110 protein-coding genes, 5 tRNA genes and 3 pseudogenes (1 of these 118 only partly in view) are annotated in these 113,178 nt (G+C 58.6%); 54 read left to right on the top strand and 64 right to left on the bottom strand.

The genetic code is table 11. The features are described 5' to 3' along the window. The 13 genes from cysG to rpoS form a co-directional block, all read left to right on the top strand. On the top strand, positions 1-686 hold the end of the coding sequence (gene cysG, locus EDF73_RS18135; RefSeq protein WP_165905744.1) for a siroheme synthase CysG. It extends 721 nt beyond the left edge of the window; the window shows 686 of its 1,407 coding nt (coding positions 722-1,407); its start codon lies beyond the left edge, outside the window; it ends in the stop codon at positions 684-686. 9 nt (positions 687-695) lie between these two features. Beyond that, entirely contained in the window at positions 696-1,604 is a 909-nt protein-coding gene (cysD, locus tag EDF73_RS18130) for a sulfate adenylyltransferase subunit CysD (RefSeq protein WP_004866959.1), read from the top strand. A 9-nt stretch (positions 1,605-1,613) separates the two neighbouring features. Continuing rightward, a complete protein-coding gene (gene cysN, locus EDF73_RS18125) occupies positions 1,614-3,041 on the top strand; it encodes a sulfate adenylyltransferase subunit CysN (protein WP_132730451.1) in 1,428 nt (475 codons plus the stop codon). Next, positions 3,041-3,646, top strand: a complete 606-nt coding sequence (gene cysC / locus EDF73_RS18120) for an adenylyl-sulfate kinase (protein ID WP_132730450.1) — start codon at positions 3,041-3,043, stop codon at positions 3,644-3,646. The genes cysN and cysC overlap by 1 nt, the downstream gene beginning before the upstream one ends. Positions 3,647-3,694: 48 nt before the next feature. Beyond that, entirely contained in the window at positions 3,695-4,021 is a 327-nt protein-coding gene (locus tag EDF73_RS18115; protein ID WP_132730449.1) for a DUF3561 family protein, read from the top strand. A 140-nt stretch (positions 4,022-4,161) separates the two neighbouring features. After that, positions 4,162-4,473 carry a cell division protein FtsB gene (gene ftsB, locus EDF73_RS18110; protein WP_132730448.1) on the top strand — a complete coding sequence of 104 codons (312 nt, stop codon included), beginning with the start codon at positions 4,162-4,164 and terminating at the stop codon, positions 4,471-4,473. A 19-nt stretch (positions 4,474-4,492) separates the two neighbouring features. Next, positions 4,493-5,203 (top strand): 2-C-methyl-D-erythritol 4-phosphate cytidylyltransferase, encoded by a 711-nt coding sequence (gene ispD / locus EDF73_RS18105; RefSeq protein ID WP_132730447.1) that lies wholly within the window; start codon positions 4,493-4,495, stop codon positions 5,201-5,203. Beyond that, the gene (gene ispF, locus EDF73_RS18100) at positions 5,203-5,682 is read left to right on the top strand and encodes a 2-C-methyl-D-erythritol 2,4-cyclodiphosphate synthase (RefSeq protein ID WP_032690965.1); all 480 of its coding nucleotides are present in this window, start codon (positions 5,203-5,205) and stop codon (positions 5,680-5,682) included. The genes ispD and ispF overlap by 1 nt, the downstream gene beginning before the upstream one ends. Then, a complete protein-coding gene (truD, locus tag EDF73_RS18095; RefSeq protein ID WP_132730446.1) occupies positions 5,679-6,728 on the top strand; it encodes a tRNA pseudouridine(13) synthase TruD in 1,050 nt (349 codons plus the stop codon). The genes ispF and truD overlap by 4 nt, the downstream gene beginning before the upstream one ends. Then, positions 6,709-7,470, top strand: coding sequence for a 5'/3'-nucleotidase SurE (surE, locus tag EDF73_RS18090; protein WP_132730445.1), 762 nt, complete (start codon positions 6,709-6,711; stop codon positions 7,468-7,470). The genes truD and surE overlap by 20 nt, the downstream gene beginning before the upstream one ends. Continuing rightward, positions 7,464-8,090: a protein-L-isoaspartate(D-aspartate) O-methyltransferase gene (locus EDF73_RS18085; RefSeq protein ID WP_132730444.1), complete on the top strand. Its 627-nt coding sequence runs from the start codon at positions 7,464-7,466 to the stop codon at positions 8,088-8,090. The genes surE and EDF73_RS18085 overlap by 7 nt, the downstream gene beginning before the upstream one ends. A 123-nt stretch (positions 8,091-8,213) precedes the next feature. Next, positions 8,214-9,341, top strand: a complete 1,128-nt coding sequence (gene nlpD, locus EDF73_RS18080) for a murein hydrolase activator NlpD (protein WP_132730443.1) — start codon at positions 8,214-8,216, stop codon at positions 9,339-9,341. Positions 9,342-9,498: 157 nt separating this feature from the next. Then, the gene (rpoS, locus tag EDF73_RS18075; protein ID WP_004866938.1) at positions 9,499-10,491 is read left to right on the top strand and encodes an RNA polymerase sigma factor RpoS; all 993 of its coding nucleotides are present in this window, start codon (positions 9,499-9,501) and stop codon (positions 10,489-10,491) included. Positions 10,492-10,544: 53 nt separating this feature from the next. Here rpoS and EDF73_RS18070 read toward each other — a convergent pair whose 3' ends face one another. From EDF73_RS18070 to EDF73_RS18040, 7 genes are all read right to left on the bottom strand, one after another. Further along, the gene (locus tag EDF73_RS18070) at positions 10,545-10,922 is read right to left on the bottom strand and encodes a DUF4440 domain-containing protein (RefSeq protein WP_132730442.1); all 378 of its coding nucleotides are present in this window, start codon (positions 10,920-10,922) and stop codon (positions 10,545-10,547) included. Positions 10,923-11,289: 367 nt separating this feature from the next. Then, positions 11,290-13,851, bottom strand: coding sequence for a DNA mismatch repair protein MutS (gene mutS / locus EDF73_RS18065; RefSeq protein ID WP_132730441.1), 2,562 nt, complete (start codon positions 13,849-13,851; stop codon positions 11,290-11,292). Positions 13,852-14,033: 182 nt separating this feature from the next. Continuing rightward, positions 14,034-14,822 carry a heme ABC transporter ATP-binding protein gene (locus tag EDF73_RS18060; RefSeq protein ID WP_132730440.1) on the bottom strand — a complete coding sequence of 263 codons (789 nt, stop codon included), beginning with the start codon at positions 14,820-14,822 and terminating at the stop codon, positions 14,034-14,036. After that, the gene (locus tag EDF73_RS18055) at positions 14,815-15,810 is read right to left on the bottom strand and encodes an iron ABC transporter permease (protein ID WP_132730439.1); all 996 of its coding nucleotides are present in this window, start codon (positions 15,808-15,810) and stop codon (positions 14,815-14,817) included. Before EDF73_RS18055 ends, EDF73_RS18060 begins: the two co-directional genes overlap by 8 nt. After that, positions 15,810-16,628 (bottom strand): hemin ABC transporter substrate-binding protein, encoded by an 819-nt coding sequence (locus EDF73_RS18050; RefSeq protein ID WP_132730438.1) that lies wholly within the window; start codon positions 16,626-16,628, stop codon positions 15,810-15,812. The genes EDF73_RS18055 and EDF73_RS18050 overlap by 1 nt, the downstream gene beginning before the upstream one ends. Then, positions 16,625-17,665 (bottom strand): ChuX/HutX family heme-like substrate-binding protein, encoded by a 1,041-nt coding sequence (locus EDF73_RS18045; RefSeq protein WP_132730437.1) that lies wholly within the window; start codon positions 17,663-17,665, stop codon positions 16,625-16,627. Before EDF73_RS18045 ends, EDF73_RS18050 begins: the two co-directional genes overlap by 4 nt. A 124-nt stretch (positions 17,666-17,789) precedes the next feature. Further along, positions 17,790-20,162: a TonB-dependent receptor gene (locus EDF73_RS18040; protein WP_132730436.1), complete on the bottom strand. Its 2,373-nt coding sequence runs from the start codon at positions 20,160-20,162 to the stop codon at positions 17,790-17,792. Positions 20,163-20,401: 239 nt separating this feature from the next. Here EDF73_RS18040 and EDF73_RS18035 point away from each other — a divergent pair, with 239 nt between their 5' ends. Continuing rightward, complete coding sequence (locus EDF73_RS18035; RefSeq protein WP_132730435.1) at positions 20,402-20,692, top strand: SelT/SelW/SelH family protein; 291 nt, start codon at positions 20,402-20,404, stop codon at positions 20,690-20,692. A 75-nt stretch (positions 20,693-20,767) separates the two neighbouring features. Beyond that, positions 20,768-21,112 (top strand): nitrous oxide-stimulated promoter family protein, encoded by a 345-nt coding sequence (locus EDF73_RS18030; protein ID WP_132730434.1) that lies wholly within the window; start codon positions 20,768-20,770, stop codon positions 21,110-21,112. A gap of 74 nt (positions 21,113-21,186) precedes the next feature. Here the strand turns inward: EDF73_RS18030 and sitD are convergent, their stop codons facing one another. The 5 genes from sitD to EDF73_RS18005 form a co-directional block, all read right to left on the bottom strand. Further along, the gene (gene sitD, locus EDF73_RS18025) at positions 21,187-22,029 is read right to left on the bottom strand and encodes an iron/manganese ABC transporter permease subunit SitD (protein WP_132730605.1); all 843 of its coding nucleotides are present in this window, start codon (positions 22,027-22,029) and stop codon (positions 21,187-21,189) included. Then, entirely contained in the window at positions 22,023-22,874 is an 852-nt protein-coding gene (gene sitC / locus EDF73_RS18020; RefSeq protein ID WP_132730433.1) for an iron/manganese ABC transporter permease subunit SitC, read from the bottom strand. Before sitC ends, sitD begins: the two co-directional genes overlap by 7 nt. Then, positions 22,871-23,692, bottom strand: a complete 822-nt coding sequence (locus tag EDF73_RS18015) for a manganese/iron ABC transporter ATP-binding protein (protein ID WP_132730432.1) — start codon at positions 23,690-23,692, stop codon at positions 22,871-22,873. The genes sitC and EDF73_RS18015 overlap by 4 nt, the downstream gene beginning before the upstream one ends. After that, positions 23,689-24,606 (bottom strand): metal ABC transporter substrate-binding protein, encoded by a 918-nt coding sequence (locus tag EDF73_RS18010; protein ID WP_132730431.1) that lies wholly within the window; start codon positions 24,604-24,606, stop codon positions 23,689-23,691. Before EDF73_RS18010 ends, EDF73_RS18015 begins: the two co-directional genes overlap by 4 nt. 239 nt (positions 24,607-24,845) lie before the next feature. Then, a complete protein-coding gene (locus EDF73_RS18005) occupies positions 24,846-25,274 on the bottom strand; it encodes a TOBE domain-containing protein (RefSeq protein ID WP_132730430.1) in 429 nt (142 codons plus the stop codon). Between the two features lie 95 nt (positions 25,275-25,369). Here EDF73_RS18005 and hycI point away from each other — a divergent pair. Further along, positions 25,370-25,752, top strand: a pseudogene (gene hycI, locus EDF73_RS18000) (hydrogenase maturation peptidase HycI); the annotation flags it as partial. A 29-nt stretch (positions 25,753-25,781) separates the two neighbouring features. Here the strand turns inward: hycI and EDF73_RS17995 are convergent. After that, complete coding sequence (locus EDF73_RS17995; RefSeq protein WP_132730429.1) at positions 25,782-27,206, bottom strand: 6-phospho-beta-glucosidase; 1,425 nt, start codon at positions 27,204-27,206, stop codon at positions 25,782-25,784. Between the two features lie 29 nt (positions 27,207-27,235). Then, positions 27,236-28,678, bottom strand: coding sequence for a PTS cellobiose/arbutin/salicin transporter subunit IIBC (ascF, locus tag EDF73_RS17990; protein WP_132730428.1), 1,443 nt, complete (start codon positions 28,676-28,678; stop codon positions 27,236-27,238). A gap of 265 nt (positions 28,679-28,943) precedes the next feature. Between ascF and EDF73_RS17985 the strand changes: the two genes are divergently transcribed. The 3 genes and pseudogenes from EDF73_RS17985 to EDF73_RS17970 all read left to right on the top strand — a co-directional run bounded on the left by EDF73_RS17985 (position 28,944) and on the right by EDF73_RS17970 (position 31,430). After that, a complete protein-coding gene (locus EDF73_RS17985; RefSeq protein ID WP_132730427.1) occupies positions 28,944-29,957 on the top strand; it encodes a LacI family DNA-binding transcriptional regulator in 1,014 nt (337 codons plus the stop codon). A 223-nt stretch (positions 29,958-30,180) separates the two neighbouring features. Continuing rightward, positions 30,181-30,414, top strand: a pseudogene (locus EDF73_RS17975) (carbamoyltransferase HypF); the annotation flags it as partial. Positions 30,415-30,416: 2 nt separating this feature from the next. Continuing rightward, positions 30,417-31,430: a HoxN/HupN/NixA family nickel/cobalt transporter gene (locus tag EDF73_RS17970; RefSeq protein ID WP_132730426.1), complete on the top strand. Its 1,014-nt coding sequence runs from the start codon at positions 30,417-30,419 to the stop codon at positions 31,428-31,430. 107 nt (positions 31,431-31,537) lie between these two features. On the opposite strand, the gene norW is transcribed toward EDF73_RS17970, so the two are convergent. Both norW and norV read right to left on the bottom strand, forming a co-directional pair. Further along, complete coding sequence (gene norW, locus EDF73_RS17965) at positions 31,538-32,671, bottom strand: NADH:flavorubredoxin reductase NorW (RefSeq protein WP_132730425.1); 1,134 nt, start codon at positions 32,669-32,671, stop codon at positions 31,538-31,540. Next, on the bottom strand, positions 32,668-34,116 hold the full coding sequence (gene norV / locus EDF73_RS17960; protein ID WP_132730424.1) for an anaerobic nitric oxide reductase flavorubredoxin: 1,449 nt from the start codon (positions 34,114-34,116) through the stop codon (positions 32,668-32,670). Before norV ends, norW begins: the two co-directional genes overlap by 4 nt. A gap of 187 nt (positions 34,117-34,303) precedes the next feature. On the opposite strand from norV, the gene norR reads away from it, so the two are divergent. Next, on the top strand, positions 34,304-35,848 hold the full coding sequence (norR, locus tag EDF73_RS17950; protein ID WP_132730423.1) for a nitric oxide reductase transcriptional regulator NorR: 1,545 nt from the start codon (positions 34,304-34,306) through the stop codon (positions 35,846-35,848). Here norR and gutQ read toward each other — a convergent pair. From gutQ to srlA, 7 genes are all read right to left on the bottom strand, one after another. Further along, entirely contained in the window at positions 35,811-36,776 is a 966-nt protein-coding gene (gutQ, locus tag EDF73_RS17945; protein WP_132730422.1) for an arabinose-5-phosphate isomerase GutQ, read from the bottom strand. The genes norR and gutQ overlap by 38 nt on opposite strands. Further along, complete coding sequence (locus EDF73_RS17940) at positions 36,769-37,542, bottom strand: DNA-binding transcriptional repressor (protein ID WP_132730421.1); 774 nt, start codon at positions 37,540-37,542, stop codon at positions 36,769-36,771. Before EDF73_RS17940 ends, gutQ begins: the two co-directional genes overlap by 8 nt. A gap of 71 nt (positions 37,543-37,613) precedes the next feature. Continuing rightward, positions 37,614-37,973, bottom strand: coding sequence for a transcriptional regulator GutM (gutM, locus tag EDF73_RS17935; RefSeq protein WP_132730420.1), 360 nt, complete (start codon positions 37,971-37,973; stop codon positions 37,614-37,616). Between the two features lie 95 nt (positions 37,974-38,068). Further along, positions 38,069-38,848 (bottom strand): sorbitol-6-phosphate dehydrogenase, encoded by a 780-nt coding sequence (srlD, locus tag EDF73_RS17930; protein ID WP_132730419.1) that lies wholly within the window; start codon positions 38,846-38,848, stop codon positions 38,069-38,071. A 17-nt stretch (positions 38,849-38,865) separates the two neighbouring features. Beyond that, a complete protein-coding gene (gene srlB, locus EDF73_RS17925; protein WP_132730418.1) occupies positions 38,866-39,228 on the bottom strand; it encodes a PTS glucitol/sorbitol transporter subunit IIA in 363 nt (120 codons plus the stop codon). A 13-nt stretch (positions 39,229-39,241) separates the two neighbouring features. Beyond that, on the bottom strand, positions 39,242-40,219 hold the full coding sequence (locus EDF73_RS17920) for a PTS glucitol/sorbitol transporter subunit IIB (RefSeq protein ID WP_132730417.1): 978 nt from the start codon (positions 40,217-40,219) through the stop codon (positions 39,242-39,244). Further along, the gene (srlA, locus tag EDF73_RS17915) at positions 40,216-40,779 is read right to left on the bottom strand and encodes a PTS glucitol/sorbitol transporter subunit IIC (RefSeq protein ID WP_132730416.1); all 564 of its coding nucleotides are present in this window, start codon (positions 40,777-40,779) and stop codon (positions 40,216-40,218) included. The genes EDF73_RS17920 and srlA overlap by 4 nt, the downstream gene beginning before the upstream one ends. A 298-nt stretch (positions 40,780-41,077) precedes the next feature. Here srlA and mltB point away from each other — a divergent pair, with 298 nt between their 5' ends. The 20 genes from mltB to EDF73_RS17810 all read left to right on the top strand — a co-directional run bounded on the left by mltB (position 41,078) and on the right by EDF73_RS17810 (position 56,608). After that, positions 41,078-42,148 carry a lytic murein transglycosylase B gene (gene mltB, locus EDF73_RS17910; protein ID WP_165905741.1) on the top strand — a complete coding sequence of 357 codons (1,071 nt, stop codon included), beginning with the start codon at positions 41,078-41,080 and terminating at the stop codon, positions 42,146-42,148. 206 nt (positions 42,149-42,354) lie between these two features. Then, positions 42,355-43,065 (top strand): ATP-binding cassette domain-containing protein, encoded by a 711-nt coding sequence (locus EDF73_RS17900; RefSeq protein ID WP_165905740.1) that lies wholly within the window; start codon positions 42,355-42,357, stop codon positions 43,063-43,065. Further along, positions 43,062-43,925 (top strand): metal ABC transporter permease, encoded by an 864-nt coding sequence (locus EDF73_RS17895; protein WP_132730412.1) that lies wholly within the window; start codon positions 43,062-43,064, stop codon positions 43,923-43,925. The genes EDF73_RS17900 and EDF73_RS17895 overlap by 4 nt, the downstream gene beginning before the upstream one ends. A gap of 9 nt (positions 43,926-43,934) precedes the next feature. Further along, on the top strand, positions 43,935-44,813 hold the full coding sequence (locus EDF73_RS17890) for a metal ABC transporter substrate-binding protein (RefSeq protein ID WP_132730604.1): 879 nt from the start codon (positions 43,935-43,937) through the stop codon (positions 44,811-44,813). Between the two features lie 139 nt (positions 44,814-44,952). Next, positions 44,953-45,450: a nicotinamide-nucleotide amidase gene (gene pncC, locus EDF73_RS17885; RefSeq protein WP_132730411.1), complete on the top strand. Its 498-nt coding sequence runs from the start codon at positions 44,953-44,955 to the stop codon at positions 45,448-45,450. Between the two features lie 80 nt (positions 45,451-45,530). Further along, the gene (gene recA / locus EDF73_RS17880; RefSeq protein ID WP_132730410.1) at positions 45,531-46,595 is read left to right on the top strand and encodes a recombinase RecA; all 1,065 of its coding nucleotides are present in this window, start codon (positions 45,531-45,533) and stop codon (positions 46,593-46,595) included. Between the two features lie 68 nt (positions 46,596-46,663). Beyond that, positions 46,664-47,164: a recombination regulator RecX gene (gene recX, locus EDF73_RS17875; protein WP_132730409.1), complete on the top strand. Its 501-nt coding sequence runs from the start codon at positions 46,664-46,666 to the stop codon at positions 47,162-47,164. Between the two features lie 132 nt (positions 47,165-47,296). Continuing rightward, positions 47,297-49,924 (top strand): alanine--tRNA ligase, encoded by a 2,628-nt coding sequence (alaS, locus tag EDF73_RS17870; protein WP_132730408.1) that lies wholly within the window; start codon positions 47,297-47,299, stop codon positions 49,922-49,924. Positions 49,925-50,162: 238 nt separating this feature from the next. After that, the gene (csrA, locus tag EDF73_RS17865) at positions 50,163-50,348 is read left to right on the top strand and encodes a carbon storage regulator CsrA (protein ID WP_000906486.1); all 186 of its coding nucleotides are present in this window, start codon (positions 50,163-50,165) and stop codon (positions 50,346-50,348) included. 324 nt (positions 50,349-50,672) lie between these two features. Next, positions 50,673-50,765, top strand: a tRNA-Ser gene (locus EDF73_RS17860). A 4-nt stretch (positions 50,766-50,769) separates the two neighbouring features. Further along, positions 50,770-50,846, top strand: a tRNA-Arg gene (locus EDF73_RS17855). Between the two features lie 197 nt (positions 50,847-51,043). Continuing rightward, a tRNA-Arg gene (locus EDF73_RS17850) sits at positions 51,044-51,120 on the top strand. A gap of 187 nt (positions 51,121-51,307) precedes the next feature. Next, a tRNA-Arg gene (locus EDF73_RS17845) sits at positions 51,308-51,384 on the top strand. Positions 51,385-51,569: 185 nt separating this feature from the next. Further along, a tRNA-Arg gene (locus tag EDF73_RS17840) sits at positions 51,570-51,646 on the top strand. Positions 51,647-51,973: 327 nt separating this feature from the next. Beyond that, on the top strand, positions 51,974-52,288 hold the full coding sequence (locus tag EDF73_RS17835) for a BON domain-containing protein (RefSeq protein WP_132730407.1): 315 nt from the start codon (positions 51,974-51,976) through the stop codon (positions 52,286-52,288). A 119-nt stretch (positions 52,289-52,407) separates the two neighbouring features. Beyond that, positions 52,408-52,974 carry a fructose-1-phosphate/6-phosphogluconate phosphatase gene (gene yqaB / locus EDF73_RS17830; protein ID WP_132730406.1) on the top strand — a complete coding sequence of 189 codons (567 nt, stop codon included), beginning with the start codon at positions 52,408-52,410 and terminating at the stop codon, positions 52,972-52,974. Further along, positions 52,971-53,399 (top strand): YqaA family protein, encoded by a 429-nt coding sequence (locus EDF73_RS17825; RefSeq protein WP_132730405.1) that lies wholly within the window; start codon positions 52,971-52,973, stop codon positions 53,397-53,399. The genes yqaB and EDF73_RS17825 overlap by 4 nt, the downstream gene beginning before the upstream one ends. Positions 53,400-53,556: 157 nt before the next feature. Continuing rightward, positions 53,557-55,113, top strand: a complete 1,557-nt coding sequence (gene gshA, locus EDF73_RS17820) for a glutamate--cysteine ligase (RefSeq protein WP_132730404.1) — start codon at positions 53,557-53,559, stop codon at positions 55,111-55,113. A 163-nt stretch (positions 55,114-55,276) separates the two neighbouring features. Beyond that, entirely contained in the window at positions 55,277-55,792 is a 516-nt protein-coding gene (gene luxS, locus EDF73_RS17815) for an S-ribosylhomocysteine lyase (RefSeq protein WP_132730403.1), read from the top strand. A gap of 51 nt (positions 55,793-55,843) precedes the next feature. Further along, positions 55,844-56,608: a helix-turn-helix transcriptional regulator gene (locus tag EDF73_RS17810; RefSeq protein WP_132730402.1), complete on the top strand. Its 765-nt coding sequence runs from the start codon at positions 55,844-55,846 to the stop codon at positions 56,606-56,608. On the opposite strand, the gene leuA is transcribed toward EDF73_RS17810, so the two are convergent. From leuA to EDF73_RS17740, 14 genes are all read right to left on the bottom strand, one after another. Further along, positions 56,590-58,266, bottom strand: coding sequence for a 2-isopropylmalate synthase (gene leuA / locus EDF73_RS17805; RefSeq protein ID WP_132730401.1), 1,677 nt, complete (start codon positions 58,264-58,266; stop codon positions 56,590-56,592). The two genes, EDF73_RS17810 and leuA, sit on opposite strands and share 19 nt — an antisense overlap. 146 nt (positions 58,267-58,412) lie before the next feature. Beyond that, positions 58,413-59,951 carry a multidrug efflux MFS transporter permease subunit EmrB gene (gene emrB / locus EDF73_RS17800; RefSeq protein WP_132730603.1) on the bottom strand — a complete coding sequence of 513 codons (1,539 nt, stop codon included), beginning with the start codon at positions 59,949-59,951 and terminating at the stop codon, positions 58,413-58,415. A gap of 15 nt (positions 59,952-59,966) precedes the next feature. Then, complete coding sequence (gene emrA / locus EDF73_RS17795) at positions 59,967-61,139, bottom strand: multidrug efflux MFS transporter periplasmic adaptor subunit EmrA (RefSeq protein WP_132730400.1); 1,173 nt, start codon at positions 61,137-61,139, stop codon at positions 59,967-59,969. A gap of 129 nt (positions 61,140-61,268) precedes the next feature. Beyond that, positions 61,269-61,799 (bottom strand): transcriptional repressor MprA, encoded by a 531-nt coding sequence (mprA, locus tag EDF73_RS17790; RefSeq protein ID WP_041146855.1) that lies wholly within the window; start codon positions 61,797-61,799, stop codon positions 61,269-61,271. A gap of 90 nt (positions 61,800-61,889) precedes the next feature. Next, positions 61,890-62,225 (bottom strand): L-valine transporter subunit YgaH, encoded by a 336-nt coding sequence (gene ygaH, locus EDF73_RS17785; protein ID WP_132730399.1) that lies wholly within the window; start codon positions 62,223-62,225, stop codon positions 61,890-61,892. Then, positions 62,215-62,961, bottom strand: coding sequence for an AzlC family ABC transporter permease (locus tag EDF73_RS17780; protein WP_132730398.1), 747 nt, complete (start codon positions 62,959-62,961; stop codon positions 62,215-62,217). Before EDF73_RS17780 ends, ygaH begins: the two co-directional genes overlap by 11 nt. 227 nt (positions 62,962-63,188) lie before the next feature. Continuing rightward, positions 63,189-64,187 carry a glycine betaine/L-proline ABC transporter substrate-binding protein ProX gene (gene proX / locus EDF73_RS17775; protein WP_132730397.1) on the bottom strand — a complete coding sequence of 333 codons (999 nt, stop codon included), beginning with the start codon at positions 64,185-64,187 and terminating at the stop codon, positions 63,189-63,191. A 71-nt stretch (positions 64,188-64,258) separates the two neighbouring features. Beyond that, the gene (proW, locus tag EDF73_RS17770) at positions 64,259-65,323 is read right to left on the bottom strand and encodes a glycine betaine/L-proline ABC transporter permease ProW (RefSeq protein ID WP_132730396.1); all 1,065 of its coding nucleotides are present in this window, start codon (positions 65,321-65,323) and stop codon (positions 64,259-64,261) included. Continuing rightward, on the bottom strand, positions 65,316-66,518 hold the full coding sequence (gene proV, locus EDF73_RS17765) for a glycine betaine/L-proline ABC transporter ATP-binding protein ProV (RefSeq protein ID WP_132730395.1): 1,203 nt from the start codon (positions 66,516-66,518) through the stop codon (positions 65,316-65,318). Before proV ends, proW begins: the two co-directional genes overlap by 8 nt. A gap of 355 nt (positions 66,519-66,873) precedes the next feature. Continuing rightward, entirely contained in the window at positions 66,874-67,836 is a 963-nt protein-coding gene (gene nrdF, locus EDF73_RS17760) for a class 1b ribonucleoside-diphosphate reductase subunit beta (protein ID WP_132730394.1), read from the bottom strand. A gap of 10 nt (positions 67,837-67,846) precedes the next feature. After that, entirely contained in the window at positions 67,847-69,991 is a 2,145-nt protein-coding gene (gene nrdE, locus EDF73_RS17755; RefSeq protein WP_132730393.1) for a class 1b ribonucleoside-diphosphate reductase subunit alpha, read from the bottom strand. Continuing rightward, positions 69,964-70,374, bottom strand: coding sequence for a class Ib ribonucleoside-diphosphate reductase assembly flavoprotein NrdI (gene nrdI / locus EDF73_RS17750; RefSeq protein ID WP_132730392.1), 411 nt, complete (start codon positions 70,372-70,374; stop codon positions 69,964-69,966). The genes nrdE and nrdI overlap by 28 nt, the downstream gene beginning before the upstream one ends. Continuing rightward, entirely contained in the window at positions 70,371-70,613 is a 243-nt protein-coding gene (gene nrdH, locus EDF73_RS17745) for a glutaredoxin-like protein NrdH (RefSeq protein WP_132730391.1), read from the bottom strand. The genes nrdI and nrdH overlap by 4 nt, the downstream gene beginning before the upstream one ends. Before the next feature lie 183 nt (positions 70,614-70,796). Continuing rightward, positions 70,797-71,228 carry a carboxymuconolactone decarboxylase family protein gene (locus EDF73_RS17740; protein ID WP_132730390.1) on the bottom strand — a complete coding sequence of 144 codons (432 nt, stop codon included), beginning with the start codon at positions 71,226-71,228 and terminating at the stop codon, positions 70,797-70,799. 110 nt (positions 71,229-71,338) lie between these two features. Between EDF73_RS17740 and EDF73_RS17735 the strand changes: the two genes are divergently transcribed. Beyond that, complete coding sequence (locus EDF73_RS17735; RefSeq protein WP_132730389.1) at positions 71,339-72,700, top strand: PLP-dependent aminotransferase family protein; 1,362 nt, start codon at positions 71,339-71,341, stop codon at positions 72,698-72,700. Between the two features lie 152 nt (positions 72,701-72,852). Here the strand turns inward: EDF73_RS17735 and EDF73_RS17730 are convergent, their stop codons facing one another. After that, on the bottom strand, positions 72,853-73,179 hold the full coding sequence (locus EDF73_RS17730; protein WP_132730602.1) for a DUF883 family protein: 327 nt from the start codon (positions 73,177-73,179) through the stop codon (positions 72,853-72,855). A gap of 150 nt (positions 73,180-73,329) precedes the next feature. Here EDF73_RS17730 and EDF73_RS17725 point away from each other — a divergent pair, with 150 nt between their 5' ends. After that, positions 73,330-73,692, top strand: coding sequence for a DUF2002 family protein (locus tag EDF73_RS17725; RefSeq protein ID WP_132730601.1), 363 nt, complete (start codon positions 73,330-73,332; stop codon positions 73,690-73,692). Between the two features lie 76 nt (positions 73,693-73,768). On the opposite strand, the gene alaE is transcribed toward EDF73_RS17725, so the two are convergent. Then, positions 73,769-74,218, bottom strand: a complete 450-nt coding sequence (gene alaE, locus EDF73_RS17720) for an L-alanine exporter AlaE (RefSeq protein WP_132730388.1) — start codon at positions 74,216-74,218, stop codon at positions 73,769-73,771. A gap of 731 nt (positions 74,219-74,949) precedes the next feature. Between alaE and stpA the strand changes: the two genes are divergently transcribed. Continuing rightward, positions 74,950-75,351: a DNA-binding protein StpA gene (stpA, locus tag EDF73_RS17710; RefSeq protein ID WP_132730386.1), complete on the top strand. Its 402-nt coding sequence runs from the start codon at positions 74,950-74,952 to the stop codon at positions 75,349-75,351. Between the two features lie 63 nt (positions 75,352-75,414). On the opposite strand, the gene EDF73_RS17705 is transcribed toward stpA, so the two are convergent. Together EDF73_RS17705 and EDF73_RS17700 are read right to left on the bottom strand one after the other, a co-directional pair. Further along, on the bottom strand, positions 75,415-75,594 hold the full coding sequence (locus tag EDF73_RS17705; protein ID WP_132730385.1) for a hypothetical protein: 180 nt from the start codon (positions 75,592-75,594) through the stop codon (positions 75,415-75,417). A gap of 179 nt (positions 75,595-75,773) precedes the next feature. Continuing rightward, a complete protein-coding gene (locus EDF73_RS17700) occupies positions 75,774-77,576 on the bottom strand; it encodes a sigma-54-dependent Fis family transcriptional regulator (protein ID WP_132730384.1) in 1,803 nt (600 codons plus the stop codon). Positions 77,577-77,826: 250 nt separating this feature from the next. Between EDF73_RS17700 and EDF73_RS17695 the strand changes: the two genes are divergently transcribed. Continuing rightward, a complete protein-coding gene (locus tag EDF73_RS17695; RefSeq protein WP_132730383.1) occupies positions 77,827-79,347 on the top strand; it encodes an aldehyde dehydrogenase family protein in 1,521 nt (506 codons plus the stop codon). A 71-nt stretch (positions 79,348-79,418) separates the two neighbouring features. Here the strand turns inward: EDF73_RS17695 and EDF73_RS17690 are convergent, their stop codons facing one another. From EDF73_RS17690 to EDF73_RS17660, 7 genes are read right to left on the bottom strand one after another with little or no spacing between them, the layout of a single operon-like run. Beyond that, positions 79,419-80,381 (bottom strand): ABC transporter ATP-binding protein, encoded by a 963-nt coding sequence (locus EDF73_RS17690; RefSeq protein ID WP_132730382.1) that lies wholly within the window; start codon positions 80,379-80,381, stop codon positions 79,419-79,421. Further along, complete coding sequence (locus EDF73_RS17685; protein WP_132730381.1) at positions 80,374-81,360, bottom strand: ABC transporter ATP-binding protein; 987 nt, start codon at positions 81,358-81,360, stop codon at positions 80,374-80,376. Before EDF73_RS17685 ends, EDF73_RS17690 begins: the two co-directional genes overlap by 8 nt. Next, the gene (gene ddpC / locus EDF73_RS17680) at positions 81,360-82,250 is read right to left on the bottom strand and encodes a D,D-dipeptide ABC transporter permease (protein WP_165905743.1); all 891 of its coding nucleotides are present in this window, start codon (positions 82,248-82,250) and stop codon (positions 81,360-81,362) included. The genes EDF73_RS17685 and ddpC overlap by 1 nt, the downstream gene beginning before the upstream one ends. 3 nt (positions 82,251-82,253) lie before the next feature. Then, on the bottom strand, positions 82,254-83,273 hold the full coding sequence (locus EDF73_RS17675; protein WP_132730379.1) for an ABC transporter permease: 1,020 nt from the start codon (positions 83,271-83,273) through the stop codon (positions 82,254-82,256). 59 nt (positions 83,274-83,332) lie between these two features. Next, entirely contained in the window at positions 83,333-84,889 is a 1,557-nt protein-coding gene (locus EDF73_RS17670; protein WP_165905742.1) for an ABC transporter substrate-binding protein, read from the bottom strand. Positions 84,890-84,891: 2 nt separating this feature from the next. After that, positions 84,892-85,476, bottom strand: coding sequence for a D-alanyl-D-alanine dipeptidase (ddpX, locus tag EDF73_RS17665; RefSeq protein WP_132730377.1), 585 nt, complete (start codon positions 85,474-85,476; stop codon positions 84,892-84,894). Between the two features lie 36 nt (positions 85,477-85,512). Further along, positions 85,513-86,382, bottom strand: coding sequence for a MurR/RpiR family transcriptional regulator (locus EDF73_RS17660; protein ID WP_132730376.1), 870 nt, complete (start codon positions 86,380-86,382; stop codon positions 85,513-85,515). Between the two features lie 315 nt (positions 86,383-86,697). Between EDF73_RS17660 and EDF73_RS17655 the strand changes: the two genes are divergently transcribed. Beyond that, on the top strand, positions 86,698-87,459 hold the full coding sequence (locus EDF73_RS17655; protein ID WP_132730375.1) for a transporter substrate-binding domain-containing protein: 762 nt from the start codon (positions 86,698-86,700) through the stop codon (positions 87,457-87,459). A gap of 78 nt (positions 87,460-87,537) precedes the next feature. On the opposite strand, the gene EDF73_RS17650 is transcribed toward EDF73_RS17655, so the two are convergent. From EDF73_RS17650 to EDF73_RS17635, 4 genes are read right to left on the bottom strand one after another with little or no spacing between them, the layout of a single operon-like run. Then, positions 87,538-89,130, bottom strand: a complete 1,593-nt coding sequence (locus EDF73_RS17650) for a cyclic peptide export ABC transporter (protein WP_132730374.1) — start codon at positions 89,128-89,130, stop codon at positions 87,538-87,540. A gap of 31 nt (positions 89,131-89,161) precedes the next feature. Further along, positions 89,162-91,147: a Fe(3+)-hydroxamate ABC transporter permease FhuB gene (gene fhuB, locus EDF73_RS17645; protein WP_132730373.1), complete on the bottom strand. Its 1,986-nt coding sequence runs from the start codon at positions 91,145-91,147 to the stop codon at positions 89,162-89,164. Then, positions 91,140-91,997: an iron-siderophore ABC transporter substrate-binding protein gene (locus tag EDF73_RS17640; protein ID WP_132730372.1), complete on the bottom strand. Its 858-nt coding sequence runs from the start codon at positions 91,995-91,997 to the stop codon at positions 91,140-91,142. The genes fhuB and EDF73_RS17640 overlap by 8 nt, the downstream gene beginning before the upstream one ends. Positions 91,998-91,999: 2 nt before the next feature. Then, the gene (locus EDF73_RS17635; protein WP_243655234.1) at positions 92,000-94,099 is read right to left on the bottom strand and encodes a TonB-dependent siderophore receptor; all 2,100 of its coding nucleotides are present in this window, start codon (positions 94,097-94,099) and stop codon (positions 92,000-92,002) included. 213 nt (positions 94,100-94,312) lie between these two features. Here EDF73_RS17635 and EDF73_RS17630 point away from each other — a divergent pair, with 213 nt between their 5' ends. The 5 genes from EDF73_RS17630 (at position 94,313) to EDF73_RS17610 (ending at position 97,698) form a co-directional block, all read left to right on the top strand. Next, on the top strand, positions 94,313-95,065 hold the full coding sequence (locus EDF73_RS17630) for a helix-turn-helix transcriptional regulator (RefSeq protein WP_132730370.1): 753 nt from the start codon (positions 94,313-94,315) through the stop codon (positions 95,063-95,065). Positions 95,066-95,219: 154 nt separating this feature from the next. After that, positions 95,220-95,501, top strand: a complete 282-nt coding sequence (locus tag EDF73_RS17625; protein WP_132730369.1) for a PTS sugar transporter subunit IIB — start codon at positions 95,220-95,222, stop codon at positions 95,499-95,501. Between the two features lie 3 nt (positions 95,502-95,504). After that, complete coding sequence (locus EDF73_RS17620) at positions 95,505-96,869, top strand: PTS transporter subunit IIC (protein ID WP_132730368.1); 1,365 nt, start codon at positions 95,505-95,507, stop codon at positions 96,867-96,869. Next, the gene (locus EDF73_RS17615; protein WP_132730367.1) at positions 96,866-97,321 is read left to right on the top strand and encodes a PTS sugar transporter subunit IIA; all 456 of its coding nucleotides are present in this window, start codon (positions 96,866-96,868) and stop codon (positions 97,319-97,321) included. The genes EDF73_RS17620 and EDF73_RS17615 overlap by 4 nt, the downstream gene beginning before the upstream one ends. 50 nt (positions 97,322-97,371) lie before the next feature. Then, the gene (locus EDF73_RS17610) at positions 97,372-97,698 is read left to right on the top strand and encodes a helix-turn-helix domain-containing protein (protein WP_132730366.1); all 327 of its coding nucleotides are present in this window, start codon (positions 97,372-97,374) and stop codon (positions 97,696-97,698) included. A 26-nt stretch (positions 97,699-97,724) separates the two neighbouring features. Here EDF73_RS17610 and EDF73_RS17605 read toward each other — a convergent pair whose 3' ends face one another. From EDF73_RS17605 to speB, 8 genes are all read right to left on the bottom strand, one after another. Then, a complete protein-coding gene (locus EDF73_RS17605) occupies positions 97,725-98,519 on the bottom strand; it encodes an SDR family NAD(P)-dependent oxidoreductase (RefSeq protein ID WP_132730365.1) in 795 nt (264 codons plus the stop codon). 84 nt (positions 98,520-98,603) lie between these two features. Then, entirely contained in the window at positions 98,604-99,536 is a 933-nt protein-coding gene (locus EDF73_RS17600; protein WP_132730364.1) for a glyoxylate/hydroxypyruvate reductase A, read from the bottom strand. A 5-nt stretch (positions 99,537-99,541) separates the two neighbouring features. Further along, a complete protein-coding gene (locus tag EDF73_RS17595) occupies positions 99,542-100,270 on the bottom strand; it encodes a class II aldolase/adducin family protein (protein WP_132730363.1) in 729 nt (242 codons plus the stop codon). After that, the gene (locus EDF73_RS17590; protein WP_132730362.1) at positions 100,271-101,791 is read right to left on the bottom strand and encodes an amino acid ABC transporter permease/ATP-binding protein; all 1,521 of its coding nucleotides are present in this window, start codon (positions 101,789-101,791) and stop codon (positions 100,271-100,273) included. Between the two features lie 33 nt (positions 101,792-101,824). Next, complete coding sequence (locus tag EDF73_RS17585) at positions 101,825-102,628, bottom strand: ABC transporter substrate-binding protein (RefSeq protein ID WP_132730600.1); 804 nt, start codon at positions 102,626-102,628, stop codon at positions 101,825-101,827. Positions 102,629-102,637: 9 nt separating this feature from the next. Then, positions 102,638-103,714, bottom strand: a complete 1,077-nt coding sequence (locus EDF73_RS17580) for a 2-oxoglutarate and iron-dependent oxygenase domain-containing protein (protein WP_132730361.1) — start codon at positions 103,712-103,714, stop codon at positions 102,638-102,640. Then, positions 103,714-104,574 (bottom strand): TIM barrel protein, encoded by an 861-nt coding sequence (locus tag EDF73_RS17575; RefSeq protein ID WP_132730599.1) that lies wholly within the window; start codon positions 104,572-104,574, stop codon positions 103,714-103,716. The genes EDF73_RS17580 and EDF73_RS17575 overlap by 1 nt, the downstream gene beginning before the upstream one ends. 22 nt (positions 104,575-104,596) lie before the next feature. Further along, positions 104,597-105,547, bottom strand: coding sequence for an agmatinase (gene speB / locus EDF73_RS17570; protein ID WP_132730360.1), 951 nt, complete (start codon positions 105,545-105,547; stop codon positions 104,597-104,599). Positions 105,548-105,659: 112 nt separating this feature from the next. Between speB and EDF73_RS17565 the strand changes: the two genes are divergently transcribed. Beyond that, a complete protein-coding gene (locus EDF73_RS17565) occupies positions 105,660-106,571 on the top strand; it encodes a LysR family transcriptional regulator (RefSeq protein WP_132730359.1) in 912 nt (303 codons plus the stop codon). Between the two features lie 47 nt (positions 106,572-106,618). Here the strand turns inward: EDF73_RS17565 and EDF73_RS17560 are convergent, their stop codons facing one another. The 4 genes from EDF73_RS17560 to EDF73_RS17545 all read right to left on the bottom strand — a co-directional run bounded on the left by EDF73_RS17560 (position 106,619) and on the right by EDF73_RS17545 (position 111,133). Continuing rightward, a complete protein-coding gene (locus tag EDF73_RS17560) occupies positions 106,619-107,239 on the bottom strand; it encodes a transporter (RefSeq protein WP_132730358.1) in 621 nt (206 codons plus the stop codon). 261 nt (positions 107,240-107,500) lie between these two features. After that, the gene (locus EDF73_RS17555; RefSeq protein WP_032691070.1) at positions 107,501-108,463 is read right to left on the bottom strand and encodes a sugar-binding transcriptional regulator; all 963 of its coding nucleotides are present in this window, start codon (positions 108,461-108,463) and stop codon (positions 107,501-107,503) included. A 139-nt stretch (positions 108,464-108,602) separates the two neighbouring features. Beyond that, positions 108,603-109,382 carry a triose-phosphate isomerase family protein gene (locus tag EDF73_RS17550; RefSeq protein WP_132730357.1) on the bottom strand — a complete coding sequence of 260 codons (780 nt, stop codon included), beginning with the start codon at positions 109,380-109,382 and terminating at the stop codon, positions 108,603-108,605. After that, entirely contained in the window at positions 109,373-111,133 is a 1,761-nt protein-coding gene (locus tag EDF73_RS17545; RefSeq protein ID WP_132730356.1) for a dihydroxyacetone kinase family protein, read from the bottom strand. Before EDF73_RS17545 ends, EDF73_RS17550 begins: the two co-directional genes overlap by 10 nt. Before the next feature lie 333 nt (positions 111,134-111,466). Between EDF73_RS17545 and EDF73_RS17540 the strand changes: the two genes are divergently transcribed. From EDF73_RS17540 to EDF73_RS17530, 3 genes and pseudogenes are all read left to right on the top strand, one after another. Continuing rightward, entirely contained in the window at positions 111,467-111,946 is a 480-nt protein-coding gene (locus EDF73_RS17540; RefSeq protein ID WP_132730355.1) for an RpiB/LacA/LacB family sugar-phosphate isomerase, read from the top strand. 20 nt (positions 111,947-111,966) lie between these two features. Continuing rightward, entirely contained in the window at positions 111,967-112,947 is a 981-nt protein-coding gene (gene tal, locus EDF73_RS17535; protein WP_132730354.1) for a transaldolase, read from the top strand. Beyond that, positions 112,934-113,178, top strand: a pseudogene (locus EDF73_RS17530) (transketolase); the annotation flags it as partial. The gene tal and the pseudogene EDF73_RS17530, both read left to right, overlap by 14 nt.

Below are 113,178 nucleotides of genomic sequence, written 5' to 3'. Positions count from 1 at the left end.
TGTTTTACGACTATCTGGTGACGCCGGAAGTCCGTGAGCTGGTGCGCCGCGATGCTGAGATGATCTGCGTCGGTAAACGGGCGGGCGAACATTCGGTGCCCCAGCACCAGACCAACCAGATGCTGGTCGATGCGGCGCGGCAGGGGAAAACGGTGGTGCGTCTGAAAGGCGGCGATCCCTTTATTTTTGGTCGCGGCGGCGAGGAGCTACAGGCGGCAGCGGCGGCGGGGATCCCGTTTCAGGTGGTCCCTGGGGTGACGGCAGCCGCCGGCGCAACGGCCTATGCCGGCATTCCGCTGACCCATCGCGATTATGCCCAAAGCGTGACCTTTGTTACCGGTCATTACAAGGCCGACAGCGACTCGCTCGACTGGTCGCTGTTGGCGCAAAGTCGTCAGACGCTGGCTATCTATATGGGCACCATGAAAGCGGCGGAAATCAGCGCGCAGCTCATCGCTCATGGCCGGGATCGCGATACCCCGGTGGCGGTGATCTCGCGCGGTACCCGTGCCGATCAGCAGACGACGACTGGCACATTACAACAACTCGAACGCCTGGCGAAAGATGCCCCGATGCCCGCTCTGCTGGTGGTGGGCGAAGTGGTGCAATTACATCAACAGCTCGCCTGGTTTCAACACACAACCCGAGCAGACGCGTTTAACGCCTCTGTGGTGAATCTGGCTTAAGGAACGGTTATGGACCAAAAACGACTCACTCACCTGCGGCAACTGGAGGCGGAAAGCATCCATATAATCCGCGAGGTGGCCGCCGAATTCTCGAACCCGGTGATGATGTACTCCATCGGTAAAGATTCCAGCGTGATGCTGCATCTGGCGCGTAAAGCGTTTTATCCGGGTACCCTGCCTTTTCCGCTGCTGCATGTTGATACCGGCTGGAAATTCCGCGAGATGTATGAATTCCGCGACCGGACGGCGAAAGCCTATGGCTGCGAACTGCTGGTGCATAAAAACCCGGAAGGGGTGGCGATGGGGATTAACCCGTTTGTTCACGGCAGCGCCAAGCATACCGACATCATGAAAACCGAAGGTCTGAAGCAAGCGCTGGACAAATACGGCTTTGACGCCGCGTTCGGCGGCGCCCGTCGCGACGAAGAAAAATCCCGCGCTAAAGAGCGGATTTACTCGTTCCGCGACCGCTTTCACCGCTGGGATCCGAAAAACCAGCGTCCGGAGCTGTGGCATAACTATAACGGCCAGATTAACAAAGGCGAAAGCATCCGCGTGTTCCCGCTCTCCAACTGGACCGAGCTGGATATCTGGCAGTACATCTATCTGGAAAATATTGAAATCGTGCCGCTGTATCTGGCGGCAGAGCGCCCGGTGCTTGAGCGTGACGGGATGCTGATGATGATCGATGACGATCGTATCGATTTACAGCCCGGCGAGATGATCAAAAAGCAGATGGTGCGTTTCCGTACTCTGGGCTGCTGGCCGCTGACCGGCGCCGTGGAGTCCAACGCGCAAACGCTGCCGGAGATTATTGAAGAGATGCTGGTCTCCACAACCAGTGAACGTCAGGGTCGAATGATTGACCGCGACCAGGCCGGCTCCATGGAGCTGAAGAAACGTCAGGGGTATTTCTAAGGAGCCGCCATGAACACGACAATTGCCCAACAAATTGCTAATGAAGGCGGCGTAGAAGCTTATCTGCACGCGCAACAGCACAAAAGCCTGCTGCGCTTCCTGACCTGCGGCAGCGTCGATGACGGGAAAAGCACCCTGATTGGCCGCCTGCTGCACGATACCCGGCAGATTTACGAAGATCAGCTCTCATCGCTGCACAATGACAGCAAGCGTCACGGTACGCAGGGTGAAAAACTGGATCTGGCGCTGCTGGTGGATGGCCTGCAGGCTGAGCGCGAGCAGGGCATTACCATCGATGTCGCCTATCGCTATTTCTCTACCGAGAAACGCAAATTTATTATCGCCGACACCCCGGGGCACGAGCAGTACACCCGCAATATGGCGACCGGCGCTTCCACCTGCGATCTGGCGATTCTGCTGATGGATGCGCGTAAAGGCGTGCTCGATCAGACCCGCCGTCACAGCTTTATTTCGACGCTTCTGGGGATTAAAAACCTGGTGGTGGCGGTGAACAAAATGGACCTGGTGGGCTTTAGCGAAGAGACGTTCAACCGCATTCGCGAAGAGTATCTGTCCTTTGCAGAGCAACTGCCGGGCGACGTCGATATTCGCTTTGTTCCGCTTTCTGCCCTCGAGGGGGACAACGTCGCGACCCAGAGCGCCAGCATGCCGTGGTACAGCGGCCCGACGCTGCTGGAAGTGCTGGAAACCGTTGAAATTCATCGGGTGGTGGAAAACCAGCCGCTGCGCTTCCCGGTCCAGTTCGTTAATCGTCCCAACCTCGACTTCCGCGGTTTCTCCGGGACCGTGGCCTCCGGCAGCGTCAAGGTCGGACAGCGTCTGAAGGTGCTGCCGTCGGGCGTTGAATCCAGCGTGGCGCGGATCGTGACCTTTGACGGCGACCTGCAGGAAGCCGGCGCCGGTGAAGCGATTACCATCGTACTGAAAGACGAGATTGATATCAGCCGCGGCGATCTGCTGGTGGATGCTCAGGTCACGCTGCCTGCGGTACAGAGCGCCAGCGTGGACGTGGTCTGGATGGCGGAGCAGCCGTTGGCCCCGGGCCAGAGCTACGATATTAAAATCGCCGGCAAGAAAACCCGCGCCCGGGTGGACGGCATTCGCTATCAGGTTGATATCAACAAGTTGACCCAGCGTGACGTCGAGTCTCTGCCGCTGAACGGGATTGGCCTTGTCGATTTAACCTTCGACGAACCGCTGGTGCTGGACAAATATCAGCACAACCCGGTAACCGGCGGGCTGATCTTTATCGATCGCCTGACGAACGTCACCGTCGGCGCCGGGATGGTACGCGAGCCGCAGGAGCGCGCTCAGACGTCAGCATCGCCGTTCAGCGCGTTTGAGCTGGAGCTGAATCAGCTGATCCGTAAACACTTCCCACACTGGGAAGCGCGTGACCTGCTGGGAGGCAAGTAATGGCCCTGCATGACGAAAACGTCGTCTGGCATGCCCATCCGGTTACGCAGCAGCAGCGCGAACAGCACCACGGCCATCGCGGCGTGGTGCTGTGGTTTACCGGGCTCTCCGGCTCCGGTAAATCCACCGTTGCCGGCGCGCTGGAAGAGGCGCTGCATCAGATAGGGGTCAGCACCTACCTGCTGGATGGCGATAACGTGCGTCACGGGCTGTGCAGCGATCTCGGCTTCAGCGATGAGGACCGCAAAGAAAATATTCGCCGCGTCGGAGAGGTCGCGAAACTGATGGTGGATGCCGGGCTGGTGGTATTGACGGCGTTTATCTCTCCGCACCGTGCCGAACGGCAGATGGTGCGCGAACGGCTGGGTGAAGGGCGCTTTATCGAAGTGTTCGTCGATACCCCGCTGGCCATTTGCGAGGCGCGAGACCCAAAGGGGCTATACAAGAAGGCGCGTGCGGGTGAATTGCGTAATTTTACCGGGATTGATTCGGTGTATGAATCGCCGGAAAAGGCGGAAATTCATCTGGATGGTGAACAATTGGTAACAAATTTGGTGCACCAACTATTAGACCTCCTCAGACAGAGCGATATTATCAGATCCTGAAACGGCGGCGGCATTGAGATGCCGGTCGCCCGGTCAACAGGATTCGATATGCGCAATACCCAGAACATCAGTATTATTCGCTCAGAACCACCGCCGGTGGCCAATGACGAGACCACCTGGTCTTTGTCAGGCGCCGCCGTGGGGTTTATTTCATGGCTACTGGCGCTGGGTATTCCCTTCCTGATCTATGGCAGTAATACGCTGTTTTTCCTCCTCTATACCTGGCCGTTCTTCCTTGCTTTGATGCCGGTGGCCGTGGTGGTCGGTATTGCGCTGCATTCGTTGTTGAACGGTAAACTCCTCTATAGCGCCTGCGCGACGATTTTGACGGTCGGACTGATGTTTGGTCTGCTGTTCCTCTGGCTGCTGGGTTAGTCCTTTTGCTGTGTAAATCAAGCCTGGGTATCGGCGACAGAAATGTGTTACAGTCCCCGCGTTACGCGGCGTCGTCCGCGCGTCGGAGTAAAATACTCGGGCGAGTTATGGGATGATGATGCCGTTTTTCAGGGGGCAGAATGGGTAAATTAACGCTGCTACTATTGGCTTTGCTGGTCTGGCTGCAGTACTCGCTGTGGTTCGGTAAAAATGGTCTGCACGACTATAGCCGGGTGAATGACGACGTTACCGCGCAGCAAGCCACTAACAGCAAATTAAAGGCGCGCAACGATCAGCTGTTCGCGGAAATCGATGACCTCAACGGCGGTCAGGAAGCGATCGAAGAGCGCGCGCGCAATGAACTAAGCATGACCCGCCCGGGCGAAACATTTTATCGTCTGGTCCCGGATGCGTCTAAACGCAACCAGGGGGCGGCGCAGAACAATCGATAGACAAGCCCAGGATTACGACATGGCAGCCACTTTTCCGGGTGTTTGCGCCGTGGTACCGGCAGCCGGTTTTGGCCGCCGCATGCAAACGGAATGCCCGAAACAATATCTCTCAATCGGTAACAAAACGATTCTCGAACACGCGGTTGCCGCGCTGTTGGCGAACGCGTGCGTGCAGCGCGTGGTGATAGCCGTCAGTCCAGGCGATATCCGCTTCAGCCAGCTGCCGCTGGCAAATCATCCGCAAATCACCGTCGTTGACGGCGGCGCTGAACGCGCCGACTCCGTGCTGGCCGGACTGCAGGCGTTACCTGACGCGGAATGGGTGCTGGTGCACGATGCCGCCCGCCCGTGTCTGCATCAGGACGATCTCTGCCGTCTGCTGGCCTTGCGGGATACCAGCCGGGTCGGCGGTATCCTCGCCGCGCCGGTACGCGACACCATGAAACGCGCGGAACCCGGCAAGGTAGCCATTGCGCACACGGTCGACCGTAACGATCTGTGGCATGCGCTGACGCCGCAATTTTTCCCTCGTGAGCTCCTCCTCGACTGCCTGACGCGCGCGCTGAATGACAGCGCGACCATCACCGATGAAGCCTCGGCGCTGGAGTACTGTGGCTTCCATCCCGAACTGGTCGCCGGACGAGCTGATAATATTAAAGTCACCCGCCCGGAAGACCTGGCGCTGGCAGAATTTTACCTTACCCGTTCCCGACACCAGGAGAAGGCTTAATGCGAATTGGACACGGTTTTGACGTACACGCTTTTGGCGGTGAAGGCCCAATCATCATTGGCGGGGTACGCGTTCCCTATGAAAAAGGGCTGCTGGCCCACTCCGACGGCGACGTGGCGCTGCATGCGCTGACCGATGCCCTGCTGGGCGCCGCGGCGCTGGGGGATATCGGCAAGCTGTTCCCGGATACCGACCCGGCCTTCAAGGGCGCCGACAGCCGTGAGCTGCTGCGTGAAGCCTGGCGGCGGATCCAGGCCAAAGGCTATACCCTCGGTAACGTTGATGTCACCATCATCGCTCAGGCGCCAAAAATGCTGCCGCATATTCCGCAAATGCGCGTCTTTATCGCCGAAGATTTGGGCTGCCATATGGACGACGTTAACGTGAAAGCGACGACCACCGAAAAGCTGGGCTTCACCGGCCGCGGCGAAGGTATCGCCTGCGAAGCGGTGGCGCTGCTGCATAAGGTTCAGCCATGATCGCTTTCAATGACCTCACCTGGCTGCACGGTAAACCGCAGGGGCAGGGGATACTGAAAGCCAATCCGGAAGACTTTGTGGTCGTTGAGGATCTCGGTTTTGCACCTGACGGTGAAGGCGAACACCTGCTGGTACGGGTGCTGAAAAAGGACTGCAATACCCGCTTTGTTGCTGACGCCCTGGCGAAATTTCTTAAAATCCACGCGCGCGAAGTCAGCTTTGCCGGGCAGAAAGACAAACATGCGGTGACCGAACAGTGGCTGTGCGCGCGGGTTCCGGGCAAAGAGATGCCCGATCTGAGCCAGTTTCAGCTGGAAGGCTGCCAGGTACTGGAGTACGCGCGGCATAAACGCAAGCTGCGCCCTGGCGCGCTGAAGGGCAACCAGTTTACCCTGATCCTGCGGGAAATCAGCGATCGCGACGATGTCGAGCGGCGTCTGCAGGCTATTGCCGCGCAGGGTGTGCCGAACTATTTCGGCGCCCAGCGGTTTGGTATCGGCGGCAACAATCTGCTCGGCGCGTTGCGCTGGGCCGAGAGCGGCGCGCCGGTTCGCGATCGCAATAAACGCAGTTTTTGGCTGTCGGCGGCCCGCAGCGGCTTGTTTAATCAACAGGTCAGTATTAGATTAAAAAAACCGGAATTTAATCAGGTTGTTGATGGCGATGCGCTACAATTAGCGGGGCGCGGGAGCTGGTTTGTCGCCACGCTGGAGGAGCGCGCGCAGCTGCAGGCACGGGTTGATAACCGTGAACTGATGATTACTGCGGCGTTACCGGGAAGCGGCGAGTGGGGCAGCCAACGCGATGCGCTGGCCGCAGAGCAGGCGGCAGTGGCAGAAGAGACGCAGCTCCAGGCTTTGCTGGTGCGTGAAAAAGTAGAGGCGGCGCGCCGGGCGATGCTGCTCTATCCGCAGCAGATGAGCTGGAACTGGTGGGATGACGTAACCGTTGAACTGCGTTTCTGGCTGCCGGCGGGCAGCTTCGCCACCAGCGTGGTAAGGGAACTTATCAATACAACGGGTGACTATGCGAATATTGCTGAGTAACGATGACGGGATTCATGCGCCGGGCATTCAGACCCTGGCGAAGGCCTTACGGGAGTTTGCTGAGGTCCAGGTAGTTGCACCCGATCGTAACCGCAGTGGCGCATCGAATTCCCTGACCCTGGAGTCTTCGCTTCGTACCTTTACCTTCGACAATGGCGATATCGCCGTCCAGATGGGCACGCCCACGGACTGTGTCTACCTCGGCGTTAACGCCCTGATGCGTCCCCGCCCGGATATCGTGGTTTCCGGTATTAACGCCGGCCCGAATCTTGGCGATGACGTTATCTATTCCGGCACCGTCGCGGCGGCGATGGAAGGCCGTCACCTTGGCTTCCCGGCGCTGGCCGTTTCGCTGAACGGCCACCAGCACTACGACACCGCGGCGGCCATTACCTGTTCTGTTCTTCGCGCGCTAAGCCGCGAACCGCTGCGTACCGGGCGTATCCTCAATATCAATGTGCCGGATCTGCCGCTTGCGCAGATTAAAGGTATCCGCGTCACCCGCTGCGGCAGCCGCCATCCCGCCGACCAGGTCATTCCGCAAAAAGATCCGCGCGGCAATACGCTGTACTGGATTGGTCCGCCGGGAGAAAAACACGATGCCGGGCCGGATACCGACTTTGCGGCAGTGGATGAAGGCTACGTTTCGATCACCCCGCTGCACGTTGATTTAACCGCCCACCAGGCCCATGAAGTGGTGACCGACTGGCTGGATCGCGTCGGAGTGGATACCCAATGGTAAGCAAACGTGTTGAAAGTCTGCTGAATCAACTGCGCACTCAGGGCATCGTCGACGAACGCGTGCTGGAGGCGATTTCTCTGGTGCCGCGGGAAAAATTCGTTGATGAGGCCTTCGAACATAAGGCGTGGGAAAACACGGCATTGCCGATTGGCCAGGGGCAAACCATCTCGCAACCCTACATGGTGGCGCGGATGACGGAGCTTCTGACGCTGACGCCGGAGTCGCGGGTGCTGGAAATCGGCACCGGCTCGGGCTACCAGACGGCGATCCTGGCACACCTGGTGCATCACGTCTGTTCGGTCGAGCGCATCAAGAGTTTACAGTGGCATGCGCGTCGTCGCCTCAAACAACTTGATTTACATAATGTTTCAACCCGTCATGGCGATGGATGGCAGGGTTGGCAGGCACGCGCTCCTTTTGATGCGATTATCGTGACCGCCGCGCCGCCGGAAATACCGCCCGCGCTGCTGGCGCAGCTGGATGAGGGGGGCGTGCTGGTTTTACCGGTCGGTGAGGAGCATCAGTTCCTGAAACGGATCCGTCGTCGCGGAAATGAGTTTGTGATTGATACCGTTGAAGCCGTGCGCTTCGTTCCGCTGGTTCAGGGGGAGCTGGCGTGAGACCCGGATTAATCCGGGTTTTTTTGCCTGACTTTAGGCGTAGGGTGGACACATTTTCAGTGTCCTGGCCGGGTGTGACCCGGTAAGCAAGATATTGGCAGTTAACATATTCCTGGGGGATAAATGAGCGCGGGAAGCCCAAAATTTACCTTAAGCCGTATTACGGCGTTATCACTGGTCTCACTCTGGCTGGCGGGTTGCTCCAGTAGCAATAATCCGCCCGCGCCGGTTAGCTCGGCGGGTGGCGCCCAGTCTTCGGGGACCAATTCCGGGATGCTGATTACCCCGCCGTCGACCACTGGTTCCGCCATTGTTCCCCGGACGCCCCAGGTACAGCCGGTGCAGACGCCGGCGACTCAGGTTCAGCCGATGGCCCAGCAGCCGGTGCAAACCGTCAACGGTAAGATCGTCTATAACCGCAAATACGGCGATATTCCGAAAGGCAGCTATACCGGTGGCAGCACCTATACCGTGAAACGCGGCGATACGCTGTTCTATATTGCCTGGGTCACCGGTAACGATTTCCGCGACCTCGCGCAGCGCAATAATATCCCGGCGCCGTACGGCCTGAACGTCGGTCAGACGCTGCAGGTCGGCAACGCTGCCGGCCAGCCGATTACCGGCGATAATGCCGTAGCTCAGGCCAGCGCGCAGGCCAGCGGCGGTGCGCCGGCGGCCTCACATTCTGCACAAAAATCAACCGCAGTGGTTGCGTCCCAACCAACTATTACGTATTCTGAATCCTCAGGTGAACAGAGTGCTAATAAGATGTTGCCGAATAATAAACCCGCGACGACGGCCACTACCGTCGCGCCAGTTACGGCTCCAGCTGTCAGTACGAACCAACCGACTGCAAGCAGTACGTCAACCAGTTCGCCGATCTCCACATGGCGCTGGCCGACTGATGGCAAGATTATCGAGAACTTTAGCGGCGCGGAAGGCGGCAATAAAGGTATCGATATTGCAGGCAGTAAGGGACAGGCTATTGTCGCGACCGCAGACGGGCGCGTCGTCTATGCCGGTAACGCACTGCGCGGTTACGGTAATCTTATTATCATCAAACACAACGATGATTACCTGAGTGCCTACGCTCATAACGATACCATGCTGGTCCGGGAGCAACAGGAAGTCAAAGCGGGGCAGAAAATCGCTACCATGGGTAGCACCGGTACCAGCTCAACAAGATTACATTTTGAAATTCGTTACAAGGGGAAATCCGTCAACCCGCTGCAGTACTTACCGCAGCGATAATTTGGCGAAGTACGGATAAGCGGCATATCCGTTAACCGGCGCCAGGATGGTCACACCGCAGCTGCTTAGCAGAGGCAAAGCGTTTCCGTCCGGGCGTCGTTTGAAGGATGTACAGCGAAGGTGCTTTGCTCAGGGATCACGGGTAGGAGCCATCTTTATGAGTCAGAATACGCTGAAAGTTCATGATTTAAATGAAGACGCGGAATTTGATGAGAACGGAGTCGAGGTTTTCGATGAGAAAGCCTTAGTAGAAGAGGAACCCAGTGATAGCGATCTGGCTGAGGAAGACCTTCTGTCGCAAGGCGCTACGCAGCGCGTGCTTGATGCGACGCAGCTCTATCTTGGTGAGATTGGTTATTCCCCACTGCTGACGGCCGAAGAAGAAGTCTATTTCGCCCGTCGCGCGTTGCGTGGTGATGTGGCTTCACGCCGCCGGATGATAGAAAGTAACCTGCGTCTGGTCGTGAAGATTGCTCGTCGTTATAGCAATCGTGGTCTGGCTCTGCTGGATCTGATTGAAGAGGGCAATCTGGGGCTGATCCGCGCGGTTGAGAAGTTTGACCCGGAACGTGGGTTCCGTTTTTCAACTTACGCGACCTGGTGGATTCGTCAGACGATTGAACGGGCGATCATGAACCAAACCCGTACCATCCGTTTGCCTATCCATATTGTTAAAGAGCTGAACGTCTATCTGCGTACCGCACGTGAGTTGTCCCATAAGCTGGACCACGAACCGAGTGCGGAAGAGATTGCCGAACAGCTGGATAAGCCGGTAGATGACGTTAGCCGTATGCTACGTCTCAACGAGCGCATTACCTCAGTGGATACACCGCTGGGCGGTGACTCGGAAAAAGCGCTGCTGGATATTCTGGCCGATGAGAAAGACAACGGTCCGGAAGACACCACGCAGGACGATGATATGAAACAAAGCATCGTTAAATGGCTGTTCGAGCTGAACGCCAAGCAGCGTGAAGTCCTGGCCCGTCGTTTTGGTCTGCTGGGTTACGAAGCCGCGACGCTTGAAGATGTTGGCCGTGAAATTGGCCTGACCCGCGAACGCGTCCGTCAGATCCAGGTTGAAGGCCTGCGCCGTCTGCGGGAGATCCTGCAAGGCCAGGGGCTGAACATCGAAGCGCTATTCCGCGAATAAGATATTTTCTCTCAAAAAGGCCCGGTCGTGCGATCGGGCCTTTTTCTTTGCCGCTACGCCTGTCTGGTCTCCTGCAGATGACGCCACAAAATAGCCCCCGCTTCTTGCCTGAATAAGACCGTCGACCAGCGCACCGTTTCATCCTGTCCGGGCAAACGCTGCGTTTCCCGATAGCTGATTACCGCGCCATCGTGCCATTCGCTAAGCGTTGTCAGGCTATCGAGGGTGATGTTTAACCCTGGGCGACTGCCGCCCGCGGAGGCAAAAAAGGCGCAGACCGCCTGATGGTCCATGTAGTTTCCGCCGATGCCGATCATGGTAAAATCAGAGCTAAAGCGCGTCATCAGGGCGCTTACGCTCCCCGTCCCAAGGTTTAACCAGTTTTCAATAACCACATGGGCGTCGATTGCTTCTTGTAGATATGGGTTCATCGGTTCTTCCTTTTTCGCTGCAGGCGCATCGCGATGGCCTGATTGTTAAGCGGTAAGCAATCCAGCAGGGGCACGAGAGTGACACCGGCGGCGCAGAAAAGCACCCCGTGCGATTTCCACAGCACGCTGCGCTGCTGCACAAGCTGCCGCCAGCCCCCATATCAGGGAAAAGGCGATGACCAACGTGCCGGCTGCGCTCTGCGGCGTGACGCCGATCAGCAGTATATGCCCGCCCGGATGCGGACATTTATCGATTTTTTACGCGAGAGAGTGGGTTAAAGCGTCGGGGCTGTCCGCCGCGCTTGCCGTTCGGTTCCCGGGCGCAGCGCAGCGGCGGCGCCCGGGGATGAAGGGCAGAGGAGGGGCGTTACACCAGGCTTTTCAGCCGGTAAATCCACTCCAGCGCCTGGCGCGGCGTCAGCGAATCCGGGTCGAGATGCTCCAGCGCTTCCACGGCCGGGGAGGTCTCCTCCGGTGCCGACAGCAGCGACATCTGGGTGCCGTCCACCTGGGTGGCCGCCGCGTTGGGGGAAATACTCTCCAGCTCGCGCAGCTTCTGCCGCGCGCGCTTAATCACCTCTTTGGGCACGCCGGCCAGCGCGGCAACCGCCAGACCGTAGCTCTTGCTGGCGGCGCCATCCTGAACGCTGTGCATAAAGGCGATGGTGTCGCCATGCTCCAGCGCATCCAGATGGACGTTGGCGACCCCTTCCATTTTCTCCGGCAGCTGAGTCAGCTCGAAGTAGTGGGTGGCGAACAGGGTCAGGGCCTTGATCTTATTCGCCAGGCTTTCCGCGCAGGCCCACGCCAGCGACAGACCGTCGTAGGTAGAGGTGCCGCGGCCGATTTCGTCCATCAGCACCAGGCTGTGTTCGGTGGCGTTATGCAGGATATTGGCGGTTTCGGTCATCTCCACCATAAAGGTTGAACGACCGCTGGCCAGGTCATCCGCCGCCCCGACGCGGGTAAAGATGCGATCGATCGGGCCAATCTCCACTTTTTCCGCCGGCACGTAGCTGCCGATATAGGCCAGCAGCGCGATCAGCGCGGTCTGACGCATATAGGTACTTTTACCGCCCATATTCGGGCCGGTAATGATCAACATTCGGCGCTGCGGGGCCAGGTTGAGCGGGTTGGCGATAAACGGCTCTTTCAGCACCTGCTCAACCACCGGGTGGCGGCCTTCGCTGATACGGATGCCCGGTTTATCGCTAAAGGTCGGGCAGCAGTAGTTCAGGGTCTCCGCCCGTTCGGCGAGGTTGACCAGCACGTCCAGCTCCGCCAGCGCGCTGGCGCTTTGCTGCAGGTCGGCAAGGTGCGGCAGCAGCATATCGAACAGCTGGTCGTAGAGCTGTTTCTCCAGCGCCAGCGCTTTCCCTTTCGAGGTCAGGACCTTGTCTTCATACTCCTTCAGTTCCGGAATAATATAGCGCTCGGCGTTTTTCAGCGTCTGGCGACGGACGTAGTGAATCGGCGCGTGCTGGCTTTGCCCGCGGCTGATCTGAATGTAGTAACCGTGGACGGCGTTGTAGCCGACCTTCAGGGTATCCAGCCCCAGACGTTCGCGTTCGCGAATTTCCAGCTTATCGAGATAGTCCGTGGCGCCATCCGCCAGCGCCCGCCATTCGTCGAGCTCTGCATGGTAACCGGGGGCGATCACCCCGCCGTCGCGCACCAGCACCGGCGGCGCTTCGATAATCGCGCGTTCCAGCAGGTCACGCAGTTCGCTGAACTCGCCCATTTTTTCGCGCAGCTGCTGCACCGGCGCGCAGCTGATGTCGGCCAGCATTCCGCGCAGCTCCGGCAGCTGCTGGAAGGCATGACGCATGCGGGCGAGGTCGCGCGGGCGGGCGGTACGCAGCGCCAGCCGCGCCAGAATGCGTTCCAGATCGCCCACCTGGCGCAGTACCGGTTGCAGCTCGGTATAGCGCTCCTGCAGCGCGCCGATCGTTTGCTGACGCTCGACGAGGATGGCGGTGTCGCGCACCGGCATATGCAGCCAGCGCTTGAGCATGCGGCTGCCCATCGGGGTTACGGTGCAGTCGAGCACCGAAGCCAGCGTATTATCGAAGCCGCCGGCCAGATTTTGGCTAATCTCCAGGTTACGCCGGGTGGCGGCATCCATGATGATGCTGTCCTGCTGGCGCTCCATGGTGATGGAACGAATATGCGGCAGCGAGGTGCGCTGGGTATCTTTGACATACTGCAGCAGGCAGCCCGCGGCGCACAGGCCGCGCGGCGCGTTTTCGACGCCGAAACCGACCAGGTCGCGGGTACCAAATTGTAAATTCAGCTGCTGACGCGCGGTGTCGATTTCAAACTCCCACAGCGGGCGACGGCGCAGGCCGCGGCGGCCTTCGATCAGCGCGGACTCGGCAAAATCTTCGGCGTACAGCAGCTCAGCCGGGTTGGTGCGCTGCAGCTCCGCCGCCATGGTTTCGCGGTCGGCCGGCTCGCTCAGGCGAAAACGCCCGGAGCTGATATCGAGGGTCGCATAGCCAAAGCCTTTGCTATCCTGCCAGATGGCGGCCAGCAGGTTATCCTGGCGTTCCTGCAACAGCGCTTCGTCGCTGATGGTGCCGGGAGTCACGATGCGCACCACTTTACGTTCGACCGGCCCCTTGGTGGTGGCCGGGTCGCCAATTTGTTCGCAAATGGCCACCGACTCGCCCTGGTTTACCAGACGGGCGAGGTAGTTTTCCACCGCATGATGGGGGATCCCGGCCATCGGGATCGGCTCGCCCGCCGAGGCGCCGCGTTTGGTCAGCGAGATATCGAGCAGCTGCGAGGCTCGTTTGGCATCGTCATAAAACAGCTCGTAAAAGTCCCCCATGCGATAGAACAGCAGGATCTCCGGGTGCTGAGCTTTCAGCTTGAGGTACTGCTGCATCATCGGGGTATGGGCGTCGAGATTATCGATTGTACTCATAGGGTATTATCCAGGTCCCTGATTCTTAATGAATTGCGATCTTTTTGTTTTCGTTGTTATCACATTGAGGGGACATCATAACGGAGATAGGTATTTCAGGGAAAGTGACGATATGCGCGGCTGCGATCCTCATTCCGTCTCTACAGGGGACGAGCACCGCATGGATACTCGTCCCGCCGGGATTATGGCGCGAGGTAGACCTGGGGGATGGCGAGATCCGGATGTTGGCCCATCCGCACCTCGGCACCGTACCAGCGGGCGATCACCGGCTGCCGGATAACCTCCTGCGGCGTGCCCTGCGCCACCAGTTTCCCCTGATGCAGTAGCAGAATACGGTCAGCCCACAGCGCGGCGAGGTTCAGATCGTGCAGCACCACGCAGACGTGTAGCTGCCCGCCGCGGGTCAGCCGTTTTAGCAGACGCAGCAGGTGCTGTTGATAATACAGGTCCAGCGCTGACGTCGGCTCGTCGAGAAAGAGCCATCCCTGGGGCGTCTCTTCCCGCCACAGCTGGGCGAGGCTACGGGCCAGCTGCACCCGCTGCTGCTCGCCGCCGGAGAGCGAAGGGTAGCGTCTGCCCGCCAGATGGTCGCAGCCGGTTTCGACCATCACCTGTTGGATCATCTGCGGGTCCGGGGTTTTGCCCCACGGCGAGCGCCCCATGGCGACGACCGTCTCGACGGGCCAGTCGGCGTGGAGCTGCGTACTTTGCAGCATCACCGCCCGGCGACGGGAGAGCGCCTCCGAAGACCAGCTTTCCAGCGGGCGGCCTTCGATGTGGCGCTCGCCGTGGTCGGGGGTTAAAAAGCCGGTCAGCAGCCGCAGCAGCGTCGATTTTCCCGCCCCGTTGGGGCCAATCAGCGCCACCATCTCCCCGGCGTGCAGCTCGACGGAGACATCATCGATCGCCAGACGTTTGCCGAGCCGCAGCGAGAGCGAACGGGCGATACAGGCGGTATCACGGTTATCCATAGGTCGCCCTCTGCTGGCGGAAAATAAGCCACAAAAACCACGGTGCGCCGAGCAGGCTGGTCAAAAGACCGACCGGCATTTCGGCAGGCGCGGCGACGGTGCGGGCGAGGGTATCGGCCAGCAGTAATAATATCGCTCCGGCCAGCAGCGAACCGGGCACGAGGCCGCGGTGGTCCGGCCCCAGCCACATCCGCATCAGGTGCGGAACCACCAGGCCAATGAAGCCAATCACTCCGCTAATCGCCACCGAGGACGCCACCAGCAGCGCGCTGCACAGCAGAAGCAGCCGCTGCAATGCCCGGACGTTAATGCCAAGATAGTGCGCTTCCTCATCGCCAAGCTGCAGCAGATTGAGACGCGAGGCCATCAGCCACACCACTGCCGAGGCCGGGATCATTAAGGTTGCCGCCACCAGCAGCGTGGACCACTCCGCCTGGCCGAGGCTGCCCATGCCCCACAGTGACATCTGACGCAGCTGGGTGTCGTTGCTGATCCAGGCCAGCACCCCGACCAGGGCGGCGCACAGCGCGTTAATGGCGATACCGACCAGCAGCAGGCGCGATAACGAGCCATCGCGGGCTCTGCTCAGGATAAAAATCACCACCATCACCGCCATGCTGCCGATAAACGCGGCCAGCATCGGCGCATACAGCGCCACCAGCACCGGTACCGACAGCGGGAGCACCAGCCAGCAGGCGACCGCCAGCGCCGCGCCGCTGCTGATGCCTAGCAGCCCCGGGTCGGCGAGCGGGTTGCGAAATAGCCCCTGCATCACGCAGCCCGAGAGCGCCAGCGCCGCCCCGACCAGCAGGGCCAGCAGCACGCGCGGCAGACGGATGGTCAGCCAGATATGGCGCAGAACCTCATCCCCGGAGGGCCACAGGCTGGCGAGCGGTAGACGCATCGCGCCGAGGGTTGTGGCGAACAGCGTCAGCGCCAGCAGCAACAGCGCCATCAGCCACAGAGAGCGAGAGGGGGCGGAGCGCATCAGGGGAGCTGCTCCGCTTTTTGCCTCAGCTGGCTCACCGCCTGCGGGGTCCGCGGCCCGAAGCCGAGCAGGGCCATATCGTCAATGACCAGCACCTGCTTATGGCGACCGGCAGGCGTTTGCGCCAGCCCGGGCAGTTTCCACAGTCCGGCTTCACCACCCATCCCTTTCAGGCCATCGGCGGAGATCACCACCAGGTCCGGCAGACTGGCAATGACCCCTTCCTGAGACATGCTGCGGTAGTGGTCAAAGTCCTGCATCGCATTTTGCAAACCGGCAGCCTCAATGGCCCCGTCCGCCGCGGTCTGTTTCCCGGCGACCAGGGTGTTCATGCCACCGTGGCTGAGAATAAACAGCACTCGTTTGTTAAGCGGCTGCGACGGCAGCCTGGCGATCTGTTCATCTACGGCGTGGCGTAACGCGTCGCCTTGCGCCTGTTTCCCCAGGGCATCGGCGACCACGGCGATTTTTTTATCAATTGCCGCCATGTCGTAACCACCCGGGATATTGACCACTTTCACCCGACTCTCCTGCACCTTTTGCAGCACCAGAGAGGGCTGGGCCTGAGCGCTTGCCAGCACCAGCGTCGGGCGCAAAGAGAGGATCCCTTCGGCATTCAGCTGGCGTAGATAGCCGACGTCCGGCAGCGATTGCGCGGCGGCCGGCCAGGTGCTGGTGCTGTCTTTGGCGACCAGCTGCCGCTGGGCATCGAGGGCGTAAACAATTTCCGTGACGTCGCCGCCGAGAGAGATGATGCGTTCTGCGGCGGCGTGAACGAACAGCGGAAAGGCGGCGATCAGCATCAACCAGCGTTTCATGCGATCTGTCCTTCCGTGGTCAGGCGGTCAACCTGGCTGCGCCACAGATCCTGCTCCGGATGACCTTCGCTTCGCTGGCCGTACAGTTGGGCGATTTGCGTCCCGTCCTGGGCAAACAGCTCAACGCTGGTCACGTGGCCATCCGCGGTCGGTTTCCGCGTCACCCAGATTTCGTCAATGCTGTCTTCGCGCAGATGCAGGGTAAAGGTGGGGTTGAAAATATTGAGCCAGCCGCGCATTGGCACCAGTTTTTCGAGGGCGCCGGTGAAAATTTGCACGCAGCCGCGGTTACCGACGAAGATCATGATTTCATTCCCCGCTTCGCGGATGGTTTCCAGCAGGCGGGGCAGGGCCTCATTGTCAACCCGGCAGGCAAGGTCGTCGCCGACCAGGCGGAAAGCCTGCTGACGAGAGAGGTTATATTTTCTCAACAGGCCGAAGAACTGATGGACGTCGGTCATCGCGCGCCATTCGCTTTCCAGCGCCGCGCCATCGGCGGTATCGGCATAGCGGGCGGCATCGGCCGGTCGGATGGTCAGCGCTGCCGGCTCGGTTTGGCTATGTTCGGCAAGCAGCGTATCCCACGCCGCCATATCGGTTTGGCTGGTGGCATAGACTTTCAGCAGCGCGTCGCCGTGCGGGTCAAAGAACTGGATGCTCTGGCGGCCGTTATCGCTCAGGTGGAAGGCGCTGGCCCACTGGCTGAGGAACAGGCGCAGATCGAGCGCGCGCGGGTTCAGTACCAGCCCGGCGTGGCCGCTGAGGTGCTGGTGGGTAAACTGGCCCACCTGCTCATGTACCGCATATTCATTCCGGCAGATGCATTTGGTTTCGCCAACCTTCTCCAGCGCGGCGATGATGGCCCGCACGTCGTCCTGCAGGCGTATGGCGTCGTGGCCCACGCGGGCGGCGGTTAATTCCGCTTCGCTAATCCCCATTGCGGCGGCGATATCGCGGGCGTATTTCGCGGAAGACTGCGCTTTAGTCGTCAGATAGCGCTGCCATAGCGGGTTGTGTGGCTGTTGAACGTCTTGCATGATTCACATCCTTCTCTACGATGAGTTTCCCCGGCCGGGGGCCGGGGTGCAGGTTTATGCCCATCTCTTGCAAAATGCAGGGGGGGCTGCATCCTGAAAGCTACTGGCTCTCTTATTAGCGCGATCAGAAATCGACGTTGACCCCCAGCTGCCAGGTCCGGCCAGGCATCACCGCCAGCGCTTTGTCGTTAGCGTCCTGATTGGTGGCGGTCTCGATGTTGCGGCTGCTCAGATAATCCCAGTATTTACGATCGGTGATGTTGTAAACGCCGCCGTTCAGCCGCACGTTTTTCGCCACCTGCCACCAGGCTGTCCAGTCCAGCATGCCGTAGCCAGGTACACGCATATATTCGCTGGTGGAGTCGGTAATGGCGGAACCGGTATTGTTATAGCTCTCCCGGTTGGTCGCGGTCGCCCGCTTGCCTTTAACAAAGGTCGCGGTCAGGGCGGTACCGTAGCGTTTCGCCGGGTCATCCCATGCCACGCCGACGATCGCTTTCATCGGGGCGACGCTATCGAGGTCGACATATTTGTCGCCGCTGTAGCTGGATTTCGATTTCCCTTCGCTATAGCCATAGGCCAGCGTCGCGCTCAAACCGTTAACCTCTTCAAACCAGGTGCCAAAGTTGAATTTAGCGCTGATTTCGCCGCCGTAGATATAGGCTTTGTCGCGGTTTTCCGCCTGATAGATGGTGTAGATGTTCGATGGAACGTTGGCGAACTCCGCCGGGTTGTTGGCGCGGGTATAGCGGGTATAGGCGATAAAGTTCTTGTAGCTGTTGTAGAACAGCGCGGTACGCATAGTAATGCCTTCCGTGACTTCGCCCTTCATGCCCCATTCGAAGTTATCGCTGGTTTCTGTTTTCAGGTCGGTATTACCGATCAGCGCGTACTGCTGACTTCCGGCATAGCTGGAGCCAAGGTTCCAGGAACCGTACAGCTGGCTGGCGTTCGGGAACTGCGCGCCACGCTGGTACTGCAGGTAGGTCATCAGGCGCGGGGCGATGTCGTACTGGAAGGTCAACGAGGGCAGAACCTGGGTGTCGGAATTCTTGCCGTACAGAGTAGCCACCGAAGATTCGCTCAAGACGCTGCTGTTGGCGGTCAGGTCGGAGAGGTTCTCCGGTTTGGTGGACTGATGCACCACGCGCACGCCGGGAATGACGGCGAAGTTGTGGCTATCGAGATCGAAGTTGATCTTATCCTGTACGAAGCCGGCGACGGTGTAGCCGCGGCTGTCCGCTTCCGGCTGCATGATTTCGCTGTAGATGCTCGGGATCGGCGACTGGCTGAACGGGCGCTGGGTTTTCGTGGTGCTGGCGTTAAAACCGGCGCTCAGGTCGTGGCGGCCCACGGATTTCGCCAGCGCGGTCTGGAAGCCCCAGGTGTCGGTATCATAGTTGGAATTGACCGTCTCCATCGAACCGGTGGTGCTGTCCGGCATCCAGGTCCAGTCGTGGGCTTCGGTATGCTGGTAGTAGACTTTGGTTGAGACGCTGTCGATATAGTCATTCAGCGGCGTCCAGTCGTCTTTCAGGCTCAGCCCCCAGCGGCGGGTCTGGCTGGTCTGGGTGGCATCGCCAATCGTGCTGTTACCGCTGTTATCCCAGGTGTCGTAATGAGTATGGTTAGTTTTATGGTAGTAATCGAAGGTGCTGGTGAACTTATGTTCGTCGTTCGGTTGCCAGATCCCGGAGGCCATAAACGCATCGGAGTGCCAGTTGGCCGGGTAAGCATCTACCGTGCCGCTGTTATTTTCCGTTTCCTGACCGTCGCGGCGGCTGTAGACGAAGATCCCGCGCAGGGTCTCATCGCCGCCGGCCACCGTGACGCCGTTGTGCCAGCTGCGGTCCGCGGAATCGTAGCCGCTCTGGTAACCAAAGGCGCTGGTTTTGCCAGGAAGCAGATAATCATCCGCCGATTTGGGGCGGAAGGAGACGTTACCGCCAATTGAACTGTTGGCGGTTTCGGTGGAGGTGGCGCCGGACTGAATATCGACGCTGCCGTACATATATGGGTCGATGTAATCACGGCCGATGCCGAAGGTGTTGAGGCCGGCGCGACTCACATAGCTACGGCCGGTAGCGTCCGGCTGGGCGATGCCGTCGACGTCGATGCCGACGCGGTTGCTTTCCATACCGCGAATGTTGTACCCGGTATAGCCGCCGCGGTCGAAGCCGCTTTTGCCATTACCCGAGCCGCCGCTGGCGCCGGTGGCGCTGATAAGGGGTTCATACCGCATGATGGAACCAAAATCTTTGGCGCCTTTATCCTGTAGCTCCTGAGCGCTTACCGAATGCTCGCTGCCTGCTTTGAGCGCAGGCGCGGGCGCCGTCACCGTCATCTGTTCGCTGGTATCGGCTAAAGTCTCGTTGGTAGGAGCTGTGGTGCTGGTGGTATCAGCCGCCCCGGCGGTGGTCTGATACATTGCTGCGAGCAACGAAGTCACCAGCAGGCTTTTCTTAAACCAGGCCGGTGATTGAGTGGATTTATACATAGTAGCCACGCCTTGATCATTATTAGTATCGGCTCACGCGTTACTTCCAGAGTTGTCGATTCACCCCGTTATTTCCCTTCGTGGATGGACTCATTCCTTTTTTTTGCGAATACTAATGATAACCATTTCTATTTGCAACAAAATCATCAAATCTCCATTTTTTATTCATAAATTTGATTACAATTCGGCTTAAAAATTAACGATCCTGATAATCGGGGTAAGAACCATGGGGAAGCACTATGAGTAAGCAAGCCATTACCATCACCTACTGCTCACAATGTAACTGGATGCTGCGCGCCAGCTGGATGGCTCAGGAGCTGCTGCACACCTTCAGTACCGATATTGGCTCGGTGACGCTGGTCCCCGGCACCGGGGGGATCTTCACCATTACCGTAGGGGAGGTGACCGTCTGGGAGCGCAAACAGGATAACGGTTTCCCGGATGCCGCCGAGCTGAAGCGCCGGGTGCGCGATGTCTGCTTCCCGGAAAAATCGCTGGGCCACGTGGATAAGCCGGCTGACCCGATATAAGCCGCCGGGAAAAACGGCTGCGTCACGCCCTTTAAAGGTGTATTATTTCTGCATCTTTAATGGTGGGGAAGGGCCATGGCGGGGAAACGTATCGATCGTGAAAAAAAGACTATTCGCCGCATGATCGCGCTCTATCAGCGGCGCTGCCCGCAGGCGCAGGCCGATGTGGAGCACTATCTGGCACTCAACGCCTACGCTGATAAGCGACTGGATAAATGTATTTTTGGCGAAGAGAAACCGGCCTGTAAGCAGTGCCCGGTGCACTGCTACCAGCCGGCGAAACGCGAAGAGATGAAGCAGATCATGCGCTGGGCGGGGCCGCGGATGCTCTGGCGTCACCCGATACTCACCTTGCGCCATCTGCTGGATGATAAACGCCCGGTTCCCGAACTCCCGGAGAAATACCGGCCGAAAAAGTAGCCGCTGCGGGAGCGAACTCTGCGCTTCGTCACCCGACGCTGCGCTTGGCCGGGCTACCATCGCGTTTACCCGGCCTACAGGCCGCCCGAATACGCCTCCGTCTTATGGTCACGTATTGACGTCGCAATAAAGGTGATGACAAACAGCACGGTAAACAGCACCACAATCGTCGGCGCCGGGGCGCTGTCGAGATAAAACGACAGCCAGACGCCGGCAAAAGAACAGCTGACGGCGATTCCCACCGCCAGCAGCAGCGCGCTGATGAAACGTCGGGTAAGCAGCAGGGCAATGGCGCCGGGGGCAATCAGCAGCGAGATCGACAGGATAATCCCTACCGATTTTAGCGTCGCCACGATGGTCAGGGCGATCATGCACAGCAGCCCATAGTGCAGTACGCCGCAGCGCAATCCGCTGGCTTTCGCCTGATGCGGATCGAAGGCGTGCAGCAGAAAGTCGCGCCATTTCAGCCCAATAATCGCCGCAATAAGCAGTGCTATCGCCGATGTTTGCCCGATATCGCTGGCGGAAATCCCCAGCATATCGCCGAACAGAATATGGTCGAGATGGACTTCAGACTGAATGGCGACATACAGCACCAGACCGGCGCCAAACATCCCGGAAAAGACAATCCCCATAATCGTATCGCGCTTAATGCGGCTGTTATCGTCGAGATAACCGGTGGCGATGGCGCAGAAGAGCCCGGCGATAAAGGCGCCGATAGCGAACGGAATACCGATAATGTACGCCACCACCACGCCGGGAAACACCGCGTGACTCATGGCATCGCCCATCAACGCCCAGCCTTTCAACACCAGGAACACCGACAGCAGCGCGCAGGGGACGGCGACGATAACCGACACCAGCAGGGCGTTGACCATAAATGAAAACTGGAAGGGTTCAAGAAGCGAGTTCAGCAGCATGAGGCCTCCCTGGCGCGACGGCGGCTGGCCAGCAGGCCATGCTTCGGCGCGAAAACGAAGGTGATTAAAAACAGCAGGGTCTGCGCCACGACGATAATGCCGCCGGTCGCGCCGTCGAGATAGTAGCTGAGCCAGGCGCCGAAAAAGCTGGTCAGGCTACCGATGGCGACCGCAATGGCCAGCAGACGCGGGAAGCGGTCGGTCAACAGCCAGGCCGTCGCGCCGGGGGTGACCACCAGGCAAATGACCAGAAAGGCGCCCACCGTTTGCAGCGCCGCGACGGTACAGGCCGCCAGCAGGGTGAAGAACAGCAGCTTGAGCGCGCCGGTATTCAGACCGATGGAGCGGGCATGACTTTCATCGAAAAAGGTCACCATCAGATCTTTCCATTTCAGCAGCAGCAGAGTCATGGAAATCACCCCGATGGCCGCCAGCTGAATAATATCCTCCGGGGCAATAGCCAGAATATTACCGAGGATAATGGTCTGAATATTCACCGAGGTTGGGTTGAGCGAGACCATAAACAGCCCGATGCCGAAGAACGACGAGAAAATCAGGCCGATAATGGCATCCTCTTTGAGCTTCGAGCGCTGATTGAGAAACAGCATACTGCCCGCCGCCAGCCCGCCGGAGAGAAACGCCCCGAGGGCGAAGGGCAGGCCGAGCATATAGGCGCCCGCCACTCCCGGAACGATGGAGTGGGAGAGGGCATCGCCAATCAGCGACCAGCCTTTGAGCATCAGGTAGCAGGAGAGAAAGGCGCAGACGCCGCCCACCAGCGCCGAGACCCACATCGCATTCAGCATATACTGGTAGCCGAACGGCTCGATTAGCCAGCTCATCTTTTGCCTCCTGCCGCCCGACGGCTGATAAACGGCCGCTCATCATCGGTGATAATCCGCTCTTCTCCGCCGTTGAGCACCACGTGGCGCAATACGCCGCTAAAGGCGAGTTCGAGGTTCTCGGCGGTAAAGGTGCTCTCCGTAGGGCCGCTGGCCAGCACGGTGCCTTTGACCATCACCGTGTAGTCGCAAAACTCGCTCACCGACCCGAGATTATGGGTTGAGACCAGCATCGTGCAGCCTTCATCGCGCAGCTCGCGCAACAGGGCGATGATTCGCGCCTCGGTCTGCACGTCTACACCGGTGAACGGCTCGTCCAGCAGAATCACTTTGCCCTGCTGGGCGATGGCGCGAGCGAGAAACACCCGTTTTTTCTGCCCGCCGGACAGTTCGCCGATTTGCCGGTGGCGGTAGTCGCTCATGCCCACGCGGGCCAGCGCCGCGTCGACAATCTCCCGATCGTCGGCTTTGGCCCGCCGCAGCCAGCCCATGTGCCCGTAGCGGCCCATCATGACGACGTCTTCCACCAGCACCGGGAAAGACCAGTCGACATCCTCGGACTGCGGGACATAGGCCACCAGGTTCTGGCGCAGCGCGCGATTAACCGGCTGGCCGAGTATGGCAATCTCACCGCGGGCCACGCGGACGAAACCCATCAGCGCTTTAAACAGGGTGGATTTACCCGACCCGTTGACCCCCACCAGCGCGGCAATCGAACCGCGCGGCACGCTGAAGGTCGCATCGCGCAGCGCCGTGTGGCCGTTGCGATAGGTGACGCTGACCTGGTTGACCGCCAGGCCCGCTAGCTCTGCGCTCATGACTGTTTCCTCAGGCCGTCGTTGATCCCCTGGACGATGGTTTGCGTGGTGACGCGCAGCAGATCCAGGTAGGTCGGCACCGGGCCATCGGCGGCGCTCAACGAGTCAACATATAAAACGCCGCCGTAGTGGGCGCCCGCTTCCCGCGCCACCTGGCGCGCGGGTTTATCAGAGATGGTGCTTTCGCTGAAGATGGTCGGGATATGCTCCTTCTTCATGGTGTCGATGGTCTGGCGCACCTGCTGCGGCGTGCCCTGCTGATCGGCGTTGATTGGCCACAGATAGCGCTCTTTCAGTCCATTATCACGCGCCAGATAGGAGAACGCGCCTTCGCTGGTCACCAGCCAGCGTTTTTCTTCCGGCAGTTTTGCCAGTTCCGCCTTCAGCGGCGCCATGGTCTGGCGGATTTTCTCCTGGTAGGCCGCGGCGTTCTGGCGATAGGTAGCGGCGTTCGCCGGATCGTACTTCACCAGCGCATCGCGGATATTGTCGACGTAGATCAGGGCATTATCCGCCGACATCCACGCATGCGGATTAGGCTTACCGTTATAAGGCCCCTCGCTAATCCCCATCGGCTGAATGCCGGCGCTGACCACCACTTCCGGCACCCCGTTCAGGTGCTGATAAAAACGGGCGAACCATAGCTCAAGGTTCAGGCCGTTGGTGAGGATCAGCTGTGCCCCCTGGGCGCGCTTAATATCGCCCGGGGTGGGCTGGTATTCGTGGATCTCGGCCCCGGGTTTGGTGATCGAGCTGACCTGCGCCGCCTCGCCGGCGACGTTTTGCGCCATATCGGCAATCACCGTAAAGGTGGTGATCACTTTAAATTTCTCGTTGGCCTGCGCCGGGGCGATCGCCAGCAGCGTCAGCAGAGCGGTAAAAATCAGGTGTTTCAGAGCCGGCAGGTGGAGCATAGGATCCCTCGCATCGGTATGGTGAATTAATCATCTGTTATAGCCAGTGCTATGTTATATAGCATAGGCTATTTATAAATGAAAATGATTATTATTTAGATAGGGGGCGAATGATAAGGCCGGGAAGTGAGTCAGGGGCCGGGAAAAGAGGGACGACAGGGTGAAAATGGCGGCGTTAGCGCCTTATCCGGGCCACGCGAACCGCTGCGGTTCCGTCGCCCGGACGAGGCATCGCGCCGTTAAGCGCGGGTGGCAATCAGAATAGCGGAAGCTTTGATCAGCGCCAGCACGCGGCTGCCCTGAGCCAGCTTCATCTCGTCCTGGCTTTCATTGGTGACGACGGCCACAATCTCAAAACCGGCGTCGGTCTGAATATGGACCGTCGCATTGACGGCACCTTCGGTGACACGGGTGACGCTGCCGGCAAACTGGTTGCGGGCGGAGAACTTCAGGCCACAATCCTCGGTGGCGAGGGTCACCCACGGCGCTTTAATCAGCGCGATGGCTTCTTTACCGGTGACCAGACCCAGCGCTTCCTTGCTGCTGTGGGTGACGATCGCCACCAGCTTCGCGCCGCCGGTCAGCGTCAGTTCAACTTCATCGTTGACCGCGCCGGTGGCGACGGCGCTGACCGTGCCGGTCAGTTGGTTACGTGCTGATACCGCCATAATATCTCCTTGTGTGGCTGATTGAGTGACTCGCGAATTTATACTAGCTCATTCTTGTTAATACCCAAACGTTTCATCCGGGAAAGGAGGGGGGGATTGACGGCGGCAGCGCCCCGGAAAACGATATCGTGGCGATCCGCGAGCTGCGTCCCGAGCGCCTGCCGATCGTCGATGCCACCGATATGGGACTTAACCCCCGGCGAAATCCGCCTTATCGACCCGGACGATATTGCGGAGATGTTTATGCTGACTACCCACAATATGCCGCTTAACTATCTGATCGATCAGTTGAAAGAGGACGTGGGCGCGGTGATTTTTTTAGGCATTCAGCCGGATATCGTGTTTTTATTACCCGCTGACCGAACCGGTTAACGCGGCCGTCGAAGAGGTTTACCGCGCGTTGCGCGCCTGGCAGGAACAGGGCGGCTTCGCGCCGCTGGAAGCGGCGGCGGAGACGGGTTTCCCCGGCCCGCGCTGACGCTTAGCCGGGCTACGGGGATGGTGCCCTTACGCCAGATCCTCGCCGTTGCTGGCAATCACCTTCTTGTACCACCAGAACGACTTCTTACGTTTGCGCGCAAGGGTGCCGCGGCCGGCATCGTCGCGGTCAACGTAGATAAAGCCGTAGCGCTTGCTCATCTCGCCGGTTGAGGCGGAAACCAGATCGATGCAGCCCCAGCTGGTGTAGCCCAGCACTGGAATACCGTCTTCGATGGCGTCGCGCATCGCTTTAATATGCTCGCGCAGATAGCTAATGCGGTAATCATCGTTAATCTCGCCGTTGGCGTCGATCTCATCCCGGGCGCCGAGGCCGTTTTCCACGAGGAACAGCGGCTTCTGATAGCGGTCATACATCATATTCATGGTGATACGCAGGCCGAGCGGATCAATGCCCCAGCCCCATTCGCTGGCCTGAATATGCGGGTTCTTCAACGATTTGACGATATTAGCCGCGTTGGTATTGCTGGCGTTCATCTCCGCCGAAGCGCAGCGCGAGGCGTAATAGCTGAAAGAGACGAAATCGACGGTATTTTTCAGGATCTCGTCATCGCCCGGCGCTTTGGCAATGGTGACCCCTTTTTCGCGGAATACCCGCGCCGCCCATACCGGGTAGGCGCCGCGCGCCTGGACGTCGATAAAGAACAGGTTTTCGCGATCTTTCTCCAGCGCCATCCACACATCCTCCGGCTTACAGGAGTAAGGGTAGAAATTGCCGCCCGCCAGCATACAGCCCACCTGGTTTTGCGGGTTCACCTCATGGGCGATTTTGGTCGCCAGCGCGCTGGCCACCAGTTCGTGGTGCGCAGCCTGGTATTTCACCTGCTCCTGATTCTCACCCTCTTCAAACACCAGCCCGGCGCCGGAGAACGGACTATGCAGCATGATGTTGATTTCATTAAAGGTCAGCCAGTATTTCACCAACCCGTCGAAGGCTTCAAAACAGGTACGGGCGTAGCGGGTAAAGAACTCTACCATCTTACGATTGCGCCAGGAGCCGTATTCGGTGACCAGATGCATCGGGACGTCGAAGTGGCACAGGGTGACCAGCGGCTCGATGCCGTGCTTTTTGCACTCCGCGAACAGTGCCCGATAGAAGGCGATACCTTCCGGGTTGGGCTGCAGCTCGTCGCCGTTCGGGTACAGGCGGCTCCAGGCGATGGAGGTGCGGAACACGCTAAAGCCCATCTCCGCCATCAGGGCAATATCTTCTTGATAACGATGATAGAAATCGATCGCCTCGTGGCTCGGGTAAAACTCATCTTCCCGCAGCTGAAAACGCTTCTCCAGCCCCAGCTTAACCGGCATCCGGTTCGCGCCGTGGGGGATCGTATCAACGGTGGTCAACCCTTTACCGCCTTCCCGCCAGGCGCCTTCAGCCTGGTTGGCGGCGATAGCGCCACCCCATAAAAATCCCTGTGGAAAAGTCGACATGCGTTACCTCAATTTCAATTCAATAGTGTTCAGACGGGTGATGCTTCGGTGGCGATCTGGCGCTGCCTGGCATCGGCGGCGGCCTCTTCGAGCGGAATATCTTCAAAGCCGAGCAGCAGGGTGAGCACGAAGGAGAGCACCACCGCCAGCGCCATCACGCCGAAGACCCAGACGATAGTCATCGGATTGGCCGGATCGAAGAACTGGACGCTGGTGAACAGGCCCGGCGCCGCCATGGAATGGCTGGCAAGCCCGGCAATACCGGCCACCGCGCCGCTGATAAAGCCGCTAATCAGGCTGGCGATCAGCGGACGTTTCAGTCTGACCGCCACGCCATACAGCGCCGGTTCGGAGATCCCGGCCAGAATGGCCGAGGCCGCCGCCGCCAGCGCCGTCTGGCGCAGTTCCGGGTTTTTGGTCTTCCATGCCACCGCCAGCGATGAGCCGCCCAGCGACAGGTTGGCGCCGATTTCCGACGGCATAACCATCCCTTCTTTACCGGTTTCGGCAATGGTCTGAATAATCGTCGGAGTAAAGACGCGGTGCATCCCGGTCATCACCAGCAGCGGCCACAGGGCGCCCATAATCGCCACCGACAGCCAGCCGAGATAGCTATGAATGGTATATACCAGCGCGGAGATGGCGCTGCCGATCCAGATCCCGAGCGGGCCAATCAACAGGATGGCCAGCGGCGCGGCGATCAGCACGATCAGCATCGGTTTGAGGAAGTTTTTGGTGACCGCCGGCGTGATGCGATCGACCCAACGTTCGATCCAGGAGAGGCACCAGGTCATCACCAGCGCCGGAATAACGGTGTAGGTGTATTTTACCGCCGTCACCGGGATAAAGGCGAATTCGACGTGCTCGCCCTCGGCGGCTTTCGCCATCAGCTCGATAAAGCTCGGGTGCACCAGCACCCCGGCAATCGCGATCGCCAGCGACATATTAGTTTTGAACTTCACCGCCGCGGAGGCGGCGACCATCAGCGGCAGGAAGAAAAAGGCTCCGTCGCCGATAACGGTCAGGATGGTGAGAGTGGGGGAGCCCTTAGGCAGCACCCCGGTCATCTCGAGGATCATCGCCAGCAGTTTGACCATCGATCCGCCGATAATGGCCGGGATCAGCGGTGACATGGTGCCGATCAGCGCGTCGAGGATCCCGGCGCCGATGCGTCTTAAGGTCAGCGGCGGTTTGCCCTGCGGTTCCTCCGGGCGCATGTCCCCCGGCAGCAGGCTGACCACTTCGCTGAACGCCTGCGATACCGTGTTGCCGATGATCACCTGGCACTGGTTATCGTTACGTACCACGCCAAGCACGCCTTTCAGGCTTTTCAGCGTGGCGCTATCCACCTGCGCATGATCTTTGACCACAAAGCGCAGACGGGTCATGCAGTGGGTGACCGCCGTGACGTTATCAACCCCGCCTATCGCCGTCAGAATTTGTTTTGCCAGGGCGGCATAATTTTTAGACATCGGTTTTATCCTGTTTAATCAATAGGGTACTGGCTTGTTATCGCACCGTAAAACGGCGTGTCAGGGTACATACGTAGGAAACCGGTTCCACAAAATCATGATGAGTTTCATTGATTCATACAAGATCTAAAAAAATCAGTTTTCAAATTTGTGATTTTGATCGCTTTGTCGCCCGGAGAAGAAACCACGGGGCGCGCATCGGAAAGCTGTAAAACGGCGAGGCGTGCAGTACACTGCGAACATCTTGAGTAACAGGAAGAACAACATGGCAACGATGCTGGAGGTGGCGAAACGCGCGGGAGTGTCGAAGGCGACCGTTTCCCGGGTGCTGTCGGGCAACGGCTATGTCAGCCAGGAGACGAAAGATCGCGTGTTCCAGGCGGTGGCGGAAAGCGGCTACCGGCCTAATCTGCTGGCCCGCAACCTCGCCACCAAAAAGAGCCAGACCCTGGGACTGGTGGTGACGAACACCCTCTATCACGGGGTCTATTTTAGCGAGCTGCTGTTTCACGTCGCGCGGATGACCGAAGACAAGGGGCGGCAGCTGATTCTGGCCGATGGTAAGCACAGCGCACAGGAGGAGCGCGAGGCGATTCAGTACCTGCTCGATCTGCGCTGCGATGCGATTATCATCTACCCGCGCTTTCTTAGCGTCGATGAGATGGACGCGATCGTCGAGAATCAGTCGCAGCCGATTATGGTGCTTAACCGGCGCCTGCGGCGCAACGCCAGCCACTGCGTCTGGTCCGATCAAAAAGCCTCGGCCTTTGCGGCGGTGGAGAAACTCATTACTCACGGTCATCGCGACATCGCGTTTATTACCGGCTCGCTGGATTCTCCCACCGGCATTGAGCGTCTCTCCGGCTACAAAGATGCGCTGACGCAGCACGGGATTACGCTCAATAACGAGCTGATTGTTGAAGGGAAATGGACGCCGGAAACCGGCGCCGCCGGGGTTGAAACCCTGCGTCAGCGTAACGCCCGCTTCAGCGCGCTGGTGGCGAGCAACGACGACATGGCGATTGGCGCGATGAAGCAGCTGCATCAGCACGGCGTGAAGGTGCCGGAGCAGGTGTCGGTGATTGGCTTCGATGATATCGTGCTGGCGCCCTATATGGTCCCGGCGCTCTCCAGCGTCAAAATACCGGTGACGGAAATGATCAAAGAGAGCATTAACCGGCTGATCTTTATGCTCGACGGCGGCGATCTAAAATACCAGCAAACCTTCCCCGGCGAGCTGATTGAACGTGACTCGATAGCCGCAGGCCCCTTCGCCTGACATCGTCATCTGTCATCGTCAGATGTGACGATGACAGAACTTAGCTGGTTAATCTCCTTTATTATCATTGTGATAAAAAATGGAACGTATTATGCCTCCTCCGCGGCGTAACCTTCTTACTGCTGGAGAAATGGATGAACCGTTTCATTATCGCCGACGCCAGTAAATGCATCGGTTGCAAATCCTGCGTGGTCGCCTGCCCTGGCGCGACGGAGAGCTGGGTCTGGCCTGCGGGCTGGCTGCGATGGCTCGCGATTGCGCCACCGCGCGCGGGATCGCGACCCTGGCCTTTAGCGGCGGCGGGGTGCTGCACAACCGGCTGCTGGTCTCCCGATTGACGTTTTATCTGGCGGATTTTACTCTGCTATTTCCGCAGCGGTTGCCTGCCGGAGATGGGGCAACCGCATTCGGTCAGGCGGTTGTCGCCGCCGCTCGCTGGCAGGCTCATAGGATATAATCATGATAGTGACGATTTTACGCCAGCAGCCGCGCGCCGCGGCGCTGGTGGTGGGACTGATTCTGGCAAATCTGCTGGCCTGGGGTTGGGCGTGGCAGGCGTTTGGCGACAGCGGCGCGCTGATGGCCGCCAGTCTGCTGGCCTGGGGATACGGACTGCGCCACGCCGTCGATGCCGATCATATTGCGGCGATTGACAGCGTGACCCGCAAAATGATGCAGCAGGGACGCAGGCCGTTTGCCGTCGGGGCCTGGTTTTCGCTAGGCCACTCGTCGATCGTGGTGCTGGCCTCGGCGGCCATTGCCGCCACCGCTACCGCCTTCGGCCAGCAGATGAGCTGGTTTCATGATACCGGCAGCGCGATCGGCACCGCGGTATCGGCGCTGTTTTTATTGCTGATGGCGCTGATCAATCTGGTGATTTTGCGTGGCGTCTGGCGTAGTTTTCAGGTCTTCAAGCAAGGCGGCAAGGTGAGCGATGAGCTCGTGGCGAGCGGCGGGATGATGAGCTGGCTGTTTGGCAAGACCTTTCGCCTGATTAGCCGTAGCTGGCAGATGTATCTGGTGGGCTTTCTGTTCGGCCTCGGGTTTGATACCGCCACTGAAATCGGCGTGCTGGGCATTTCCGCCGCCGGCGCGTCGAGCGGGATCGCTATCTGGTCAATCATGGTCTTTCCGGCGCTGTTTGCCAGCGGCATGGCGCTGGTGGATACCCTCGATAATGTGCTGATGGTCGGCGCTTACGGCTGGGCGTTCAGTAAGCCGCAGCGCAAGCTCTATTACAATATGACCATCACCGGTACCTCGGTGGTGGTGGCGTTATTTATCGGCGGCCTGGAAGCGCTGGGGCTGCTGATGGACAAGTTTGCCCTCAGCGGCGGCGTCTGGCGCTGGGTTGGCGCGCTCAATGATAACCTTGGCGACGCCGGTTTTGTGGTCATCGGGCTGTTTGTCGCCTGCTGGGGGCTGTCGGTGCTCAATTACCGCTGGCGCGGGTACGATGATCTGGCGCATTGAACGAAATATTCCCGGGTCGCGCTGGGCTCACCCCGGCTACCAGGCTACGGCTCTGTGCCGTTCGGTAGCCCGGGCAAGGCGTTGACGCCGCGACCCGGATTAGGTGGTTAACGCGCCAGCTGTTTGAGCAGGGCGAAGGCCTCTTTCATCCGGTCTTCGCTGACGACAAAGGCGTGCAGCTGGTTGTCGGCAGCAACGCCTTTGGCGACTAACCCCTCTTTCGCGGCAACAATATGCCACGTCAGATCCTCCCGCCGCGTATCGCCTGCCAGGTGCAGCGGTAAATCTGGCGTTTTGACCTTCACCAGCATCGGCGGCAGCGTCAGTTCGCCAGGCTGCGCCAGCAGATTTTTAGCGAGGCACATCGCGCTGAGCAAAATCGGCTGCAGGAAGGGCAGCACCATACCGTTAATTTCCGCGCAGTCGCCGAGGGCGTAAATCGCCGGATGGCTGCTGCACAGGTGACTGTCGACCACCACGCCGCGATTGATGTTAAGACCTGCCCGCTGGGCCAGCGCGGTGTCAGGGCGCAGGCCGGCGGCGGCCACCACCGCATCCACGGTGAGAGCCCGCTGGCGGTCGACGCTGACGCGGATACCGTCGGCAGTCTGCTCCAGCCCTTCGAGCTGGGTTTTCAGCATCAGATGCACGCCCATCCCGGTCAGGCGATGCTGCAGACGGCTGCTGACCTCCGGCGGCATCAGCGCCGACAGCACGCTGGCGGAATTGTCGACCACCGTCACCGCTTTACCGGCGCGACAGAAATCCATCGCCAGCTCGCAGCCGATCAGCCCGCCGCCGACGATCAGTACGCGACCGGCGTCGCGCAGCTGGCTTTGCGCCGCGCCATATTCGCGCTGGCTGTTGAGGGTCAACATCAGCTCGCGCCCCGGTACCGGCGGAATAAACGGCGTCGCGCCCGTCGCCAGCACCAGCTTATCGTAGCGCCATGCGCGATCCTGGCTTTTCACCACTTTCGCCCCGGCGTCGATGTCGCTGACCCAGGTATGGGGGAACAGACGCAGGTTGTACTGTTCGGCGAATGCGCCAGCCGTTTGCAGGGTCAGGTCATCGGCGCTTTGCCCGCGGCTGACCACATGGCTGAGGTCCGGTTTGTTGTACTCATCCATGCTATCGGCGGCGATCAGCGTCAGCGGAATTTGCGTATCCTGCTTGCGGATATTTTTCACCAGCTGGCGGGCCGCGAAGCCCGAGCCGATGATCACGATGCCATCACTCATTTTGCCTCCGTTGCCAGGACATCAAAGACCTCTTTGCCGAGAGAGCATTCCGGGCACAGGAAGCTATCCGGGACCTCGCTCCACGGCGTACCCGGCTGCACGTCCTGGTTCGGTTCGCCTGTCGCCGGATCGTAAATCCACTGGCAGACGCTGCACTGCATCGATGGGCCGAGGTCGGCCGCGGTGGCGGCTGCACTGGCGCAGGCTTCCTGCTGCGGCACGGGAATGGTTTCAGCGACCGGCAGCGGGGAGAGGGCCCACTGGCGGGCGATTTCACGCCCGTGTTCGCGACACAGTTCCAGCGCGTTCATATCCGGGCGCCATTTCGCTTTCAGGCTGAGGGACATTTCAAAACCGGCATCCTGTAAACGGGTGGACAGGCGGTCTACCGCACCGCCGCTCCAGCCGTGGGAACCAAAGGCGCTGGCGCGTTTGTTGCGAAAACGCAGGCCGGTCATCTCTTCCACCAGGCCGGCGATTTTCGGCATCATCACGTTGTTCATGGTGGAGGTGCCCACCAGCACGCCTTTCGAGCGGAATACGTTGGTCAGAATGTCGTTTTTATCGCTGCGGGCAACGTTAAAGATTTTCACCGCCACCCGTGGGTCAACGTCGGTAATCCCCTGGGCGATAGCGTCGGCCATCATGCGAGTGTTGTTCGACATGGTGTCGTAGAAAATGGTAATCCGGTCTTCCTGATAATCGGCGGCCCATTTCAGATACAGCTCAACGATCTGCGTCGGGTTGTCGCGCCACACCACGCCGTGGGAGGTGGCAATCATATCCACCGGCAGATTGAAGCCGAGGATCTCGGTAATTTTCGGCGTCACCAGCCGGCTGAACGGCGTCAGGATATTGGCGTAGTAGCGCTGGCACTGTTCGAACAGCTCGCTCTGATCGACTTCGTCGTTAAACAGATGTTCGTCGCAGTAGTGCTGGCCGAAGGCGTCGTTGCTGAACAGCACCGCGTCGCCGGTCATGTAGGTCATCATGCTGTCCGGCCAGTGCAGCATCGGCGTTTCGACGAAGATCAGCTGTTTGCCATTACCGATGTCGAGGCTATCGCCGGTTTTTACCACCTTGAAATTCCATTCCGGGTGATGGTGGTGGCCGGTAATGGAGTCGATGGCGTTCGCGGTGCAGTAAATCGGGGTGTCCGGGATGCTGTTCATCAGTTCGGTCAGCGCGCCGGCATGGTCCTCTTCCGCATGGTTAATGATGATGTAGTCGATATCGGCGAGATCGATTTCGCTACGCAGGTTCTGCACGAACTCGCGGCTGAATTTATGATCTACGGTATCGATCAGCACATTTTTTTCTTCACGGATGAGATAGCTGTTATAGCTGCTGCCGCGCAGCGTTTTATATTCCGTCCCGTGGAAATCACGCACTTCCCAGTCACGTTGGCCAACCCAATGAATGTTATTTTTAACCAGAATAGACATAGCAACCTCAATTAATTCAGCGTGTTCAAATAAGATGTCTTGCTTATATCAAGTTGCGTGCCAACTTTTTAATTTGTTGATTATTAATGTGTTTTGTGTTTCTGGTTAAAAAGGTTGTTGTCAAAATGACAATGATTAAAATAGTCGTTATGACAATGGTTACTGTCAAAAAGACAATGAGGCGACGATGAGCTTTTCCGTGGACGTGCTGGCGAAAATCGCCATTGATTTACAAAGCGATATTGGTCATGCCGACCGTTTTTCGCGACTGATCGCCACCCTGCGGCAGGCGCTGGGCTGCGATGCCTCGGCGCTGCTGCGCTATGACGCGCGTCAGTTCGTGCCGCTGGCCATCGACGGGCTGGCTCAGGATGTGCTGGGGCGGCGTTTTGCGCTGGAAGGGCATCCGCGGCTGGAGGCCATTGCCCGCGCCGGCGACGTGGTGCGTTTCCCGGCGGACAGCGATCTGCCCGATCCCTATGACGGGCTGATTCCAGGCCAGGAGAGCCTGAAAGTTCACGCCTGCGTGGGGCTGCCGCTGTTCGCCGGGCAAACGCTGATCGGCGCGCTGACCCTCGACGGGATGGATGCCGACCGTTTCGACAGCTTCAGTGATGAAGAGCTGCGCCTGATTGCGGCGCTGGTGGCGGGGGCGTTGAATAATGCGCTGCTTATCGCCCGCCTGGAGAATCAGAACGTGCTCCCGGAGGCGAACGTAAGCTATTCGCCTGCCGAACGTCAGGAGATTATCGGCCTGTCGGCGCCGATGCGGCAGCTGAAAAAAGAGATCGATATTGTCGCCGCGTCGGATTTGAACGTGCTGATTAGCGGCGAAACCGGCACCGGTAAAGAGCTGGTGGCGAAAGCGGTGCATCAGGGGTCGCCGCGCGCCGCCAATCCGCTGGTCTATCTCAACTGCGCGGCGCTGCCGGAGAGCGTGGCGGAGAGCGAGCTGTTCGGGCATGTGAAAGGGGCCTTTACCGGGGCGATCAGCAACCGCAGCGGCAAGTTTGAAATGGCCGATAACGGCACTTTATTCCTCGATGAGATCGGCGAACTGTCGCTGGCGCTGCAGGCCAAGCTGCTGCGTGTATTGCAGTATGGCGATATCCAGCGCGTCGGCGACGATCGCAGCCTGCGGGTTGACGTGCGGGTGCTGGCGGCCACCAACCGCGATCTGCGCCAGGAGGTGGTTGCGGGGCGCTTTCGCGCCGATTTGTACCACCGCCTGAGCGTGTTTCCGCTGTCGGTTCCGGCGCTACGCGATCGGGAAGATGACGCGGTGCTGCTGGCGGGCTATTTCTGCGAACAGTGCCGTTCGCGGATGGGGCTGGCGCAGGTGCTGTTAAGCGACGCGACGCGGGCGAAGCTGCGCGAGTGGCCGTGGCCCGGCAACGTGCGCGAGCTGGAACATGCGATTCACCGCGCGGTGGTGCTGGCAAGGGCGACGCAGGCCGGCAATGACGTACGGCTGGAACCGGCGCATTTTCAGTTTGCCGGCGATGTGCCTGAGCGGCCTGCCGCAACGCCGGCCGCGCCCCTACGGGCGTTCAATCTCCGTGCGGCGACCGAGGCATTCCAGCGCGAGGCGATTGCCAGGGCGCTGGCGGATAACCAGCGTAACTGGGCGGCGGCGGCCCGTGCCCTGGAACTGGACGTCGCCAACCTGCACCGGCTGGCGAAGCGTCTGGGGCTTAAAGAATCCCGGCCTGATAAAAGTTCTGCAGGTTAATCGCCCCCACCAGGTGACCGTTTTCATCGACCACCGGGGCGGCGCTGATTTTATGCTTCATCAGGCGCTCTTTGGCCTCCACCGCACGGCTTTGCGCCTGTAAGGTGACGCCGTTGCGGGTCATGGCCGCGTTGACGACATCATCCAGGGTCCCGCCGCCCACCAGCCAGCGACGCAGGTCGCCGTCGGTGAAAACGCCCTGCACGCGGTTCTGCGCATCGCAAACCGCGACCAGCCCCAGCCCGGTGCGGCTCAGCTCCAGCATCGCGTCCATGACCCGGGTGTTGAGATCGACGCGCGGCACATCGGCATCGCGGCGCATCAGATGGTGTACTTTATTCAGCAGGCGCGCGCCAAGCGCGCCGGCAGGGTGCGAACGGGCGAAATCTTCTTCATTGAAACCGCGCGCCTGCATCACCGCCATCGCCAGCGCATCGCCGAGCATCAGGGTGTTGACGGTACTGGAGGTTGGGGCAAGATGCATCGGGCAGGCTTCGCGCTCCACGGAGATATCCAGCACCGCCTTCGCCGCCAGCGCCAGCGGGGAGGCGGGTTTACCGGTCATTGCCAGCAGGGGAATGGCTTTCTCTTCCAGGCGCGGGACGATTAAATCCAGCTCTTTGGCGCCGCCGGAGTAGGAGATAAACAGCATCACATCGCGGCTATCGATCATCCCGAGGTCGCCGTGCAGCGCTTCCGCCGGGTGGACGAAAAAGGCGGGCGTTCCGGTACTGGCGAAGGTCGCCGCCAGCTTTTTACCGATATGGCCTGATTTACCGATGCCGGAAACGATCAGTTTTCCCTCGCAGTGGATGATGGTTTCCGCCGCACGGATGAAGTCGTCGCCCAGGCGTTCAGGCAGGCGGCTGGCCTCCTGTAGCTCCAGTAACAGGGTCTGGCGTCCGGCTTCTAACAGAAAGTTACTCATGATCTTCTCCAGTAATAATCACTTCAATGCCTTTCGCTTCCAGCGCCCGCTGGAATGTCGGATCGATACCGGCATCGGTAATTAGCTTATCCACGCGCTCAAGGCCGCAGACGATATTCGGGCTTTTGCGACCAAACTTTGATGAATCGGCCATCAGAATCACTTCCCTCGCGGCATTGCACATCGCTTTACTGACGGTATAGACCTCGTTGAAGGTGGTGACGCCCGCGTTCAGATCGATGCCGTCGGTGCCCATAAACAGTTTGTCGAAGCTGAACTGCTCGAAGGCGTTTTCCGCCAGCTGTCCGTGAAAGGAGGCTGATTTTTTACGAAAGGTGCCGCCGGGCATCAGAATCGTTTGTTCATTATCCAGTTCGGAGAGGGCGTTGACGATATGTAGGCTGTTGGTCATCACCGTGATGTTATTGAAGCAGCTGAGCAGCGGCACCATTTGCAGCACCGTGCTGCCGGCATCAAGGATGATCGAGTCGCCGTCGTGGATATAGCGTACGGCCATTTCGGCGATCAGCGCTTTTTTGTCGGTATTGATGAGCGTTTTGTGATCGATAGGCGGGTCGGGCTCGTCTTTGTTAAGAACCACTCCGCCATAGGTTCGAATGACGGTGCCGGCATTTTCGAGGATCACCAGATCCTTACGGATGGTGGTGCCGGTGGTTCCGAAGTGTTGCGCCAGCTCTTCAACCGAGCATTTACCCTGCGACTGCAGGTGCTCAACAATGGCTGCCTGGCGCTGACGTGGTTTCATAGCGGTGGTATCCTATCCTGCGTTAAGTTTCGAAGTGATAATTTCGCAAGATATTTACTTTTACAACGAAATTATACATGTTTCGGTTTAAGCGCTAATGATAGTGCATTCTGACAGAGAGGATCCTGGGGAAAGATCATATCTGGCCGCAATTCCTCGCGGAGTTTTCCGTTGATCGCCGGGATTTTCCGCGGGCGAGCGAAGACGGTCAGGCCTTTCATCAGCAGGGTATCGCTCACGCGGTCGTGGTCATCGAATGCGATGGCGACGATGGCGCGCGGTTTGAAGCGGCCCGTTGAACGGCCCACGCCGACGCGGCCCTGCTGGCAGAGCCGATCGAAGGCGCGGTTAAACAGACGAATCTGCCAGCCGCCGAGGGCCAGCTGTGCCAGCCAGGCGATGGCGGCGACGGTGATCAGGGCGCTAACCATAATCTTCTCCTGAATATGTACCCGGTAAACCCGGGAGGCGAGATGAGGGCGGAATCCTGTTGCCCCGGCGCAGCGCGAGCCGGGGCGACAACGGGTTAAAACATCACCTGGCCACCGGTGACGTTGATCGACTGCCCGGTGCAGTAGGAGGCCTGCGGGCTGGCATAAAACATCAGCACGTTCAGGACATCCTGATAGTCACAGCCGCGTTTCAGCGGCACCTTGTCGATGTAATATTGTTCAACCTCCTCTTCGGCGATCCCCAGCTTGCTGGCATATTGCGGCAGCAGGGACTGGAACATCGGCGATTTCAGCAGGTTGCCGAGCATCAGCGAATGGACGGTAATGCCATACTCCGCCAGGTCCAGCGCCAGCGACTGCGTTAATCCGACGCCGCCGAATTTCGCCGCGCTGTAGCCGGAGTTATGCTTGCTGCCCACTTTGCCGGATTTGGAGTTGATCTGAATAATGCGTCCCTGGATACCGTCGCGAATCATCAGGCGTGAAAATTCGCGGGCGCACAGGAAATAGCCCACCAGATTCACCTGCAGCGACCGGTCGAAGTCGCCGAGGGCGAAATCGCTGATAAAGGCCGCTTTGGCGATCCCGGCGCTGTAGACCAGCAGATCCACGCGGGCGAAAATCTCGTCCACGCCGCGAGCGAGGGCGGTCACGCTGGCTTCGCTGGTCGCATCGGCGCCGAAGCCGTATGCCATCCCTTCGCCGAATTCGGCGTTGATGGCCTGCGCGACGCGCGTGGCTTTATCGCTTTGGATATCAACAACCGCCACGCGGTACCCCTGGGCGGCAAGGCCCCGGCACAGAAACTCTCCTAAGGTTTGTCCACCGCCAATGACAACAGCAACCTGACTCATAGTATTCTCCTTACCACTTAAGCAACAAATTTGAGTATGCAGCCGGGAGCGATGGCTTCCGGCACGGGGCCGGCCACGTGGACCGTCCCCGGAAATTCCGCCACGCGATGGCCGTCGAAGCGCAGCGTGATATGGCCCAGTTCCCGCAGATTCTGTTCGGCGACATCGCCAACGGCGGTGACCGGATAGCGCCGCTCGCCAAGCTGGAGCTCTGCGCCCGGCGTCAGCGTGCCGGACAGCTCGCCGTGATTGTGAATAAAGCAATATTCCTCGATATCCGCCGGGGCGCCTTCGCGAAAGGTAATCAGCATCTCCTCATCCAGCGCCAGCGTTGCGCTGGCGCCGATGCGCGTTATGGTGGTCTGGTAAATCACGGTCATCTTCAGGAACCTCTTATTGGTAAATAAATCCGGAAACAAACCAGGCGATCAGCACCGTTGGCGCACCGGTCAGGAACCGACTCACCAGCACCGAAGGCACGCCGACGCGCACCGTGTCCTGACGCGCCTCGGCAAGGGACAGGCCTACCGGGATAAAGTCGCAGGCGGCCTGGGCGTTGATGGCGAACAGCGCCGGTAGCGCAAGGTGGGGAGGAATATTGCCGAGGCCAATCTGCACGCCAATCAGCACGCCAATGACCTGGGCGATGACCGCGCCAGGGCCGAGAAACGGCGACAGCAGCGGGAAGGAGCAGATCAGCGCCAGCGTCACCAGCCCCAACGGATGGCTGGCCAGCGGCGCCAGGCCGTGGGCAATCCAGTCGCCGATGCCGGAGGCCATAATGATGCCGATCAGCGCCGAGACGAAGGCCATAAACGGCAGAATAGTCTTCAGCACCGTGTCGATGGTGTCGCGCCCGGACTGAAATAGCACCGCCACCACGGAACCCATTCCCATGCCGACCTTGGCCAGCAGGCCATCGCTTTGTTCGGTAATCTTTTTACTGGTGTCATAATCGCGCGGCGCGGGTTTGCCCGGGTTTGCCTCGGGCTGCGCTGAGCCGCTGTCGCCCAGCGCGTGAACGTTCTCTTCTTTTACGCCGGAGACGTAAATGTCTTCGACGATGTACTGCGCCAGCGGGCCGGACTTGCCGGTGGCGTGGATATTCACGGTGGGGATGCGGCGCTTCGGATAGAGTCCGCAGCGCAGCGTACCGCCGCAGTCAATAATGGCGACGCCAATCTCCTCTTCCGGCGGCTCGCCCTCTTTGAAACCGTCCACGGCCTGCCAGCCGGTCAGCTTCGCGATTTTGTCGACGATGGCCGGGCGAGTTCCGGCGGTAATGTAGACGATTTTTTTACCGGCAACGGCCTCCAGCTCAAGCGGGCCGCCCCAGCCGCTGGCGCCTTTTTCAATACGAATACGCATCATGATGTTGCTCCGGACAGACGGACTTTCTGTTCAAGTTGGATGGCCATTTTTTTCTCAAAGATCGACGTGGTCAGATCGGTGACCCAGCCGCGGAAGAAGTTGGTGACCAGCCCCACCAGTAAATAGCTCACCGCCAGCGGCCCTAACGGCAGGCCAAGGGTGGTCAGCCCGCTGGCGACGCCGAGGTAGACAAACAGCTCGCCGGGGTTGATATGCGGGAACAGACCGTTCATCGAATGGCAGCTGTAAGAGGCCGCCGCATAGTAGCTGGGCTTGTACTTCTCAGGCATAAAGCGCCCGAGGCTGAGGGTCATCGGGTTACAGAATACGAAGGTGCCGATGCAGGGCAGCAGCAGATAGCGGGAGATCGGGTTACCGGCGCAACGTTGCGCCAGCTTTTCGATCCGCTGCTGACCGATAAAGTTGATCAGCGCGTTCATGATCACCAGCAGACTGATCAGCAGAGGCAGGATCCCGGTGACCATACCGGTAAACACCTCGCCCCCCTTCTGAAACAGGCCGATAAACCATTCGGCGCCGTGGGTAATGACTTCAATCATTGTTCTCTCCTTCAGAGTGTTATTTTTCTTGCTAACTGGCAGCTGATTTTAATCACTTTGAAAGATTTAAAAGTGTTAGTTTGATCGCAAAATGAAAGATAAATATTTTATTTTGAAATATTATGAGCGAAGAGGACCGATTTTCACCGCCACAAAGGGGGAAGGTAGCGATAGGGATAAACCGCAGAAGGGAAGGGCGAGGGGACAATTTCGTCGGCAAATCGATTGCCGCTTCCTTGTTTACGGGCGCATGTTTTACCATAATTATCCTTTGCCGAATTTGTTAAATGGATGTCCCATGCTGAAGCGTCGCTATCTGGCTTTATTCCCCTTGTGTGTTCTCCTCGCTGCCTGTAGCAGTAAACCTAAAGCCACCGCGCAAGCGGAGACGACAGGAGGCGGCGGTTTTCTGCTCGAGCCGCAGCATAATGTGATGCAAATGGGGGGCGACTTCGCCAATAACCCGGCGGCGGAGCAGTTCATCGATAAGATGGTGAGCAAACACGGCTTCGACAGGCAGCAGCTCCATGAAATCCTCTCCCAGGCCAAACGTCTGGATTATGTTCTGCGCCTGATGGATCGCCAGGCGCCGAGCGGGCTGCCGCCCACCGGGCCGAACGGCGCCTGGCTACGCTACAAAAAACAGTTCATCACCCCGGATAACGTGCAGAACGGCGTGGTGTTCTGGGATCAGTATCAGGACGCGCTGAACCGCGCCTGGCAGGTTTACGGCGTACCGCCGGAAATTATCGTCGGGATCATTGGCGTGGAAACCCGCTGGGGACGGGTGATGGGTAAAACCCGCATCCTTGATGCGCTGGCGACCCTTTCCTTTAACTACCCGCGCCGCGCTGAGTATTTTTCCAGCGAGCTGGAAACCTTCCTGCTGATGGCGCGCAACGAACAGGATGACCCGCTGGATCTGAAAGGTTCTTTCGCTGGCGCGATGGGTTACGGCCAGTTTATGCCGTCTTCATACCGGCAGTATGCGGTGGATTTCAACGGCGACGGGCACATTAACCTGTGGGATCCGGTGGACGCTATCGGGAGCGTGGCCAACTACTTCAAACAGCACGGCTGGGTGAGCGGCGATCCGGTCGCGGTGCAGGCGCTGGGCCAGGCGCCGGGCCTGGATAATGGCTTCAAAACGCAATACAGCATTTCCCAGCTCACGGCGGCGGGCCTGACGCCGACGCAACCGCTGGGGAACCACCGGCAGGCCAGCCTGCTGCGGCTGGATGTCGGTACCGGCTATCAATACTGGTACGGGCTGCCGAACTTCTACACCATCACCCGCTATAACCACAGCACCCACTACGCGATGGCCGTCTGGCAGCTGGGTCTGGCCGTTTCGCAGGCCCGCGGATAGTCATCCTGCCTTGTCGCTCCCCTCTGCCATGAGGGGAGCCTGTTACATTTTGCAGCATTTCCTTTCGTTGCCGCTGATTTACATTTTTCTGTCGATCTAATAATGTTATGTTATAACGTATTTATTGGGGCAGGAAAGGTGACTTCTCTTTTTATGACTTCCGCGGCGGTACGTGTGGGTATCGCCTGCGCGTTACTGGCGGTGCTGTGGCTGGCAAGCTGGTGGGCGGTAGCCCTGCCATGATTGAACTGGATCATCTGGTTGCGGGTTACGAAGAGCTGGCGATTACGCCGGCGCTGAATGGGGTGATAGCTGCGGGTAGCTTGACGGCTATTGTCGGGCTGAACGGCTGCGGTAAATCGACGCTACTGAAAACGCTGGCCGGTTTTATTCCTCCGGTGAGCGGCAGGCTGCGCTGGACGCGGTCGCGCCCGGTCATTGGCTGGCTGGCGCAGCGCCACGCTCTGGAATCGCAGTTTCCTCTGACGGTACGGGATGTGGTGAGCCAGGGCGCCTGGCCGCACGTCTCGTTGCTACGCGGAATAGGCAAAGACTTCCGCCGGCGCATCGGCGCGGCGCTGGAGCGGGTGGGGCTGGCATCCATGGCGACAACGCCGATCGAAGCGCTTTCCGGTGGCCAGTTCCAGCGCATGCTGTTTGCCAGGGTGATGGTGCAGCAGGCGCCGCTGGTGATGCTTGATGAGCCTTTTACCGGGATTGATGAATCAACCAGCCGTGAGCTGATGACGCTGATCCTCGAGATGCACCAGCAGGGGCAGACGGTGCTGGCGGTGCTGCATGATAACCACCGTGTCGCGGAGCATTTCCCGGAAACGCTGCTGCTGGAACCGCAGCGCGCCCGCTGGGGCGATACCGATGAGGTCCTTCCCGCCTTCGGCTCTGCGAGGCTGGCATGATCTGGCATACCTTTTTTCAGCCTTTTATCGAGTTCGGCTTTATGCGCCGGGCGTTGCTGGTGTGCCTGGCGCTCTCCCTGAGCACCACCATGCTGGGGGTCTTCTTACTGCTGCGCCGGATGAGCCTGATGGGCGATGCGCTGTCGCACGCGATTTTACCCGGCGTGGCGGTGGGTTACCTGGTCAGCGGGATGTCGCTGCTGGCGATGACTATCGGCGGCTTTATCGCCGGCATTGTGGTGGCGCTGGTGGCGGGCTGGGTCAGTCGGCGCACGCCGCTGAAAGAGGATGCCAGCTTTGCCGGGTTCTATCTGGGATCGCTGGCGCTGGGGGTGACCCTGGTTTCGCTGCGCGGCTCCAGCGTTGATCTGCTGCATTTGCTGTTCGGTTCGATTCTGGCGGTCGATAACGACGCCGCGCTGTTTGTCTCCGGGGTCGCCAGCCTGACGTTAATCTGCATTGCGCTGCTTTATCGGGGGCTGGTGAGTGAAGCCTTTGATAGCGCCTGGCTACAGGTGAACAGTCCCCGATTGCCGGCGCTATTGCACGGTCTGTTCCTGGCGCTGCTGGTACTGAACCTGGTGGCGGGGTTCCAGGTGCTGGGGACGCTGATGGCGGTGGGGGTGATGATGCTGCCGGCGGTCGCCGCGTGCTGCTGGGCGCGTACGCTGCCGGGCACCCTGCTGCTGGCGGCGCTGATTGGCGGCTTCTGCGCCTGGATGGGGTTGAGCCTGTCGTGGACGGCGAATTTACCCGCCGGGCCATCGATTGTGCTGACCGCCAGCGGGATCTTTTTTATTTCGGTGTTTTTTGGCACGCGCAGCCGACTGGTCGTCAGCTGGCGCAAATTAATGGGGTAAGGAAATATGATGAAACGTACCGCAGTCATCCTGGCGCTGGCATTAGGGCTGGCAACGCAGGGGGCGATGGCGAAAACGCTCAACGTGGTCAGTAGCTTTTCAGTGCTTGGCGATATGGTGCAGCAGGTGGGCGGCGAGCATGTGCAGGTGAGTACGCTGGTCGGCCCGGACGGCGATCCGCATACCTTTGAACCTTCGCCGCAGGACAGCGCGCTGCTCAGCAAGGCGGATGTGGTGGTGGTCAACGGCCTCGGTCTGGAAGGATGGGTCGATAGATTAATTAAAGCTTCGGGCTTTAAAGGCGAGCTGGTGGTGGCCTCAAGCGGAGTGAAAACGCACACTCTGGATGAAGATGGTAAAACGGTCACCGATCCGCATGCCTGGAACAGCGCCGCGAACGGCGCGCTCTACGCGCAGAATATCCTCAACGGACTGGTGAAAGCCGACCCGCAGGATCAAGCCGCGCTGGAAGCGTCCGGACAGCGTTATATCAGCCAGCTGAAGGAGATCGACGGCTGGGCGAAGAGCCAGTTTACCGCGATTCCGGTGGCTAAACGCAAGGTTCTGACCAGCCATGATGCCTTTGGTTACTTTGGTCGGGCCTATGGCGTGACCTTCCTTGCGCCGCAGGGATTGTCATCGGAAAGCGAAGCCAGCGCGGCGCAGGTCGCGGCGTTGATTAAACAAATCAAGGCCGATGGCGTGCGGACCTGGTTTATGGAGAACCAGCTCGACCCGCGGCTGGTGAAACAGATTGCGAACGCGACAGGGGCGCAGCCGGGCGGCGAGCTGTACCCGGAAGCGCTGTCGAAACCCGGCGGCGTGGCGGATAGCTATGTGAAAATGATGCGCCACAACGTAGAACTGATCGCGGCCAGCATGAAGTAACAGGCTCTTTTTGCGGTCCCGCGTGTGTCGGGGCCGCCCATTTTCGCAAGCCTCCTCGTAAATTCATCACCTCATCCCCATATCTGTGCTGAAAGTGCTATCTTTGATGGCCTCTTTATCTGGCTTAAACGGGGCGATAATGACAGATTCGGAATTAATGCAACTGAGCGAACAGGTTGGGCTGGCGCTGAAAGCCCGCGCCGCGACGGTGACGACGGCGGAGTCCTGTACCGGCGGCTGGATTGCGAAAGCGCTCACCGATATTGCCGGCAGCTCAGCATGGTTTGAACGCGGGTTCGTGACCTACAGCAACGAAGCTAAATCGCAGATGATCGGCGTCAGCGAAGTGACGCTGCTCGAGCACGGCGCGGTGAGCGAGCCGGTGGTGGTCGAGATGGCGGTAGGCGCGCTGCGCGCCGCGCGCGCCACCTATGCTATCTCGGTGAGCGGCGTCGCCGGCCCGGACGGCGGCAGCGCGGAAAAGCCTGTCGGAATCGTGTGGTTTGCCGTCGCCTGCGCGAACGGGCAGGGCGTCACCCGATGTGAATGTTTCGCCGGTGACCGGGAAGCGGTGCGCCGCCAGGCCGCGGCGTATGCCTTGAAACTCCTCTGGCAACAATTTCTACAAAACACTTGATACTGTATGACCATACAGTATAATTGCCTCAACAGAACAGAATTCACCACCCGGTTCCACCCGGCATGACAGGAGTAAAAATGGCTATCGACGAAAACAAACAGAAAGCGTTGGCGGCAGCACTGGGCCAGATTGAAAAACAGTTCGGCAAAGGCTCCATCATGCGCCTGGGTGAAGACCGTTCCATGGATGTGGAAACTATCTCCACCGGCTCGCTTTCACTGGATATCGCCCTCGGCGCCGGCGGTCTGCCGATGGGCCGTATCGTCGAGATCTACGGGCCAGAATCGTCCGGTAAAACGACGTTGACCCTGCAGGTGATTGCCGCCGCGCAGCGCGAAGGCAAAACCTGCGCCTTTATCGATGCGGAGCACGCGCTGGACCCTGTTTATGCGCGCAAACTGGGCGTAGATATCGACAATCTGCTGTGCTCTCAGCCGGACACCGGTGAGCAGGCGCTGGAAATCTGTGATGCGCTGGCGCGCTCTGGCGCGGTAGACGTTATCGTCGTCGACTCCGTGGCGGCACTGACGCCGAAAGCGGAAATCGAAGGCGAAATCGGCGACTCTCACATGGGCCTCGCGGCGCGCATGATGAGCCAGGCGATGCGTAAGCTGGCGGGTAACCTGAAGCAGTCCAACACCCTGCTGATCTTCATCAACCAGATCCGTATGAAAATTGGCGTGATGTTCGGTAACCCGGAAACCACCACCGGTGGTAACGCGCTGAAATTCTACGCCTCCGTGCGTCTGGATATCCGCCGTATCGGGGCGGTGAAAGAGGGCGATAACGTCGTGGGTAGCGAAACCCGCGTGAAAGTGGTGAAAAACAAAATTGCCGCGCCGTTCAAACAGGCCGAATTCCAGATTCTTTACGGAGAGGGGATTAACTTCTTCGGAGAGCTGGTTGACCTGGGTGTGAAAGAGAAGCTGATTGAGAAAGCTGGCGCATGGTACAGCTACAACGGCGACAAAATTGGTCAGGGTAAAGCGAACGCTATCTCCTGGCTGAAAGAGAACCCGGCTGCGGCAAAAGAGATCGAGAAAAAAGTTCGTGAACTGCTGCTGAACAACCAGGATGCCACTCCGGACTTCGCGGTTGACGGCAACGGAGCGGGTGCAGAAGAAACCCACGAAGATTTCTGATAATCTTCGGAAAAGACGACTAAGGGCTGCGGATGCAGCCCTTTTGCTTTTGGATTGCCGAGGTGCCTGTGACTGAACCTTCATCCCGCCGTTCCGGCTACGCCCGCCTGCTGGACCGCGCGATTCGTATTCTGGCCATGCGCGACCATAGTGAACAGGAGCTGCGGCGTAAGCTTGCCGCCCCGGTACTGGGGAAAAATGGCCCTGAAACGCTGGACGTGACGCCGGAAGAGGTGGATACCGTCATCGCCTGGTGCCGCGAAAACCGCTACCTCGATGACGGCCGTTTCGTCCGTCAGTTCATCGCCAGCCGCAGCCGCAAAGGCTATGGCCCGGCGCGCATTCGTCAGGAGCTTAACCAGAAAGGTATTCCACGTGACGTCAGCGAAAGCGCCATGCGCGAGTGCGACATCGACTGGGCGGCGCTGGCGAAAGCGCAGGCGCAGCGCAAGTTTGGCGAACCGCTACCAACGGCATTTGCCGAAAAAGTTAAAATCCAGCGCTTTTTACTGTACCGCGGCTATTTGATGGAAGATATTCAGGAAATCTGGCGAAATTTTGCAGATTGACCCATCGGGTATTTTACTTCCCCGTAAAGAAAACTTATCTTATCCCCACTTATTTCCGTGAGGTAGCCTGCCGGTTGCAAAACCGGGCAGTCGCTTCCTGCGACATTTCGTTAGCTTGATTTCAGGATAATTATGAGCAAGAGCACCGCTGAGATCCGTCAGGCGTTTCTCGATTTTTTCCATAGCAAGGGACATCAGGTAGTTGCAAGCAGCTCCCTGGTGCCGCACAACGACCCGACCCTGCTGTTTACCAACGCCGGGATGAACCAGTTCAAGGATGTTTTCCTGGGTCTCGACAAACGTCATTATTCTCGCGCGACGACCGCGCAGCGTTGCGTGCGTGCGGGCGGTAAACACAACGATCTGGAAAACGTCGGTTACACCGCGCGTCACCATACCTTCTTTGAAATGCTGGGTAACTTCAGCTTCGGCGATTACTTCAAGCAGGATGCCATCAAGTACGCATGGGAACTGCTGACCGGTGAAAACTGGTTTGCGCTGCCGAAAGATAAACTGTGGGTAACCGTCTACGAAACCGATGACGAAGCCTTTGATATCTGGGCTAATGAAGTCGGCGTTCCGCGGGAACGTATTATTCGCATTGGCGACAATAAAGGCGCGGCATTCGCTTCTGACAACTTCTGGCAGATGGGCGATACCGGCCCGTGCGGCCCGTGCACCGAAATCTTCTTCGACCACGGCGACCACATCTGGGGCGGTCCTCCGGGGAGCCCGGAAGAAGATGGCGATCGCTACATCGAAATCTGGAACATCGTTTTCATGCAGTTTAACCGTCAGGCTGACGGTACCATGGAGCCGCTGCCGAAGCCGTCCGTCGACACTGGTATGGGTCTGGAGCGTATCGCTGCCGTTCTGCAGCACGTGAACTCCAACTATGACATCGACCTGTTCCGCAACCTGATCGCGAACGTGGCGAAAGTCACCGGCGCCACCGATCTGACCAACAAGTCGCTGCGCGTTATCGCTGACCATATTCGTTCCTGCGCGTTCCTGATTGCCGATGGCGTGATCCCGTCGAATGAAAACCGTGGCTACGTGCTGCGCCGCATCATTCGTCGTGCCGTGCGTCATGGCAACATGCTGGGCGCGAAAGAGACCTTCTTCTGGAAACTGGTTGCCCCGCTGATTGAGGTGATGGGCTCCGCGGGCGAAGAGCTGAAGCAGCAGCAGGCCCAGGTTGAGCAGGTGCTGAAAACGGAAGAAGAACAGTTTGCCCGTACCCTGGAGCGTGGTCTGGCGCTGCTGGATGAAGAGCTGGCAAAACTGCAAGGCGACACCCTGGATGGCGAAACCGCTTTCCGTCTGTACGATACCTACGGTTTCCCGGTTGACCTGACCGCTGACGTCTGCCGCGAACGCAACATTAAAGTCGACGAAGCGGGCTTTGAAGCGGCGATGGAAGAGCAGCGTCGCCGCGCGCGCGAGTCCAGCGGTTTCGGCGCCGACTACAACGCGATGATTCGCGTTGACGGCGCATCCGAGTTTAAAGGCTATGACCACCTGGAACTGAATGCGAAAGTGACCGCGCTGTTCATCGATGGTAAAGCGGTTGATACCGTCGCAGCCGGCCAGGACGCGGTGGTGATTCTGGACCAGACGCCGTTCTATGCGGAATCCGGCGGTCAGGTGGGCGATAAAGGCGAACTGAAAGGCGCCGGCTTCTCCTTCGTGGTCAACGATGCGCAGAAATACGGTCAGGCCATCGGCCATATTGGTAAACTGACCAGCGGCGCGCTGAAAGTGGGCGACGCGGTACAGGCTGATGTCGATCGGGCTCGTCGCCAGCGTATTCGCCTGAACCACTCTGCGACTCACCTGATGCATGCCGCGCTGCGCCAGGTTCTGGGTACGCACGTGGCGCAGAAAGGCTCGCTGGTGAATGACAAAGCGCTGCGCTTTGATTTTTCTCACTTCGAAGCCATGAAGCCGGAAGAGATTCGGGCGGTGGAAGATCTGGTCAATGCGCAGATCCGTCGCAACCTGCCGGTTGAAACCAACATTATGGATATCGATGCGGCGCGGGAGTCCGGCGCGATGGCGTTGTTCGGCGAGAAGTATGACGATCGCGTTCGCGTGCTGAGCATGGGTGATTTCTCCACCGAGCTGTGTGGCGGTACGCATGCCTCGCGTACCGGCGATATCGGCCTGTTCCGCATTACGTCTGAATCCGGGACCGCTGCGGGCGTGCGTCGTATTGAAGCCGTGACCGGTGAAGTTGCGATCGCTAACCTGCATGCGCAAAGCGATGTGCTGGGTGACATCGCCCACTTGCTGAAGGGCGACAGCCACAACCTCGGCGATAAAGTGCGTGCCGCGCTGGAGCGTACGCGTCTGCTGGAAAAAGAACTGCAGCAGCTGAAAGAGCAGGCTGCGGCGCAGGAGAGCGCAAATCTCTCCAGCAAAGCGGAAGAGATTAATGGCGTTAAGCTGCTGGTCAGCGAGCTGACCGGCGTTGAGCCGAAAATGCTGCGTACCATGGTTGATGACCTGAAGAACCAGCTGGGTTCAACGGTTGTCGTGTTAGCCACGGTAGCGGATGGTAAGGTTTCTCTGATTGCCGGTGTGTCTAAGGATGTGACAGATCGCGTGAAGGCGGGGGAGCTGGTTGGAATGGTCGCCCAGCAGGTGGGTGGCAAAGGAGGCGGTCGTCCGGATATGGCTCAGGCCGGTGGTACCGATGCGTCTGCACTCCCTTCAGCGTTAGCCAGTGTGAAAGGCTGGGTCAGCGCAAAACTGTAATAACTATAAATGCATAGATGCCGTGATCCCCGGATTACGGTATCGTGCGAGAGAAGCACTGATAACGATAAAGTCGGGTTGAAGTTGTGTATATCGGCTAAACTTAGGTTTAACAGAATGTGATGCCGTGACTGCTTACACCGTAAGGTGTTTGTCATCGCTTACTTTTTGGCGTTATATGATGGATAATGCCGGGATACGAGAGACCCGACTCTTTTAATCTTTCAAGGAGCAAAGAATGCTGATTCTGACTCGTCGAGTTGGTGAGACCCTCATGATTGGAGATGAGGTCACTGTGACAGTTTTAGGGGTTAAGGGTAACCAGGTTCGTATTGGCGTTAATGCCCCTAAAGAAGTCTCCGTGCATCGTGAAGAGATCTACCAGCGTATCCAGGCTGAAAAATCCCAGCAGTCCAGTTACTAAGGTTTTCGCGCCTCGCGATTCCGTGAGGCGCATCCCAACAGCCAGCGGTTTTTCTCACTTTTCTTCTCCTGCAGCCTCTATTTTTTTGTTTATTGCCTACCCTCCGCGACATTTATCTTTTGGCTTTCGCGGGCGGAACCCGCTGAATTCCTGTTGATAAAACACTCTTTTTGCCGTTTTTGCAGGCTAATTGCGCGGTAAGTGTGCAAACGGAAAAAGGTCTCGAAAAATTGTTTGACTTATAAGTACCAGAAAGTAATATGTGCGCCATCGCAGCGACGAAGAGCGGAAACAAGTTCTTCGAAGCACTCGTAAGAGGCGTGTGGTGAGGTGGCCGAGAGGCTGAAGGCGCTCCCCTGCTAAGGGAGTATGCGGTCAAAAGCTGCATCCGGGGTTCGAATCCCCGCCTCACCGCCATTTTGCATCCGTAGCTCAGCTGGATAGAGTACTCGGCTACGAACCGAGCGGTCGGAGGTTCGAATCCTCCCGGATGCACCATATTTTCCATTTCTTCAGCAATGAAGAGGTGGTGGGGTAGCGGTAATAACCGCCGGCACCAGGAAGGATAACGTTGCATAAGCAACGGCCCACAGGGCGAGGCGAAAGCCGAGTCATCCTCCCGGATGCACCATCTTACTCAGTGTGGCAAGTGTTAGTTGTGGCACTGACGCGTAGTAAAGCAAGTTCTCCCTGATGCATCCGTAGCTCAGCTGGATAGAGTACTCGGCTACGAACCGAGCGGTCGGAGGTTCGAATCCTCCCGGATGCACCATCTTTCCTGAGATAACAGTACGACTGTTGTTGCATGGTCTGCGAGATAATCGCCAGTACCTGGGAGGATGACGTTGTGTAAGCAACGGCGCCACAGGGTGAGGGAAGTGAGTCGTCCTCCCGGATGCACCATCTTCTCCGCGATAACAGCGGTAACGCTGAAATCAGTCGTAAAGCAGTTCCCCGATGCATCCGTAGCTCAGCTGGATAGAGTACTCGGCTACGAACCGAGCGGTCGGAGGTTCGAATCCTCCCGGATGCACCATCTTCTCCGCGATAACAGGACGACTGTTGTTGCATGGTCTGCGAGATAATCGTCAGCGCCAGGGAGGATAACGTTGCGTCAGCAACGGCCCACGGGCGAGGGAAGTGAGTCATCCTCCCGGATGCACTATCTTCTTTGGGTTAACAGCGGTAACGCTGGAATCAGTCGTAAAGCAGTTCCCCGATGCATCCGTAGCTCAGCTGGATAGAGTACTCGGCTACGAACCGAGCGGTCGGAGGTTCGAATCCTCCCGGATGCACCATCTTCTCCGCGATAACAGGAAGACTGTTGTTGCATGGTCTGCGAGATAATCGCCAGCGCCAGGGAGGATAACGTTGCATCAGCAACGGCCCACAGGGCGAGGGAAGTGAGTCATCCTCCCGGGTGCACCATCTTTTCTGTGAATTATCCTTATCTCGCGAAAATAATTTCCTTCCTTCTATCTGCGTTTTCTTGCAAAAAACTCTTCAGTCATCTCTGTTCGGCACTTCTCTTTTGAACTTTTTTATTGGCAAGTGATTCTTTCCACTATAATTTACCCGTATATTTCGACCTGATTCGGGTGAGATGAGTGCAAGGAGAGAAATCCATGAAATGGTTCAAAGCAATACCTGCGTTTTGCGCGACGCTTCTGGTGGCCGTATCTTTGGCCGGTTGTGCCGGATCGTCCACCAAAGAAAGCACCGGTGGCTATATCGACGATACCGTCGTCACCACCAAAGTCAAAACCGCGCTGTTTAACGAAAAGGATATTAAGTCCACTGAAATCAGCGTGCAGACCTTTAAAGGGCGCGTGCAGCTGAGTGGCTTTGTCTCGTCGGCTAAGGATGCCAGCCGCGCGGTAGAAGTGACCCGCAGAGTTCAGGGCGTTCGCGTGGTTGAGAATGATTTAAAAATCAAATAAACCACCGCATTACGATGACAAAGGCGCCTGATGGCGCCTTTGTTGCTTCTCCAGCGGCCGCGACAATATGTGCCTTTTGCGATAAAGTAACGTTTTCTTATCCGGTTTGTGAGAACACGATGTACGAACGTTACGCAGGACTGATCTTCGATATGGATGGCACCATCCTTGATACCGAGCCGACGCATCGTAAGGCGTGGCATGAGGTTTTAGGGCGTTACGGTATGCATTTCGACGAGCAGGCGATGGTCGCGCTCAATGGTTCTCCTACCTGGCGTATTGCCCAGGCGATTATCGAACTGAACCATGCTGATTTGGATCCGCACCGGCTGGCGCAGGAAAAAACCGCGGCGGTGAAAGCGATGCTGCTGGATAGCGTGCGTCCCTTACCGCTGATTGAGGTGGTCAAGGAGTGGCACGGCCGTCGGCCAATGTCGGTTGGCACCGGTAGCGAAAGCGCGGTTGCCGAGGCGCTGCTCGCCCATCTCGATCTGCGGCACTATTTCGCGGCGGTGGTGGCGGCCGATCATGTCCAGAACCATAAGCCGGCCCCTGATACTTTCCTGCTGTGCGCAGAACGCATGGGCGTTGCGCCGGAAAAATGCGTCGTTTTTGAAGATGCCGATTTTGGGCTACAGGCGGCGAAGCGTGCGGGGATGGACGCCGTGGACGTGCGCTTGCTGTGAGCGACGCTCTGTCGCTGATCTCGCTGCTTGCCAGCAGTTTTCTGAGCGCCACCTTACTTCCCGGCAATTCGGAAGTTGTGCTGGTCGCTATGCTACTTACGGGAGTCAGCCAACCGTGGCTACTGGTATTAATAGCAACAATCGGCAATAGCCTTGGGGGGGTAACTAACGTTATTCTGGGGCGTTTGTTTCCGCTGCGCAAAACATCGCGCTGGCAGGATAAAGCGTCCGGCTGGCTACGGCGCTATGGCGCGGTCACATTATTACTCAGCTGGGCGCCGGTTATCGGCGATTTGCTGTGTTTACTGGCGGGATGGATGCGCATTTCCTGGGGACCAGTACTTTTTTTCTTATGCCTTGGCAAAGCGTTACGCTATATCGTTATTGCGGCGCTAACGCTTCAGGGCATGACGTGGTGGCACTAATTGTGGAACTAAGACTATCCCGGCAGGCCGTTATGCATCTGCACCGTACGTGGGACAGGTCTCAACGGGCTGCAACAATAACATCTTCTGGAATAGCCTGTATGGTCACCATTACAATTATGCTTATTCAAACGATTTCGACAGGCGGGAGGTCAAATTGATCCCGGACGTATCACAGGCGCTGGCCTGGCTGGAAAAAAATCCACAGGCCCTGCAGGGTATCCAACGTGGTCTTGAGCGTGAAACGCTGCGCGTCAATGCCGATGGTTCACTGGCGACAACCGGTCACCCTCAGGCCCTGGGCTCGGCGCTGACCCATAAATGGATTACTACCGATTTTGCCGAGGCTTTGCTGGAGTTCATTACGCCAGTTGATGGCGATATTCAGCATATGCTGACCATTATGCGCGACGTTCATCGCTATACCGCGCGTCACCTGGGCGATGAACGGATGTGGCCGCTGAGCATGCCCTGCTATATTGCCCCTGGCCAGGATATCGAGCTGGCGCAGTACGGCACCTCGAATATCGGTCGCCTGAAAACGCTATATCGTGAAGGGTTGAAGAATCGCTATGGCGCGCTGATGCAAACCATCTCCGGCGTGCATTATAACTTCTCCCTGCCGATGGCATTCTGGCAGGCGAAATGCGGCGTTGCCGATGCGGAAAGCGGTAAAGAGGCGATTTCCGCCGGCTATTTCCGCTCGATCCGCAATTACTACCGCTTTGGTTGGGTGATCCCGTATCTGTTCGGCGCCTCTCCGGCTATCTGCGCGTCGTTCCTGCAAGGGAAACCGACGACGCTGCCGTTTGAGAAAGCGCAAAATGGCATGTACTACCTGCCTTACGCCACTTCTCTGCGCCTGAGCGATCTTGGCTATACCAATAAGTCGCAAAGCAATCTCGGAATTACGTTTAACGATCTGCATGAGTATGTGGCAGGATTGAAGCGGGCGATTAAAACCCCGTCGGAAGAGTATGCGCAGATTGGCCTGGAGAAAGACGGTAAGTACCTGCAAATCAACAGCAATATTCTGCAGATTGAGAACGAACTCTACGCGCCTATCCGCCCGAAACGCGTGACCCGCAGCGGCGAAACGCCTTCTGACGCGCTGCTGCGCGGCGGTATTGAATATATCGAAGTGCGTTCGCTGGATATTAACCCGTTCTCGCCGATTGGCGTTGACGAGCAGCAGGTTCGTTTCCTCGACCTGTTTATGGTCTGGTGCGTGCTGGCCGACGCGCCGGAAATGAGCAGCGATGAGCTCCTGTGTACGCGCGCCAACTGGAATCGGGTGATTCTTGAAGGGCGTAAACCGGGGCTGACGCTGGGCATTGGCTGTGAAAGCGCGCAGTTCCCACTGTCCACGGTGGGTAAAGATCTGTTCCGCGATTTGCGCCGCGTGGCGCAAACCTTAGATAGCATTCACGGTGGTAAAGAGTATCAACAGGTATGCGATGAACTGGTTGCCAGCTTCGACGATCCGCAATTAACTTTCTCAGCCCGCATTCTGCGTTCTATGCTTGAAGAAGGGATTGGCGGCACCGGTAGAGAGCTGGCCGATCATTATCGTACGATGCTGCGCGAAGAACCGCTGGAAATTTTGCGTGAAGAGGATTTTATCACCGAGCGCGAAGCGTCGGCGCTGCGTCAACAGCAGATAGAAGCGGAAGATAGCGAGCCGTTTGAAGCGCTGTTGGCAAGACACGCGTAGTAAAAAGCAGTACAAAAGAAAAAGGCCACATCAATGTGGCCAAACTTTCATCTCTGATTCAGGGATGATGATGATAATAAATGCGCGTCTTTCATCTACTCAGACTCGCGGGTGTAAGAAGAGTTCATTTTATTTTAAAAAAAATCACTATCGGAGGTGAAGAATGCCGTTGTTAGATAGTTTCACAGTCGACCATACTCGCATGGAAGCACCGGCGGTGCGCGTCGCGAAGAAAATGCACACGCCGCACGGCGATGAAATCACCGTGTTCGATCTGCGTTTCTGCGTGCCAAACCAGGAAGTGATGCCGGAAAGAGGTATCCATACTCTTGAGCACCTGTTCGCGGGCTTCATGCGCGATCACCTGAACGGCAATGGTGTGGAAATTATCGACATCTCTCCGATGGGCTGCCGCACGGGCTTCTATATGAGCCTGATCGGCACGCCGGACGAGCAGCGCGTAGCGGATGCCTGGAAAGCGGCAATGGCTGACGTACTGAAAGTGAAAGATCAGAAGCAGATCCCTGAACTGAACGTTTACCAGTGCGGCACCTATACCATGCACTCGCTGGAAGAAGCTCAGGAGATTGCCCGCCATATCATCGAGCGCGACGTACGTATCAACAGCAACGATGAGCTGGCGCTGCCGAAAGAAACCCTGCAAGAACTGCATATCTAGTTCTTCTGCCTCGGTCCGGCGATCTCCGTCGGGCCGAAATTCCTGCGCCGCATGTCGACGACCGTAACCTTCTCTTTTCAGCACCGCTCGCTGGTGCCCTTTGCCCACGATTACGCTCACGGTGAGAGTGAACCGTGGCATCAGCACGACTGCGCCCAGCTGTTACACATCCTCAGCGGCGTGGTGCGGGTGGAAACCCCGGCGGGCTACTGGGTTGTACCGCCGGGGCGTGGCGTCTGGCTGCCCGCGGGCACTCCCCACGCGCTGCGTATTACCGGTAAGGTCGCGGCGCGGACGCTGTTCATCGATCCGCTGGCCCGCGCCGATCTCCCTTCATCCTGCCAGATCGTCCAGATCACGCCGTTGCTACGTGAGCTGATCGTCACTTCGCTGGCGCTGGCCGAGCGTTACGAACCCGGCAGCCGCGATGAGCGCGTCTATGAATTGATCCTCGATGAGATTCGCGGCATGACGATGCTGCCGTTTGGCCTGATGGAGCCGCAGAGCGAGGCGCTGCGCCGTTTATGCCAGAAGGTGAGGGAAATGCCGGGTGAAACCTGGAGCAGCCAGCAGGCGGCGACAGAGAGCAATATGAGCGAACGGACGTTAAACCGTCGCTTTCAGCAGCAGACCACGCTGACCTGGAGTGAATGGGTGCGCCGGGCGAAGTTAATGGAAGCGTTGGTTCGCCTGGCGCAGGGGCAGTCGGTGCTGCGGGTGGCGCTGGATCTGGGCTATGGCAGCCACAGCGCCTTCAGCGCCATGTTTCGCCGGGTCATCGGCGTGGCGCCCAGCGATTACTTCCGTTCGCCGTAGCGCTCGCCTGCGCCGAGGGCATTGCACAGCGCCTGTAACGAGGCGCGCGCCACGTCATTATCGATGCCGACGCCCCAGCGGCTGCCGCCATCAGGGAAGATGCAGCGAATATAGGCCACCGAACGGCTGTCGCTGCGTTCGCCCAGGGTATGCTCGTGGTAATCCTTAATCACGAACGTTTGCCTGAGCAGCGCGCTGAGGCCGCTGGCGGCGGCGGAAAGCAGACCGTTGCCGTGGCCCTGCAGCCGGCGGATCTCGCCATAGGCCCTCAGCGTCGCCTGTAAAGAGAGCTGGCCATCCTGCTGGCTATCGCTTTTATAGTCCAGCAGCGCCAGCGGCGGCTCGGCGACCAGGCCGTAGCGGCCACGAAACAGCTGCCACAGCGCATTTTGCGTCATCTCCTTGCCGTGGCTGTCTGTTTCACGTTGCACGTGCAGGCTGAAATCCTGCTGCAGCGCGCGGGGCAGCTTCAGTCCATGATTCTGTTCAATTAACCACGCGCTGCCGCTCTTGCCGGACTGGCTGTTGACGCGAATCACCGCCTCGTAGCTGCAGCCGATATCCTGCGGATCGACAGGTAAATAGGGCATCTCCCAGCGATCGCCGGGCCGTCGGGCATCAAACCCTTTCTTAATCGCATCCTGGTGCGAACCGGAAAAGGCGGTGTAGGCGAGGCTTCCGGCCCACGGATGGCGCGGGTGAACCGGCAGCTGATTACAGTTCTCCACCACTTCCACCACCCGTTTCATGTCCGGGAAGCTGAGGCGTGGGTCAATGCCCTGGCTGTAGAGGTTCATCGCCAGGGTGACCAGACAGACGTTACCGGTACGCTCGCCGTTACCAAACAGGCAACCTTCCACGCGATCGGCGCCCGCCATCACCGCCAGTTCGGCGCTGGCGACGCCGGTCCCCCGGTCGTTGTGCGGATGAACGCTGATGCAGACATCGGCGCGGCGGGAGAAATGGCGGCAGAAAAACTCAATCTGGTCGGCGTAAACGTTGGGCGTGTTAACCTCAACGGTGGCGGGCAGGTTAATAATCATCGGGCGTTCCGCACAGGGCTGCCAGATTTCCGCCACCGCTTCACAGATCTCAAGGGCAAACTCCGGCTCGGTAAAACAGAAGGTTTCCGGGGAATATTCATACTGCCAGCGGGTTTGCGGCTGCTGCTCGCACTGCTGGCGAATCAGACGGGTGGCGCGGGTGGCCAGCTCAATCACCTGCGCTTTTTCCATGCCAAAAACCAGCCGGCGAAACAGCGGCGCGGTGGCGTTATACAGGTGCACGGTGGCGCTGTGGGCATCGCGCAGGGATTCGAAGGTGCGCAGGATTAAATCCTCACGCGCCTGGGTCAGCACCTGGATGGTGACATCCTGCGGAATACGCTGCGTTTCAATCAGCTGGCGGACAAAGTTGAAGTCGGTCTGGGATGCCGACGGGAATGCGACTTCGATCTCTTTAAATCCGCACTCCAGCAGCAGGTTCCAGAACTGCAGTTTACGCGCGCCGTCCATCGGCTCGGCCAGCGCCTGGTTGCCATCGCGCAGGTCGGTGGAGAGCCAGCGCGGCGCATGGGTTATCGGGTTGTCCGGCCAGCGGCGGTCGGGCAGGGCAATCGGCGGCCAGGGGCGATATTTTTCGCCAGGGTTTTTCAGCATGATTCTCTCCTCATATCGGATCTTTATCCTGCAGAAGTCAGGAGAGGGCTGCTTTAGCAAAGTGGACAGAAACTAGCGCAAACTGGACAACCGGGCCGGTTTATCCGGCAATAAAAAAGGGATCCGCAGATCCCTTTTGATGCAACCTAGTGGGCGCCGCCGCCGCCGCCCCCCGCGCTGAAGGGCGGTTTGGCAAACCACACCAGACCGAGCAGGAGGATGAATATCGCCGCCGATAGCCAGAAAATTTCGTTGGCGGAGATAATCAGCCCCTGATTGGTTATCTGCTGCGCTATCCAGCCGGAGGCCTGCTGCTGGGTCAACCCCATGCCCTGTAGCTGATCGTACATCTGCTGGGCATTCGGGTTATATGGCGTCACCGATTCGGTGAGCTGCGCATGGTGCAGCGCCTCGCGGTTGCTCCACATGGTGGTGGTTATCGAGGTCCCGATAGAACCGGCGAGCGTACGGGTGAAGTTCGACAGGCTGGACGCCGCCGCCAGCCGCTCCGCCGGCAGGCCGGAGAGGGTGATGGTGGTCAGCGGCATAAAGAAGCAGGCCACCGCGAAGCCCTGAATAAACTGCGGCCAGGCCGATGCGCCGAAGTCCATGCCGGGTTCGAAGGTCCAGGCGCGCCAGTAGAAACAGACCGCGTACATAATAAAGCTGAAGGTCACCAGCCGACGCATATCGAGCTTATGGGCAAAGCGGCCGATAATCGGCGACAGGATTACCGGGATCACCCCGACCGGCGCCGAGGCCAGACCCGCCCAGGTGGCGGTATAGCCGTAGACCTCCTGCAGCAGCTGCGGCAGCAACACGATGGCGCCGAAGTAGAGCATATAGGCGAGGCTGATGCACAAACAGCCGATGGTGAAGTTGCGCGACTTAAAGAGCGAGAGGTCGACGATGGGGTTGTCATCGGTCAGCTCCCAGACGATAAGGAAGCTTATCGCCACCACCGCCACAATTGTCAGAATGACAATCTCCTGCGAGGCGAACCAGTCCAGCTCCTTGCCGCGGTCGAGCATGACCTGCAGGCTACCGATACCGATAACCAGCAGCGCCAGGCCGACGCCGTCGATCCGCCGCTGTTCGGTTCTGGTTTCGCGACTGCGCAGGGTCTGCAGGGTCATCACCACCACCGCGACGCCAATCGGGACGTTGATAAAGAATATCCAGCCCCAGTGGTAGTTATCGCTGATATAGCCGCCGAGAATCGGCCCGCAGATCGGTGCGACGATCACCGTCATCGACCACAGCGCCAGCGCGATAGAGCGTTTGGCCGGCGGATAGTTGCTGAGGAGCAGACTTTGCGACAGCGGGATCAGCGGACCGGCGACGATCCCCTGAATCACGCGGAAGAAAATCAGCATCGTCAGGCTGTTGGACATGCCACAGGCCCAGGAGGCGATGGCGAACGCCACCGTAGACCACAGGAACAGCTTCACTTCCCCGACGCGTTTTGCCAGCCAGCCGGTGATCGGAATGGAAATCGCGTTCGCCACCCCGAACGAGGTGATGACCCAGGTCCCCTGGCTCAAGGATGAGCCAAGGTTACCGGCGATGGTTGGAATAGCCACGTTGGCGATAGTGGAGTCCAGCACCTGCATGAAGGTCGCAAGCGACAGCGCGATGGTCATGATGACCAGCTGCGCGCCTTCCAGCGGTTTTTGCTGTTGCATTACGCTCACTCCGAATTATCCCGCGTTGGCCTGGATGATACCGTCGATCAGTTTATTCACCGGCTCAAGACCGATTTCACGAGCGTTACTTTCATAAACCGGAGATTGACGCGTCTGGTTGGCCAGCATCTCGCCGCTGCGATCGGTGGTGTTCACCTCGACCAGGGTGGAGAGACCAATGCGCAGCGGGTGTTCCGCCAGCTGTTTGGCATCCAGCTCGATACGCACCGGCAGACGCTGGACGACCTTGATCCAGTTGCCGGTGGCGTTCTGCGCCGGCAGCAGGGAGAACGCGCTACCGGTGCCCATGTCCAGCCCGACGACCTTGCCGGTATATTTGACGTCATCACCGTAAATATCGCTGACCACGGTAGCCGGTTGGCCGATACGCATATGCGCCAGCTGGGTCTCTTTAAAGTTTGCGTCGATCCACAGATTCGTTGCCGGCACCACGGCCATCAGCGGCGTGGTTGGGCTAATCTGGGCGCCGGGCTGCACGGAACGTCGGGAGACGTAGCCGCTAATCGGGCTGACGATTTTCGTACGCTGCAGCGCAAGCCAGGCGTTACGAACCTCGGTTGCCGCCTGCAGAACCGCAGGCTGCTGTTCCAGACGGGTGCCCATCACGATAGCCTGATTGGCGTTGAATTGCTGAACGGCGACATCCAGTTCAGCCTGGGCGCTGGCGACGGTATCGCGCGCATGCTGCAGCTCTTCACGGCCGATCAGGTTCGCCGCCCCCAGCGGGATGCGCCGGTTGAGATCGGTCTGCGCCTGAGCGAGCGCGGTTTTCTTGACGTCGATGTTCGCCTGCAGCTGTTTGCTGTTGATCATCTGCTGGCGCATCTGGCGTACGCTGGTGGCCAGCTGGGTTTGCGCTTTTTCAAACGCCTGCTGGGCATCGGTCTGGTCGAGGGTGACCAGCGGATCGCCCTGCTGGACGAAATCGGTGTTGTCGGCCCAGACTTTCGTCACGCTGCCGGAGACCTGCGCCATGATTTGCACCTGGTTCCCTGCCACGTAAGCGTCATCGGTTTCTTCATAATGACGCAGTACCAAAAACCAATAAATTCCGTATGCCACGGCAACAATAATAAAGAGCAATGTCAGCAACAAGAGGGCGCCTTTGCGCTTGCTTTTCTTGCTGTCCGGTTGCTGCGGGGTTTGCATCTCCGCATTTGCGCTCATGTTATTCTCCACGATCTTATTATTTCACATCGGCTGAGCCGACCTGTTTATCAGAAAGGCCAGCAGAAGATCTGCTGGCCTGTCTGTTTTTCCTTGTCAATCCAGAAAAAGTTTTGAGCGGTTCCGCGCTTAGCGCAGAGACTCCGCAAGCACGCCATCCTCTTCCATCTGGTCGAGGCGACCAAGCAGCTTGCGGGTGATGTGCTCGAGCTGATCTTTCTCGCTGGTGCTTAAAGAAGACCAGAGTTGATGCAGGCAGTTATGCTGCGGCGGTAAGACTTCACGCAAAAACTGATGACCCTTGTCGGTCAGTTGCAGGTGCAGGCAGCGACGATCGTTATCGCTTTCGCGACGCTCGATCCAGCCGCGTTTTTCCAGCTCATCGGCAATACGCGTGGCGTTGGTACGGGAAGAGCCCAGCGCGCAGCTCAGCTCGGAAGGCTGAATGCTGTGATTTTCCTGAGACTCCAGCGTGATCAGCGCCATAAATAATGTCTCGTTAATTCCCTGCGCTTTCAGCATCTTATTGCGATTTTCCAGTAGCTTACCTTGCATGTGCATGCAGAGGCGAGTGAGGAGAATCTCCTGGAAAGGGAAATCTTCATGGCGGCTGGCGCGGAATTTGAGCATTTGCTCAATGGGAGTAAACGAACTATCCATTTGGGTATGACCTCATTAATTACAGCCGATATAATAACTATTGTGACAAATAAATCAAATCAATTATTGACTAAAATTGATACTTTAAGCCTATAAAAAAGTGCCGATTTTCCATGCCACGCCGTAGGCCAGCGCGCTCAGCAGCGTCGGGATAATAATGCTGCGCGTCTTCCAGAATGCCACACCCAGCACCGCGAATCCGAGCAGCGTGGGCAGCAGTCGCCGGGAATCGCTGAGGATTTCCGGGACGCTGGAAACGATCAGCAGAGCGCAGATGGAGGAGATGCCGATGGTATCAAGCAGCACGCTAATCGGGCCGCGGCGGGCCGGGCGAGAATGGTCCGCGCGCAGGCGCAGCGGCAGGTAGCGAAACAGGTAATTCACGCAGCCGACCACGATACCGATAATAAGAACATTACTGTTCATCGGGCATCCCCCGAATGCTGGCCTGTATCAGGGCGGCCAGGCAGCCGCAGACAATCCCCGCCATAATCGCCGCCGGAATAGAAAAGAGAATCATCCCGCCCAGCGCGCCGGCCAGCGCCGCCGTCACGCTGAGCGACTGCTTGCGTTGAAATGACGCCAGCAGGAAGCTCATAAACAAGGCCGGCAGCATAAAGCTCAGGGCCGCTTCCACCGCCGGGAAACCCGCCAGCAGGCCGTTACCGGAGTAAGCGCCAAGCAGAGTACCGGACACCCATGAAATCCAGGAGGTAAAGGCGATGCCGAGCATCCAGTTTTCGCTCCAGCGGCGGTTGTCGCGTACCAGTTTCGCGGTGGCGGCCGCGAAGACCTCATCGGTCAGGCCAAAGGCCCAGAACGCCGTTTTTTGCTTATCAAGCGCACGGGGAATACGGCTACGCAGCGACGGGCCGTACAGAACGTGACGCACATCCATCGCCATTACGGTGAGCGCCGCGACCCACAGCGAACTGCCCGCCGCGATCATCGCCGTTATCACGAACTGGCTGGCGCCCGCGTAGATAATGCAGGAAAAAAACAGGCTCTCCAGCGGAGTGAAACCCAGCCGGGTAGCGTTAAGGCCAAAGGCGAAGGCCACGGGAATATAGCTAATCACAATCGGCAGGCTGTCTTTGATACCCTCGGACAGCGTGGATTCGCAGACAGGAGAGGTTTGCGTCAATGCGCCAGGTTTTTCCATTTTGCGTTATTTATTGATAATTCAAGTGAATATCACATGATTGAACGGGTAGGTTTACCTTAGCAGAGAGCGGGGTGCTTTTACACCTCGATGATTTATTATGGCACCGCGTTGATGGGCTGCTCGCAAAATCGCCCCGACCGCGTGATACGCAGCGGGGCGATAGCGTGGTGGCCTTCAACGCCCGGATCGGGGGCTAAGCACCGCCATCCGGGTCACAGGGAAGGTTACTTCTGCGCAGCCAGCGCTTCCTGTACCCAGCCATCGAACTGCTGCTGGTGGGCTTTGATCCAGCCGTCGACGTGGCCCTGAATATCCGCTTCCGAAGCGTGGCCCTCATGCATCATCGCGTTTTCGGCGTTAATGTCGGCAATCGGCAGTTTCATCAGGCTGAACAGCTTCGCCGCCGCCGGGTTTTTCTCGGCCCAGGCTTTGTTGGCGACAATGTGCATGGTGCTGACCGGGAAGCCGTAGTTCGCGCCGTTAGCCAGTTTGGTATCGATATTCTTCTGCACACCCGGCAGGGAGGAGAACGGAACCTGCAGCCAGACCACATCTTTACCCGGCTTCAGTACGTCGCTGACCCAGTACGGCGTCCAGGTGTAGTAAATCACCGGCTTGCCTTCTTTATAGCGGGCAATGGTATCGGCCATCATCGCCGCATAATTCCCCTGGTTGTGCACCACGGTCTTGCTCAGACCATAGGCATCAATCTGGTGGTTAATCACCGCTTCACAGCCCCAGCCCGGCGTACAGCCGGTGAGATCGGCTTTACCGTCGCCGTTGGTATCAAACAGTTTGGCGATTTTCGGATCTTTCAGCTGGTCGATGGACTTGATGTGATACTGCTCGGCGGTTTTCTTATCAATCAGGTAGCCCTGCGCCGCGCCGTTCACATAAACGCCTTCGCGGTAGAAGCTTTTGTCGCCCCCGGCGGCGGCGTACATATCGTCGTGCAGCGGCTGCCAGTTGACGGCGGTAAAGGTCGCATCGCCGGAGGCGAGGGAGGTGTAGCCGACGTTGTAGTCCACTTCGCTTGGCTTATCGACGGTATAGCCCAGTTTTTCCAGCGCGCGGCTCACCAGCAGGGTCTGGAAGGTCTCTTCAGTAATAGTGCTCTGGATCGGTTTGACGGTGATGCCTTTGCCTGGCAGATCGGCCGCACAGGCGACGCCGGTGGAGAGAAGGGTGGCAAACGCTGTGGCAATAATGGTGTTATGTCGCATCGTTATTCCTTATACATAAGAAGGGAAAACTGCTGACCCGGCAGGCGCACTGCTGCCGGGCGATAAGAAGATTATTTACAGAACGGGCGGGTAATCAGTCCCAGCGGGCCGCTCGCGTACCAGCGACGGTTACCGCGGCTGCGCGAGTCGCGGCCTACGGCCTGGGTCAGGCGGTCGAGAATTATCGCCAGAATCACAATCCCGACGCCGCCGACGCTCGCCAGCCCCATATCGAGACGACCGATCCCCCGCAGCACCATCTGACCCAGACCGCCGACGGCGATCATCGAGGCGATAACCACCATCGACAGGGCCAGCATCAGCGTCTGGTTAACCCCGGCCATGATGGTTGGCATCGCCAGCGGCAGCTGAACCTTAAACAGCAGCTGACGCGGGCTGGCGCCGAAGGAGCGCGAAGCCTCAATCAGGTCTGCCGGCACCTGGTTAATCCCGAGAATGGTCAAACGGACGATAGGCGGCAGGGCGAAGATAATCGTCACCACCACGCCAGGAACGTTGCCGATACCGAACAGCATGACAATCGGCACCAGGTAGACGAACGCCGGCGTCGTCTGCATGGCATCCAGCAGCGGGCGGATAATTTTGGCCGCCCGCGGGCTGCGCGCCAGCCAGATCCCCAGCGGCAGGCCGATCAGCATGCAGAACAGCAGCGCGGTCAGGACCAGCGCCAGGGTGACCATCGCCTGCGACCAGGCGCCGATGGCGCCGATAGCGACGAGGGAAATCAGCGTGGCAACGCCCATCCCCACGCTGGAGATTTGCCAGGCGATAAGGGCGAACAGCACGATAGCCACCGGAGCAGGCATACCGAGTAGCAGCTGCTGGAAGGCGCTGAGGATGTAGTCCACCGGCACGCGGATCCCCTGGAACAGCGGGCGGAAGTGGACGACGATCCAGTCGATGCCGTGCGTGACCCAGCTGTCGAGCGGGATCAGCGTTTTATGGAACGGATCCATAATGTTGAAGTGTTCCGCCTGCGGCGCGGGCGCGCTGTTCAGCCAGTCTGCGCCGCCGCCATCGGTGGGCGCCGATGCCGGGCTTCCCCAGGCGTCGGCGGATTGTGCGGCGCTATCCGCCGCCGGTGCGGTATCCCACGGGTTAGATTGATCAGCCATTGTTTGCCCCCTCGCGATCTAAAGCCTTCAGCAACATGCCTTTGGAAATGATGCCGATATACTGGTGCCCTTCATCCACGACCGGGACCGCGCACGGCGCCTGGCCTACGTGGGAGAGCAGGTCGCTGAGCGACGTTTGCGCATCCACCGCCAGCGGGGATTCGAGTAACGCCGCGTCAATTCCCTGACCTTCGCTCAGGGCGGATTTCAGCGAATCGATAGAGACAATGCCGACAAACTTATTACCACGTTCAATCACATAACCATATTCCCGGTCTTCGTCCTGCAATAATTTCAATGCCGAACGGGGGCCGAAACCGGGCGTTTTACGAATTAAGCCAACCGGGCTTCGGCGGGCAATATCTTTAGCGCTGAATACCTGGCTAATATCGACGCCGCGGAAGAAGGTTTTCACATAATCATTCGCCGGATTATTCAGTATTTCATCCGGGGTACCGACCTGAATCACCTCGCCATTTTGCATGATGGCAATCCGATCGCCAATGCGCATGGCTTCATCGAGATCGTGGGAAATAAAGACCACGGTACGTTGATGTTTCGCCTGTAATTTTGTCAGCTCATCCTGCATCTCGGTACGAATTAATGGGTCGAGGGCCGAGAAGGCTTCATCCATTAATAATATGTCAGGATTGATGGCCAGCGCGCGGGCAAGGCCGACGCGTTGCCGCATCCCGCCGGACAGCTCATCCGGGTAAGCATGCGCGTAATTCTCCAGGCCGACCTGGCGCAGCGCCTCCAGCGCCTTCTGCTGCCGCTGCTGGGTCGACATGCCTGCCAGCTCCATGCCAAAGGCGGCATTGTCCAGCACGGTCATATGCGGCATCAGCGCAAATGACTGAAATACCATGGCGATCTTTTTTCTGCGCACCTCGCGCAGCTCGGCTTCTGAAATTTTGGCGATATCGACGCCATCAATCAGCACCTGCCCGCGGGTGGGTTCAATCAGGCGATTGAGAAGGCGAACCATGGTGGATTTCCCTGAGCCGGAAAGCCCCATGATGACGAATATCTCGCCTTCTTCAATGGTCAGACTGGCGTCTTTTACGCCAAGCGAAAGTCCCGTTTTTTCCAGTAGTTGTTCTTTGGTAAATCCTTTTTCAATATATTTGAACGCTCGCTGTGGGTGCTCGCCAAATATCTTATAGAGATTCTTAATTTCTAATTTAATTGCCATGCAATTGAGGGTTTCCTGTTATTTGTATTATGTCAATATAGTACCTGGTGGAGATAATTACCGTTTTACACCCTAACATACTCAGATTCTGTGACAACCCTCAATGTCCCTCCGGCGGCGAAATGCGCGGACGGCTATCCGGCGTATTCCCCATGATAGAAGGGCTGAGCGTTGATTAGCGGCAGGTAATATTTTTTGATGATGACGGAAGCATAATTGGTAAACCAACGGATTTCTGCCGAATATTGCGGCAATGTTTCAGCGAAATATCAGGTGCGATTTTTGTGTGATAAAAGTTAATAATGTGAAATAGATCACCAGGAAACCGGACAATATTTTCCTGGTGAAAGTAAGGTTAAAAGTCCCAATCGTCGTCGGCGGTTTCTTCCGTTTTTCCCATGACGTAGGAGGAGCCAGAGCCGGAGAAGAAGTCGTGATTTTCATCGGCGTTTGGTGACAGCGCCGCCAGAATCGCCGGATTGACCGCCGCCATTTCCGCCGGGAATAACGCCTCATAACCCAGGTTCATCAGCGCCTTATTGGCGTTATAGCACAGGAAGGCGTTAACCTCCTCAATCCAGCCGCTGTCGGCGTACAGCTCCCGGGTATAGGCCAGCTCGTTATCGTACAAATCCATCAGCAGATCGAGGGCGAAATTCTTCAGCTGCTCGCGTTCTTCGGCGCTGACGTTTTCCAGCCCCTTCTGGTATTTGTAACCGATGTAATAACCGTGCACCGCCTCGTCGCGAATAATTAAGCGAATCAGGTCGGCGGTGTTGGTCATCTTGCCGCGGCTGGAAAAATACATCGGCAGCCAGAATCCGGAATAGAACAGGAACGATTCAAGGAACACGCTGGCGATTTTCTTCTTCAACGGATTATCCGCCTGGTAATATTCCAGCATCAGCTGGGCTTTGCGCTGGAGCGGCGCATTCTCTTCACTCCAGGCATAGGCGGCATCCACGTCTTTGGTCTGGCATAAGGTGGAGAAAATCGAGCTGTAGGAGCGGGCGTGTACCGCTTCCATAAAGCTGACGTTGGAGAGCACCGCCTCTTCATGGGGCGTTAGCGCGTCGGCCATCAGCGCCGGCGCGCCGGCGGTGTTCTGAATGGTGTCGAGCAGCGTCAGCCCGGTGAACACGCGGATGGTGAGCTGCTGCTCCGTCGGGGTCAGCGTCTGCCAGGCGGGAATGTCGTTAGACAGCGGCACCTTTTCCGGCAGCCAGAAGTTGCTGGTCAGACGGTTCCACACCTCCAGATCCTTATCGTCCTCAATTTTGTTCCAGTTAATAGCGCTGATACGCGTTAAATGGGTCATCCTGTTCTCCTTACAGCGCGCAGGACACGCAGCCTTCGATTTCAGTACCTTCCAGCGCCAGCTGGCGCAGGCGGATGTAATACAGCGTCTTGATGCCTTTCTTCCACGCGTAGATCTGCGCTTTGTTGATATCGCGCGTGGTGGCGGTATCGGGGAAAAAGAGCGTCAGCGACAGCCCCTGATCGACGTGCCGCGTCGCTTCGGCGTAGGTGTCGATAATCTTCTGCGGACCAATTTCATAGGCGTCCTGATAGAGCGCCAGATTGTCGTTGGTCATAAACGGCGCGGGGTAGTAAACCCGTCCGGTTTTCCCCTCTTTGCGGATCTCTATCTTCGAGACGATCGGGTGGATACTCGAGGTCGCATGGTTGATATAGGAGATCGACCCGGTCGGCGGGACCGCCTGCAGATTGCGGTTATAGAGACCGTGACGCATCACGTCGTCGCGCAGCTGCCGCCACATCTCGCGGTCGGGGAGGGTGATACCGGCGCGGGCGAACAGTTCGCGGACTTTGGCCGTTTTCGGCTGCCAGTCGCCCTGCAGATACTGGGCGAAGTACTCGCCGCTGGCGTAGCGCGACTGCTTAAATCCGGCAAAATGCTGGCCGCGCTCGCGGGCCATCAGCATTGAGGTGCGCAGGGCGTGCCAGGTGACGGTATAAAAGTAGAAGTTGGTGAAATCCAGTCCTTCCGGGCTGCCGTAGGCGATCCCTTCCCGGGCCAGATAACCGTGCAGGTTCATTTGACCCAGGCCGATGGCATGGGAAGCGGCATTGCCCGCCGCCACCGATGGCACCGAGCGAATGTCGCTCATGTCAGAGACCGCCGTCAGGCCGCGCACCGCCACCTCGACCGTGCGGGCAAAATCCGGCGAATCCATGGTGTGGGCAATATTCAGCGACCCCAGATTGCAGGAAATATCCTGACCGACGCTGGCGTAATCGAGATTCTCATCGAAGGTCGACGGGGTATTGACCTGTAAAATTTCCGAGCACAGGTTGCTCATGTTGACCCGGCCGGCAATGGGATTAGCCCGGTTAACGGTATCTTCAAACATGATGTACGGATAGCCGGACTCAAACTGAATTTCCGCCAGCCGCTGGAACAGATCGCGGGCGCGGATCCAGCGCTTGCTGACCCGCTCATCGGCGACCAGCTGCGCGTACATCTCGCTGACGGCGATATCGCCAAACGGTTTACCGTACAGACGCTCGACGTCATAGGGCGAGAACAGCGCCATCTGCGCATCCTCTTTCGCCAGCTGGAAGGTAATATCCGGAATCACCACCCCCAGCGACAGGGTTTTGATGCGGATTTTCTCGTCGGCGTTTTCCCGTTTGGTATCAAGGAAACGCAGAATATCCGGATGATGGGCGTGCAGATAGACCGCCCCCGCTCCCTGACGCGCGCCGAGCTGGTTAGCGTAGGAGAAAGCATCCTCGAGCATTTTCATCACCGGCACCACCCCGGAGGACTGATTTTCGATACGCTTGATCGGGGCGCCGGCTTCACGCAGATTGGAGAGCAAAAACGCCACGCCGCCGCCGCGTTTTGACAGCTGCAATGCCGAGTTTACCGCCCGACCGATCGATTCCATATTGTCTTCGATACGCAACAGGAAGCAGGAGACCAGCTCGCCGCGCTGCTGCTTCCCGGCATTGAGGAAGGTAGGGGTGGCCGGCTGGAAGCGCCCGCTGAGGATCTCATCGGTCAACTGCCGGGCCAGGGCTTCATCCCCCTGCGCGAGGGTGAGGGCGACCATGCAGGTACGATCGGCAAAATGCTCAAGGTAGCGTTTGCCGTCGAAGGTTTTCAGCGTATAGCTGGTATAGAACTTCCAGGCGCCAAGAAAGGTCTGGAAACGGAAATGGTAGCCGTGGGCCTGCTCAAACAGCGCGAGGACAAAACCGCGGTCATAGCGGGCCAGAACGCCGGCGTCGTAGTAGCCTTCGGCGACCAGCCACTCCAGCTTATCGTTCTGGCTGGCGAAAGAGACGGTGTTAGCGTCGACATGCGTCGCCATAAAGGCGTCCACCGCCTCGCGGTCCTTTTCAAACGGAATGCGGCCGTTGCTGTCGTACAAATTCAGCATGGCATTGAGCGCGTGGAAATCCGGCGCCTCGGTGGTTATACGTTCTGCGGTTGTCGTTGCCAAAATTCGCTTACTCCTTTACGCACGTTGTCGACATCGTGTGGGGTGCCCATCAGCTCAAAGCGGTACAGGTACGGCACGCCGCACTTTTGGGCGATAACGTCGCCGGCCCGGCCGTAAGCATCGCCGAAGTTACGGTTGCCCGCGGCAATGACGCCGCGTATCAGCTGACGGTTATGCGGGTCATTTAAAAAGCGGATCGCCTGGCGCGGTACGGCGCCGGCGGTGCCGCCGCCGCCATAGCTCGGGACGATGAGAATGTAGGGGTCGTCTACCTGGATGCGCTCCCGCTCGTTAAGCGGAATACGCACTGCGGGCAGCCCCAGACGCTGGACGAACCGGTGCGTATTTTCGGAACTGCTGGAGAAGTAGACGATCAGACTCATGCGCTGGCCGCCTGTTCTGGCCGCAGGCGGTTGATCATATCCGGGCGGAAGCCGGACCAGCGGGTTTCTCCGGCAATCACCACCGGCAGCTGACGGAAACCCTGCTCGCGCAGCATATCAGCGGCGTCCGGGTGGTGTTCGACGTTCACCATCTCAAAGGCAAACCCGCGGCTTTCCATCGCCCGTTTTGTGGCATGGCACTGAACGCAGTCATTTTTAGTGTAAATAGTAATGCGCATGATTCGTATTTCCATTTAAGATAGCAGCACGGCGCAAAAAGGCGCGACGATCGCCATCGGTTAACTGTTCAGGAAATACTAGATGTAGTTATCTAAAAGTTCAACCACGCAATATATAGCGTTTTTAGATAAGTGATGCCCTCACCGGCCAATCCGGCGAGGGGGAGGGCGCGTTGTCTGAAATTACTGGCGCATGCTGACGGCAAGGCGGTTAAAGGCGTTCATCAGGCTGATGGCGAAGGTCAAATCGCTGATCTGGCGGGCGCTAAAATGGTCCAGTAGCGGCAGGTAAACCTCATCTTCAGCATGGGTGCTGGCAATGTGAGTAACGGACTCCGCCCACGCCAGCGCCGCCTGTTCGGCCGCGTTGAAATGTTCGCTTACCCGCCAGCCTGCCAGCGCATCAAGTTTGTTCTGCGCCACCCCGGATTTACGCAGCGCTTTACTGTGCATCTCCAGACAGAATGCGCAGCCATTAATCTGCGATATCCGCAGGTAGACCAGTTCCAGCAGGGAACCCTCGAGGGTGCTTTTTTCCAACGCTATTTTGGCCTGTACCAGCGCGTGATAGACTTCCGGGCTCAGTTCATGGTAGGGCTGACGTAGTGTGCTCATGATGTTCTCCTCATTAAGAACCGCAGGTGATAGGTTTTCAGACCGCCGCAAAATAGCACTATAATGGACTGCAAAAGATAGCCATATTTTAATGAAAAAAGCAGACCATAATGGAAGCCAAAAAGGTACCGCTCTATCAGCGTCTTGCCCGGCAGTTAAAATCCGCGATCGAGAGCGGGGAACTTGCGCCCGGCAGCCGCCTGCCTGCCAGCCGGGTATATGCTCAGGAGCTGGGGGTGTCGCGGGCGACCGTGGAAAATGCCTGGGGCGAGCTGGTGGCCCAGGGCTGGCTGGAGCGGCGGGGGCAGGCGGGAACCTTCGTCAGCGAGCGCCTCAGCCCGCAGCAGGAGGCCCCGACGCGCTTCCCGGCAGGCAGCGACCCGACGGCGCCGCTGCCGTTTCAGATGGGCCTCCCGGCGCTGGATCTGTTTCCTCGCGGGCTGTGGGCGCGGGTGATGGGACGGCGGCTGCGAACCCAAACCCGCTTTGATCTGGCTCCCGGCGATCCGTGCGGGGAGATGAGTCTGCGCCGGGCGATTGTCGATTATTTACGTCTTTCGCGCAGTATTGAGTGCCTGCCGGAGCAGGTGCTGGTCACCGGCAGCTACGCCGCATCGATGACGTTGATCCTGCGTACTCTGGCGCAGCCGGGGCAACATATGTGGGTGGAAGATCCCGGGTTTCCGCTGATTCGGCCGGTTATTGCCCAGCACGGAGTTCTTCTCGATCCGGTGCCTGTGGATGACGACGGGATGGACGTGGACCAGGCGCAGCGCCGTTTTGCGGATGCGCATTTCGCGCTCCTGACGCCAGCGCACCAAAGTCCGCTGGGGGTAGCGCTGTCGCTGACCCGGCGCAGGCAGCTGCTGGCGTGGGCGGCGCAGCGCGATGCCTGGATCATTGAAGATGATTACGATAGTGAATTTCGCTATCGGGGTAAGCCGCTGCCGCCGTTGAAAAGCCTCGATGCCCCGCAGCGGGTGATCTACGCCGGCACCTTCAGTAAATCGCTGTTTCCGGCGTTACGCGCCGCCTGGCTGGTGGTGCCGCTGCCGCAGGTCGCCGCCTTTCGTCAGCAGGCGGCGCTGATGAGCTGTAGCGTCCCGACGTTGTGGCAGCAGACGCTGGCTGATTTTATTGCTGAAGGCCATTTCTGGCGTCACCTGAAGAAAATGCGCGCCAGCTATGCTCTGCGCCGACAGTGGCTGGAGTCGGCTTTGCTGGCGCACGGTTTTGGCGTGGTCCCGCAGCTGGGGGGGATTCAGCTGGTCATCACGGTGGAGGGCGACGATCGGACGCTGGCGCGGCGGGCAAGGCAGGCCGGGCTGGCGGTGCAGGCGTTGAGCGACTGGCGAATGCACAGCCATGGCGAGGGGGGATTACTGGTGAGTTTTACCAATGTGTCATCGATGGAGATGGCGGCAGAGTGGGTTCGTCAGCTCAGAGAGGCCCTGTCTGGCTGTGAGGAGTAAAGCCGCTGATCGTGGAGGGGATTCGGCTAAACGGTGGTTTGGCCGACTTAAAAAAGCCGCTCGCGCCAGCACGCAATGCGGCAACAAAAAGCCCCTGGTGCCAGGGCACTCAGGGGCAGACGCGTATTTGTTATCTTCATGTATCGTTTATATTATCGACGTAAATTCAATAATACGCCAATAAATAGCCCAACTGCGGCGGCGGCACCCACGCTTTGCCACGGTTTATCGTGCACATAGGTGTCGGCACAGCCAACGGCGTCGCGGGCGGCCTGCTGTACGCGGTTATTACCATTCAGCCGGGCACGTGTCTCTTTAAGCAGCGCCTGAGCTTTTTTCCGTGCGACGTCAGCTTCCTCTTTCGCATCACTGCCCCACGATTTCAGCACCTCTTCCAGCGAATCTGCTAATTGACTGACATCGTTATGAATATCTTCAGCGCTTTCATCGACATTGTTGCGGTTCAGACGGTTAGCCATCATTTTCTCCCTTAATTCCGTTGAGTCATTAAGTGTAGAACAAGATTTTGAATTATGCTTTTTCAGTATGGTTTCTGGAATTTTCCGAAAGCACTGCCAATGATGAATAAGGTAAGGTAAATGTGCGGTAAAAGATAACGAGGAATGAGTATGTATTTAAGACCCGATGAGGTGGCGCGTGTTCTTGAAAAAGCCGGCTTCACCATGGATGTTGTGACGCAAAAAGCGTACGGCTATCGCCGTGGCGATAATTATGTTTATGTGAACCGCGAAGCGCGCATGGGGCGTACCGCTTTAATTATTCATCCGGCTTTAAAAGAGCGTAGCAATTCGTTGGCGGAGCCCGCGTCGGATATCAAAACCTGCGATCATTATGAGCAATTTCCGCTGTATTTAGCCGGGGAAGCGCAGCAGCATTATGGTATTCCACACGGGTTCAGTTCGCGGATGGCGCTTGAGCGTTTTTTGAGTGGACTATTTGGTGATGCGCAGCCGACTCTGTCTCACAGCTAATCGTGCGCCTGATACGGCGTGAGGCGGGGGACATTTTCAGCGACTGGCGTGAGCCAGTCGCGGATAGTTTAGCGGCTCAGGCTTTCGCCTGCTGGTAGGTGCTGACGCGGAACAGTCGGCGGCAGTAATCGAGGAAGTAACCGTAAACCGCCCCCATCATCATCGATACCGCGATGTTGGAACTTACCGCTGCGGCTATTTGATGCCAGTCAGCACCCACGGCAAACAAAATCGCGACGTACACCGGCGACTGAAAAGTCACGTAGGCCACAACGTCGGCAATATTCTTCATCCCGGCGGAAGGGCTGATATGGCGCGCCAGACGCATTGCGCGGTCGCGGTAAAAGCCATAGGGAACGGCGATAATAATGTTCACCGGAATTGCCACCAGGCGTGAAGATAACGACTGCTCAAAAGTCATTCCGGAGAGAAAAATTTCGATCATCATGTTCACAACGGTGCAGTAAACCACCATTGCAAAGGTGTCTGCTACCGCATGACGCAAGCGGGACTGCGCAGAGAACATCGGTATGCTCCTCGAAAATGAAGTTTGTTACGCCAAAAAATACGCGCTTTTGCAGCGTTTTGGGTTGCCTGTTTTGATGTGCGTAGATTATATCTCTGCATTGAAAGTGGCAACTAGCTATAAATTTTTATTTATTGGCTTTTTGTCGATAAAATACTCTGTGGAAGCTCGTTTTGTGTCCCTTGCGCTACTTTCGCTCTGTATTTGTATTTTTTGTTTATATATCAATATGTTGTTATTTTTCTGTTGCCGCGTGGCGGGTAGGGCGGAGAGGAGGTAACGGGCGATTTTAGCCCGAACGCACGTTTCAGCGTGATGGAGATCGCTTTTAGAATTATTTATGCCGTTTTGCCGGTTAATTCAGCATTAGATTCTGTTTTTTGTTGTAGTTGCATATTCGACTTTTGTGCATGTTCATTCATTTATAGCCTGCTATTGGCTGGCATGCCTGCGCAAGATATTCTGCTAACCTGCTAACCTGCTAACCTGCTGACCATACAGGTAATATAGAGGCTGAGGTTATTTCGACGGCTTTTTATTCTATTCAGACTACCGGCTGATTAATCCCTGGTCTTAATTATCTGCGCGCCGTAGTCATTCGTCGCTGAATTAAAGTTGCTGGCGGGGAATATATTTAATTAATTCTATTAAAGGTGGCAATATATACCCTCATATATTAAAGTGTCCCGGTAGTATTGTCTTATTTGCAATTTGGGATCGTTTGATTATTTATGTCTTTAATGTTACAGAAGTTGAATAATATCCGCTCACTGCGAGCGATGTCGCGTGAATTCTCCATTGACGTGCTTGAAGAAATGCTGGAAAAGCTTAGGATCGTCACTGAAGAAAAACGTTCAGAACAGCTGGCTGCCCGTGAGCAGAAAGCTGAATACCAGGAGAAAATTAATACCTGGCTGGAGTTGATGATGGCGGACGGCATTACGCCTGATGAGCTGGTGACGCAGAACGCGGGTCAGCCGAAGGCGGTGAAAAGACGCCAGCCGCGCCCGGCAAAATATCGTTTCACTGATTTTTCCGGTGCCGAGAAAACCTGGACCGGTCAGGGGCGGATGCCAAAGCCGATTGCCCGTGCGATAGCGGCAGGCGCAACGCTGGAAAGTTTCCTGATTTAATGGCTGTCGACGATCGTCGAAATAATGGCCTGGAAATAACGGTGGGGCTACCCACCGTTTATATTAGCAAACGCCAAAATCGCCTTCTTCTTTATAAGGCGTGACGTCAGCCGACTTCAGAGTATATTTCTCTCCCTGCTCATTGCTGGCCTGTACGACGACGATGTGATCTTCGTCGACTGCTACAACCTTCAGTTTTGGACCGCCTGCGCGCGGCTGAACCAGATCGCCTGGTGAATACATCGCTGTTCTCCTCTGTACTGATGAATGAATAACGCTACGTTCACCTTAGCCCAGCTAAATATCAATGTACAACTGAGCTGAAGGGGTAGGCGTCAGCAGGCATCCGGGCAACCACCGCGTGACATCGATGGGTGACTCGCTCGTCTGCCGCAGGCGATCTTGTCAGTGACGCCGTTCCGCTACTTTCTTCCGCTACGTGCGGCGCGGCGGTAGAGCGTACTGCGTGCGACGCCCAGGGCCTGCGCCGCTTTACTGATGTTGCCGTTGTAGGTTGTCAGGGTGTCGGCAATCAGCTGGGCATCGTGCTGCTGGAGTCCACGGGCTGGGGTGACAGCAGGGCGGGGGCGATATTCGGCGGGTAAATCATCCACGTCTAGCCTGTCGCCATCATCAGCCAGCGCCAGCAGCACCTTCATCAGGCTTTGCAGCTGGCGCACGTTGCCAGGCCAGGGCTGGAGCGACAGGTGCGCCAGAAGCGCAGGCGCCAGCTGCACGCGGCGCTGTTCGGCGCCGAGCGTCTGCCACAGCTGTTGGATAAAGGCCGGCAGCGCTGGCCATTCCCGCAGCGGCGGAATGGTGAGTGCGAATTCACGCAGGCGATACAGCAGGTCCTCGCGAAACGTGCCGTCAGCTACGCGCTGCGTCAGGTTACGGTGGGTGGCGCAAATTAGCGCAAAGTTGACCGGTGAACTTTGGCTGGCGCCGAGCGGAGTGACCTCTTTTTCCTGCAGTACCCGTAGCAGCCGGGTCTGTAGCAGCATCGGCATATCGCCGATCTCGTCGAGGAACAGCACCCCGCCGTCAGCCTCGCGAATTTTACCGCTATAGCCGTTTTTACTGGCGCCGGTGAAGGCGCCCGGCTGATAGCCAAACAGCTCGGATTCAATCAGCGATTCCGGTATGGCGGCGCAGTTAATGGCCACAAATTTACCGCTGCGCCAGCGGCTGTGCCGATGGAGCGTACGGCTGACAAACTCTTTCCCGCACCCCGTTTCTCCCTCAATACATAGCGCGATGCCGGCATTGAGCAGGCGCACCATTTTTTCCCCTTCGCGCGGGCTGGTGAAAGGCAGGTCGGGGGCGGGGGGCGGCACCGACACCGGCGCCGGAACCGGTACCGCCACGCTGCTCCGGGCCGGCGCGCGTAAACGGTAATAATAGCTTTGCCGCCGGGTAGTGAGCGGCAGTGGGATGCTGACGGCGGTTTGCGCCAGCTGCGGAAACAGCTGCTGGAAGGTCATTTTCCCTAATTGTTTGCTATCGAGGTCCAGTTCGCGCATGGCCAGCCGGTTGCCGGCCGTCAGTACGTTATCGGAAAAGACCAGCAGCAGCTCTTCAACGCTATCGAGTTTGTGGGGCTGCGCGTGCAGGCTCATCAGCCATTGCTGTGGGTGTAAGCTCTGTTTCACCCATAGATATTCAATCTGTTTTGCCGCCGCCTGCACCCACGCCAGGGTGTGGGGGTGAGGGAAGTGGGCCGGGCCGGAAATATCCAGCACCCCGGCAATCTGTCCGTCAGGGCTCTGCACCGGCATCGCGGCACAATAGAGATCCTGGTTGCTGGTCAGAAAGTGCTGGCGGCCGTCGATTTCACAGCTGTCGTCGATGGCCAGCGCGGTACCGATAGCGTTAGTGCCGCGCCCGCTTTCGCTCCACACGTTTCCCGGAGCGAGGGCAAAACTCTGCGCTTTCTGCATGGCGTGCATATTGCCAAAGGTTTGCAGTACCAGGCCGCTGGCGTCAGAGAGGATCACCACCGACTGGAGGTCGGCCACCTTGCGTGACAGGGTGTTAACCACCGGCTGCGTAAGCTGCTGTAGCTGGGTATGGCTGGCCAGCGCATCCGCCAGCTCGCTGGCGCGCAGGCGAGGAAAATCATCCGTGGTCGGTTCCAGGCCATACCGCTGGCTCCGAAACCAGGAATCGCTGAGCAACGGATTGGTTTTCACCTCGGGATCGAGGGTAAACGAATTGCCTCGCACGGAGCACCTCATGGTCGATTTTGCTATGTTGCAACATTGTAGCTTTATAGTTTCTTATGTGTTGCGATTTGCGACACATAAGCGACATTCGGTGCTGAGGAAGAGAAGGTGTAGCTAACAACACATTGAATAATATATTTATTTTATCCACCCACAAATCTGGCATAAGCCCTGCATTAGCTTCTGTGCAGCAGGCAACAGCAAAAGACCAATACGCCGCTGCGCCTCAACCCTACAGAAGGAGATTGCGATGCGTTATGCACATCCTGGCAAGCCGGGCGCCCTGGTTTCATTCAAGTCCGCTTACGGTAACTATATTGACGGCAAATTTGTCGAGCCGCTCGGCGGCGAATACTTTATGAATACCTCCCCAGTGGACGGGAGCGACATTGCACAATTTCCCCGCTCTGATGCCAAAGATATCGACTTTGCCCTTGATGCCGCGCACCGTGCGGCAGAGGCCTGGGGCAAAACGTCGGTACAGCAGCGCTCGAACCTGCTGCTACAGGTGGCCGATCGCATTCAGGAAAACCTGGAGTATCTGGCGATAGCGGAAAGCTGGGATAACGGTAAACCGGTTCGCGAGACGCTGAATGCCGATCTGCCGCTGGCGGTGGATCACTTCCGCTATTTTGCCGGCTGTCTGCGCGCCCAGGAGGGGAGCACGGCGGAAATTGATGAAACCACCGTGGCCTATCACTTCCACGAACCGCTGGGCGTGGTCGGGCAAATTATTCCGTGGAACTTCCCGCTGCTGATGGCGGCGTGGAAGCTGGCCCCGGCGCTGGCGGCGGGAAACTGCGTGGTGCTTAAACCGGCGGAACAGACGCCGCTGAGCATCACGCTCCTGCTGGAGATTATCGGCGATCTCTTCCCGCCGGGGGTACTGAACGTAGTACAAGGTTTCGGGAAGGAAGCCGGCGAGGCGCTGGCGACCAGCAAGCGCATTGCCAAGATTGCTTTTACCGGCTCTACCCCGGTCGGGCGGCATATTCTGGCCTGCGCGGCGGAAAACATTATCCCATGTACCGTTGAGCTGGGCGGCAAATCGCCGAACATCTATTTTGCCGACGTGATGGACGGCGAAGAGGAGTTTATCGAGAAGGCGGTGGAAGGGCTGGTTCTCGGCTTCTTCAACCAGGGCGAGGTATGTACCTGCCCGTCGCGCGCGCTGATCCATGAGTCTATCTACGAGCCGTTTATGGAACGGGTGATGGCGAAAGTGGCTCAGATTCGCCGGGGCGACCCCTTTGACACCGATACGATGATCGGCGCTCAGGCCTCACGCCAGCAGTTCGATAAAATCCTGTCGTACATCAAGATTGCCCGGGAGGAAGGCGGCCAGATCCTGACCGGCGGCGAGCGCGCCAGCATTACCGCAGAGCTGGATAGCGGCTACTACATTCAACCGACCCTGATTAAAGGTCGCAACGACATGCGGAGCTTCCAGGAAGAGATTTTCGGCCCGGTGATTGGTATCACCACCTTTAAGGATGAAGCGCAAGCGCTGGCGATCGCTAATGAGACCCAGTTTGGTCTCGGCGCAGGGGTCTGGACCCGCGATAGCAACCTGGCGTATCGCATGGGGCGGGGAATTAAAGCCGGTCGCGTCTGGACCAACTGTTATCACGTTTATCCGGCTCACGCTGCCTTTGGCGGGTATAAGCAGTCGGGGGTTGGCCGTGAAACCCACAAAATGGCCCTCGACGCCTATCAGCAAACCAAAAACCTGCTGGTCAGCTACGGGACCGCGCCGCTCGGCCTGTTCTGATTGACCATCTGTTCGTTCACCGTGTGATCGGCAGATAAAACCCGCCACCTGCGCGTAAGGTGGCGGGTTTTTTAGTTTGCAGCGCCGCTGGCAATCGCTTCCGCTTTCCAGCAGCGGGCCGAGGCCCCGTTAGCCAGCGCACGCAGCGGCTGCGGTTTTTCACAGCCTGCGCTGGCGAAGGGGCAACGCTCGCGAAAGTAGCAGCCCTCCGGCAGATGACGGTTGCCGGGCAGTTCGGTATTACGTGGCGCTTCCCCTAACGCCGAGCCGATACGCGGCACCGACTCCATCAGCAGCCGGGTATAGGGATGAGCCGGGGCGTCGAGGACCTGGCGCGCCGCCCCCATCTCGACGATTTGCCCGAGATACATCACCGCCACGCGGTCGCTCATATGGCGCACGACGGAAACGTTATGGGAGATCAGGACATAGGTCAGGTTCTGCTGTTTTTGCAGCTCGACCAGCAGATTCAGGATCTGCGCCTGTACCGAAATATCCAGCGCCGAAGTGGGTTCATCGAGCACGATAATGTCCGGCTTCGCCGACAGCGCGCGGGCAATCGCAATGCGCTGACGCTGGCCGCCGGAAAAGGCGTGCGGGAGGCGATCGAGATACTCCGGACGCAGGCCAACCTGCAGCGCCAGTCGTTCCGCCAGCTCGCGCCGCGCCTTCTCGCTGGGCCGGGACTGGATCCATACCGGCTCGGTGATGGTTCGCCAGACGGGAAGCCGCGGATCCAGCGAGGAGAGCGGGTCCTGAAAGACCATCTGCATGCTCCCGCTGGCGTGCCCGGCATCGGCGGTTTTGCGGCGTTCAAACTGCCCGGAAGAGGGTTTAAGCATCCCCATCAGCAGCTTCGCCAGGGTACTCTTTCCACAGCCCGATTCGCCGACGATACCCAACGTTTCTCCGCGATATGCCGTAATATCCAGCCCATTTAGCGCATACACGCGTTCGACGACTTTCCCGCGCCAGTTCTTGCGCGCCGGGAAGTTAAGATGGACGTCGCTCAGTTTTAATAGCATCTCAGACATGCGCCTTCTCCAGTTGAGGATACCAGCAGGCCGCTTCCTGCCCGGTTTGCGCTATCGGGCGCAGCGGCGGAGTGATTGCGCAGGCCTCGCCGGCGGCGAAGCAGCGTTCACGAAAGGCGCAGCCGCCCGGCAGATGAGCCAGATTCGGCACCGTTCCGGGAATCGAGCGCAGCAGCGATCGCGGCGCGCCGTTATCCGGCGCGCTGTTGAGCAGGCCTACCGAGTAAGGGTGCAGGGGATGATGCAGCACCTGTGCGGTCATGCCGCTTTCGATGACCGCCCCGGCATACATGACGTACAGCCGATCGCAGACCTGGGAGACCACCGCCATGTCGTGGCTGATAAACAGCACCGCCGTTCCCGTAGCCTGCGCTTTCTGTTTTAACAGACGCAGCACCTGGCGTTGCACCGTGACGTCCAGCGCGGTGGTGGGCTCGTCGGCAATCAGCAGGTCAGGTTCGCAGGAAAAGGCGATGGCGATCATCACCCGCTGGCGCATCCCGCCGGACAGTTCGAAAGGGTAGCGTTCCATCACCCGCTGCGGGTCGGCGATCTGCATATCGGCCAGCAGCGCGACCGCCCTGGCGCGCGCCGCGCGGGCGGAGAGCGGGCGATGCTGGCGAATAACGTCCACCATCTGTTTGCCGATCCGTCGCGTCGGGTTCAGCGCGGTCATCGGTTCCTGAAAAATCATCGCCACTTTGCGCCCGCGAATATCGCGCATCTCTTTTTCCGATGCTTGCAGAATATCGTTGCCCAGCAGAGTCACCTGGCCGCTGTGAATCTGATAGCTTGCCGGCGGCAGCAGGCGCATCGCGAGCATCGCGGTGACGGATTTACCGGAACCGGATTCGCCCACCACGCCAACAATTTCACCGCGGTCAATATGCATCGAGACCGCATTCAGGACATGCACTTCGCCCTGGTAGACGGGAAAACTCAAACGGACGTTATCGATAGTCAGAACCCGGCTGCTCATTAACTGCGCCCTCCTGATTTCGGATCCAGTAAATCCTGGATCCCATCACCAAAGAGATTAAACCCGACGGCGGTGATCAGGATCGCCGCGCCCGGGAAGGCGCAGTACCACCACTGATCGAGAACATAATTACGGCCGTTTGCCACCATGGCGCCCCATTCGGCGGTCGGCTGCTGGGCGCCAAGGCCGATAAAGCCTAACGTCGCCGCCATCAGAATGGCGCTGCCGATATCCAGCGAAGCTTGTACCACCAGCGGCGGCAGGGCATTGCGCAGGATATGCCAGCTGATCAGGTGCCAGCGGGAGGCGCCGAAGGTCACGGAGGCCTCAACGAAGCTATGCTGACGCACGACCAGCGTTTGTCCGCGCGCCAGGCGGACGTAAAACGGGATCCGCACGATGGCGATCGCCAGCATCGCGTTGAATAAACTCGGGCCTAACGCCGCGGCCAGCGCCATTGTCAGCACCAGCGAAGGGATCGACAGCATAATATCCATCAGCCGCATGATCAGCGCATCGCTGCGCCCACCGAGGACCCCGGAAAGACAGCCCAGCAGCGAGCCGCTGATCCCGGCGATCAGCACCACCGCCAGTCCGGCGGCGATCGATTGCTGGCTGCCGATCAGCACCCGACTGAACAGATCCCGCCCCACTTCGTCGGTGCCAAACCAGTGGTTCAGCGACGGCGCCTGCAGGCGGACGGTGAGATCGATGGCGTTGGGATCGTGAGGGACCAGCCACGGCGAGAAGATCATCAGGAACAGCATGATCAACATAATGGCGCCGCCGATCAGCGTCAGCGGGCTTTTACGCACCAGCCACAGGCGGCGCTTCCACACGTGGCTGCGGCCGCTTTTGGCAATAACGCCGGGGCGCTCCTGAGTTATCATCACTTAGTTTTCTCCCCGACCCATACGCGGGTCTATCCACAAATAGAGCAGGTCGACGAGCAGGTTGACCAGCACGTAGGCAAATGACACCACCACGGCGAATCCCATCACCGCCGGAAAATCGAGCGCCTGAATTGAGGAGACCACGTAGGCCCCCATCCCGGGCCAGGCAAAGACGGTTTCGGTCAGCACCGCGCCGTACAGCAGATCCCCCAGCGCCAGCCCGAGCACGGTAACCGACGGGATCAGCGCGTTAGGCAGGGCATAGCGTATGATGATGGTCCACTTCGGCAGGCCGCTGGCCAGCGCGGTGCGGATGTAGTCTTCGCTGAGCTGTTCCAGCATGGCGGAACGAATTTGCCGGGCGACAATCCCCAGATGAACGAAGGCCAGCGTGGCGGCGGGGAGAATCAGATGCTGCAGGGCGTTAAAGAAGACCTCGAGGTTCCCTTCCAGCAGCGCGTCAAGCAGATAAAAACCGCTTATGTGGGTCGGTGGGTCAAACCAGTCGTCAAGCCGTCCGCTCCCCGGCAGCCAGTTCAGCTTGCCGTAAAACAGCACGATCACCCCCAGACCCAGCCAGAACGCCGGGGTGGAAATTCCGGTCAGCGCCATCAGGCGCACCAGATGATCGGTCCAGCGGTTGCGGTATACCGCCGAGAGCACGCCCAGCGGAATGCCGACCACCAGCGCGATAAACAGGGCGCAGATCGCCAGTTCCAGGGTCGCCGGGAAAAAGGTTTTTAAATCTTCCAGCACCGGACGGCCGGTACGGATGGAGGTCCCCAGGTCGCCGTGCAACAGCGCGCCGACATAGTGAAAAAATTGCTGCCATAACGGCAAATCCAGCCCCAGCTGCTGGCGGATATGCTGCACGATTTCATCGCTCGCGCGGTCGCCTGCCAGCAGCCGCGCCGGGTCGCCGGGAATGAGGTGCGAAATAATAAAGGTGATCACGCATACGCCGGCGACGACGAGGACCAGCCCCCAGCTGCGTTGTCGGATTAAACCCCAGAAACTCATGATGACGTCCTCTGCCGGGCCTGCGACGGCCCGGCATGACAAGGTTAAGATACGGCGCGCTATTTGTGCATTTCGGCAATATTGAAGATCTGTTCGAGCATCGGGTTAAAGACGAAGCCTTTGACCTCTTTGTTCATCGCCACCTGGTAGTTTTTCTGGAACAGATAGACATAGGCGGCCTCATCGATCACCGTTTTCTGCACCGCCTGATAATCTTTGGTGCGTTGCGCCTGATCGGTGGTGGAGACGGCCTGCTTGAGCAGCGCGTCAACCTGCGGGTTGACATAGAACGCGCGGTTACCCGGCAGCCCCTTCTTATCCGACTCAAACCAGTAGTTCATGAACATGTAGGGGTCGGCGAAATCCGGGCTCCAGTTACCGATGGCGATGTCGTAATCCCCTTTACCAATCCGCTCGCGCATGGTGGCGTTAGCCAGTTTTTCGAGCTTCACCGTGATCCCCAGCGCCTGCAGGTTGGCCTGGGTGGAGAGCGCGATCGGCTCCCAGTTAGGGTCATTATCGGAGTAGAGGAATGACAGGGTTTTCGGTTTATCCGCCACCTTGGCCAGCGCCGCTTTGGCTTTGTCCATATCGAGGGAATACTGCATGGCGCTGGCGTCGAAGCCCCACATGCCGTCAGGGATCGGGCCGCGCATCTGTTTACCGTTACCGCCGAGGATCCCGCTGACCATCCCTTTATAATCGGTGGCCCAGGAGACTGCGCGACGTAAATCGACCTGGTTCATCGGCGCTTTACTGTTGTTGAGGTACAGGTAGGTCACGCGCAGCGCCGGATAGTCATACACCGCGACGTTATCCTCCTTCTTCAGCGCCGCGAACTGGTCTACCGGCAGCGCATCGGCGATATCCAGATCGCCCTTGGTCAACTGCAGACGACGGGCGGAGCTTTCACCGATAATTTTCACCGTCACCCGCTTAAAGGTTGGTTTCAGGCCGCTATAGTGCGGGTTGGGCACCAGCACCAGCTGCTGGCCTTTTTGCCAGCGTTGCAGCATATAGGCGCCGGAGCCGGCGGTGTGTTCCGCCAGCCAGCCGCGGGCGTCGTCGGCGGCGTGGGCCTTCAGGACCGCCGGATTGACGATCGACGCGCCGTCATTAGCGAGAGTATGGAGGAACGGAGCGAAGGCCTCCGGCAGGGTGAAGCGTACCGTCGTCGGGTCCACGGCATCAATTTTCAGCCCGGTGGGGAAGGCTTCCGAAGGGCCTTGCTTAATGCGCATCAGCCGTTCAAACGAGAGTTTGACCGCCTCGGCGGTCACCGGTGAACCGTCATCGAATTGCATGCTTTTGTGCAGCGTAAAGGTCCAGATTTTACCGTCATCAGAGACCTGCCAGCTTTCGGCCAGCTCGCCTTCGACGTCCGTAGAGCCTTTCCCCTCGTCGGTTTTATATTTCACCAGCCGCTGATAGGCCGGATAGGTAACCGTCCAGTCGTTGTTATCAATGGTGACGGCCGGGTCGAGGGTCTGCGGATCGGCGGCTTTGCCGATCGCCAGCATATCTTTAGGGACCGCGGCATAGGTCGGAGCGACGGCCGCCGCCAGCGCGACGGCCAGCAGCAGTGGGCGAAAAGCTACGGATGGGGTGCGAATCATTTTCATGGAATTACTCCGTCAGTCTTGGCTGGGGACAGGCAGGCGAAAACATCGTCAAGGAGCGGATAACCGGCCGCGTCCGGTAATTCGAAGTGCCACCATTCCGTGGAAATGCCCTTAAAGCCGCCGCCAAACATAATGGCGTTCAGCAGCAGGCGGTTACGCTGAGCGGCCTGGGGGACCGCCGGATGGTAAGGGTGAGACAGGTCGTTCATCTCATCGAAGGCGGTGCCCATATCCAGCGGCTGGCCGTTTTCATCGAGCAACGTCACGTCAATAGCGGTACCGCGGCTGTGGTTCGACCCCAGCGCAATCGGCACCACGTAATCCTGGTTCGGGCAGGCGTTCCACAGCAGCTGCTGTGCCTGCTGCGGGCGATAGGCATCGAGAACCAGCAGCGTCAGGCCAGCCCGTTGCGCAATGCGCAGCGACTTTTCCAACGCCGCCGCCGCGTCCGGGTGCAGCAGGCAGCGGGCTTCGCTATAAATAGGCTGACCGGTAATGTTATCGGCGCTGGCGTACTTGAGATCGATAGGGAGCGCCGGGAACCGCGCGCGGATATCGACCAGGGTGAGTTGCTGATTCATCTGTTATTTCCTGTCCTGGAGCCTGCGAGCAGGCGCTTATTCACGTTCAAATTGACCAAATTCCTGCTGTAGCGCCCGGTTCTCCGCCAGACGCCGCGACAGCGAGGGACCGAGGCGTTCAACGACCGCAGAGAGCAGCAGGTTGAAAAGGCAGCTGATGGGCGCGAGAGAGTCCCAGAAATGACCGGTATCGGTTTTGACCTGTAGCAGGTCGACCGGATAGTCGCGGGCCCACGGGCACCAGATATCGGTGACCAGCGCGGTCGCGATGCCGCGGTCGGCGGCCACCCGACAGAACTGGCGGGCGGCGCTGGAGTAGGCGCGGGTATCGGTAAGGACGATATAGGGGCGTTCATATTCGGAGTTCAGGGACTCCAGCCAGCTACCGGAGCTGCCGTCGGCATAGGTCACGCGCGGGCGCAAATATTCGAGATGGCTAAAAAAAGTGTTGGCAAGGCCGCGCGTCGACTGGATGCCGAGCACCATCACCGCATCGGCTTGCGCAATCTGCTCGCTGACCCGGGCGAAGGTCTCTTCCTGCGCCAGCTGGTAAACATAGCGGATAGCATCCAGCTCCATCTGCAGCGACAGGCTGGCGCGATCGGGCTGCGTTTGCTGCTGCGCCCAGAAGTCGAGGCGGTCGATAACGCCCCAATGTTTATAGGGCACCGGCGCACGATCTTTCAGGCTGTTTTTGACATCGTCGAGGTTACGGTAGCCGAGCTTGCGCAGGTAGCGGCCGACGGTGATCCCGCTGGTCCCGGTCGCCTGGGCAATGCTGTCGGCCGTCTCAAAGGGAATATGCTGTCGATGGCTCAGCAGCCAGCTGCCGATGCGCTTTTCGCTCGGCGTAAGCTGGTTAAATGTCGATTCGATGATGCGAAACAGCCCGTCGCTCTCGTTCATACTCGCCCTCAATGATATTTCGCTCTCATGGACCATCATTGTGTTACTCAGCTAACAAAGCACGATGCATGCCAGCTCTTGCGGAACACCGTCATTAGCGGTATTGCAGGGAAAAGGCTGGAGGCAGGCGAATGATGAGCGTAGATTTTCAGCAAAATATGCACAATGAAGGTGCAACGTTTCCTGGTTGTGCATCACAAAAATAAAACATATGGTTAACAAAGTTGTCATGAATATCCGCCGGCAAAAAATGAAAACAGGCGGATGTATTTCACGCAGAGTTAACGTAACTGACTCATTAATAAGGACGATGGTATGAACGTAAAGGTCTGTATTGCCCTGATATTCGCCAGCCTCGCCTGCAGCAGCCAGGCGCGCGATATGCAGGCAATTCAACACAGCGGCGAGCTGAAGATCGGGGTGCCGGGAGATTACGCGCCGCTGGCGTATCGCAACGAAGCCGGGGAGCTGCGGGGGTATGACGTGGATATGGCAAAAGACCTTGGTCAGAAACTGGGCCTCAAGGTCACCTTTGTGCTCACCAGCTGGCCGACGCTTTCTGAAGACCTGAAGGCCGATAAATTTGATATCGCCATGGGGGGCGTCACCGAAACCCCGCCGCGGGCTAACGATTTCGCCTTAAGCCATCCGGTGGTGGCAAACGGAAAAATCGCTCTCGCCAACTGTATGGCGGCGCCGGCGCTGGGTAGCCTCGAAAAGATAGACCGGCCGAATGTGAAGGTGATTGTGAATCCCGGCGGCACCAACCAAAGCTATGTTGATGCCCATATCAAACATGCGCAGATCGTTCGGGTGAAAAATAACGTCGATAACCTCGACGCGCTGCGCAAGAAAACCGCCGATATGATGGTTACCGACCTGATTGAGGGAGTCTATTACGCGAACAAAGAGCCCGGCGTCTTTTGCGTCGCGACCGATAAGCCGTTTCCGGGGACCGCCAGCTTTAAAGTCTATATGATGAGCAAAGATAATCAGCCGCTGCTGGAGAAGGTCAACCAGTGGCTGGATAGCCAGGATAAAAATATCCTCAAACAAAAGTGGAAGATTCACGAATAGGCGCCGGCGGCGAACACCTTGCCGGCCGGCAAGGTGCAGCTGGCGAACAGGCCGCATTTCTCGCCGGCAGAATGCGGGCTAAATCATCTGCCCCGACTCCAGCTTAATCAACCGATCCGCCAGGTGAAAGTAGCGGTCGTCGTGGGTAATCGCGATGATGGTTTTGCCTTCGGCCTTCAGCATTGGCAGCAGTTCAAGGTAAAACACCGCTTTGAACTCCGGGTCCTGATCGGCGGCCCACTCATCGAACAGGTACAGCGGCCGCTCCTCCAGCCACGCCTGCAGGAGCGCCAGCCGTTTCCGCTGCCCCTGCGAGAGGGCGGTGGTGGAGAAGCGCCCGTCCTGAAAGCGCACTTTATGGCTGAGCTTAAGCAACTGCAGCAGACGGTTAACCTGCTCTGGCGTTCGTTCATGCACAAACGCCACGTCGTCGAACAGGAAAAAGTCGCTGAATACCGCCGAGAACAGCTGGCGATAGGCCTCCTGCTGGTCGGCGGCAACGGGGTGGCCGTTCAGCAAAATAGCCCCGCTGTCCGGCGGATAAAGGCCCACCAGAAGATTGGCGAGGGTGGTTTTGCCGCTGCCGTTGCCACCGACGACAAACACCAGCTCGCCGGGGGTAAACTGCATATTCAACGGCCCGAGGGTAAAGCGTTCGCCGTCCTCCCCCTGGTATTGATAGCGCACCTCGCTTAGCGTCAGAGAGCGAAAAGGCTCCGCTGGCAAGCGGCGCTGCGGCTGCTCCGGCGGCAGGTCGTCACGTAGCTGCTGGACCCGCTGCAGCGCCACCCGGGCGCTGGCGATGGTCGGCAGCGACGACAGTACCCCTTCAACCGGAACAATCATGTAGAGGAAGATCATGACATAGCCGGTGATCACCGTCGGCGAAAGCGTCAGCGACTCGCGCAGGCCGAAGAGCACCAGGCCGATAAAGGCAAAAAACAGAATGCTGCCCCAGCTGGTGGCCAGTCCGTACAGGATATAGCCGCGGGTACGCTCCTGGCGGACGGCCTCAATATTGTCAGCCAGCTCGCCATAGACAAACTGACGGCGGCGGGAGGCATTCAGCCGGTACTCGCGCCCGCCATCGAACAGCTTTTTGCACTGCTGAATCAGGGTGTCTTCTCGCTGCCGCGACTGACGCAGCAGACCGATGGCCCGGCCGTGGGCGGCGCGATAGCCGAGGGTGCCGAGGGCGATGGCGGCCAGCGCCAGCGCGAGGACGCCGACCGAGAGGGTGGCGAGATAAACCAGGCAGCCGACGATCACCGCGCCATAGATAAACAGATTCGGCAGGCTGACGAAAAATACCACCAGAGTATCGAGATCCTGGGTCAGCACCGAGACCGTTTTCGCCATCCCGGCGCGCTCCAGCGCCAGCCAGCGGGTCTCGCTGACGTGCCGGGTCAGTTCGCCACGTAGCCGCGCTTTCACTTTCTGCCCGAGATACATAAAAGTGGTCTGCGAAATCACCCGGGTCGCCAGCATCAGCAGGGCCAGCAGCGCAAACTGTACCCCCGGCCCGAGCCCGCTTTGCGCCTGGGGTAGCGTCAGGCTGTGGTTAATCATCGCCAGCAGCGATGCATTGCTAAAACCGCTGATTAACCCGGCAACCACTGCCAGCAGCAGCCAGCCGCCGACCATACGAAACAACATCAATAGAACCGACATGCGGAATTCCTTTTTCATGGCTTATTCTTTGTTATTCACCGCCGCGCGGGCGCTTCGCGCGCATCAACGGCCAGACCAGCAGCGGGACGCCGATCAGCGATGCCACCAGCCCGACCGGCAGCTGTCGCGGATAGAGCGCATTGCGCCCCAGCCAGTCGGCGAAGGTCATGATCCAGGCGGACAGCAGCGCGGCGGTGTAGAGCTGCGCCAGCGCGCCTTTGACGCCGACTTTACGTGCCAGATGCGGCCCCAGCAGGCCAATAAACGACACCGGGCCGACCAGCAGCGTAGCGAGTCCGGTCATCAATGCCGCCAGCGCCAGCACCCCAAAACGGGCGCGGGGCAGGGAGACGCCCAGTGAACCGGCAACGCCGCCGAGCGGCAGGAGGGTCAGCCAGCGGCGCAGCAGCGGCGTCAGCGCCAGCAGAAGCAGAGTGGCGATAAACAGTGCCTGCGCCAGCGGCGCGCTGATGTAATAGGTGCTGCCGGTCATCAGCGGCAGCAGTACTGAGCTGGCGGCGAGGTTATTGAGCATGACAATGCTGACCGCCGCCTGACAAAGCGCGTTGAGGGCCACGCCGTTGAGCAGCACCCGCTGTGGATTAAAGGCGCTGCTGCGGCTGTTCCACATCGTCAGCAGCAGGCTGATGAGCGCGCCGCAGAGGCTGCTGAGCAGCAAAAAAGCGCTGCCGTGGGTGGGGAACAGCAGAATATAAACGGTTACTCCCATCGCCGCGCCGCCGCCAATACCCAGCACTTCAGGGCTGGCGAGCGGGTTGCCGCTTACCCGTTGCATCAGTACGCCCGCCCCGGCGAGCAGAGCGCCGGCGCTGATGGCCGCCAGCAGGCGCGGCAGCCGCAGAGGCAGGAGCTGAGCCATTTCCGCCGAATGGGCCCAGTGCCAATGCGTCAGCCCGTGGCCGAAAAACAGCGAGACCACGATGGATAGCAGCAGGGCGAACGCCGTCGCCCACGGCACCCAGCGGCTGGCGGAATACGCCGCCGCCCGCGGCGCCGGCGCCGTATCAAGCGCGTGCTGGCGGGCATGGCGCGCCAGCAGGATCAGCAGCGGCCCGCCGGTCAGCGCGGTCAACATCCCCACCGGCAGCAGCTGGCCGTTGAGCAGCGAAACCCGGGAGACGCACAGGTCGGTAAACCACAGCAGACCCGCGCCGAGCAGCGCGCTATGCCGCAGCAGCTGGCGCGAGGTGCGCGCTCCGCCAAAACGGGCGAGATGCGGCGCGGCGAGGCCAATAAAGCCAATCACCCCGACGGCGTTCACGATCAGCGCGCTCATCACCAGCGCCAGCAATACCGCCGCCGCGCGGATCCGCAGCGGCGAAGCGCCAAGGCTGGTGACCATCGTTTCCGGCAGCTGCAGCAGTTCCAGCGGGCGCAACAGCAGCAACAGCAGCCCCAGGCACAGCGCCAGCCGCGGCAGCAGCGTCAGCAACAGATGGCCGTCCTCCTGGGCCAGCGAACCGCCGCCCCACATCAGCACGGTCAGCAGGAAACGATCGTTGATGATGGCGATCAGCATCGTCAGCGCGCCGCACCATAAATTGATCATCATCCCGGCCTGAATCATCACCAGCGGCGAGAGGCGCTGGCGCCAGCTGAGAAGCAGCACCAGCAGCAGTGCCGTCAGCTCGCCGCCGATAATGACCCCCATCCTGGTTCCGCCGCTGAGCGCCGGCAGCCATAGCGACGCCAGCCCCATCGCCAGCGTCGCGCCGGAGGTCATGCCCAGGGTGATTGGCTCCGCCAGTGGGTTGCGCAGCGCGCGCTGCATCAGCCAGCCGCACAGTCCGAGCGTGGCCCCGCCGATAATGGCCATCCCCTGACGCGGCAGCCACATGTTGTGCAGGATAATCGCCGTCGGCTGCCCGCTGTGGGTACTGAACAGCGCGGCAAACCCGCCCTGATGCAGTACATCGCTGCCCGCCAGCAGCAGCGAAACCAACCACAGTCCGCCGATAACGCCCCAGGAGAGGCGGCAGGAAAAGGGCTCATGCATCGCGCCACCCCGCCATCAGCTGGCTGAAAATATCGGCAAAACGCCCGGCGGTGATCAGCGCTCCGGCATCGCTGATGGGTTGCTCAATCAGCGCGATCGGATAGCGTGAGGTCAGCGGCAAACGTCGCCAGAGCGGGCTTTGCTGCCAGCGGGCGACCGCCTCCTGCTGGTCCGCCGCCACCAGCAGGATCAGCCGGGCGTCAACGCTCGCGATGCGGGTCAGTTCCACCAGGACGTTGCCTTCCGCACCGCCGCCGTCGCGCCAGGCGTTGCGCATCCCGCAGGCCGTCAGTACATCCCCCGGCAGGCTGCCGGCGGTATACAGCCGCAGATGCAGGGCGTCCACCGGCGCGGCGAACAGCACCGGCTGCTGCAGACCGGGCGCGTAGCCGCGGGCGCGGGCAAGCTGCTGGCGCAGGTGGGCGAGCAGCGTTGCCGCCCGCGCTTCACGGTTTAGCGCGCCGCCCAGCTGCCGGGTGGCGCTGATGAAGGCGCTTAGCCCATGGGCCGGCAGCGTCAGGAGAGGGGCGATCTGAGCCAGCGCGGGTTTTAACAGAACATGCTGGGGGGTGATCACAATGGTGTCCGGCTGCAAGGCATACAGCGTTTCCAGATTGGGTTGGAACAGCAGCCCCAGGTCCTGCACCGTCTGTGGCAGAGCAGGCGTGGGGATCAGTTTGCGATACCAGTCCGGCGCCGAAACGCCGGCTGGCGTCACGCCGAGGGCAAGGATCATCTCCGTCAGCCCCCAGTCCAGTACCGCCAGCCGCCGTGGCACCGGCGTACTGCCGGCCCACGACAGGGCGGGGGCCAGCAGAGCGGCCGTTAATAACCGGCGTCGTGAGAGCATCGTTACCACTTGTAGTTCACGGTGGCCACCAGCTGGCGTTTCATCGCATATTCGCAGCCGTTGTCCTGGCATGAGGCGAGGTAGGTTTTATCGGTCAGATTGGCGGCGTTAAGCGCCACGCCCCATTCGCGCCACTGATAGCCAATGCGCGCATCGTAAACCGTCGCCGCAGGGACTTTCAGACTGTTATCGGTGGTCGCGTAGCTGCTGCCGACATAACGCACGCCGCCGCCCAGCGAGAAACCGTCGAGCGGGCCGCTGAGCGCGTACTGGGTCCACAGTTTGGCGCTGTGCCGGGAAATGCCTACCGGATGTTTACCTTCGCTACCGTCGTTGGCGCTGGTGACTTTGGGATCGGTTAGCGCATAGGATGCGAGGAGCGACCAGGCCGGGGTGATGTTGATTTTGCCGTCCACTTCGATCCCGCGGGAGCGGATCTCGCCGGTCTGCACGCTGAAGTTGGCATGATCCGGATCCGGGGTCGCAACGTTGGTTTCACGCAGGTTAAACAGCGCGAGAGTAAACAGCGCGTCGAGACCGACCGGATCGTACTTCAGGCCAATCTCCGACTGTTTGCCTTCGGTTGGTTTAAAGGCGTGGCCGGAGAAATCGGTGTTGCTGCTGGGCACAAACGATGTCGAGTAGCTGACGTACGGCGCCAGGCCATTATCGAAGTGGTAGAGCAGCCCGGCGCGGCCGGTGGTGGCGTAATCGTTACGTTCGCTACGGCTATCGGTGAGCAGGTCGGTGCTTTTGGTTTTGGCCGCGTCGTAGCGCCCGGCGAGGTTCACGATCCAGCGGTTCCACTCCAGCTGATCCTGTAAATAGAACCCGGTTTGATCCATGGTGGAGTGGGTATTGCTGTCGAAGGCCGGTTTTTCGACCGGGGTGCTGTAGTCCGGATCGCGATAGTTGATCGGACTCGCGTCGCCGTAGCCTGCCTGGCTGCGCACCGAGCTGTGCATCCGGTCGATTCCCGCCAGCAGCGTGTGGGCGATCGGCCCGCTCTGCAAATGGAACTCCGCCTGGTTATCCACCGCAAAGTTGACCATCGTCTCTTTCAGGTTCATCGAATAGCGGTCAATCAGCGGCGCGTCGGCGTGCTCGCCCCACGGATACACCATCAGGTAGTCGCCGGTGCTGCTGATATAGCGCAGGTTCTGACGGAAAGTCACCGTGTCGTTAAAGTCATGGCGGAACTGATAGCCGATGCTGCCCTGTTCGCGTTCATACTTGTCAAAATCGGGCTGCCCGCCGTAGAAGTGGGTGGAGATCTGCCCGTTCGGGTTGTGCGTCAGCGTCCCGGAAATGGGCATCTGGTTGTAAAAGCCGCTGTCCGGGTCTTTGCGCAGCTGCGCAAGCAGGGTCAGGCTGGTGCGATCGCTCGGCTGCCAGGTCAACGAGGGGGCGATGTCATAGTGCTGATAGCGGGTATGATCGACCTGGGTCTCGCTGTCGAAGAAGGTACCCGCGACGCGACCCAGCAGCGTTTTGTCAGCGTTCAGCGGCCCGGTGACGTCAAATCCGGTAGCGAACAGGTTGTTATTACCGGTCGTGACATACACCTGGCCGCCGGGTTCGGCCTGCGGGGTTTTACTCACCATGTTGACGATCCCGCCGGGGTTGGCCTGGCCGTAGAGTACCGAGGCCGGGCCTTTGACCACTTCGATACGCGAGAGCAGGAACGGATCCCATGCCGGCCGGCTCCACCAGGCTTCGCGCGGCAGGCGCAGGCCGTCGAGATACTCGTCGGCTTCAAATCCGCGCACCAGAATGGTGTCAAAGCGGGTATCCGGCCCGGAGCTTTCCGACGAGACGCCGGAGACGTAGCGCAGCGCTTCCGGGATCGTTTTCGCCGCCTGGTCTTCGATTTGCGCCTGGGTGACGACGGCAATACTTTGCGCCGTCCGGCCGATCAGCTGGCTGGATTTGCTGCCCGCCGTCGCGTTATGCGCAACGATATTACTTTCGTCATCCTGGCCCTGGGAGTCGGCCGCGGCGGTGACCACCATCGTCTGTTCTTTTGTGCTATCCTGCCCGCTATCTGCAGTAAACGCTTGCCCGCTGTATCCTGCGATGATCGTACATGCCAGTACTTTCAACGGTTTATCCCTGAGAAACTTGCCAATCTGTCTCATAGCATTTCCGACTGTTATTAGAATTAGGTGGAAATGATAATTATTCAACTTTAAAAGAGAAGCCCGTCCGTGGCAGAATGGCGCGACTGGCCACCTGGATGTCGCCATTCGGACAAAAGTTGTCTCTATACGCAGCAGTGCTCATAAATGGTGAGAATCGGACAAAGGCAGGTGAAGATGACAATCCAGCACGCTATTGAAGGGCTGCGCCAGCTGAAATATACCCCGGGCAGCGAAGAGCCGGTTCATCAACATGAACAGGGCCAGCTAATTTATCCGCTGCGCGGAGTGGCGAAAGTTGTCACCCCGCAGCATATCTGGCTGCTGTCGCCCGGGCGCGCCATCTGGCTGCCCGGCGGTTTGTCGCATGGTCTGCAGGCGATTGACCATGTGGTGACGCAGAATCTCTATTTAACCCCTCAGGTCTCGCGCCAGTTTGGCGTTCAGTGCCGCGGTCTGACGGCGACGCCGTTGCTGCATACGCTGTTTGCCGCAGGCCTGGAAGAAGGTGTTCCGGCACAACGGCAGGCGCTGATTTACGCGCTGTTAAGCGATGAACTTGCTCGCTTACCGGCCAGCATGCTCTGCCATGTGGTCCTCCCCAGCGACCGGCGCGTACGCCAGGTGTGCGATACGCTGTGCCGCGAGCTGGACCATACGGCCACGCTGGCGTGGTGGGGGCAAAAGGTCGGCGCCAGCGAACGCACGCTGGCGCGCCTGTTCCGCGAAGAGACCGATCTTAGTTTCTCCGAGTGGCGCCAGCAGATCCGTCTGCTGGAGGCAGTGTGTAATCTTGCCCGCGGGGTGACGGTCGGCAAACTGGCGCATGAGCTGGGCTATGCCAGCGCCAGCGCCTTTATCGCTATGTTCCGCAAAAAGCTAGGCGTGTCGCCGCAGCGCTATATTCAGGCCGCGGGTGTGAAAGGGTAACGGATACGCCTTCAATTAAATATTTATTATTATCAATGAATTATCTATTTAATCTCCTCTTATGTGTACTCAGTGTGTAAAATTACACACTGATCACAATTCTCAATCTGCCGTCGTGATTTAATTCTCTCAACCTAAACTGAGAGGAACACTCATGAAACACATGATGATTTGCTGTGGCGCAGGCGTAGCGACCAGCACCGTGGCGCTGAATAAACTGCAGGACTTTCTGAAAAAAGAGAATCTCCTCGATAAAGTCCGTATTTCTCAAGGAACCGTGGCGGAAGCAAAAACGCGTGATGATATTGATTTTATTGTTTCAACCTCGCCCGTCGATCTTTCTGTTCCGGTCATTAACGCTCTGCCGCTGTTAACCGGCATGGGTACCGATAAAGTGTTCAGCAGCGTGAAAGAATTAATTCTCGCCGAGGGTTAAACCATGTTTATTGTTGATTACATCGTCGGCTTAGGCGCATCGGTGATGATGCCGCTGATATTTATGCTCCTCGGTCTGATATTACGTCTGTCGCTCAGTAAAGCGCTGAAAGCCGGATTAATGGTGGGGATCGGTTTTATCGGCTTAAGTATTACCGTCAATCTGATGATTGACTCTCTGACCCCCGTCAGCCACGCGCTGGTGGAGCGTTTCGGCCTTAACCTCAACGTGCTGGACGTAGGCTGGCCCGCCGCCGCTGCGGTGGCGATGGGGACGCGCGTCGGCGCCCTGGTGATTCCGGTATGCGTGGCGATTAACGTGCTGATGCTGTACAGCAAAACGACCCGGGTGCTGAATGTCGATATCTGGAACCTGTGGCACCACGCGTTTACCGGATCGCTGGTAACGATTATTACCGATAGCCTGTGGCTGGGTATTTTCGCCGCCGGGATTAACTGTATTATTACGATGGTGATTGCCGATCGTACCAGCGGCGATGTCGAGAAATATTTAAATCTTCCTTCAATTTCGGTACCCCACGGTTTCTCCGCCTCATTTGTTCCGGCGGCGTGGCTGGTGAATGCCATTGTTGACCGTATTCCGCTGCTTCGCGATATTAAAATTGATACCGAAGTGATTCAAAAACGCTTATCCATTCTTGGCGACCCGGCTTCTCTGGGGGCGATTATCGGCGCGCTGTTAGGTATTATTGCCGGTATTGAAGTGAAAGCGATTTTACAAACCGCGATTACCATGGCGGCGGTCATGACCATTATTCCGCGAATGGCGAAAATGCTGATGGAAGGGGTCTATCCGATCAGTGAACGTATTCAGGAGATTGCCCAGTCACGCGCCGGGTCGTTCGGTAAAATTGCTATCGGCCTCGACTCTGCCGTCAGCGTTGGCCACCCGGTGACGCTGTCCGTTTCGATGCTGATGATTCCGGTGATGCTGGTACTGGCGGCGATTATTCCGGGGAACCAGTTCCTGCCCTTTGCATCCCTGACCGGTTTACCGTTCGCCTTTGTACTGGTGACCGCGGTGTGTCGCGGCGACATGTTCCGGACGCTGCTGACCGGGATATTGACCCTGAGCCTGGCGCTGCTGATTGGCACCAGCCTGGCTCCGATCGTCACCAGCACCGCCGTGAGCACCGGTTTCTCCCTGCCGCAGGGGACCACCAGTATCAGTAGCGTGGATTATGCCGGAGCGATGCTGCCGTGGGCCATTATCCAGAGCTTCCATTTAAAAGAGATAGGCGTGGGGATCCTGACCCTGTGCACCATCGCCCTGGTGCTGTGGAACCGACGTAAGCTGGCGCAGGAAAACGAACAGCTGGCGCAGGCCAGCGTGGAGGCGGAGAAATGATGTTTAGCCCACAGCGTGTCGTGACCTTTAACGAGTCCGTGAGTCGGACGGCCCTACTGACCCGCCTTGCGGACAGTCTGCTGGCGGATGGTCTGGTGAAGCCGGGCTTTATCGACGGCGTGTTGACCCGGGAGCAGGTTTACCCGACGGGGATTTTTATGGAAACCCATAGCGTCGCGATCCCGCATACCGAGTTTGAGTACGTTAACCAGACCGGTTTTGCCATCGGCATCAATCTGGCCGGCGTGACCTTCCAGCGCACCGATGAGCCGGAAGAGGCCGTCGTGCCGCAGATTGTGGTGATGATGGCTATCGATAAAACTTGCGAAAAAGTGGCAATTATCCAATCCTTATTCGCATTATTGGCCGATCGCGATCGCGTTAACGATATTGTTAAAATGGCGCCAGAGGAGATTGCAAAAGTGTTCACCGATGCCGTCGTCACGCAGTAAGATAAAACGATGGGTGCCATACGGTGATGCCGGAAGCGAAGAGGGACAAGATGTTACGAATCAGCGACGTCATAGAGTTAGCGATGGTCAGTCGTAAGACTATCTATAACGCCATCAACAGCGGCCGGCTGAAGTATCAGCTGGTGAATGTGGATAATCGTCAGGTTCGTATGTTCCTCGAAGAGGATGTCTTCGAAGCGTTTCCTAAAATCAGCCGCAGCACCACTCAGGAGCAGGAGATGCAGGCGCTACGCGAGGAGGTGGCCTCCCTCAAGTTTGCGCTCGCGGAACTGCAAAAAGCGGTCAATGCCATGGATCCGGATAATCAGTTTGAAATGACCTCGCTGAAAGATCCCGCGAAAACGCCCGACCGCTAGCCAGCGGTCGGGCACAAACCAAACCGTCAGACAATATCGTCCACCACGCCGCCATCGACGCGCAAGGCTGCGCCAGAGGTGGCGGAAGCCTGAGTTGAGCAGACATACACCACCATATTGGCGACTTCCTCAACCGATGCCGCACGCTGGATAACCGAGCTGGGGCGATGGGTCATGACAAACTCTTTGGCGAGTTGGTCCAGCGGTTTACCGGTTTTCGCCACCTCTTCTTTCATCATTTCGGCAAAACCATCGGAAATCGTCGGCCCCGGCAGCACGCTGTTCACCGTGACGCCGCTGCCGGCCACATATTTCGCCAGCCCGCGCGCCAGCGACAGCTGGGCGGTTTTGGTCACCCCGTAGTGGATCATGTCCGCCGGGATATTACGTGCCGATTCGGAGGAGATAAACACCACCCGGCCCCAGCCTTTTTGTACCATCGCCGGCAGCAGCGCCCGCGATAAACGTACCCCGGACATCACGTTGGTCTGCCAGTAGTTTTCCCACGTGGCGTCATCGGTGGCGTAGAAGTCCTGCGGACCATAAATCCCGGCGTTGTTAACCAGAATATCGACGCCGTTGAGGCTTTGCAGCAGCTGATTCACCCCTTCGCCACTGCTGAGGTCGGCAATGGCCGGGCGCGGCCTGGCGCCCGGTACCTCATTTTGTAGCCGGGCGATGGCTTCATTGACGCTACGCTCGCTGCGTCCGTTAATGATCACCTCCGCGCCGCTGGCCGCCAGCCCTTTGGCGATAGCAAACCCAATGCCCGCCGTGGAGGCGGTAACCAGCGCAACTTTCCCCGATAAATCAATGTTCATAACCTTGGCCTTATTGTTTGAGCAACAGACCATTAAGCGTAGCAGGTGATGCCTGCGGGGGTTGGCGATCGCTGCTGCAAGGTGTTAATAGCCGATCTGTTTATCGACCAGATTTTTCAGCGGCAGCGCGTGGCGCTGGCGCTGGATATTTTCCAGCAGCTGGCGAGCGATCACTTCCGCAGGGGCAATGGAAGCCATGTGCGGGGTGATCACCACCTGCGGATGCGACCACAGCGGGTCGGCGTCCGGCAGCGGTTCAACGGGGAAGACATCGAGCACCGCGCCCGCCAGCCGCCCGCTATCCAGCGCCTGCAGCACATCGTGATTCACCATATGCTCACCGCGCCCGCAGTTGATCAGCACCGCCCCGGCGGGGAGCCGGTCGAGCAACGGCTGCGCGAGGATGCCGCGGGTCTGCTCGGTCAGCGGCAGCACGTTGATCAGCGCATCCAGCTCAGCGAAGAAATCATCGGCCTGCGCATCGCCGTGGTAGCAGCGGACGCCCGCGAGCTGTTTTTCGCTCCGCGCCCAGCCGGAGACGTGATACCCCAGTCCGGCAAGGCGGGTGGCAATGTAACCGCCAATTTCACCGAGCCCCATCACGCCGACGCGAAAATCGGCGGCGGCCCGCTGCGGGTAAGTTTTCCACACCCGCTCGCGCTGATGCGCCAGCGCGCGGTCAAAATGGCGCTGAAACCACAGCACGCCCCACAGCGCATACTCGAACATCCCGTGACGAAAATCTTCATCCACCACCCGGCACAGCGGAACCGGGCTGGCGAACACCGCATCCGGCAGGTGATCGACCCCGGCAGAGGCGGCCTGGATCAGTTTTAGCCCCGGCGAGCGGGTCAGCAGCTGCGGGTCGGGGAACCAGCAGCTGGCGTATTCCGCGCGCCGCGCCGCCGGATGGTCGGGCAATACCGCCATCACGTCGGGGAAAAGATGCAGCGCGTCGCAAATCTCGCGGGCGTAGTTCAGGTCGTTGCAATCGACAACGATAGTCAGGTTCGGCATAGGCATCACTCCTGGTAAGACGTGTCGAGACGGTCAAGGCGGCGCAGCCACGCCTGCCAGACCTGCTGGCGCTCGTGCTCCACGCCCATCAGCTGTTCGCAGGCGTGCTGGCTCAGGTGCGCCGGAATGGTGTGAATCGGGCTGAGCGGGGCGAGCTGGGCGGCGGCCATCTGAATTTCGCAGGCGCGGTTAAGGTAGTACATGATGTAGAAGGCGTCGGCGACGGTGCGCCCGACCGATAGCAGGCCATGGCTTTGCAAAATCATGGCGATGTTATCGCCGAGCGAGCGTTGGATACGCTCGCGTTCGTCGAGGTCAAACGCCACGCCCTCATACGGGTGATAGCCGACGCGCTGATAAAACTCGGTGCTTATCTGGTTAAGCTGCAGCAGACCATCCTGACAGGCGGCGACCGCCATTCCCGGCAGGGTATGGGTGTGGATGACGCAGTGGGCATCCTCCCGCGCCATATGTACCGCGCTGTGGATGGTAAAGCCGGCGGAGTTCGCCGGGGCGTTGCCTTCCACCACCTTGCCCTGCATGTCGACGACGATCAGATTGCTGGCGGTGACTTCATCGAACATCATGCCGAACGGGTTGATCAGAAACCGCGGTTCACCGTCGCCCGGCAGACGCACGGAAAAGTGGGTATACAGCGTATCTTCCCAGCCAAACAGCGCCGCCAGACGATAGGCGGCGGCCAGGTCCTGACGCAGTTCACGTTCAGTTGCCATTTATTGCACTCCCATAAATTCACGGATGCGGGTAAGAGCCGGATCGCTCGCGTTGTCGCGTATGCGCTGTGGATGCACATCGCTCACCACCACGCCGTTTTCCATCATCACCACCCGGTCGGAAATGGATAACGCGAAGTCCATCTCATGGGTCACGATCAGCATCGTCATCCCTTCGCGGGCGAGAGACTGGATCACCTTCAGCACTTCGCCAACCAGCTCCGGATCCAGCGCTGAGGTGGGTTCGTCAAACAGCATGATGTCCGGTTTTAAGGCCAGCGCACGGGCGATGGCGACACGCTGCTGCTGGCCGCCGGAGAGTTGCCACGGGTATTTTTCGGCGTGCGCCAGCAGGCCGACGCGGTCCAGCAGATAGAGGGCCTGCTCTTTTGCCACGCTGCGCTCGACCAGCTTGTGATACAGCGGGGCGAGCATGACGTTGTCGAGCACCGTGCGGTGAGGAAACAGGTTGAAGCCCTGGAAAACCATGCCGATACGGCGCACGCCGGCGCGCATCTGCCGTTTATCCACAATCGCCGCGCCTTTCAGGTAATCTTCGCCGTAGAGAATAATTTCCCCGCCATCGATGCTTTCCAGGGCGTTGATGGTGCGGATCAGGGTGGTTTTACCGGATCCCGATGGGCCGATAATGCTGATCACCTCGCCGTTTTCGACCTTCAGATCGATACCTTTCAGTACGTGATGCTGGCCCCAGGACTTTTCGATCGCCCGCAGATCGAGCGCCGGCGGGTTACCGCTGGCGGGCTCGGCCTTCGCCGTGTGCCGCGGCGTTTTCAGGCTCTGGCGTAAGGCTTCACATTCAGCGTCATTGAAGGTTTGCGGGCGCTTTTGCTGAATATCCAGCAGGTTTTCCAGCGCCCGGAACAGCCAGGTAAACACCGTCACCACCATCACGTAGTAGACCGCCACCGCCAGCAGAGTCTCCATCACCAGGAAGTTCTGCGCGTACAGCCGCTGACCGGTTAACAGCAGTTCCGGCAACGAGATCACCGACAGGATCGAGCTGAGTTTAATGATGGTGATATATTCATTAATCATCGTCGGGAGCGAGATGCGAAACGCCTGCGGGATAATAATCAGGCGCTGAATGCCGATAAAGCTGAGGCTTAATGCATGGCCGGCTTCGCTTTGCCCTTTCGCCACCGAAATTAACCCGCCGCGATGAATTTCCGCCATGTAGGCCGCTTCGGTGACGGTCATCGAGACCAGGCCGGCAATAAACGGAATGCCGAGCAGCGGCTGGGTCACCGGAAATAATTGCGGTAGGTTATAGACAAATACCAGCAGCACCATTAACGGCACGCTGCGGAAAAACCAAATATAGAGTTCGACGGGAACTTTCAGCCAGCGCGGGCCGGAGAGTTTCGCGCAGGCTAAAAGAAAACCGAATACCAGGCCAATCAACCACGACAATGAACTGACGACGATCACGGTGACGCACGCCTGCCAGAATGCCCCAACGCTAAATAATGAGAAAAAGTATCCCCAATCGAACTCCATACCGACTCCTGTTGCGCATTAATGTGATCGTATTTAATCGATGCGTTCTAAATTGTATTTCTTGATGATGGCGTCATATTTGCCATTGGTTTTTAAGGTGGCTAATGTCGATTTAATGGCATTCACCAGTTCGCTATTGCCTTTGGCGACATAAATCCCCAGCGGTAATGGATAGACCAGCCGCGTGGAGCTAATCGCCAGCCGCCCGCGGCTCTTCTCGACAATAATTTGCGCCGCCGGAGCGATCTCCAGCTGCGCGTTAATGTTTTTCGACAGCAGAGCCTGCGAAACTTCCGGCGCGGTGGGGTACTCCTGGATGCTGATGGCCGGCTTCCCGTTTTTCAGGCAGTACTCATCGGAGTGATTCTTCAGGCTGGCGACCCAGCTGGTACCCTGCTGCAGGCCAACCTTGACGCCGCATAACTGGTCTTCCGTTTTCGGCTGAATGTCGCTGTTCTTCAGGGCGATAATCGACGCGCCGGATAAGGCGTAAGGGACCGCATCGGCCTGTTTAAGGCGCTCCGGCGTGATATACATCCCGGAGATTACCGCGTCATATTTCTTGCCAATCCCTAAGATCAGGCTGGTGAATTTGGTATCGATCAGCTGCGGTTTCGCTTTCAGCTGCTCGGCAATCAGCGCGGCGAATTCCGGGTCGAGGCCGACGATGTTGTTATTGCTGTCGTAAGATTCAAACGGCGGATAGGTGACCTCCATCCCGACTTTAAATACGCCATCCGTCAGCAGTTCGGCAGCCTGGGTCAGCGGTGAAAAGCAAGCGGCGATGGCGATGCCCGTAGCCACGCGGCGCGAGAGCTTATTGAGCGTTTTTTTCATCATGTATCCTCACGGGTTATTAACGGTTTTTTGCTGGGCTTGTTTTTTCAGATGACCAAAGGTGTTGGTGCCGCGGGCGCGCTCCGGGAGCTGCAGCTCGCCTTTGGTGACCTTCTCGCGCAGGTAGCGATAGGTCTGCAACGCCTGGCTCCACATATGCTCGCCAATGCTGAGTTCCTGATATTCGCTGGCTTCTCCGGCGGCTAAAAAGTTGGGTAACGGCCGGATCAGGGTGTGATAATCGCAGGCGAAAAACAGCGGGAAGGAGTAGCGTTCCTGCGGCACCTTGCGGACACGGTGTGCTGTAGCAACAAATGTGCCAGCGCTTAACACTTCCAGCATGTCGCCGATATTGATCACGAAAGCCTCTTCGCCGGCGGCGTTGTTCAGCGGCGGCGCGTCTATCCAGGCGCTCTCTTCATTCAGCACCTCAAGGCCGGGCTGGTCGGCGAGCAGCAGGGTGAAGCACTCGTAATCGGTGTGCGCACCAATACCGGGAACATCTTCGGCGCTGGCGTCAAAGGGATAGTGGATCAGACGCAGCTTCGACGGCGGGCAGGTCACCATCGCCTTGAAGTAGCCCTCCGGCAGGCCAAGCGCGAGGGCGAAGGCGTCAAACAGGCGATGGCCGAGGGTGAATACCGCGTCATAGTAGGCCAGCACCCGGGACTGAAACTCGGGCAGTTCCGGCCACTCATTGGCGCCAATCAGCGGCGTGCCGGCCAGCACAAACGGGTGGTCGTCCGCGGCCTGGAAGCCAATATCAAACGCTTCTTTGTGGTCCGGTTTGCCGGAGCCGTAAATCTCTTCCCCTTCCGGGACATAGCCTTTATGGCTGCGGGAGTGGCCGATGTAGTACTGCATTTTTTGATCCATCGGCAGGGCGAAGAGCTGTTTGGCCGCCGTGCGGATCCCGGCGATCAGCTCAGGGGCAATGCCGTGGCCGGTGATGTAGAAAAAACCGACTTCACGCGCCGCTTTGCCGATGGCGTCGGCGACGGCCTGGCGTTTTGCCAGACTGTCGCTGGCAAGATCGCTGATATCGATGGTCGGTAATTCAGTGAAAGAACTTTTTGCGACGCTCATTACGACAGATCCTTTTCGGTTAGCGATAAAAACTCGGCGAAATGCTGCTGTTCCTGTTCCGCCATCCACGCATTCAGCGACCACAGATCGGCCACCGGGACATTGGTAAACGGCAGGTGGTGCAGATAGCCATCGGGGCCAAACTCGGGCGTCAACGTGGTCTGCTGATACCCGCGCCGACGTTGCGACTGCCAGATTTGCTGCCAGAAGCGCTGCTGGAACTGCAGCGCGGCGTGATATTCCGGCGCCGCCGGATGAGGTACCTGCGGCCCCTGGTCATAACCGGCGCGGGCCTGAACGTGGTGCACGCGGTCGATAAAGGCGCTGAAATCATCGCAGGGGTCATCCAGCAGACGCTCGCTCACCACGATCCAGTGGCTGATGTCGGCGGTAAAGCGCAGCTGCGGCAGCTGCCGGATAATCTCGAGGGTTAGCCACGGGCTGTACAGCGAAGTGGCGCGGTGGGTTTCAAAGCTGCAGGTCAGTCCGCAGGCGGCGGCCAGCTCGTGGGCCCGGCCGAGAAAGTCCACCTGCTGCGCCAGCGGCCAGCGGTCGTTGCCGGCCAGCAGATTGACAAAGCGCGGATTCAGCGCCTTTGCGTCTTCAAAGCGGCTTTTCAAACGTTCAAGATGCTGCTGCGGCGTTTCGGCCTGCGCCGGAATCACGCCGCCGCCGCTGAAGACGATGGCGATATACTCCAGCGCGGACTCCTGCAGGCGTCGGGCCAGCGTCTGCTGTTCGTCGGCGCTTAGCGGCACGCGCGCCTCAATGCCGCAGCAGCCGACGCTTTTCAGCTCGCTGAGGGTTTGTTGCCACGGAGTGGTGACGCCCCACAGCGTGCGAAAGACCTTGAGTTGCATGGTTGGCTGCATTCCGAATCCCCTATGGATATTTCACGCCGGGCAGGACGCAGAGCATTTCATACAGCAGGTTGGCCGCCAGCTGTGAGGTGTTGCCACTGACGTCATAGGGCGGGGAGACCTCAACCAGGTCGCAGCCGATCAGGTTCAGGCCGCGACAGCCGCGAACGATTTCCAGCGCCTGAATGGAGGTCAGGCCGCCGACTTCCGGCGTGCCGGTGCCGGGGGCCCAGATGGGGTCGAGGCTGTCGATATCGAAGCTGAGATAGACCGGCCCCTCGCCCATCTGCTGGCGGACTTCGGCCATTAACGGAGCCAGCGAACGGTGCCAGCACTGCTCCGCCTGTACCAGACGAAAGCCCTGGTCGACGCCCCACTGGAAGTCGCCGGCGGCATAGCCCTGCGCGCGCTGACCAATCTGCACGACGCGTTTGAGATCCAGCAGGCCCTCTTCGACGGCGCGGCGGAAGGTGGTGCCGTGGGCGATTTTCTCGCCGAACATCTCGTCGTTGGTGTCGGTGTGGGCATCAACATGAATCAGTCCAACCGGGCCATGTTTTTTGGTCAGGGCGCGCAGAATCGGCAGGGTGATGGTGTGGTCACCCCCGAGGGTCAGCGGGATGAGGGGGAAACTATTTAAACCAGTGTAGTAATCCTCGATGATCTGCACCGATTTGAGCAGGCTGTAGGTATTGATCGGCACATCGCCGATGTCCGCCACCGACAGGGATTCAAAAGGCGCCGCGCCGGTCGCCATGTTATAGGGACGAATCATCACCGATTCGCTGCGGATATAGCGTGGTCCGTAACGGGTGCCGGAACGTTGCGACGTGCCGATATCCAGAGGGATGCCGACGAATGCCGCATCAAGTCCCTGTAAATCTTCAATAAAAGGCAGGCGCATCATCGTTGCGCGGCCGCCGAAACGTGGCATCTCGTTGCCACCCTGCGGTTGATGAAAGACGTTATCCATTTCAGCTCCTGAATCTGACACACAAATGCTCGACAGGAAGATAGTGCGAAAGATGTGCTGGACTTTAAATCGTCTGCCGTAAATACTTAGTTCATTTATTGGTGAACTAATCATGCTCAACGACGCCAGTCTCAACATTCGACAGCTGCAGGTTTTTGAGGCGGTGGCCCGCCTGGAAAGCTATGGCAGAGCCCAGCAGGAGCTGGGGATTTCGGTGTCGGCGATCAGTAATGCGATGTCTCAGCTGGAGGGGCAGCTGGGGTTTAGCCTGTGCCAGCGCGGGCGCGGCGGTTTTGCGCTGACCGAGAAAGGACAGCAGTTTTTACAGCAGGCGATTCGGGTATTGAGCGAGCTCAACGAGCTGGAACGCCAGTCGGCGCTGCTGAAGGGCGAGCACAGCGGCACGATTTGCATCTCGACGCTTGACTCGATTGAAACCGAAACCGCGCTGTCGCTGCCGGTGGTGCTGCGCAGCTTCAGCGATAAGTTTCCCAATGTGCATATCAAACTGATTATCCGCACCCCGGCGGAGCAGCTTAACGGCGTGCTGAACAACCATATTGATTTGGCTATCGGCAGCTATAACTCCCAGGTCCATAACATCATCAGCGAGCCGCTCTATCGCGAGCAGCACTGGCTGTACTGCAGCGACCTTCACCCGATGTTCTTCAGCCGCCAGCTTGATAAAGAGCAGATCAGCCAGTGTCCGCTGGTGACCCGCAGCTACTGGAATACCAGCGATCTGCGCCGGCGCGGCTTTAGTAAAGGCAGTGCTACCGTTGAGACCGTTGATGCGCAGCTGCTGCTGATCCTGTCGGGGAAATATATCGGCTACCTGCCTGAACATTATGCCTGGCCGTGGATCAAGGAGAACCGGCTGCGGGTGCTGCTGCCCAACGAGTTCGGCTTCCAGTCGCCGTTCTCGGCGATTTGCCGACGCGGGCGCAGCAACGAGCCGTATCTGAAAGAGTTTCGTAATTTACTGAAGAAGAATACGGTCGCCAGGCCGAAGTGGAATTATTGAGCGGCGCAGTCAGGCGTATCATGGCGATGCCCTGACTGCGCGACCGCTCAGGCGCCGGCTGTCGTTGAGGTGCGGGCGAGATAACGGAAATAGCAGTAGTAGCCGATCGATGCCGTCAGGCAGAGCATATAGCCAAAGGATTCGCTCCCCTCTTCAACGGCGTTTTTCACCACCCGGGCGTAACCCGCTTCAAGGATCGAATACCACAGGCCGTGCATGCCGAACAGACGCGAGAAGACCAGCACCGCCAGCAGACCGCTGAGCATCATGCCGTAGTAGGGCGTGCGGGTGTACTGCGCCAGCTGGCTCAGGGTCTGGCGACAATGGCGCAGCGGATAAATCAGCGTACACAGCGTTGAGAACAGGGCAAACCACACCCAGCTGCCGTGGGAAATTAGATCAAAGACGGCGTCCAGTTCGCGAATCAGCATGGCGAGGAAAAAACCGCCGACGAGAATATTGCAGGAGCGTAACAGCGTGTACCTGCTGGCTAAAGCGAAGTGAATCAGCACGATCATTGCCAGCACCAACTCCTGCACGATTTCGGTGAGCGAGATTTCCGGTATGTTGTTATCGAAGACCCGTACGTCAATCCATAGACAGAGTACCGCGACGGCAGAGGCGGCACCTGCGCCGAGGAAAAAGAGAAAGCTTCTGAGTACAGACATTAGCACCACTTATTCTATTGAAAAAAATATGGTAAATGTCAGCGCGCGCGCTTCCTGTTCACTTCGTGCTTCTTTGCTGAGAATTTTTAACATATTGAGCCATTCCGCCTGTTCTGCGTCAGATAACGCCGCCGCCATCCGCATCCGACGCCTGAAACTCAAGGATAGTCGCTGCGACGGGGTAGGGTGATAAAACGTCTGGCTCGTTTGCGGCGCGAACAGGTCAGGGAACGGGACGGGCTTAAGGTTCAGGCCGCCCCCTCACTGGCTCATGCTTAAAATGGTGCGAATGTTGCGCGCGCTGGTGGCGATAATATCGATTGCCCCGGTGCGCAGGGCGCCCATAATCGCCATGGCTTTGGTATTTTCCGACGCGATGGCGATGACGCAAGGGATCTGCCTCAGTTCTTCCACGCTCAGCCCAATCACGCGGTTGTCCATCACCGTGTTAACGTGTTCGCCGCGGGAGTTGAAAAAGTCGTAGCCGGCGATATCGCCAATGACTCCCTGGTTAATACTGGCGTCGTTAATCTCCTGCGGCGTAAACCAGCCCAGTTTCACCATGTAACTCTCTTCATTCATATCGCCGATGCCTACCAGCGCAATATCCGCTTTCCGCGCGCGATCGAGGGTCTCCTTGATGGTGCCGTTCTGCAGCAGCAGCTCTTTTAACTGCATGTTTTCGACGTAGGCCGGGGCATACAGCGATTCGCTGCTGCCGCCAAATTTTTTCGCCAGCAGACGGCTGATGTGATCGGCATTGATGATATCGCCCGGGCGGTGAGTGCCGCCGATGCCGCAAAGAAAACGGCAGTCGCGCGCCTGGATGGTGCCGGAGAACTCCGCGACCGCGGCTACATTGCGCCCCTGGCCGACGGCCACCACGATATTATCTTTCAATATGTTGTTGAGGTGGCTCGAGACCAGCGTGGCAACCTGGCGCCGCTGCTCTTCTTCGTCATTATGGTCGAGCGCGATCAGCGCGCGGCTGATGGGGAAGCGTTCCTTAAGCTGTTTTTCGAGCTGCGTACTGAAGATGGGGTGATAGCGGACGTTGATCTCGACAATCCCTTCTTCCTTGGCTCGTTTTAGCAGACGTCCGACCTTGATACGGGAAAAGCCAAATTTGTTGGCAATCTCCTCCTGCGTCACTTCATCACAGTAATAAGCTACAGCAATCTCGGTGAGTAACTCATATTCCTGGGACGCACTCGATTTTTCCATTCGGCTGCTTTCTCCACGCGATAGATTAATGTTTAGGGGGTGAACATTTGCTGAAAGTATATCAGAAATATTTTGACCTCAAGCGGAGCAAGCGCGACGGGCCGATGTGCTCGCCCGTCGCGCGTTGCCGAAGTGGTCATCAGGCTTGCGGGTGGCCGGCGACGATCTCCTGCGCCTCGGCCAGAATGGATGCGAAGGCCTGAGGCTGATGGGCGAAACGGCCCAGAAAAATTCCGTCAACGTCCGGCCACAGACGGCTCAGCAGGCCGGGACCCGCGCTGCCACCGTAGATAACCTGAAATTGAGGACCGTATTCATGCTGCAAATACGCGCGTAGCGCTTTGCAGACGTGGCGAATATAGTCATCGCTGGCGGGTTCCGCGGCGCCAATGGCCCACTGCGGTTCCCAGGCGAAAATCATCGGCGGTAGGATGTCCCTGACGCGATGCGCCAGCAGCTCCCGCGCCTGACCGATGGCGTAAACGGCAGCATCGTCGGCGCTCATCTGCTGGTTTTCACCGATACAAATGACCGGGGTGAGATGACTTGCAAGGGCCATATCGATCTTCTGATTGATGATTTCCGTGGTTTCACCAAAGTGACGACGCCGTTCGGCATGGCCCAGTTCGACGTAGCGGCAGCCCATTTCCTGCAGCATGGGCGCGCTGCTCTCGCCGGTCCATGCGCCGGGGGGCGCCGCGCAGATATTCTGCGCCCCCGTCGCCATCGCGGTACCTTCAAAGCACTGCAGCGCCGCCGACACCGCCGGCATGGCGGGAAAGGTGAACAGCTGCAGCCGCGCGCTCAGCGCTTCGGGCTGCTGGCGCAATATTTCCGCAACCTGCTGGCACCACGCCTGCGTTTGCCGATAGCCAAAATAGGTTTTATGGCTGGTGCCGATGACCAGATTCAGGGGCATACGTTCTCCTGAGAAGGCGCGAGTTCAGTGTTATCGGCGAGGCAGGCGCCCACGGCGGCGATGATCATCGCCAGCGATATCGCGCCGGCATCCGGCGTGCCGAGGCTACGCTCCGCCAGCGGACGCGCGCGGCCAATCTTGGGCACCAGCTGCGCGGTATCCTGCGCGCTCTGCCTGGCGACCTGTTCGCCCTTGCGCCACGCGTCGGCGAGAGATAATCCTTCGTCAGCCGCGGCGCTCAGCGCCTGGCTGAAGGGGAGCAGCACATCAACCAGCGTTTTGTCTCCAGGCTTCGCTTTGCCGAAATGCATCACCCCGGCGTTAGCCTGGGCGATGGCCAGCGCAACCCGGGCGGCATCCGGTTTTTCATCGTTGCCGATGGTAATACCCAGCGTATTGAGGATCACGCCCCAAATTGCACCGGACGTCCCGCCGGCCTCGTCTGCCCAGGCATCCGCGGCGAATTGCAGCACGGTACCGGCGCCGGCGCCCTGTTCGAGGGTCTTTTTCGCCGCCTCGCGTGCGGCGACCACGCCGCGTTCCATACCGATGCCGTGGTCGCCATCGCCCGCGACGGCGTCAATCCGGCCAAATTCTTCGGCATTATCGATAACCGTCTGCGCGACCGCGTCGATCATCCGCATGACGTTGACGGCAACTTCTCTCGACGCCGGACTCCCCTGCGGGATTTTTACCGCGCCGCTCTGCTCCAGCTGCTGCGGATCGAGCGGTTGATGCGGGAGCACGGAGCCGCGGTTAAAGGCTGGGGTGGTGGCGGGCGCAAGCCACAGCCTTTCCAGCTCGTCATCAAACCAGACGAAAGTCATCGACATTCCGGCCATATTGAAGCTGGTCACAAACTCGCCGATCTGCACGTCGGCAATCACGACGTCGGCGGCCTGCAGAAGCTGGTGTACGTCATGCCAGAACACGAACAGCTCTTCATATTTGACCGAACCCAGGCCGTTAATAATCACCCCCAGACGCGCGCCTTTCGTTTGCGCAATGGTCTGCGGGCGCTCTTCCAGCAGGGTGGTGGTCAGCATACGCGCCAGTTCGGCGGAGGGGACCATATCGAGTTCGCTGATCCCCGGCTCGCCATGGATACCCATGCCGAAGCCCATTTTCCCTTCCGGAATGGTGAACAAAGGTTGTTCCGCGCCGGGGAAGGTACAGCCGCTGAAGGCCAGGCCCAGCGAACGCGTTTGTTCGTTGGCGCGGCGGGAAATCGCCAGCACTTCGGCCAGCGAATCGCCACGCTCGGCTGCCGCCGCCGCCGCTTTAAAGACCACCAGGTCGCCGGCTACGCCGCGGCGCTTCTCTTTTTCCGCCAGCGGTGCGCTGGAAATATCATCGGTGATGGCGATGGTTTCGCAGGGAATACCTTCCGCCCGCAGCCGCTCGCAGGCCAGGCCGAAATGGAGCACATCGCCGGCATAGTTGCCGAACATCAGCAGGACGCCGCCGCCGTTATTAGCGGCGCGCGCCACGGAGCAGATTTGCTGGGCGGAAGGGGAGGCAAAAAGATTGCCCATTGCCGCGCCATGGGCCAGCCCCTGGCCGACCAGTCCGGCAAAGGCGGGGTAATGCCCCGATCCGCCGCCGACCACGATAGCCACGCTGCCTGCTTTACTTTGGGTGTTGCGCACCACGCCGCCGGGAACCTGCCGCACCAGCGAGGCATGTGCGCTGACAAAGCCCGCCACCATTTCTTTTGCGAAGTCTGACGGTCGGTTAAAAATCCAGGTCATTTTTTCTTCTCCAGATGATTTGCATTTATTACCCCAGCCGCCATTTCCTGGCCTTTGTATAACCATCACAAATGAACGCTAGCAGATCGTTTGCTTCAATCAAATGTTCAGTGGGTGGATATGTGATCATGGTCGTGATTTGACGAATAAAGCTAATTTTTGCGCAATCCTCCCTTTTTAAGCGCAGGTTTTCTTGCTAAACATTATTACATACGAACATGCAGTGAACTTTAGTTCAGTTATGTCGCCAGGAATTCCAGCCGGAAACCATCACATGAGCGGATAATGAACATAAGTTCGATGCGACCACCGTAATCCATGAGGTAAAAAAATATGTTGAAAGTCGCAATCGGGGCGGATGACGCCGCCACCGGACTTAAAAATCTGGTAAAGGAACATCTGCAACAGAAAGAGATTGAGGTCGTCGACTTTAGCCACGACGTGGTGGGGAATGAGCAGATGTATCCGGATATCGCCTTCAACCTGGCTTCGGCTATCCGCGAAGGGGAGTTTGAGCGCGGGCTTTTATTCTGCGGTACCGGCATCGGGATGGCGATTGTCGCCAATAAAGTTCCCGGCGTTCGCGCGGCGCAGTGTCATGACATTTACTCAGCTGAGCGTGCCCGTAAAAGCAATAACGCGCAAATTATGACTCTGGGCGCACGGGTAGTGGGGAGCGAGCTGGCGTTAATGTTGGTCGATGCCTGGCTGGCCGCTGAATTTGAAGCCGGACGATCCGGGCCGAAGGTGAAACGTATCGCTTATTACGAAACGCTTGTTCACCCGGATGGCGCCGCCCGGTCAGATGAATGATGAATAAAGGAGTCATCACGATGACTATTCTGGAAAAGCTGAAAGAAGTGACCACCGTCGTCGCGGACAGCGGCGATATTACCGCGATCCGCGAATACCATCCGCAGGATGCGACGACCAATCCGTCGCTGATCCTGAAAGCTGCCGCGCAACCGCTTTATCGCCCGTTGATTACGCAGGCCATCGCCTGGGCCTGTGAACAGGGCGGGACGGCGCAGACGCGCCTGATCAACGCCAGCGATAAACTGGCGGTCAACATTGGCCTGGAACTGCTGCGCCAGGTGCCGGGCAAAGTCTCTACCGAGGTTGACGCGCGCCTCTCCTTCGACCGCGGGCTGTGCGTCGCAAAAGCGCGTAAACTGATTCGTCTGTATGAGGATGAAGGCATCGATCGCGCTCGCGTGCTGATCAAGCTGGCCGCGACCTGGCAGGGGATTAAAGCGGCGGAGGAGCTGGAGCGGGAAGGTATCCACTGTAACCTGACGCTGCTCTTTTCATTTGCCCAGGCGCGCGCCTGTGCCGAAGCGGGCGTATGGCTGATTTCACCGTTTGTCGGGCGTATTTACGACTGGTATCGCGACCGTCAACTGCTGGAAGATGAAAGCCCACAGAACGATCCGGGCGTTATCTCGGTACGCAACATCTATGAGTACTACAAAAAACATCGTTACCCAACGGTCATCATGGGGGCGAGCTTTCGTAAACCGGAGCAGGTTATCGCTCTGGCCGGCTGCGACCGTCTGACCATTGCCCCTGCGCTGCTGGAAGCGCTCAGCCGGATGGAGGGGGAACTCGCCGTGGCGCTGGTGCCTCCCGTTGCCGGCGAGATACCGCCGTCGCCCCTGAGCGAAGCCGAGTTTTACTGGCTGCACAACCAGGACCCGATGGCCGTCGATAAGCTGGCTGAAGGGATCCGTTTATTTGCTCAGGACCAGGAGAAGCTGGAGTCGATGTTGAGCGAGCTGCTGGAAAAACAGGAGGCCGTAAATGTCATCGCGTAAGACGCTGGCCAATGCGCTTCGTGCGCTGAGCATGGATGCGGTACAGAAAGCCAAATCCGGCCACCCGGGTGCCCCGATGGGTATGGCTGACATTGCCGAAGTCCTGTGGCGTGATTTCCTGAACCATAACCCGAACAACCCGTCATGGGCCGACCGCGACCGCTTCGTGCTGTCCAACGGCCACGGCTCGATGCTGATTTACAGCCTGCTGCACCTCTCCGGGTACGATCT

Origin of the sequence: Klebsiella sp. BIGb0138, assembly GCF_004342285.1 — a bacterium.
Taxonomy (GTDB): domain Bacteria; phylum Pseudomonadota; class Gammaproteobacteria; order Enterobacterales; family Enterobacteriaceae; genus Klebsiella.
Note: the sequence above shows the minus strand (reverse complement) of the source record. Positions and strands in the feature narration are given on the sequence as shown.

Bases quoted from the DNA above. Each gene is read 5' to 3' on its own strand.
- cysD (WP_004866959.1), top strand. From the start codon at position 696: ATGGACCAAAAACGACTCACTCACCTGCGGCAACTGGAGGCGGAAAGC.
- cysN (WP_132730451.1), top strand. From the start codon at position 1,614: ATGAACACGACAATTGCCCAACAAATTGCTAATGAAGGCGGCGTAGAA.
- cysC (WP_132730450.1), top strand. From the start codon at position 3,041: ATGGCCCTGCATGACGAAAACGTCGTCTGGCATGCCCATCCGGTTACG.
- EDF73_RS18115 (WP_132730449.1), top strand. From the start codon at position 3,695: ATGCGCAATACCCAGAACATCAGTATTATTCGCTCAGAACCACCGCCG.
- ftsB (WP_132730448.1), top strand. From the start codon at position 4,162: ATGGGTAAATTAACGCTGCTACTATTGGCTTTGCTGGTCTGGCTGCAG.
- ispD (WP_132730447.1), top strand. From the start codon at position 4,493: ATGGCAGCCACTTTTCCGGGTGTTTGCGCCGTGGTACCGGCAGCCGGT.
- ispF (WP_032690965.1), top strand. From the start codon at position 5,203: ATGCGAATTGGACACGGTTTTGACGTACACGCTTTTGGCGGTGAAGGC.
- truD (WP_132730446.1), top strand. From the start codon at position 5,679: ATGATCGCTTTCAATGACCTCACCTGGCTGCACGGTAAACCGCAGGGG.
- surE (WP_132730445.1), top strand. From the start codon at position 6,709: ATGCGAATATTGCTGAGTAACGATGACGGGATTCATGCGCCGGGCATT.
- EDF73_RS18085 (WP_132730444.1), top strand. From the start codon at position 7,464: ATGGTAAGCAAACGTGTTGAAAGTCTGCTGAATCAACTGCGCACTCAG.
- nlpD (WP_132730443.1), top strand. From the start codon at position 8,214: ATGAGCGCGGGAAGCCCAAAATTTACCTTAAGCCGTATTACGGCGTTA.
- rpoS (WP_004866938.1), top strand. From the start codon at position 9,499: ATGAGTCAGAATACGCTGAAAGTTCATGATTTAAATGAAGACGCGGAA.
- EDF73_RS18070 (WP_132730442.1), bottom strand. From the start codon at position 10,922: ATGAACCCATATCTACAAGAAGCAATCGACGCCCATGTGGTTATTGAA.
- mutS (WP_132730441.1), bottom strand. From the start codon at position 13,851: ATGAGTACAATCGATAATCTCGACGCCCATACCCCGATGATGCAGCAG.
- EDF73_RS18060 (WP_132730440.1), bottom strand. From the start codon at position 14,822: ATGGATAACCGTGATACCGCCTGTATCGCCCGTTCGCTCTCGCTGCGG.
- EDF73_RS18055 (WP_132730439.1), bottom strand. From the start codon at position 15,810: ATGCGCTCCGCCCCCTCTCGCTCTCTGTGGCTGATGGCGCTGTTGCTG.
- EDF73_RS18050 (WP_132730438.1), bottom strand. From the start codon at position 16,628: ATGAAACGCTGGTTGATGCTGATCGCCGCCTTTCCGCTGTTCGTTCAC.
- EDF73_RS18045 (WP_132730437.1), bottom strand. From the start codon at position 17,665: ATGCAAGACGTTCAACAGCCACACAACCCGCTATGGCAGCGCTATCTG.
- EDF73_RS18040 (WP_132730436.1), bottom strand. From the start codon at position 20,162: ATGTATAAATCCACTCAATCACCGGCCTGGTTTAAGAAAAGCCTGCTG.
- EDF73_RS18035 (WP_132730435.1), top strand. From the start codon at position 20,402: ATGAGTAAGCAAGCCATTACCATCACCTACTGCTCACAATGTAACTGG.
- EDF73_RS18030 (WP_132730434.1), top strand. From the start codon at position 20,768: ATGGCGGGGAAACGTATCGATCGTGAAAAAAAGACTATTCGCCGCATG.
- sitC (WP_132730433.1), bottom strand. From the start codon at position 22,874: ATGAGCTGGCTAATCGAGCCGTTCGGCTACCAGTATATGCTGAATGCG.
- EDF73_RS18015 (WP_132730432.1), bottom strand. From the start codon at position 23,692: ATGAGCGCAGAGCTAGCGGGCCTGGCGGTCAACCAGGTCAGCGTCACC.
- EDF73_RS18010 (WP_132730431.1), bottom strand. From the start codon at position 24,606: ATGCTCCACCTGCCGGCTCTGAAACACCTGATTTTTACCGCTCTGCTG.
- EDF73_RS18005 (WP_132730430.1), bottom strand. From the start codon at position 25,274: ATGGCGGTATCAGCACGTAACCAACTGACCGGCACGGTCAGCGCCGTC.
- EDF73_RS17995 (WP_132730429.1), bottom strand. From the start codon at position 27,206: ATGTCGACTTTTCCACAGGGATTTTTATGGGGTGGCGCTATCGCCGCC.
- ascF (WP_132730428.1), bottom strand. From the start codon at position 28,678: ATGTCTAAAAATTATGCCGCCCTGGCAAAACAAATTCTGACGGCGATA.
- EDF73_RS17985 (WP_132730427.1), top strand. From the start codon at position 28,944: ATGGCAACGATGCTGGAGGTGGCGAAACGCGCGGGAGTGTCGAAGGCG.
- EDF73_RS17970 (WP_132730426.1), top strand. From the start codon at position 30,417: ATGATAGTGACGATTTTACGCCAGCAGCCGCGCGCCGCGGCGCTGGTG.
- norW (WP_132730425.1), bottom strand. From the start codon at position 32,671: ATGAGTGATGGCATCGTGATCATCGGCTCGGGCTTCGCGGCCCGCCAG.
- norV (WP_132730424.1), bottom strand. From the start codon at position 34,116: ATGTCTATTCTGGTTAAAAATAACATTCATTGGGTTGGCCAACGTGAC.
- norR (WP_132730423.1), top strand. From the start codon at position 34,304: ATGAGCTTTTCCGTGGACGTGCTGGCGAAAATCGCCATTGATTTACAA.
- gutQ (WP_132730422.1), bottom strand. From the start codon at position 36,776: ATGAGTAACTTTCTGTTAGAAGCCGGACGCCAGACCCTGTTACTGGAG.
- EDF73_RS17940 (WP_132730421.1), bottom strand. From the start codon at position 37,542: ATGAAACCACGTCAGCGCCAGGCAGCCATTGTTGAGCACCTGCAGTCG.
- gutM (WP_132730420.1), bottom strand. From the start codon at position 37,973: ATGGTTAGCGCCCTGATCACCGTCGCCGCCATCGCCTGGCTGGCACAG.
- srlD (WP_132730419.1), bottom strand. From the start codon at position 38,848: ATGAGTCAGGTTGCTGTTGTCATTGGCGGTGGACAAACCTTAGGAGAG.
- srlB (WP_132730418.1), bottom strand. From the start codon at position 39,228: ATGACCGTGATTTACCAGACCACCATAACGCGCATCGGCGCCAGCGCA.
- EDF73_RS17920 (WP_132730417.1), bottom strand. From the start codon at position 40,219: ATGATGCGTATTCGTATTGAAAAAGGCGCCAGCGGCTGGGGCGGCCCG.
- srlA (WP_132730416.1), bottom strand. From the start codon at position 40,779: ATGATTGAAGTCATTACCCACGGCGCCGAATGGTTTATCGGCCTGTTT.
- mltB (WP_165905741.1), top strand. From the start codon at position 41,078: ATGCTGAAGCGTCGCTATCTGGCTTTATTCCCCTTGTGTGTTCTCCTC.
- EDF73_RS17895 (WP_132730412.1), top strand. From the start codon at position 43,062: ATGATCTGGCATACCTTTTTTCAGCCTTTTATCGAGTTCGGCTTTATG.
- EDF73_RS17890 (WP_132730604.1), top strand. From the start codon at position 43,935: ATGAAACGTACCGCAGTCATCCTGGCGCTGGCATTAGGGCTGGCAACG.
- pncC (WP_132730411.1), top strand. From the start codon at position 44,953: ATGACAGATTCGGAATTAATGCAACTGAGCGAACAGGTTGGGCTGGCG.
- recA (WP_132730410.1), top strand. From the start codon at position 45,531: ATGGCTATCGACGAAAACAAACAGAAAGCGTTGGCGGCAGCACTGGGC.
- alaS (WP_132730408.1), top strand. From the start codon at position 47,297: ATGAGCAAGAGCACCGCTGAGATCCGTCAGGCGTTTCTCGATTTTTTC.
- csrA (WP_000906486.1), top strand. From the start codon at position 50,163: ATGCTGATTCTGACTCGTCGAGTTGGTGAGACCCTCATGATTGGAGAT.
- EDF73_RS17835 (WP_132730407.1), top strand. From the start codon at position 51,974: ATGAAATGGTTCAAAGCAATACCTGCGTTTTGCGCGACGCTTCTGGTG.
- yqaB (WP_132730406.1), top strand. From the start codon at position 52,408: ATGTACGAACGTTACGCAGGACTGATCTTCGATATGGATGGCACCATC.
- luxS (WP_132730403.1), top strand. From the start codon at position 55,277: ATGCCGTTGTTAGATAGTTTCACAGTCGACCATACTCGCATGGAAGCA.
- EDF73_RS17810 (WP_132730402.1), top strand. From the start codon at position 55,844: ATGTCGACGACCGTAACCTTCTCTTTTCAGCACCGCTCGCTGGTGCCC.
- leuA (WP_132730401.1), bottom strand. From the start codon at position 58,266: ATGCTGAAAAACCCTGGCGAAAAATATCGCCCCTGGCCGCCGATTGCC.
- emrB (WP_132730603.1), bottom strand. From the start codon at position 59,951: ATGCAACAGCAAAAACCGCTGGAAGGCGCGCAGCTGGTCATCATGACC.
- emrA (WP_132730400.1), bottom strand. From the start codon at position 61,139: ATGAGCGCAAATGCGGAGATGCAAACCCCGCAGCAACCGGACAGCAAG.
- mprA (WP_041146855.1), bottom strand. From the start codon at position 61,799: ATGGATAGTTCGTTTACTCCCATTGAGCAAATGCTCAAATTCCGCGCC.
- ygaH (WP_132730399.1), bottom strand. From the start codon at position 62,225: ATGAACAGTAATGTTCTTATTATCGGTATCGTGGTCGGCTGCGTGAAT.
- EDF73_RS17780 (WP_132730398.1), bottom strand. From the start codon at position 62,961: ATGGAAAAACCTGGCGCATTGACGCAAACCTCTCCTGTCTGCGAATCC.
- proX (WP_132730397.1), bottom strand. From the start codon at position 64,187: ATGCGACATAACACCATTATTGCCACAGCGTTTGCCACCCTTCTCTCC.
- proW (WP_132730396.1), bottom strand. From the start codon at position 65,323: ATGGCTGATCAATCTAACCCGTGGGATACCGCACCGGCGGCGGATAGC.
- proV (WP_132730395.1), bottom strand. From the start codon at position 66,518: ATGGCAATTAAATTAGAAATTAAGAATCTCTATAAGATATTTGGCGAG.
- nrdF (WP_132730394.1), bottom strand. From the start codon at position 67,836: ATGACCCATTTAACGCGTATCAGCGCTATTAACTGGAACAAAATTGAG.
- nrdI (WP_132730392.1), bottom strand. From the start codon at position 70,374: ATGAGTCTGATCGTCTACTTCTCCAGCAGTTCCGAAAATACGCACCGG.
- nrdH (WP_132730391.1), bottom strand. From the start codon at position 70,613: ATGCGCATTACTATTTACACTAAAAATGACTGCGTTCAGTGCCATGCC.
- EDF73_RS17740 (WP_132730390.1), bottom strand. From the start codon at position 71,228: ATGAGCACACTACGTCAGCCCTACCATGAACTGAGCCCGGAAGTCTAT.
- EDF73_RS17735 (WP_132730389.1), top strand. From the start codon at position 71,339: ATGGAAGCCAAAAAGGTACCGCTCTATCAGCGTCTTGCCCGGCAGTTA.
- EDF73_RS17730 (WP_132730602.1), bottom strand. From the start codon at position 73,179: ATGGCTAACCGTCTGAACCGCAACAATGTCGATGAAAGCGCTGAAGAT.
- EDF73_RS17725 (WP_132730601.1), top strand. From the start codon at position 73,330: ATGTATTTAAGACCCGATGAGGTGGCGCGTGTTCTTGAAAAAGCCGGC.
- alaE (WP_132730388.1), bottom strand. From the start codon at position 74,218: ATGTTCTCTGCGCAGTCCCGCTTGCGTCATGCGGTAGCAGACACCTTT.
- stpA (WP_132730386.1), top strand. From the start codon at position 74,950: ATGTCTTTAATGTTACAGAAGTTGAATAATATCCGCTCACTGCGAGCG.
- EDF73_RS17705 (WP_132730385.1), bottom strand. From the start codon at position 75,594: ATGTATTCACCAGGCGATCTGGTTCAGCCGCGCGCAGGCGGTCCAAAA.
- EDF73_RS17695 (WP_132730383.1), top strand. From the start codon at position 77,827: ATGCGTTATGCACATCCTGGCAAGCCGGGCGCCCTGGTTTCATTCAAG.
- EDF73_RS17690 (WP_132730382.1), bottom strand. From the start codon at position 80,381: ATGTCTGAGATGCTATTAAAACTGAGCGACGTCCATCTTAACTTCCCG.
- EDF73_RS17685 (WP_132730381.1), bottom strand. From the start codon at position 81,360: ATGAGCAGCCGGGTTCTGACTATCGATAACGTCCGTTTGAGTTTTCCC.
- ddpC (WP_165905743.1), bottom strand. From the start codon at position 82,250: ATGATAACTCAGGAGCGCCCCGGCGTTATTGCCAAAAGCGGCCGCAGC.
- EDF73_RS17675 (WP_132730379.1), bottom strand. From the start codon at position 83,273: ATGAGTTTCTGGGGTTTAATCCGACAACGCAGCTGGGGGCTGGTCCTC.
- EDF73_RS17670 (WP_165905742.1), bottom strand. From the start codon at position 84,889: ATGATTCGCACCCCATCCGTAGCTTTTCGCCCACTGCTGCTGGCCGTC.
- ddpX (WP_132730377.1), bottom strand. From the start codon at position 85,476: ATGAATCAGCAACTCACCCTGGTCGATATCCGCGCGCGGTTCCCGGCG.
- EDF73_RS17660 (WP_132730376.1), bottom strand. From the start codon at position 86,382: ATGAACGAGAGCGACGGGCTGTTTCGCATCATCGAATCGACATTTAAC.
- EDF73_RS17655 (WP_132730375.1), top strand. From the start codon at position 86,698: ATGAACGTAAAGGTCTGTATTGCCCTGATATTCGCCAGCCTCGCCTGC.
- EDF73_RS17650 (WP_132730374.1), bottom strand. From the start codon at position 89,130: ATGTCGGTTCTATTGATGTTGTTTCGTATGGTCGGCGGCTGGCTGCTG.
- fhuB (WP_132730373.1), bottom strand. From the start codon at position 91,147: ATGCATGAGCCCTTTTCCTGCCGCCTCTCCTGGGGCGTTATCGGCGGA.
- EDF73_RS17640 (WP_132730372.1), bottom strand. From the start codon at position 91,997: ATGCTCTCACGACGCCGGTTATTAACGGCCGCTCTGCTGGCCCCCGCC.
- EDF73_RS17630 (WP_132730370.1), top strand. From the start codon at position 94,313: ATGACAATCCAGCACGCTATTGAAGGGCTGCGCCAGCTGAAATATACC.
- EDF73_RS17625 (WP_132730369.1), top strand. From the start codon at position 95,220: ATGAAACACATGATGATTTGCTGTGGCGCAGGCGTAGCGACCAGCACC.
- EDF73_RS17620 (WP_132730368.1), top strand. From the start codon at position 95,505: ATGTTTATTGTTGATTACATCGTCGGCTTAGGCGCATCGGTGATGATG.
- EDF73_RS17615 (WP_132730367.1), top strand. From the start codon at position 96,866: ATGATGTTTAGCCCACAGCGTGTCGTGACCTTTAACGAGTCCGTGAGT.
- EDF73_RS17610 (WP_132730366.1), top strand. From the start codon at position 97,372: ATGTTACGAATCAGCGACGTCATAGAGTTAGCGATGGTCAGTCGTAAG.
- EDF73_RS17605 (WP_132730365.1), bottom strand. From the start codon at position 98,519: ATGAACATTGATTTATCGGGGAAAGTTGCGCTGGTTACCGCCTCCACG.
- EDF73_RS17600 (WP_132730364.1), bottom strand. From the start codon at position 99,536: ATGCCGAACCTGACTATCGTTGTCGATTGCAACGACCTGAACTACGCC.
- EDF73_RS17595 (WP_132730363.1), bottom strand. From the start codon at position 100,270: ATGGCAACTGAACGTGAACTGCGTCAGGACCTGGCCGCCGCCTATCGT.
- EDF73_RS17590 (WP_132730362.1), bottom strand. From the start codon at position 101,791: ATGGAGTTCGATTGGGGATACTTTTTCTCATTATTTAGCGTTGGGGCA.
- EDF73_RS17585 (WP_132730600.1), bottom strand. From the start codon at position 102,628: ATGAAAAAAACGCTCAATAAGCTCTCGCGCCGCGTGGCTACGGGCATC.
- EDF73_RS17580 (WP_132730361.1), bottom strand. From the start codon at position 103,714: ATGAGCGTCGCAAAAAGTTCTTTCACTGAATTACCGACCATCGATATC.
- EDF73_RS17575 (WP_132730599.1), bottom strand. From the start codon at position 104,574: ATGCAACTCAAGGTCTTTCGCACGCTGTGGGGCGTCACCACTCCGTGG.
- speB (WP_132730360.1), bottom strand. From the start codon at position 105,547: ATGGATAACGTCTTTCATCAACCGCAGGGTGGCAACGAGATGCCACGT.
- EDF73_RS17565 (WP_132730359.1), top strand. From the start codon at position 105,660: ATGCTCAACGACGCCAGTCTCAACATTCGACAGCTGCAGGTTTTTGAG.
- EDF73_RS17560 (WP_132730358.1), bottom strand. From the start codon at position 107,239: ATGTCTGTACTCAGAAGCTTTCTCTTTTTCCTCGGCGCAGGTGCCGCC.
- EDF73_RS17555 (WP_032691070.1), bottom strand. From the start codon at position 108,463: ATGGAAAAATCGAGTGCGTCCCAGGAATATGAGTTACTCACCGAGATT.
- EDF73_RS17550 (WP_132730357.1), bottom strand. From the start codon at position 109,382: ATGCCCCTGAATCTGGTCATCGGCACCAGCCATAAAACCTATTTTGGC.
- EDF73_RS17545 (WP_132730356.1), bottom strand. From the start codon at position 111,133: ATGACCTGGATTTTTAACCGACCGTCAGACTTCGCAAAAGAAATGGTG.
- EDF73_RS17540 (WP_132730355.1), top strand. From the start codon at position 111,467: ATGTTGAAAGTCGCAATCGGGGCGGATGACGCCGCCACCGGACTTAAA.
- tal (WP_132730354.1), top strand. From the start codon at position 111,967: ATGACTATTCTGGAAAAGCTGAAAGAAGTGACCACCGTCGTCGCGGAC.